Source organism: Moraxella porci DSM 25326 (assembly GCF_002014855.1).
Taxonomy (GTDB): Bacteria; Pseudomonadota; Gammaproteobacteria; order Pseudomonadales; family Moraxellaceae; genus Moraxella; species Moraxella porci.
Genome location: NZ_MUYV01000011.1, coordinates 115,344 through 230,686, shown reverse-complemented (window position 1 = coordinate 230,686; position 115,343 = coordinate 115,344). Strand labels below are relative to the sequence as shown.

Here is a 115,343-nt window from a genome sequence, read left to right as displayed (position 1 = left end):
CTGCGGTGGAAGTGGTCAAATATTTGGCGGATTTGGGGTCAAACTTTGACTGCGCATCCATTTATGAGCTCGATCGTGTGCTTGACTGCGGCGTTTCGCCAGATCGCATCTCATATGGCAATACCATCAAAAAAGCTGAGCATGTTAAGTATGCCTTCGAAAAAGGCATCAGATTGTACGCTACAGATTCTAAAGCAGATCTAATCAATATCGCTAACAACGCCCCTGGCTCAAAAGTCTTTGTACGTATCTTGGTGCATGGTGCTGACACTGCCGAATGGCCACTGTCTCGCAAGTTTGGTTGCCATCCTGATATGGCGATCGACTTGTTGGTGCAAGCCAAAAACCTAGGTCTGATTCCATATGGCATCTCATTCCATGTCGGCAGCCAACAAAAAGATGTCGCGGCGTGGGATGATGCACTTGCCAAGGTCAAATATATGTTTGACTGGATGAAATACGAAGAAGACATCAAGCTACAGATGATCAATCTGGGTGGTGGTTTCCCAACCAACTACATCAGTGAAGTGAACCCTGTGCGTGTCTATGCCGAAGAGATCCATCGCTATTTGTCCGAAGACTATGATGAAGATGAGATGCCGGAGATTATCCTAGAACCAGGCCGCTCGATGGTGGGTGATAGTGGCGTATTGGTCTCAGAAGTGGTGCTCATCAGCCGTAAATCTCGCACGGATTTGACTCGTTGGGTTTATACCGATGTTGGGTTATTTCAAGGCCTGATTGAGACCTTGGGTGAAGCCATCAAATACCCTGTCTACACCCCAAAAATGGAAACTGCCACCGAAAAAGGCACGGTCATCCTAGCAGGCCCGACCTGTGATAGTACTGATATCATGTACGAACACGCTGGTTATAAGCTGCCACAAGATTTGGAAATCGGCGATAAGTTATATTGGCTCACCACGGGTGCTTATACCAACTCGTATTCATCGGTAGAATTTAACGGTTTTCCGCCATTAAAGGTTAAATACATCGAGTGATGTTTCACATGAAACAGTTTCATGTGAAACAAGTGAACAAGCCAAAAGCCCCAAGCATTTACTCATCGGTGGATGTTTGGCATGATAAGCTGTACTGTAGCAAGCAGTTGACAGCACAGTGAGTCGCACGGCAATATAGCCAGTAGTCCTTACTAATACTAAGTATCACAGAGTGGGTTATGAAATTTTCAAAATTCGGTCAAAAATTCACCAAAGACAGCGCCATCTTGCAACTGATGGATGATCTGGGCAATGCGCTCAATAGTGACAAGCCAGTCAATATGCTGGGCGGTGGCAATCCTGCCAGTATCCCTGAGCTAAATGCTGTGTATCAAGAGACACTTGAATCAGTGGTGGCAGATGCATTTGCGCTTGATAGTGTGGGGAATTATTCCAATCCGCAGGGTGATACTAAGTTTATCAATACCTTGGTTGAATTTTTTAATCGCCATTATGGTTGGGAGCTAACGAGCAATAATATCGCCTTGACCAATGGTTCACAAAATGCGTTCTTTTATCTGTTTAATCTATTCGCAGGTCAATTTGCAGATGGGACAGACAAAGCCATCTTATTACCCTTAGCACCTGAGTATGTCGGCTATGCTGATGTGCATATTGATGGCGTGCATTTTGTGGCTGTACCGCCAAATATTGAGCTGGTGACGCATGAAAATAATGAAGGATTTTTTAAGTATCGGGTAGATTTTGATGCTTTAGAAAATTTAGAAGAGTTAAAAAATGGCAAGATTGGTGCGATTTGCTGTTCTCGTCCAACCAATCCGACAGGCAATGTGTTGACCGATGATGAGATGGCAAGGCTTACTGCCATCGCCAAAAAATATGGCGTGCCACTGATTGTCGATAATGCCTATGGGATGCCATTTCCAAATATCATCTATACCGACACCACGCTGTCGTGGGATCGTGATACAGTGCTGTGCTTTAGCTTATCAAAGGTGGGCTTGCCAGGCACTCGCACGGGGATTATCGTCGCGGATGCACCGATCATCAAGACCATCAGTAATATGAATGCCATCGTCAATCTCTCGCCAGTGCGTTTCGGGGCGACGGTGGCGACGCCGTTATTTGCCGATGATCGCATCAAGACTTTGTCTGATATGGTAATCCAGCCATTTTATCAGGCGCAAGCAAGCCTTGCGGTATCACGACTACAGGCGGAGTTTGATGGCTATCCTGTCAAGATTCATAAACCAGAAGGGGCGATTTTCTTGTGGGTGTGGTTTGAGCATTTGCCGATTTCAACGACCGTGCTGTATCAGATGCTAAAAGAGCAAGGCACGCTGATTATTCCATCTGAACATTTCTTTGTTGGGGTGGATACCGCCAATTATCCGCACGCCAAAGAGTGTATCCGTCTATCCATCGCTCAGCCTGATGAGACCATCATCAAGGGCATCACGACCATTGGTGAGGTGGTGCGTCGGCTGTATGATGGTGTGTGATCTGTAATAAGATCAGACAATGAAAAAGCAGCTGTGATGGCTGCTTTTTCGTATTCGGTGGGTGGAATTAGAAATAATAACCCAATTTCATGCCATAGCCGATGTAGTTGCCATCATCGATTTTGGCGACGGTTTGGCCACCATGCACGATGTCACCGCCATCGATCCATGCATACTGCACACCGCCTGAGATGGCAAGCTGCGGCACAGGCTTGTATTGGGCGCCGAGCGCTACTGACTTGACGGCATCATAAGGGCCAAGTGCGCTAAGCGGCTGGCCTGTGCCATGATCATAGCCGATGCGTACCTCGCCGGCAAGCTTCGGTGTGAACTCACGAGCCAATGCCATCTCGATCGCATAGCCGTCTTTATTATAAGCCGCCAAAGGTTCGCCATTGGTCTGGCTGCCGATGGTCTGTGCGTATAAAGTTGGTGTCACCGAAAAGGCCGACCAATCGACCCAGCGAGCATTGATCATGCCTAGTAGGCGATGTTTTTCGCTTAAGCCAGTTTGAAAATCCAGACTCACCGACTGCGGCATGGTCAGACTTACCGATGATGGGGCGATGGTTTCACCTTGACCGATGGCATCCAAAGCAGGTGCGACAAAGCGTTCGGTGACAGGGGTGCGATATTTGGTCTCGCCACGATAGGTGAGGCTGGCTCGCAGGGCGATTTCTGGTTTTTCATAAGCGATACCAACGACAGGAGCAAGCTCGGTGTCCGTCTTATCGGCGTGTAGCGAGTACTGCACAGGCATCACAGGATCGGAGGAAAAGCCCATTGCATACAGCGGATTGTCGCCATAGCTTGCGACATTGACATCGGCTTTGATTTGCTCAGCGGATACACCGCCATACAGCCAAAGGTTATTTTTGGTTTTGCCACCAGCCAGTAGGGTGAGATTTTTTGAGCTTAAGTTGGCGGATGTGACGCCCAAGTCATTGGCAAAAAAGTTGCCCGATGGATACTGGGTGTTGATCGCCCAAGGTTCGCTGTACAATATGGCGATGGCGGTGTCGTCCGTGGGAGCGATTTTTACTGCCGCTGACCCAAAGCTAAAGCCATCCATCATATCATCGATCGGCTGACCCATCAGATCCACGCCTTTGATGTCAGGATCGACATGAGCATAGCTGATCTCGGCATAATTGCCTTTTTCAAAAAATGGTGCGACAGACTGGCTAGACTGCTCAAGCCCTGATGCCAAGCTTGGGCTTGTGATGGTGGCGATCGCCACAGCCAATAGTGAGTGGGTAAAATGACGCTGTTTCATATAACCTCCTTGTTTATTAGACTGGGTTTTGCTGAATTTAACACTCAGCAGCTCAATGATCAACGAAGCCATAAGCCATCCGATGGCTTTGTACTATAAATTAGCATATTTTAATAAAAATGCAAAGGCATTTGATGGCTTATCCGATGAATTTTTGGTGTAGCCAAGTATTTAAAAACACCCCATTTGGATCATACTGTGCCCGTATCGCCATAAATTTGGGTAAATCAGGATATAGCTTAGCCAGCTCATGATGATCAAGCTTAAGCACCTTACCCCAGTGCGGTCTGCCCGACCACGGCTGCATGAATGTTTTAACCCAATCAAAATACGGTCGGCTGTCAATGCCCCGATATACATGAAATGATAGCACCACGCAGTCGCACCCTTGGGTAGGACTCAAAAACCCTGCCTCGCCCTTGATGGTGCGTACTTCGATGGGAAAGTGCGAGCCTTTGGTGTCATCAAGCAGGGCATCATTGATGGCGGTGATCACCTTGGGGAAATCTTCATAGCGGATGAAATATTCGCTTTCGTCGAACACGACGCCACGCGGCTTTGGGAAGACTTCATAGCTTAAGCCTTGGCGGACGGTGTTGGGGATGTTATCGGCTGACAGCTTGCTCACGGTTTTGATGAATTTGGGGTGTTTGCGAGCTAATTCACTCATCAAATAAAACGCACCATTGAGCACGATGACGCTTTCAAAGCGGTCTTTGACTTTTTGCCATTGGCTCATGGCGGCAGGCGTGGTGGGTGTCAGCGTCTTTTTTTGTAGTTTATTGGTGCCAGGGAATAAAAACCACTCCATGTGGCGATGGTTTTTGACATCTTGATCAAAGCTTGCCAAGCCATCGGCAAAGCTCATCGTGCAGCTTTGTTCTTTCAGCCCGTATAAAGGCACGACTTTTAGGGTAAGTTTGGTAAAAATCCCCAAGAGCCCAAGGCTGATTGTCAAAGCTTGGCTTAGCTCATCCTCACCACGGCGATGATGATGCAGCTGACCTGTGCCATCAACCCACTCCCACGCCACCACCTGTGATGACACCGAGCCAAGGCTAATCCCTGTGCCGTGCGTGCCAGTCGCCACCGCCCCTGCCAGACTTTGAAACTGGATATCGCCCATATTTTCTAGGGCAAAGCCATGCTGTGCCAACATATCGCCAATTTCATACAGATAAGTCCCAGCCCACAAGGTCACTTCACGGGCAGCTGCATCAATACTGACCAAGCCGCGCAGATGATGTAGGCTGATGGCGATCTCTTCAGGCTGTGCCACGGGGCTAAATGAGTGGGCAGCCCCCGTCACTCGGATGCGTTTGCCTGTCGTATTGGCCTGTTTGACGATGGCACACAGCTCATCGATGGTGGATGGGGTGAGCTTTTGGGCAGGTGTGGCCTTGACATAGCCGACCCAGTTTTGCCAGTGCTTATCTTGTTGCCAATTTTTTAGTGAAAACATTGTCTTTCTCCCCGATATGTCCGTATGTGTCCGATGGGCTGATTATTACGATAAGTGATGAGCTCATTAAAGCGTTCGCACAGCTCGCCTGCCTTGGCGTGCTGTAGCCATATGTGACTGCCGATGGGCGGTGGTGAACTCTTGGCCATCAGCGGCGTCTGCACTTCACCAAAACCTTCATCCGTCAAAATCTCAAGCTGTGGTGGATGGATGATCTTGGGCTGCTTATCCCGTCCCATCGCTCCTGATGCCACCAAGCCGCCACCATGAGCGACGATCACGGTGTCTTCAGGATGGCGAGTGACTGGCAGCACAAAGCCTGCCGCTGGTCGAAACCCTGCCATGCTGTCCATATAGCCAAATAAGGCAGGATAATAATATGCCGAGCCTACGGTGATCTCGGTGATCTCAGGCTGACTGGTGGTAAATGCCATGCTACCGCTGCCACCGCCATTGACGATGGTGAGCGGATGGCCGTTTTGATTGAGCCAATCTGTGATGGCTTGGCGACGGGTGGCGAGCTGTTTTTTGGAGAAAGATTTTAATAGGCGGATGATGGGCGTGAGCATCGCTTTATCGGGCAGATGCTCAGGCAGCCCTGCGATTTGACCTTCATAGCCCATCAAGCCAACAAGCTTGGTATGGCTCATTGTTTTGGTGCGATCCAGTAGGTCTTGCACTTGAGACAGCGTGATCAACGACGACCGCTTGGTGCCAAAATACAGCTTGGGTAGCGGCATGGACATATTGATATCCAGACACACCGACAGCACCACGCCGTGCCGTCTGCCGATCTCATCAAGCAGCTGCCACTGCTCCAGCCGATCCACCATCCACACCATGCTCGCCCCTTGTGCGACAAAGGGCAGCGTCTGAATGATGCTCGCTGTATCGATGCTCGGATAAGCACATAAGATATCATCAAAGCCTTGAGCGAGTAGATACGCCGACTCAGCAGCACTGTAGCTCATGATGCCCACAAAATGCGGCGTGCGTTCACGGATATAGTGCAGTACTTGGGTGCTGCGGATGGATTTGCTGGCGATGCGTAGCCCAACTTTGGCGGTCATCTGATTGACTCGCTCGATATTGGCATCGAGCGCATCCAAATCCAGCCATGCCGATGGAGAGACAGGGGGTGTGATGTGTGCAAAGTCCATATTTGCTGTCCTGTGGTGTCATTCCGTGTGCGATTATCTTAGCATTGATTAATGGCTAAATAAAGCTAAAATTTTGCACAAAAAAAACAGGCTTTTGATTCATCAAAAGCCTGTTGTCAGCTAAGCTTGGGCGAATCACTTCACCGCAGCGATCACCATGACTTCGACAAGCCAGTTTGGATTGACCAAATCCGCTTGGATGGTCGCGCGTACAGGCGGTGTCGTGCCAGCGACCCATGCTTTCCATTCGCTGTTAAAGCCTTCAAAATCGGCTAGGTTTTTGATGAATACTTGTGCTGATAGCAAGCGATGCTTATCAGTGCCTGCTTGTGCCAGTGCCTTGTCGATATTGGCAAGTACTTGACGGGTTTGACCTTGGATATCTAGGCTGTCATCATCGGGTACTTGACCTGCCAGATATACCACGCCATTATGCACGGCGACTTCGCTTAATACTTCATTGCTGTCAAATTTTTGGATGCTTGTCATAAAAATATCCTTGTGTGTTGAGAAATGTATGGAAAGGTTAAGACGATGAGCCATAGCGCGCCAATGACAGCCCATCAAGGCTAATCGCAGGCGCCTGCTCGGTGATGATATCGCTAATCAGCTTGCCTGAACCACATGACATCGTCCAGCCGAGCGTGCCATGACCTGTGTTCAGATATAGGTTGTTAAGGTCAGTTTTGCCGATGATTGGTGTGCCATCTGGCGTCATTGGACGTAAGCCTGTCCAAAAGCTGGCATTTGGTAAATCGCCACCGCTGAACAAATCATCACAGACCATCTCAAGCGTCTCACGGCGGGATTGGTTGAGTCCTAGGTTGAAGCCTGACAGCTCCGCCATACCGCCGACACGGATGCGATTATCAAAGCGAGTGATGGCGATTTTATAAGTCTCATCCAGTACGGTCGATACTGGTGCATTATCCGCATCGATGATTGGCACGGTGAGCGAATAACCCTTGACTGGATAAACAGGTAGCGACAGACCAAGCGTCTTTGCCATCGCACGAGAATAGCTGCCCAGTGCCAGTACATAAGCATCCGCTGTCATCAACTCACCATTGACCACGATACCTGTGATGCGACTGCCATCAGTGCTGATGCTGTCGATGGTGCTGTTAAATAGGAATTTGACGCCTAAGTTTTCGGCGATTTTGGCAAGATTTTTGGTGAATAGATTGCAGTCGCCAGTTTCGTCATTGGGCAGACGCAGACCGCCGAGCAGTTCGGATTTGGCACGAGCCAGTGCAGGTTCTGCTTTGACCAAGCCATCACGGTCAAGCAGTTCATACGCCACGCCATAGTCCTTGAGTACTTCGATGTCATTGCCAACCGCGTCCAGCTGTGCTTGCTTGCGAAATAGCTGCAGCGTGCCGCCAGTGCGATGCTCATAGCTGATGCCAGTCTCAGCACGCAATGCCTGCAAGCAATCGCGACTGTATTCAGCGACTCGCACCATGCGAGCTTTGTTGGTGGCGTAGGATTTGTCGTTGCAGTTGGCAAGCATTTGGCACATCCACTGTGCCTGAAATGACGAACCATCGGGACGAATGGCAAAGGGGGCGTGTTTTTGGAACAGCCATTTGATGGCTTTGGTAGGGATACCAGGGGCTGCCCAAGGCGTAGAGTAGCCAGGGGAGATTTGTCCTGCGTTGCCAAAGCTGGTTTCTTCGGCGACATCATGTTGGCGTTCGATGACGGTCACATCCACGCCTTGCTTGGCAAGATAATAGGCGGAGGTGACACCAATCACACCGCCGCCCAGCACAAATACTTTCATGGAGATATCCTTAAAGGACGAAAAACCAATAATATGATAACAAGGAAAAATGACAACAACAAGCAAATAACTCGCTATCATGAAAATTTATCCAAAACCCTATTTGGCACACAATTTTATGTTATACTAAAACCAACTTGACGGAGTGCCATCGTCTGATGGCTGAGAGCGTAAGCAATCCGTTGAACCTGATACAGTTCGTACTGTCGTAGGAATCAAGTTATTTGTTGCAAAATGGCATTTCCCAATCTCAATGGATTTGGTGATGGCTTAATTTTCCTTCAATGGCTTGATTTGTTTTAGCCAAAAAAGGAACATCAAATGAGCCAAACAAATCTATCCCAACTGACCAATCCAACCACTCAAGGTACAACCACCGCAGTCGCAGGCTGTGAACAAGATGCCAAAGAGTTAACCCGCATTTTGCCTGCATCGAAAAAAGTCTATGTACAAGGCTCTCGCGTCGATATTCAAGTCCCATTTCGTGAAATTAGCCTAACCGATACGCCAACGGGTCTGGGCGGGCAGCCCAATCCATCGATTTTAGTATATGATACTTCAGGCGTTTATACTGACCCAAATGTCAGCATTGACCTAAACAAAGGCTTACCAAGCGTGCGTGGTGCATGGATTAGCGAGCGTAATGATACTAAACAATTAAGCGGATTAAGCTCGCAATTTGGACGTGAACGATTAAAAGACATTCGTACTGAAAATATCCGTTTTGCCCATATCACTAACCCAAGACGAGCCAAAGCAGGTCGCAATGTTACGCAAATGCACTACGCTCGAGCCGGCATCATCACCCCTGAAATGGAATATATCGCCATTCGTGAAAATCAGAGGCAGCAAGCAGGCGTGGATACTAGACAGCATCCAGGACAAAATTTTGGTGCAAAAAATTTAACTGAAATTACCCCTGAATTTGTCCGCCAAGAAGTGGCGAGTGGACGTGCGATTATTCCTGCCAATATCAATCACCCAGAATGCGAACCAATGATTATTGGACGTAATTTCTTGGTCAAAATCAATGCCAATATTGGAAATTCTGCACTCGGCTCAAGCATTGACGAAGAAGTCGCCAAAATGACGTGGGCGACCCGTTGGGGAGCTGATACCATCATGGATTTATCAACAGGGAAAAATATTCATGAAACCAGGGAATGGATTATTCGCAACTCTCCTGTACCGATTGGCACCGTACCGATTTATCAAGCCCTTGAAAAAGTCGATGGCATCGCAGAGAATTTAACATGGGAAATTTTTAAAGATACCTTGATTGAACAAGCCGAGCAAGGTGTTGATTATTTTACCATTCATGCAGGCGTATTACTGCGTTATGTACCGATGACGGCAAATCGTTTAACTGGCATTGTCAGCCGTGGCGGTTCAATTATGGCGCAGTGGTGTTTGGCTCATCATCAAGAAAATTTCCTTTACACCCATTTTGATGAAATTTGCGAAATTATGAAAGCCTATGATGTTTCATTTAGTTTAGGCGATGGACTGCGACCTGGTTGCATTCAAGATGCCAATGATGAAGCCCAATTTAGCGAATTAAAAACTTTAGGGGAACTCACGCACCGTGCATGGCAACATGATGTACAAGTGATGATTGAAGGCCCGGGGCATGTGCCAATGCACATGATTAAAGAAAATATGGACTTACAGCTTGAAGTATGTAGCGAAGCACCTTTCTATACGCTTGGGCCTTTAACCACTGATATTGCCCCCGGTTATGACCACATCACATCTGCAATTGGAGCGGCTATGATTGGTTGGTATGGCACGGCGATGCTATGCTATGTAACACCAAAAGAGCATTTAGGTTTGCCAAATAAAAAAGATGTGAAAGATGGGATTATTACCTATAAAATTGCGGCTCATGCGGCTGACCTTGCCAAAGGACACCCTGGTGCGGCAGTGCGTGATAATGCCTTATCTAAAGCTCGGTTTGAGTTCCGTTGGGAAGACCAATTTAATTTAAGCCTTGACCCTGATACGGCGCGTGGTATGCATGATGAAACCATGCCAAAAGAAGCCCATAAATCGGCTCATTTTTGCTCAATGTGTGGCCCAAAATTTTGTTCGATGAAAATTACGCAAAATGTCCGTGATTATGCTAAGAACGCTGATGGCTCTGCTAAATCCGCTGAAGGCTATTACCAAGACGCTGAAGGCTCTGCCAAAGACTTGGACATTGAACAAGGTATGGCACAAATGAAAGAAAAATACCACATTGAGGGCAGCAAACTGTATCATGAAGTGTAAGGCTACATGGCACCAAGCCAAATCAGATAAAGTGCGGCATAACGAGCGGTTTTGGCAATACTCACGAGCAGTAAAAATCGCCAAAACCGCTCACGCATCACCCCTGCAATCAGTGTCAATGGGTCGCCGATGATGGGTAGCCAACTAAGCAATAGCGAGTACACGCCATAGCGATGATAGTGGCGTTCAGCTTTGGTGATTTGCTCAGGTTTAAATGGGAAATAGCGATGCTGGGAAAAACGATGGATATTTAACCCAAGCCAAAAATTCACACACGACCCCAACACATTGCCGACGCTTGCCACGCCAATCAACACCCACGCAGGGTGGCTACCGAGCAAATAGAACAGTAGTGCTTCAGACTGTGCAGGTAGCAGCGTTGCTGCCAAAAATGCTGCTAAGAATAGATTAAGATACGCCATCGGCTCATCGTGTGAGAAGAATACACCAATTATAACATTATCACAGCGCTGTTTTTGTTATAATAATCCGTTTATAAAAAAACAGCGTGAAACCATGTCCTTATTTTCTTATTTTGAAAAGCGTCTCGATTCTTTCCCAGATATTACCCTGCCTAAGACCACAGGCTCATTGGCATCGTTCATCTATGCCTGTACGACGGGCTTTCGTGGTTGGTTGGTGCTATTTACCTTATTGACAGCACTGTCGGGGCTGTATTGGGCGTTTGTCTATGCATGGGTGGGGCAGATCATCGACTGGATGAGTGTGTATAGCCCAAGCCAGTTGTGGGCGGACAAAAAAACCGCATTGATCACCATGATCGCCATCAGTGTCTTTGTACCTGTGGTGATGCTGTTTGAGACGACGGTGCATCATCAGGTACTACAAGGCGTGGCGCCGATGCGATTGCGATGGATATTTCATCAGCACATGCTTGGCCAGTCGATGCAGTTTTATCAAGAAGAATTTTCGGGGCGAGTGTCTGCCAAGGTGATGCAGACGGCACTGGCGGTGCGTGATGTGGTGATGACGCTGATCGGCGTGTTTGTGTTTATCATCACTTTTTTGGTGGGCTCGGGGGCGGTGCTGGTGAGTCTGCATCCGTTATTGGCGATTCCGTTTGTGCTATGGGTGCTGATGGTGAGCGGACTGCTGATTTTTTTGTTGCCCAGACTTCAGCATACCGCTCGAGTGCAGGCTGATGCTCGTGCGATGATGACGGGACGTATCACTGATGCCTATGCCAATATCGGTACGGTCAAGCTGTTTAGCCACGCGCGTCGTGAGTCGGCCTATGCCAAAGAAGCGATGACGCACTTTTTAGGTACGGTGCATCAGCAGATGCGCTTGGTGAGTGTGCTTGAGATCTTGGTGTCGAGCATTGCTTTGGTGACGGTGACAGGCTCGGTGGCGATGGGTGTGTATCTATGGATGCAAGGCTTGGTCGGTGCTGGTGCGGTGGCGGTCGCAGGGGCTTTGGCGATTCGCTTGCAGGGCTTGACGCATTGGGTGTTGTGGGAGACGGCGTCTTTATTTGAAAATCTCGGCACAGTCCAAGATGGCATGAAAACCTTGACCACGCCGCATGCTGTCGTGGATCGATCTGATGCCAAAGTGTTTCATGTGAAACAGGGGGATATTCATTTTGAGTCGGTGTCATTTGATTATGGCAAAGCCAATACTGAGCTATTAAAAGACTTTGAGCTGCACATCCAAGCAGGCGAGAAAGTGGGCTTGGTCGGCCGCTCGGGTGCAGGCAAATCGACACTGGTGAATCTGCTATTAAGATTTTATGACATCAAAAGCGGTCGCATCACCATCGATGATCAAGACATCAGCCAGATGACCCAAGAATCCCTGCGCCAGCATATCGGCATGGTCACCCAAGACACAAGCCTACTGCATCGCACGGTGCGAGAGAACATTGCCTACGGCAAGCCAGATGCCACAGATGACGAGATCATTGAGGCGGCCAAAGCGGCGCACGCGTGGGAATTTATCCAAAATCTACAAGACAAGCACGGCAATACTGGCCTTGATACCCAAGTCGGTGAACGCGGTGTCAAGCTGTCAGGCGGTCAGCGTCAGCGCATCGCCATCGCTCGAGTGATGCTCAAAAACGCACCGATTTTGTTACTTGATGAAGCGACCAGTGCGCTTGACAGTGAGGTCGAACACGCCATCACCCAAAGTCTAGATGAGATGATGGCAGGCAAGACAGTGATCGCCATCGCCCACAGACTTTCGACGATCGCGTCGATGGATCGACTGGTGGTGATGGATGGTGGGCAGATCGTTGAGATGGGCAGTCATGATGAGCTGATCGCCAAAGGCGGGGTGTATGCATCCTTATGGGCGCGCCAAAGTGGTGGGTTTTTGGGTGAATAGTCAGCCTTATATAATTGATTAAAATCAAATGCTTATAAATTTTTTTGTAAATTTTACATTTTGGTGATGTCGCTTAAGGTTCGCTTAAGGTTGTTATGGTTTAATATGTCTTAAGCGGCAATCATTGCCTAATTCAAATCCACTTTTTATTTATGGAGTGCTAAGATGAAAGTTCAAACACTACAAAAAATCGCCATCACCTCGGCAGCAGCAGTTGTATTGAGTGCTTGTGCAGCCAATGCCACCACCGCAGCGCCTGCACCTGCCTCTGGTGCAAAAGCTGTCTCTGGCGTCAATGGCAGCAGCACCGTGGCACAAGCCAAGACTTTGCGTGATGATGCGAAAGTCAGCCTAACTGGCAAGCTGGTACGCTTTGTTGGCAATGAAAAATTTGAGCTGCAAGATCGCACTGGCACCATCATCGTTGAGATCGATGACGACTATTACCACAACCCACAAGAGCTGGTCGGTAAAACCGTCACTGTACATGGTGAGGTCGATCGTGACAGCCGCAAGCTTGAGATTGATGCCAATCATGTGCAGCTGCATTGATTAAGACTGTGATGGCAAAAGGCTCGTTTGGCGCCATCACGATATTCACAAAAAAACCCTGCTGATCGCTGTCGGCAGGGTTTTTTTTTGGGTCTTGGGCTAAAGAATCATGCCATCAAGCAGCATCAAACTGGCGACCTTCGAATTTTTCGATGATGGCGCGCTCTTCATTAAGCCAAGGCATTTTGGCCATTTGACTGTTGGTGCGGACGATCACTGCCTCACCTGTAGTGACGATGGCTTTTTGAGACTGGCTGTACATTACATATTCATGCACCAAACTGGTATTGCCCAGATGCTTGATTCGCACCGCGATGAGCAGCGTGTCTGGATAGGTCACAGGGCGGCGATACTGCATACTGGAGCTGGCCAAAATCGTCAGCAGATCTTCTCGAGCATGCATCAACCCGAGCGCTCGCATGTAGCTGATGCGTGCCGATTCAGCATAGCGATAATAGGCGACATTATTCACATGATTAAAGCCATCCATCTCACCCCATGCCACAGGTTGCACATGTACCACAGGGTAGTCTTTTAGGGCATCGGGTCGGGCGTCGCCTGTCAAGACAGGCTCAAAAATATCTTCAACTTTTAGCATAAAGCATCCTTACTGATCAATTCATAAAGCGCCAATATGGATCAGCGCATGGTGAAACGGCTAGGCTTTTGGCGTGTATCCTGCTGGCTTTTCATAATCGCCATTATCCAAAAACTTCTCTCGCTGCTCGGTCAAAAACTGCTTGGCATGAGGGTCGATCATGCTTAAGTGCTTTTCGTTAATCAGCATGGTCTGTAGCTCAATCCATTCATTCCATGCTTTGGCAGAGACGGTGTTTTGGATTTCTTGACCTTTGGCATTGGGAAAAGGAGGATTTGGCAGCTTTGGCAGATTTTCTTTATATTTACGGCAAAATACCATATGATCGGCTGGGTTAAAGGTTTGCATAATGAGTCTCGGTTTTCGATTGATACGAAGGATTATAACAAAAATTATGGCGCTTGTACCGCCTCTTGCGTTTTTGATCGTCAAAAATGCTATGATAAAGCAGTTTTGCCACTCTTTATAAGGATCAAAAATGGGAAATCGTTTATCAAAAATCACCACACGCACAGGCGATGATGGCAGCACAGGTTTGGGTGATGGTAGTCGTTTATCCAAGGCCGATCTGCGCTTTGATGCGATGGGCATCATCGATGGCCTAAATGCGCACATCGGGCTGCTACAGGCGCAGCTGATGGCCAAGCTGCCAGAGCTGTGCCAAGAGCTTGGGATCATTCAGCATCAATTATTTAACATCGGCGGCGAGATCGCACTGCCCAATCACGCCCAAATCGGCTATATCGCCATCACAGATGACGCCATCGCCACGCTCGAGCGACAGATTGACGCACACAATGCCACTTTGCCATATCTAAAAGAATTCATTCTGCCAGCAGGCTCGATCGCCACCGCACAGGCGCACATCGCACGCAGCGTCTGTCGCGATGCTGAGCGGCTGCTGATCCGCTTACATGAGCGCGATGCCAACATCAGTCTTGCGGTGCGACAGTACCTCAATCGACTGTCGGATTATCTGTTTGTGCTGGCGCGCGTGGTGGCACGCAGCGATGGCGGCAGTGAAGTGCTGTGGCAAAAAGCCAGTGATGGCAGCTGATGCGATAAATTTTAGTTTAACACTTGAAAAATTCTGCCTTTACCATTATCAAGGTAGGGATTTTATTTTATGTTTAATTTTTGGGGTAATTATGACCGAGCAAACCAACAACGACATCTTGGATGATAGCGTAGAAACCACCGAGCAAGCGACCGAGCTTGACGAAGTCGCGACACTAAAAGCCACCATCAGCGAGCTTGAAGCACAAGTCAAAGATGCCAAAGAAGTCGCCGCACGCGCCAATGCCGAATCCTACAACGCCCAGCGTCGTATGGAACAAGAAACGGACAAGGCAAAAAAATACGCCCTACAAAAATTCGCCAAAGAACTACTTGATGTCGTCGATAACCTTGAGCGTGCCATCGACGCAAGCGAAAAAGCAGGCGCTGATGACAGCACCCTTGAAGGGCTAAAACTGACCCACAAATCACTGCTTACCGTCCTTGAAAAAAATGGCGTGGTCGCAGTCGGTCAAGTTGGTGATGCTTTCAACCCTGATATTCACGAAGCTGTCGGCATCTTCCCTGATGCCGAAAAAGACACCATCGGTCAAGTGCTCCAAAAAGGCTATACGCTCAACGAACGCACTCTACGCCCTGCGATGGTGCTTGTTGGTGGCTAATGCGTTGACTTGGGATTTATTGAATGATTTCAATGGCTTAAAAGTCAAAAATTTTTGAAAAATTTTCAATTTTCTCCCTTGAAAAGTACAAAATCACACAAATATAGCAGTTAAGCTTGGCAAGATTGTTAAAATAAAATTTTCAACCTTGCCTAATCAGTAAAAATTTTCACATTAAAATATCTAAAATTGGAGTAAACTATGTCTAAAGTAATCGGTATTGACCTAGGTACCACCAACTCATGTGTGGCTGTCCTAGAAGGTGACAAAGTCAAAGTCATCGAAAACGCAGAAGGTGCGCGCACCACGCCGTCTATCGTTGCGTTTAAAGATGGCGAGATCTTGGTCGGTCAAGCAGCCAAGCGCCAAGCGGTCACCAACCCAAAAAACACCCTATTTGCCATCAAGCGTCTGATTGGCCGTCGTTTTGAAGACAAAGAAGTCCAAAAAGACATCTCACTTGTCCCATTCAAAATCGTCAAAGCTGACAATGGTGATGCATGGGTCGAAGCTGGCGACAAAAAACAAGCGCCACCACAAATCAGTGCTGAAGTACTGCGTAAAATGAAAAAGACTGCCGAAGACTATTTGGGCGAGCCTGTGACTGAAGCTGTCGTGACCGTACCTGCGTACTTTAACGATGCACAGCGTCAAGCCACCAAAGATGCGGGTCGTATCGCAGGTCTGGATGTGAAGCGCATCATCAACGAACCAACCGCTGCTGCCCTTGCTTATGGCATGGACAAAAAAGGCGGCGATAAGACCATCGCTGTCTATGACCTAGGTGGTGGTACATTTGACGTGTCAATCATCGAGATTGCTGATGTCGATGGCGAACAACAATTTGAAGTACTGGCAACCAACGGTGACACTCACCTTGGCGGTGAAGACTTTGACTTGGCATTGATTGATTATTTGGTTGAAGAGTTCAAAAAAGAACAAAATGTCAACCTAAAAGGCGACCCACTAGCGATGCAACGCCTAAAAGAAGCTGCCGAAAAAGCCAAAATTGAGCTATCAAGCAGCCAATCAACTGAAGTGAACTTGCCATACATCACCGCTGATGCGACAGGTCCTAAGCACCTTGTCATCACCATTAGCCGTGCCAAGCTTGAGAGCCTAACCGAAGAGATGGTTGCTCGCACGATTTTGCCTTGCAAAACTGCACTAGAAGATGCTGGCCTATCTACCAGCGACATTGATGATGTCATCCTAGTCGGTGGTCAAACTCGTATGCCACTGGTACAACAAAAAGTACAAGAATTCTTTGGCAAAGAGCCACGCAAAGATGTGAACCCTGACGAAGCGGTCGCAATGGGTGCAGCAGTTCAAGGTGCGGTACTGTCAGGCGACAAAAAAGACGTATTGCTACTGGATGTGACCCCGCTCACCCTAGGTATCGAAACCATGGGCGGCGTGATGACTGCGATCATCGAGAAGAACACCATGATTCCAACCAAAAAATCACAAGTGTTCTCAACAGCAGCCGACAACCAACCTGCGGTATCAATCCAAGTGTATCAAGGTGAGCGTAAAATCGCCAACCAAAACAAACTGCTTGGCAACTTTGATTTGACTGACATTCCACCTGCACCACGCGGTGTGCCACAAATCGAAGTCACCTTTGACATCAACGCTGACGGCATCATGAACATCAGCGCCAAAGACAAAGGCACTGGCAAATCACAGTCAATCCAGATCAAAGCCGACTCAGGTCTGTCTGATGCTGAGATCGAAGAGATGATCCGTGCTGCTGAAGCGAATGCTGCTGAAGATGAGAAATTTGCTGCCCTTGCCAATGCTCGTAACGAAGCAGACGGTCGTATCCACGGCGTCCAAAAAGCGATGAAAGACGCTGCAGACAAAGTGACTGATGACGAAAAAGCCGCTGTTGAAGCAGCCATCAGCGCACTAGAGACTGCGACCAAAGAAGATGATGTCGATGACATCAAAGCTAAGCTTGAAGCGCTTGATAATGCCTTCTTGCCAATCGGTCAAAAAATCTACGCCGATGCTGGCGCACAAGGTACAGACGCACAGCCACAGCAAGACGCTAAGCCTGCTGATGATGGCGTGGTCGATGCCGAATACACCGAAGTCAAAGACAAATAATCGACTTTGTCAAAACAATGGCTCATCCCTGCGATGGGCCATTTTTTATAAAAATCATACAAAAACCCAAGATAGCAGCACCAAAAACCGCCATCACTTCGCATAAAAATGCTATAATAGATGCAGTATGCTGTCATTAACAGCGTTTAGATTGATAGTTAAAAGGATAAGACAATGAGCGACATCATTAGCCAATTCATCCCCATTTTTGCGGTGACTTTTGGGGTGTTTATCTTATTTTTCTTATTCATGGGCGTCGGCTACATGGTCAAAAAACAACCACTCAAAGGCTCATGTGGCGGTGTTGCTAATTTGATGGGCGATGAGTACTGCCAATTTTGTGGCAATGATCCGAACAAATGCGAAAACCAAGCCAAGCTCGATGCCGACACCAAGGCCAAAGCCGAAAGCTTGTCAAAGCCTGCTTGATATTCATCAAAAAACCAGCACTATGCTGGTTTTTATTTGCACTGAGAATTGTTTAGCCATGGAGCCGCTGTCTGGCCACTTCATACAGCATCATCCCTGTGGCGACACTGACATTGAGGCTTTGGGGTCGATCGGGTGTATCTGCCATCGGAATATATACCAAAGTGTCGCACAGCTCTTGGGTAAGCCTGCGCATGCCATCACCTTCCGAACCCATGACGATGGCCACTTTTCCCGAAAAATCACAGGCAAAAGCAGGCTTTGCGGTTGCATCGAGTGCGGTACCAAATACAAAAACGCCAGCCTGTTTGAGCCTTTGTAGGGTGCGCGCAAGGTTGGTCACTGACACGACATCGATGACCTCAGACGCGCCCACCGATACTTTGGCAACGGTCGGGGTCATCGGTGCCGATTGATGACGCGGCAAAATCACAGCATCGACGCCCATCGCACATGCTGAGCGCAGGCAGGCACCCAGATTATGCGCATCAGTGATCTGATCAAGTACCAAAAACAGCGCATCAGGCTTGGCCGCCATCGCATCAAGCAGTGCCTCATCAGCCATCGGTGTGGCGCGAGCGGCGGCAACGACACCTTGATGCTGATGGCTGTCACACAGCTCAGCGAGCCGCTCTTTATGTGCAATCTGGATGCTGATGCCAAAAGCATGCGCCGCATCGGCAATCTGTCGATGCTCAGAACTCATCTGGCCATCGTCACGCGCTTGGATAAACAGACTCAGCACATCCTCTGGACGGCGTTTAAGCAGCATGGTGACAGCGTGGATGCCATAAAAATGGGGGTTTTTTGGTTTGGTGGATTTGGCTTTATCAAATCGCGCATCTTTGGCTTTGGTGTGATTCTTAGAAGCACTCTTTGCGGCAGCGGATTTTGGTTTGTTTGGTTTCATAGATTATCTGTCGGGTTGGATGAATAAGGTTTGATGATCTGTGTCAAAAGCTTGGGCGGCATCGATGGCGCGACCGACCGCCTGTGTGGATAAATCATCAATCATGCTGATGATGGCGGTTGGCTCATGTGCACGGATGATACGGGCGAGTCGCTCCCCCAGTGCCAAATAGTGATACCTTGTCTCTGCGTGCGGTAGGCTCGCCCATGCCTGATACGCCATCTCACTACTGATGATGACATGGGCATGGTTAGGCAAGGTGGGTAAGATGGCGGTAAAGTTATCCAACAAATCTGGCGGTGTCGCCCGCTCATACCACTCGATGGCATCGATGTGTACGCCCTTTGCCGTCAGTGTGTCATGTAGCAGTCGTCGCCCACCAATCCCACGCCAAATCAGCACTCGGTCATGTGTGCTCAGGCGTTTAATTTGAGGCAGGGCAAGCATCCCTTCGTTATTGGTAGTCTGTGGCAGGATAACATCAAAGCCATATGCTTGCATCACTTGGGCAGTGGCTGTGCCGACAGCGATGATGGGGGTGTTTGGTTGATGGATTGGTAAGTCTATCTGTTGCGTATGCAGATAATCCAAGGCTCGCCGTGCTGATTCGACACTGGTGATGACCAAGGCATCATACGCCCCTTGACAAAACTGCATCATCATCGCCTGCTCACACTCACTAATCGATAGTGAGCGAATCTCAAGCAGTGGCAAGTCCACCACCGTCACACCCGTCATCTGGCGGATGGCATCGCCCCGATGGGTGGGGCGGGTGTTGATGAGTATTGGCAAAGGGGTTGGCATGGCGATTAGGTGTTATCAGCGGATTGATACACTTCTTTTAAAATCACATCCGCACCTTGGGTGAGTAGCTCACGGGCGATTTGTTCGCCGAGTGCTTCCACCGCTGTGATATTGGCAGTGACATCATCGCCTAGGGTGATGGTATTTTCGGCTTTTAATAATACCTTGCCATCGACAGAGCCGACACGCCCACGCAGTCGTAGTGTATCACCGTCAATGGTTGCAAAGCCTGCGATTGGCACTTGACAGCCGCCTTCAAGTGTACGGTTCATCGCGCGTTCTGCCATCACGCACAGGGCGGTGGCAGTGTCATTGAGCGGTGCTAAGAGCGATAAAATCTTGGCATCATCAGCTCGGCATTCGATAGCAAGCGCCCCTTGACCCACCGCCGGCAACGACAGTGACTCATCCAGCTCATGACGGATGCGAGCATCGAGCCCTAGTCGCTGAAGTCCGCTTGTAGCTAGGATAATGGCATCATACTCACCAGCATCCAGCTTGGCTAGGCGAGTGCCGACATTGCCACGCAGGCTTTTGATGGTCAAATCAGGACGAGCTTGGCGAAGCTGACATTCGCGGCGTAGGCTGGATGTGCCGAGCACCGCACCCTTTGGCAGCTCATCAAGGTGTGCAAACTGATTTGAGACAAAAGCATCACTCGGTGCATGACGCTTGCAATACGCCCCAAGCGTCAAGCCTTCGGGCAGTACCATCGGCACATCTTTGAGCGAGTGCACGGCAATATCGGCACGCCCATCGTACAAAGCCTGCTCAAGCTCTTTGACAAATAGACCTTTGCCACCAATCTTAGCAAGTGGCGTGTCTAAGATTTTATCACCACGAGTCACCATCTCAAGCAGGGTGACACTCATCTGTGGATACAGACGCTCAAGAGCATCTTTGATAAAATTGGCTTGCCATAGTGCCAATGGGCTTTGGCGAGTGGCGATGGTGAGTGTGCGAGTGGTCATGGGCTTATCCAAAATTCCAAAAAATAATCAATAACGCTATTATAAAACCTTTGGGATATAAAAGCCATGCCACACACGGATAATTGATGAATGCGATGGCGAAGATGTGTTATACTTTGGCTAATATTTAAGTCAATCCAAGGATTTATCATGAGTGAACAAACTTCAAGTATGTGGGGCGGTCGTTTTAGTGAAGCGACCGACAGTTTTGTCGCCGAATTTACCGCATCGGTGAATTTTGACAAACGCATGGCAAAACAAGACATCCAAGGCTCTATCGCTCACGCCACCATGCTTGGTCGCTGCGGCATCATCACTATGGACGAAAGCCAAATCATCGTCGATGGACTCAAGCAAGTCCAAGCTGAGATTGATAACGGCAGCTTTGTATGGTCGGTGGCGCTTGAAGATGTGCATATGAATGTCGAGAGCCGTCTGACTGCCATCGTCGGTGATGTCGGCAAAAAACTACACACAGGCCGCAGCCGCAACGACCAAGTAGCGACCGACATTCGCCTATGGCTACGCGATGAGACTGATAATATCTTGGCGCTACTCAAGCGCTTGCAGTCAGGACTACTGGATTTGGCGGAGAAGCACACGACCACCATCATGCCAGGCTTTACCCACTTGCAGACCGCACAGCCTGTGAGCTTCGGTCATCATGTGATGGCATGGTTTGAAATGCTGACCCGTGATAGTGAGCGCTTTACCGACACTCGCCGTCGTATCAATCAGATGCCACTTGGCAGTGCGGCACTGGCAGGCACGACTTATCCGATTGATCGTACGATTACCGCTGAACTCTTGGGCTTTGAAGGCATTTGCCAAAATTCGCTAGACGCTGTCTCTGACCGTGATTTTGCCATTGAATTTACTGCCAATGCATCGATCCTGATGATGCATTTATCTCGTATGAGCGAAGAGATTATCCTGTGGATGAGTGCGCAGTTTGGCTTTGTGGCAGTGCCTGATCGCTTCTGCACAGGCTCATCCATTATGCCACAAAAGAAAAACCCTGATGTGCCTGAGCTTGTGCGTGGCAAGGCGGCTCGTGTGTTTGGTCAGCTCATCACTTTGCTCTCACTTATGAAAAATCAGCCGCTGGCGTACAACAAAGACAACCAAGAAGACAAAGAGCCATTGTTTGACTGTGTGGATACCTTGACGGGCTCACTGCTTGCCTTTGCTGATATGTTGCCAAACCTTGTACCAAATAACGACAATATGCGTGCAGCCACCATGAAAGGCTATGCCACAGCGACCGATTTGGCGGATTATTTGGTCAAAAAAGGCTTGCCGTTCCGTGATGCGCATGAAGTGGTCGGCAAGGCCGTAGCACTAGGCGTCGCCAAAGGTGTGGATTTAAGTGAGCTTAGCCTAGCTGAACTACAAAGCTTTAGCGACTTAATTCATGATGATGTTTTTGAGTGCTTGACGCTAGAAGGCTCGCTAAACGCCCGTGACCATATCGGCGGTACAGCGCCCAATCAAGTCAAGGCGGCGATTGCTCGTGGTCGTGAGCGGATTTAATTTATGACATAGAAATTAAACCGTCATGCGAATGTGTGGCGGTTTATTTTTTTAAAGGGTTGTGTGGGTGTGAAAGACCAAAAAAAGGGGCTGCTAAGTTTTTAAATAACAATCAAGCGACAGCTTTAGATGTATTTGTTATATTAATTTTAAATAATTTTTTTTAAAAATATTGCATTTTTTGCCACTTGGCGTCGGGCATTTCTTGCTCCCCGCTCTCCCACCGTGCCACTTGGCGAAAGCCAGATTTTAGCCCAAATTTTTCGGCAAGCTGGCTTTGGGTCAATCCAAGCTTTTTACGCAGTGCAGCGATATTCTCTGGTGATTTGATCATAGCAACTGTGTCGGACAGCAATAGCTTAATCACTGCCATTAATTCATCATTGTGCATCTGCACAAAATGGCGGTCATCGCTTGGTCTAATCCAGCCGTCTATGCGACTGTTTGATAGCTTAAGCTCGCTTGTTTTGATTTTGTCTTTTAGATCCTTAATATTGATGCCAAGGGTCTGCATGGCTTGGCAAAGCACATCATTAGCGCTAAATACATCATTGCTATCACGCAGCATCATGTGCGGTGCTTTGGCGCTAAGCACGCTCCCATCTTGCACTAGCTCGACTTTTTTGGGCTTGTTGGCGTAGTCACGGCAGACAGCTCGATAATTCGCGTATGCAGTAGCTTTGTCATTGATTGCTTGGCTTGTCGCGCCATCGATGATGATTTTATAAGTCATGATTTTCGCAAATTTAGAGGTTTGCGATAGTGTAGCACAAAAGATCATTTTAAACCGAACTCAAAAGTCATACAACTTTTGAAGGTTATCAGCAAACTATTTTTGAACAACTTCTAGGGGGTGTTAACTGGTATTATGTAAGTGATCGTTGCACAAGTACAGACAGCGCAGTGATCGTGTTTGCAATGCCTGTAGAAGCAATGACGATCATACGATAATATTTGTTTTTTGTAGTTTCAAAGTTTCAGCCATCACTATCTGTGATTTTTTTTGATAAAAATCCAAAAAAATTTGCCACTTTTCGCTCGGCATGTCTTGCTCGCCATTTTCGCACCGCCTTACTTGTCGATTGCCAGCCACGCCCACGATGTCAGCGACTTGTTGCTGAGTCAGCCCCAATTGTGCCCTCATGCTTTTTAGGCCTTGTGCGGTAAAGCCAAGATTTGCCTACTGTGATTTTGCTTGTGCATAGCGTGTCAAAATTGGTGTCAGATACTCAAGCTCATCATTATACATCTGCACAAATCGGCGGTTGTCTTTTGGATAAAACCAGCCATCAATACGACTGTTTGACAGCTCAAGCTCACTATCTTTAATCAGCCATTTGACTTCTGGAAAACTTAAATCTAGCGTCTTAATCAGTGTCATCAAGATATCATTTACCGCGGCACTGTCGGGATGCTCCAGCAGCATCAATCCGCTTGGCTTTTGTTGCAATAGCTCAGCATCGCTATATAGTTGCACATGATTCGGCTTATTTTCAAAAAGCCTAGCTGTTGCACGATACAAAGACCATGCGACAGTTGATTTGTCGGTTTGTTTGACGATGTTGCCGTTAATTTTAATGCTGTACATAATGCGTGGCCAAAGATGATTTGGCTTGATTGTAGCACAAAGTGTTATAGCTTGTGCGCTGATGCTAACTCAATTGTTGACTTGTGGCACCAATCAAATCTGTTGGAATGGCTGACACATCATTGATTTTGGTTTGATGGCTTGTCATTTACAGACTGAAGTAGACGCTATCAAAAAGCCGATGCTTAATAGGGTCTAAGCGACCTGTGTGGTCGTAAAGGGTTCAAATTGGTTGCCTGATTGACAAATTTTGGGTATGATTAATAAAACTGTTGATTAAGAGTCAATTTATGAAATACCCATTGATGCTATCTTTGCTGATCGCTGGTATTTGTCATGCAGAGCCTGTGTCGGTTGACAATAAACCTGCTCAAGTTTCTTATACGGCCAGCATCCCTGAAGATATTGATGTGGTGATCGAAAGCCTAATCAAAAGCTCACAATCACCAATGACGCTTGCGACGCCAGCAACAGTGCTTAATCACGATTGGCAGTACCATCGGATCGATAATGAGTTTGATGATGAGGTTTATAAAACAGCTTTCATCACCTCAACCGACGGCAATGCGATTTTGTCTGTGGGCTATGAAGTCGCAGATGTCAGATATCAAAAACCAATGGCCGTACTGATGCTGTCTGGAGACTATGATCAGGGATCATGGCATCAATTTTCTTGCTTGCCAAGCTGCCCAAGTCTGGATCTGAATATTGATGGCAAAAAACTGCCAAATATCCCAATGGCCATGGTGGACAGCACAAGCATGGAGATAACCAAGCCCAAGCTGATGCTCACCGAGCTTGGGCGCGGCACGATCATTAAAATGCGCATCAAAAACAGCATGGGTCATTTGTATTATACATTTGAACCCAGCGAAACTTTCGATATCAATGAATTAAAAAGACAATAACCAACCGGCCTGCAGATGCAGGGTTTTTTATTTTTCTAAGCGACCTGTGCGGTCGTGAAGGCATTCACCCCGAAGCCAAAATCTGAGAAAAATTTCTAAGCGACCTGTGCGGTCGTGAAGGGCTTAATCACCGTCTGATAATCGCCTGTTTTTTTCTAAGCGACCTGTGCGGTCGTGAAGGTCGTACTGTCAGATACGCCCAAATCCCAATATTTCTAAGCGACCTGTGCGGTCGTGAAGAATCAAGTCTTGTAATCTGCGACAAATCAAATTTTCTAAGCGACCTGTGCGGTCGTGAAGCATCATTGTTCGAACTGATTGATAAGACTTATTTTCTAAGCGACCTGTGCGGTCGTGAAGCCGTGTTATTTATTACAGCAGTTAGTTTTTAATTTCTAAGCGACCTGTGCGGTCGTGAAGCTGGATGATAAATGTGGGGGCAAAGCAGACTTTTTCTAAGCGACCTATGCGGTCGTGAAGCTATTAACGGCTGTTAAACGCGGTGGGCGGACTTTCTAAGCGACCTATGCGGTCGTGAAGGTTTTGATTTCGCTGATGCGATTTTTGACGGCTTTCTAAGCGACCTATGCGGTCGTGAAGAATTATTAATATCTCGCATAACATACGGGCAATTTCTAAGCGACCTATGCGGTCGTGAAGGCAATGTGTCTGACTGGACGGCATGGACAAGTTTTCTAAGCGACCTATGCGGTCGTGAAGCAACCATGACGATTAATTGGACGCAAGTACAATTTCTAAGCGACCTATGCGGTCGTGAAGAGCAATCGTTTACGATTGGCATTGGTGATGTCTTTCTAAGCGACCTATGCGGTCGTGAAGTTGCCAAACCTTGAAAACGGCTTAGACCTAAATTTCTAAGCGACCTATGCGGTCGTGAAGGGTATGCCACTTGGTTAATTCCGTGTTGATGCTTTCTAAGCGACCTATGCGGTCGTGAAGGGGCTGGCGGTCGAACGAGAAACGGCTTTAGCTTTCTAAGCGACCTATGCGGTCGTGAAGTGCGCTGGGGCGGCGCATGGACAACCATCACATTTCTAAGCGACCTATGCGGTCGTGAAGTTTACACTTTTAGCCCTGCAAATATCGTGGGTTTTCTAAGCGACCTATGCGGTCGTGAAGCGGGTAAGTGTGGCAGCTTGACGCTTGGCGATTTTCTAAGCGACCTATGCGGTCGTGAAGACAACATTCCGCGCGCATGAATCGTACCACGCTTTCTAAGCGACCTATGCGGTCGTGAAGGTAATGACTGGTTGAAATATCTAAAGAAGACATTTCTAAGCGACCTATGCGGTCGTGAAGCACAAGCAGGCAAAGTACTTGAGCTATTAACATTTCTAAGCGACCTATGCGGTCGTGAAGTTGTTCTGTGAAAGCCGTGCAGCGCTCAAGAGTTTCTAAGCGACCTATGCGGTCGTGAAGATTAATCGGTGCTGTCAAGTCTTGGTGTAGCTTTTCTAAGCGACCTATGCGGTCGTGAAGCCGACATCGCTGCCAAAATCATTGCAGCAGGTTTTCTAAGCGACCTATGCGGTCGTGAAGTTGAATACGAGATGCGGCTCAAAGAAGAGCTGTTTCTAAGCGACCTATGCGGTCGTGAAGATCTGATTATGGCTTATTTGGTCACCCCTATATTTCTAAGCGACCTATGCGGTCGTGAAGGGACTTTGCAAATGAGCATCTAGCCAAGGCAGTTTCTAAGCGACCTATGCGGTCGTGAAGAATGAGTTGTGGCGGGGGTGCGTGGTTGTCATTTTCTAAGCGACCTATGCGGTCGTGAAGACAAAGCACATATCGCGAAAGACAGGGCGCACTTTCTAAGCGACCTATGCGGTCGTGAAGCAATCGAGAGCGTTTTGATGCTGATTTTTCTATTTCTAAGCGACCTATGCGGTCGTGAAGGCATGGCGCTTGGTTTAGCTGTCATCGGTGGCTTTCTAAGCGACCTATGCGGTCGTGAAGTAAAATGCTTGACCTGCTGGGCGTGCATGGCATTTCTAAGCGACCTATGCGGTCGTGAAGTACATTGAGTATGACGGCAAATATTACCGTGATTTCTAAGCGACCTATGCGGTCGTGAAGTATGTCAATATCGACGACATCGCCGAATGGCTTTTCTAAGCGACCTATGCGGTCGTGAAGTGGTGTGGTGTCGGTTTGTGCCGCTTTGATCATTTCTAAGCGACCTATGCGGTCGTGAAGTTATCGCTATTAACTTTGGCGGTGTCACCTGTTTTCTAAGCGACCTATGCGGTCGTGAAGATTACCACCAACGAATCGCCGTAATAATCTCATTTCTAAGCGACCTATGCGGTCGTGAAGCGCTCGAGCTTGCCGAACAAGATTTTTTAGACTTTCTAAGCGACCTATGCGGTCGTGAAGGCTTGGCAGTTCTTGCAACCCGCGCTCGGCATTTTCTAAGCGACCTATGCGGTCGTGAAGAACAACAAAGCCCGTGCTGCAAACACGGGCTTTTTCTAAGCGACCTATGCGGTCGTGAAGCATCGGCAAAGTCTTGCTCGGCTAATTCCAGCTTTCTAAGCGACCTATGCGGTCGTGAAGTGGTGCTTGGTGGTAGTTGGGTACTTGGTGGGTTTCTAAGCGACCTATGCGGTCGTGAAGAAAATCGCACTCGATCAAGCGGTGCTTGGGGCTTTCTAAGCGACCTATGCGGTCGTGAAGAGTAATTATAACCGAAAAAATTAAGAAATAACAGTCATTTATGATGGATTGACCCTTTTTACCCAATCAAAATTTGACTAGTTATAACTTATTGATTTTATTAAGTTTTTAAATAGTTGAAAAAATAAAGGTTTTTTTACATCCATCATCATTTGACGGCAAATTTAGTATAGCATAAGTGATGTGGTAGGTGAAAAATATAAGCTTATCATTTGATCACATCATCGCTTGACAGGCTATAATGAGTGTGATTAAATTAAATTCATCATCAAGGAAATTGACGCCATGGATACGCTCAAACCCACGGATCTCAAAGCGATTTTGCACTCAAAACGCGCCAATATCTTTTATCTTGAGCATTGCCGTGTGATGCAAAAAGACGGTCGTGTGCTGTATCTGACCGAAACCAAATACGAAAATCATTATTATAATATCCCCATCGCCAACACCACCTGTATTTTGCTTGGCACAGGAACATCCATCACCCAAGCCGCCATGCGAATGCTTGCCAGCGCAGGTGTTTTGGTCGGATTTTGTGGGGGTGGGGCGACGCCATTATTTTCAGGCTCAGAAATTGAATGGCTCAATCCACAAAGTGAATATCGCCCGACTGAATATGTCCAAGGCTGGTTGTCATTTTGGTTTGATGATGCCAAGCGGCTCACCATCGCCAAAGAATTTCAATACAAACGCATTGAATTTATTCAAAAAATTTGGTCAAAAGACAGGCAGCTACAAGAAGCAGGCTTTCATGTTGATGACCCTGACATTGTCGCAGCTTATACTTTCTTTAAAAATAAAATCCCCACGATCAGCACGGTCAATGAGCTACTGCTTACCGAAGCAAATATGACCAAACAGCTCTACAAAGCCGCCGCCACACGCTGTCAGATCTCGTTTGAGCGTAATTTTGATGCAGGCGATCTTGCCAATAATTTTTTAAATCACGGTAATTATTTGGCATATGGATTAGGGGCGACGACGCTTTGGGTGCTGGGCATTCCGCATGGATTTGCGGTGATGCACGGTAAGACTCGGCGTGGGGCACTCGTGTTTGATGTCGCGGATTTGGTGAAAGATGCGATTGTGTTGCCGTGGGCATTTGTTTGTGCCAAAGAAGAGTTTAGCGAACAAGAGTTTCGGCAAAAAATCTTGCAAAAATTCACTGAGCATAAGGCACTTGATTTTATGTTTGAACAAGTGAAATTGGCGTCTCAGTTCTTTATAAAGTAATTTACATGGATTTTACTTTTGTCTTTTGTAATGTTATAATAAAATCTCCATCAATAATTGAGGAGGTTTGTATTATGACAAAATCTTTTGTAAAAAAGATTTTTAGTAAGATGAAAATGATTATCCATACAGTTGGAATCATTTTGTGGATTGTAATGCCTGTCAATTTGGTTATTACGAATAATAGTATTGTGTTAAATATGACAGGAGGATAGAAAATTAATCGTATAGATTGCTTAGCAAATGTAAATTACATTATATTGTTTTCAACCGCATAGGTTGCTGAATGATAAGCTTGTTATATTTGCTTTTAAAAATATAGCAAGCTTATTTTTAAAAGGAAAAAAAAGATATTGATTGTTACCTTTATTTCTCAATGTGAAAAAAAGGCATTGGCACGCACACGAAAGGTCTTGGATGCGTTTGCCAATCGGATTGGCGATAATACTTGGCAAACGGTCATCACCGAAGACGGTTTGGCAATGGTCAAAAAATTGCTATCTGCCACCGCCAGCAAAAGTACTGCGGTGAGCTGCTATCGTTTTCATACGCGTAAACATAGTGAACTTTTGTGGATTGTGGGCAATCGTCATAAGTTTAATGAATGGGGCTGGGTGCCTGTCAATCGCACTAAACGCAATATTTTGCATAGTGAGTGGCAAAATGATTGGCAATATATCAGTGCTATTCAAATTATGGCGACTTTATCGGCGTTATTGCATGATTTGGGCAAATCAACGCTTGGCTTTCAACATAAATTAACGCAAGGTAGCACACAGGGCGACCCATATCGTCATGAATGGATTTCTTTAAAAATGCTGTTGTGGCTAACAAAGGATTGTCAAACAGATACAGCATGGTTAGAACGCTTTGTTCAAATTGATGATTGGTTGGCAAAACAAAAATCATCATTAACTCATTATCTGCAAACGGATAAATTGGATTTTGCGGATTTGTCCAAATTACCGCCATTGGGTGGGTGGCTTTCTTGGCTGATTGTCAGCCATCATCGTTTACCGCCTTTGACGGATATGTTTTTCGGTCATAAAGAGCGTCATCAATTTCAATATCACCCGACATCACGATTGTATTTTGAGCGGTCTTTGAGCAAAGTTTATGCTGAGCTAAAAGCTCATAATTATTGGGTCAGAAATCCTAAAACATTGGATGCTGGCGGCAGGCAGCTCAAAGATTTTTGGCAATTTGAAGAGTGCGTGATTGACAGTAAATCTTGGCAAGGCAGTGTCAAACGCTGGGCAAGAAAAGCCTTGCAAGACCCGACACTACAAGCATTATCAGCAAAAAATCAGCCTGTTGATAATGCTATTTTGCTCTATTTATCAAGACTGTGTTTGATGGTTGGCGACCACAATTATTCATCATTAAAAGATAATGATGCTCGCCGTGTGGCAACCCAATCTGCACTTACCCTATTAGCCAATACCGACCGCAACACCCGAAAACCCAAGCAATATTTAGATGAACATTTGTTGGGCGTAGCGTCATTTACTGCACATTTTGCACGCCATTTGCCAATTATTAGCGAGCAATTACCCACACTCATCAAACATCGTCCATTAAGTAAAAATACCGATATTGACCGATTTGCTTGGCAAAATCATGCTTTTAAAATGGCAAAAAGTGTACAGACCGATAGTGATACACACGGCTTTTTTGGGGTCAATATGGCATCTACGGGCTGTGGCAAAACAATTTCTAATGCCCGTATTATGTATGCGTTATCTGATGAGAAAAAAGGAGCAAGATTTACCGTTGCGTTGGGATTGCGGGTTTTGACCTTGCAAACAGGATTAAGTTTACGCAAAGATTTGCATTTAAATGACGAACAACTGGCAATTTTGGTGGGCGGTAGTCAAGTGCGTCAATTATTTGCCATCAATCAACAAGAACAGGCATGGCAGCAGAACGCAGACGACCAATCAAGCACCACATGGGGTAGTGAATCGGCAGATGAACTGGTCGATGGGATTGTGGATTTTACCCCCAATTTCCATGCGTTAGATGAACTCAATATTGATACCTTGCTTGGCGAGCGTAAGGCACGAGATTTGTTATTTTCGCCTGTGGTTACTTGCACCATTGACCATTTAATGCAGGCGAGCGAATGCAAACGAGGCGGTGGATATATTGCCCCGATACTTCGCTTGTTAAGTAGTGATTTGATTTTAGATGAGCCTGATGATTTTGACCATCAGGATTTGCCTGCATTAGCACGACTGGTGCATTTGGCAGGAATGTTTGGCTCAAAAGTGTTGCTTTCATCGGCAACACTGCCGCCCGATTTGATGACAGGATTATTTGAAAGCTATCTAGCAGGGCGAAAATTATTTAATCAAAGTCAAAATAAACCTACGCCACAGGTGGTGTGTGCATGGTTTGATGAGCAAAAAAATGGTACGACCATTGCCCATTGTAGCGATGCACAAAATTTTAATGAACATCATCAAACCTTTGTGCAAAAACGGGTGAAATTCTTGCACAAACAGCCCATTCGCCGTAAAGCAACCATTTTGCCCGTTGAGATTGCATATCATCAAGAGAAAACAGCCCAGTTTTATACAGACTTGGGGCAAAAAATCATTGATAGCGCAATGGCATTACATCAATCTTATCATACGGTAAATGAAAAAACAGGGCAATCCATGAGCATTGGCTTGGTTCGGATTGCTAATATCAAACAGTTGGTACGGCTTGCGTTTTATTTAAAAAAGGCTCAAGTGGATAAGGATACACATATTCATGTGGCGTGTTATCACGCTCGGCAGTTACTGGTCTTACGAAATCAGTTGGAATACGCATTAGATAAAGTCTTAAAACGCAATGAATATGATGAACAGGCGATTTTTGAGCATGAAGAAATCCGTCAGGCGATGGCTAAAAGCCCTGCAAAACATCATATTTTCATGGTATTGGCAACGCCTGTGGCAGAAGTGGGACGAGACCATGATTATGATTGGGCGATTGTTGAGCCAAGCTCCCTGCGGTCAATCATTCAGCTTGCGGGGCGAGTATGGCGACATCGTCCTAAAAAACAGGCAACGAATAGCAATATTTTGATATTCAATCATAATATCCGTTATTTACAGCATCATGGCAAGCAGTTGGTCTTTACAAAACCGGGGTTTGAAACAGAGAAATATAAGCTTACAAAACATGATATGACTACGCTGATTGACGATAATACCTTAAATCAAATTGACGCTCGTCCACGCATTTGGACACAAGAAATCAAAGATAAGCCTGAAACATTGGCACAGTTAGAACATGGCTTGATGAACCATTTATTTCATCAAGACAAAACCAATTATGTCAATGCCTATTGGCGAGAAGTTGGCTCATCTAATCGGATACATACGCACTTGCAACAAGTATCGCCATTTCGCCATAGCGATGAAAAGGAACAAGAATGGGTGCTTATTCCCAAGCAACTCACAGAAGAACATGACGATGGCTTTTGTGTGTATGCCGTAGAAGATATTCAAAAAAATGGGTTAAGACATGCCAATACGCAAAATGCTTATATTCAAACCATGAATTTTGATTATGAGCATTCACAAATCAGCACTTGGCTTGTGGGTGATGTATATGATGAATTGCAACATTTACAAACGCATTTGCCTGAGCAAAGTTTATCGTATCTGGCAATCCAATTTAGCCGAGTGATGTTACCAAGCGGGCAAGGGTATGATAAATGGTATTTTTGCCCATTTTTGGGGATTGTGGCGGAGCGGTTAAGCGCCTAGCTATTGCTTTTAAAATATGATTTAATATGAAATTATAGAAATTAAGGAAGTTTTCGTGATGATAACAAACGACCTTGCCCAAACGGCAATCAGTAGATTTTTAGAGCAACAGATTGACGCTAAATCAGAAAAATTGCAAAAACAACTGATGAAAGCCCAAGAAGATGGCAATCATGCTGTCATAACAGAATGTCAGGCTGAAATTGACGAAATCAAACAGAAGTTTGAATGTACACATTGGCTAGATGTTGCTGTAAATAGCATGGCAAAACAGCTTAAATTTGGTACGCACATTTCCAAAGGCATTCACCCTGATGCTAAAGGTGATAATGTCAATTTTATCCCCAAACAACAACGACCTAATACCTTGGTGGGCACACATAATCTTGCCAATCCTGCATTAGATGCTAATGGCAACGCAGCAGCCCTACCGTTGGCATCATTTTTTGATTTTGATGTGGGGCAAGGCGTCAAAGTGCGTGATTTGATTTTGGCTGATAATGAGCAATTTATTGCGTCTTTGTCTGATGATAAAGAGACAGCAAGTTATTATCACGCCTGCTTTAAACAAGTCTTACAAAGCACAATGGAAAATCCAACAACCCATGAACGCAATAAACAAATGCTTTGGGCAGTCAATGATAATACAGCCAATCATTTAGATGAACTGCAATATATCAACATTATTCCGTTATATCCATCTGCTTTGTCTTATGAAGTTTACTTAAAAATCAATCAGTTAAGATATTCTGATGAAAATAAAAAAGCATTAGAAAATCGTTTTAAACCCAATGCCAAGCATACACCATATGTCAGCATGAAAGATTTGGCGACCGTACAATTAGGTGGTTCAAAACCACAAAATATTAGCCAGTTGATGAGCCGACAAGGTGGTCGCAATTATTTATTGCCATCATTACCGCCGAAAATTGCACAAAACCGTGAATTTGCGTTATCTAAATTTGCAGAAAATTTCTTTCATAGCAAAACTTTAAAATATCATATTCGTGATGATTTTGAATATGTCATTCAAGTGGTGAAAGATGCCAGAAACAATGTGGATGTGCGTGATAAACGCAAAGATGCAATAGACCGTATGTTGCATACCATTTTTGCCATTGCACATACATTGCAAGAAAAGTCCGCAGGTTGGTCAAAAGATTATGCTTTGCCACTCTCGCAAAAAATATGGTTAGACCCTTACCGTGCAGATTTGGACGGCGAAGAAGAATTTGTCCAGCACAAAGCCCAAAATGAATGGCAAAAAGAGATTTTGGAAGACTTTGCGTCATGGTTTAATAATGAGCTGAGAGAGCAATTCCAAAATTTAAAATATGATATTGCTGATGCAGAATTTATTGAGTGGAAACGAGAAATTGAAGATATGCAAGGGCATTATCAGCGTATGGGCAAGGGGGTGTTTTTATGAATGAAAAAATTCCAGTTGGTTACATCTATTTTCACAAAGTGGTGATTTGTGATACCAATGCTATTTCTAGCCCTTTAACTTTTGGCTTTCCTGCAGTAACGGGCTTTACAGGTGCATTTCACGCTTTATCTCGCACCATGATGGCAGATGTAAGATTTGCTGATTTGGCATTGGGCGGTGTGTTGCTTGCGTGTTATGACTGTACGCCTAAAACCTATCGCACCAGTAAATACCGTGATTACACGTTTAATCAAACCCGAAATCCGCTTAAAAAAGATGGCAGTACAGCATCTATTGTGGAAGAAGGTAAATGTAATTTGGTGATGAGTTTTGCGGTAGAAGTGTTGGCAAATGACCTGATTTCTGAACAACTAAGTCAGGAATTAACCCAATTTTTATCGCAAGCGATTTTCAGACAGCGAATTGCAGGTGGTAGTGTGATGGGCATTGCCAAAACAGACCCTGTACGATATTTTGATTTTGCGAAAATACAAGAACTTGTACCATTATTAATGCCTGCATTTGTGTTAATGGACGCAAGTGTCGAGTTTAGCGAGTTGATTACCCAAGCACAAAGTCAAAATCCTAAAACGACACCGCTTGATGTGCTTTTAGATGTTTGCACACTACATCATATTCCTGAATTAGATATTGATGGCAATACCAAATGGCATACCCAGTCTATTAAAACAGGATATGGTTGGCTTGTTCCAATGCCGATGGGCTATCAAGCAATTAGTGAGCAGCTTGATGCAGGCAAAATGGCAAATGTGCGTAATCCTGAATATCCAAGCCAATATGTAGAAGCCGTTTATGGTTTGGGTAAATGGGTGTATCCACACCATTTAAAAAACACGATTGAAACTGCGTTTTGGCGACAACAGTATGATGAAACTGGACTGTATTTACTAACGCAAGCGGCGTTATCATAAATATTTTTAATGAAATTTAAGGAGTTTGTTTTATGAGCAAATTAACAACTGCAAGTGTATTGGCGTTTGAACGCAATTTGGACATTTCTGATGGTTTTATGGCACAAAAAAATAGCCAAGATGAAAAAAGCGTGGCGACTCCTGTGCGTATTCAAGAAAAATCCATTCGTGGCACAATCAGCAACCGTTTGAAAAAGAACATTACTGATGACCCTACCAAATTAGATGCTGAAATTGAAAAAGCCAATTTACAAAAAGTGGATTCAGCGTCTTTATTGGAAGAAAATGATACGTTGATTGTATCATGGACGTGCAAAGTATTGCCTTTTGACGGCAAGCCAAATGTGTGTAATGACCAAGCCTATCAAACTAAATTATTGGCAACAGTACAAGATTATTTACAAGAACACGGCGTTAAAGAATTGGCACATCGTTATGCGACCAATATTGCCAATGCTCGTTGGTTATGGCGTAACCGTGTGGGTGCAGAAAAAATTACGGTATTTGTAACGTGTAAAATCGCAGAGAAAGAACACACGTTAACTTTTGATGCAAAAAGCATTTCGGTACACAATTTTGAAACTAAAAATGATGCATTAGCAACTTTGGCAAATTGGATTGAACAGGGTTTAACCAATCAAGCTTTTGTGATTTTGAATATTAAAGCCGAAGCGATTGTCGGGTTTGGTCAAGAAGTGTATCCATCACAAGAATTGATTTTGGATACAGGTAAAACCAAAAGCAAAGAATTGTACAAAATCAATGATAAAGCGGGTATGCATTCACAAAAAATTGGTAATGCCATTCGCACTATTGATACATGGTATCCAGATGCTGGGTTTCCGATTGCGATTGAGCCATATGGTGCAGTAACGACCATGGGTACAGCGTTCCGCCAACCTAAACAAAAACAAGATTTCTATACCTTATTTGATAGCTGGGTATTGAAAGATGAAAAACCAAGCGTCGAAAATCAACATTATGTGATTGCAGTATTGATTCGTGGCGGTGTGTTTGGTGCAAGCGGGAAAGAATAATGCAATTTTATCAAGAAATCACATTATTGCCTGATGTAGAAATTAGTCCATATTTTTTATGGACTAAGGTTTACACCCAGCTCCATCTTGCCTTTGTTGAACAGCAAGATGATGATGGCAAAATCGCTTATGGTGTCGCATTTCCGCAGTACCGTCTAAATGCTGATAAGCAAATTGGCTTTTTGGGGTTTAAACTACGTATTTTTGCACAAACAGAGCAGGCATTGCAGGCATTAAACCTAGCAAAATGGCTGGAGAGACTCACTGACTATGTGCATATGACCAGTATTCGCCCTGTGCCTCAAGATAAAGTTACGGGATTTTCGCAGTATTACCGAGTGATTCCAAAAATGCCTTTGGATGAGCGGATCAGCCATCAGGCGGCTCGCCACGGCGTATCACGAGAGGCAGCTGCCGAGCATCTAAAAGGCTATCAGACCCAAGCGACCATTGAGCCATTTATTCGTATGCCAAGCCAAAGCACAAGACATGACTTTGCCCTACATATTGGCAAAAAGCCTACCGATGGCTTGGGTGATGGCAAATTTGGCACTTATGGGCTTAGCCGCAGTGCAGGCGTGCCTGAGTTTTAAGTCCATGGTGTGCATTGATTGAGACTTGAAGGTCCACCTTCGAAAGGTGTAAACTTGAGCGCTGATTTAAGTCCAACTTTACCAATGGATAAATAAGCGATAGGTCTGCTGGCCTATCGTTTGTTTTGGAGATTCAATATGCTGTTTATGCTGATGACAGCGCTAACGCCTATCGTTTTGATGATGTTGCATCATCGATACACCCATGATTCTTTGCCGACATGGGCGCTGTTTTTGGTATGTGTATTTGCCACTTGGCTTGTCATTCAGCTTGGCGTGTGGATTGTTGAGATGCAGCGTGAAGCGCATTTAGCCAGCTTTGATTTGAATGGGGATGGGCTGTTTAGTGGTGATGAGCTGACCGCAGAACAGCATATGGCGATGATGGCAACAGCAAATGATACCGCTCAAGCACTCGCACCGCTGACGGGTGCGATTTTTGCAGTCGTGTATGTTGGCGGGCTACTGATCGTGCGTCAGCTGATTCGGTTGATCAAAAGTGTATAAAAAAACAGGGTGGCGATGGCTAATGATCGCCATCAAAATAACCTGCTGATGCCTAAATAAGCAGGTTATTTGATGAACTTAAAGAGAGATGGTTTAAGCCAGTGCATCCACAATTTTACCATGAATGCCTTCAAAGCCACCGTTTGACATGATAATGATGGCATCGCCTGCTTGAGCATGGGTTTGGATATGAGTGATGATACCATCAATGCTATCAAGCACCAGCTGATTTTTTGCATCGCCAATCGCATCCACCAAGCCCCAAGTCAGACCCTTTGGTTCATACCAAATCACCTGATCAGCCAGTGATGCTGATGGTGCTAAGCTGTCACGATGGCTGCCCAGTTTCATCGTATTTGAGCGGGGTTCAATGATCGCCCAGATACGGCGGCCTGCTAGGCGTTTTTTGGCACCATCTAGCGTGGTCGTGATGGCGGTCGGATGATGGGCAAAATCATCAAAAACCAAGATATCGCCCACATCGCCGATTAGCTCCATACGGCGTTTGATACCACCAAAAGCGGATAGTGCCGCACACGCAGCTTCGACACTCACGCCGATATGATGAGCAGCGGCGATGGCGACTAGACCATTATTGACATTGTGCAGGCCGCTCATGCCCCAATGCACTTCACCGCTCTCATCACCAAAACGCACACCAAACACTGAGCCATCCGCCTTCATCAGCGTTGCTTGCCAGTCGGCATCAGCGTCGATGGCGGTGCGTAGCACAGGTGTCCATACACCTTTGGCTAGTGTCTGTTCTAGGCTGTCGGTATCAGATGGCATGATGATCTGCCCTGAGCTTGGGATCATGCGAATCATATGGTGAAACTGCGTCTGAATGGCGTCTAGATTGGCAAAAATATCTGCATGATCGTATTCAAGATTGTTCAAAATCGCTGTCGTTGGGCGATAATGCACGAACTTAGAACGCTTATCAAAAAATGCCGAATCATACTCATCAGCTTCGATGACAAAATACTGCTCGCCCAAGTGGCTAGAATGGGCAAAAGCACGCTGTAGGCGCTCATCTTCGGTAGCAACCAATGGCACGCCACCAATCAAAAAGCCAGTATCAATCCCAGCGTGCTGCAAAATCCATGACAGCATGGTCGTGGTCGTGGTCTTGCCATGCGTACCTGCGACAGCAAGCACATGGCGATTTTTTAGCACTTGTTCATAAAGAAACTGTGGGCCAGATGTATAAGGCAAGTGCTGATCGAGCATATACTCTACCGCTTCCATGCCACGCTTACAGGCATTGCCCACCACCACAAGATCAGGGGCAGGGTTTAGATGCTCAGCTTTGTATCCTTCCCAAATCTCCACACCAGCGTCCTGTAGCTGTGTGCTCATCGGGGGGTAGATGTTGGTATCTGAGCCGGTGACAGTATGACCCAGATCACGAGCCAGTAGGGCAAGCGATCCCATGAATGTGCCACAGATACCAAGAATATGAATGTGCATAATTGACCTTTAAAAAATATAAAACTGCAATATTGGTGTGGTTAAATTAGGGTTGGTTTTTTAAGATTTTTTTCAAAATAAACCCTTGTACCACCAAAGCAAACATGAACATAATCAGCGCTTGAGCAGGGATGGATAGTCCCAGCACCGTCCAGTCGATGATGGTGCAGTCGCCAGGGGCTGCCAGTACTTTTGAGAAGACATCACCCATCGGCATGGTCTCAAGCATATAGTTGAGACCTGGGCCACATTCGACCATCTCCATGGATGGAAAATAGTGAATCCATGTATGGCGAGCAGCGACGCCAAGCCCCCACAGCGTGCCTGCCATACCGCCTAGCCAAAATAGCAGACGCAATGTTTTGCCTTTTGGGTTAAAGATGGCTGCCAAAAACGCAAACACGCCCAAAATCCACAAGCCAATCCGCTGAAAGATACACAGCGGACAGGGGTCAAGGAACAAATAATTTTGTAGATAAGCGATGACAAATACACTGACCACGACCGCCATGACGACCAGCAGGGCATTTAGGGTGCGATAACTTAGGTTCATGCGGTACTCCAGTTAGCGATAAGCTTGTACATAATCATAAAAATCGACGGTATCTGCCGCTTCTAGGCGTGCTTGTTCAGCGACAGATTCGGCGGCGATGGCATCAAATTTGGCTTCATCTTCACGGCTTAACGCATGGCGTGATAGTTCGGCTTGATGCTTTTGAGCCAGTAGCTTGCCCAGCGCCCATGTACCACCTGCTCGGCGTGAGTCGGCTTCGATTTGGGCTGACAAAGTAAAGTCAGGATTGGTGGCCTTGCCTTGCATCATCGCCAGTGCAGTGCGATAGTCATTGCCGCCGTGATGTGCATCAAAGGCATCGGCGATGATTTGCATCTGAGTTAGATGATGGACGATCCACTCATGCAGACAAGCATCGCCAGTTTCTGTACTGATGCTGATGCCATGCTTGCGACCGTGATTGACGACGGTTTCGATGTTTTTATTGAGCTGTTTTTCTTCATCTGGCAAGAGTGCAGGCGAGTCTGTGAGTAGGCAATACAATGCCAAGACTTCCAAGAAGCACGCCGTCGGTACGCTGATGCCGATATCGACATAGGGATCCAAATCGATCGCACGAAATTCCACATAGGCAATGCCGCGCGCTGCCAAAGCTGCCGTTGGTGTCTCACCAGATTTGGTGGCTTGTTTTGGTCGGATGGGGCTGTAGTATTCGTTTTCGATTTGTAGAATGTGGCTATTAATCTGAATTGGGTTGCCGTTTGCATCATCAACGCCGATGGCTTCAAAGTCCTTAAACGGCGTACCAATCGCCTTACGCAGTCCTGCGATATATTCATCCAGATCATTATAGCGGATGTCCAGATCTTCTTGGACGCTGTTGGTGTAGCCAAGCTTGCCCATGCGTAGGCTGGTGCCATTTGGCTGATAATAGCTGCAAGTCTCGCCAAGCTGCATCAGATGATGCGCACGACCACTCAAAAATGTCCCACAGACAGCAGGGCTGGCACCGAGTAGATATAGCACCAGTGGCGTTAGGCGTTTAAAATTGCGAATCAGTGCCAGATATTTGGCGTTTTTAAAGCTTGCCAAATCCTTGGCGTCGCCATCGGCAGCATGCCATGCCGTGAATAGGTCATCCCCGATGGATAAATTATAATGCAAGCCAGCGATCGTCTGCATCTTACGACCATAACGCACGCCAAGCCCTGAGCGATATAGGGTTTTGAGCTTGCCGATATTGGATGTGCCATAGTCTGCCAGCGGGATGTCGCTGTCGGTATCGGACGACATACATGGCATCGACATCGGCCACATCAGCTCATCATTTTCTAGCGAGCGATGCACCAGCACATGCAGATCTCGAAGCATATCCAAAGCTTCTTTGATCGATGGCTTGGGATCGGTGATGAGCTCAAGCAGATTTTCAGAATAATCAGTGGTGATGTACGGATGGGTCAGCTTTGAGCCAAGCTTGGTCGGGTGAAAGGTCTTGGCAGAATAGCCATCAGGCTGCATGCGTAGGCCTTCTTTTTCGATGCCGCGTTGCATCCCTGCGACCAGATGCGGGACAAACCAAGTAGGTAGGGTGAAGCTTGAGTGCGTCATGGTGTGATTCTTATATGGTGGTTGCTTGTTAATTAATGCTTGTTATTATAAAGACAAGCAAACCGCTTGGCAAAATAATTTGGAGTGTCATTGTGTGCTGCTTTTGCATATCAATAGGCAAAAACTGCACACAAGCGCTCAGATAGAGAACGATGAACCGCAGCCACAGGTGGTGGTGGCGTTCGGATTATTGACAATAAAGCGAGAACCTTCAAGCCCTTCGGTGTAGTCGATGGTCGAGCCTGCCAAGTATTGATAGCTTAATGAATCCACCACCAGCATCTCTGTGCCGTTATCAAAAGTGGCATCATCATCGCCCAATTCTTCAGCAAAATCAAAGCCATAGCTAAAACCAGAACAGCCGCCGCCCGTCACATAGACACGCAGCATTAGGGCATCATTGCCTTCAGCGGCTTTGAGCTTGGCAAGTTTGGCGGCAGCATTGTCTGTCAAGGTGAGACCTATATTCATAATTACCCTGTCATCCATCATCAAAAGTTGTCATTTAAATAAGACCGATTGTCAATTATACAAGGTTTTGGTGTGGAAAATAAGTGCTTTTTGGTAAACTTGGTAAGTGGTCATTGCAGAATCTGTCAGCAAATGAAGTTTGCCATCATCTAACTGCCATTGCATAAAACCGATTGATAGTTCTGCTTGGGCGGCGATCATTCATTAATCACGCAAAAACGGTGAAGGGATAAGCTTCACCGCTTTATTATGCTGATTGATGACTAATTAAACAAGCGTACCCATTTTGCCGCTGTGATAGTCCTCATAAGCTTGATGCAGGCGTTCTGGGGTATCCATCACAAAAGGGCCATCAAACAGGATCGGGCCTTCGGCAGGCGCACCGCCCAAAAGTGCCAACTCAACGGGCGCATCACCAGCGCTAAGCTTCACCGTATCGCCTGCACCAAAGACCGCCAAGCCCTCAGAGCCAAGCAGCTCGCCATGACCAAGTGGCAGTTCGCCTTTGGTGACATACACGCCAAGCTCTTCGGCATCGATGCTGAGCGTCACTGTGGTGTTCGCTGGCAGCTTGACATAAGCAAACACTGGCTCACTCACCGTCTGTAACGGACTTCTGATGCCATCGACCACCCCTGCGATGATACGGATGTCAGCGCCGTTTTTATTGAGTTTGGGGATTTGGGCTTGGCGCAGCGAACGATAGCTTGGCTCGATGAGTTTTTTATTTGGCGGTAGGCTCGTCCACAGCTGTAGGCCGTGTCTTGGACTGGTTGGCTGTTCGGCATGGATGATGCCACGACCAGCACAGATATACTGCGAGTCGCCCGCTTTGATAGTGTCAGAAAAGCCAAAACTGTCACGATGCGCCACGCCGCCTTCGATCAGATAGCTAAACACCTCGATGCCTGCGTGCGGATGTGGGCGATCGCCAATGCCGCGCAACCCTTCATGGCGATAATGGTCAATGAACACAAATGGCCCAAGCGATGTGCGCTGATGTAGCGGCAAGGCACGCCACAGCAGCATCTCGCCATCATCGATGTGTTTGTTGGCAGAATAGATGGTGGTCAGTTGTCTTAGTTTCATGGTTATACTCCGTGTGATTTGTTAGTCATAGTGTAAGGGCTGATACGCCGCCGAACAATAGCACATCGGACAACAGCCAGTTGCAAAAATGCAAAGATAAATCTGAGTGCGGAGCAAAAAAATTCGGTGAAGGGATAAGCTTCACCGATGGAGTGTTCTAAGGTATGGTTATTATGGTTGTTTTTTGTTGTTATGGGCATAGTGTACGCCCAAGCATCACAGTGAACAAGGGGCAAATTTGCAACAACGACTTGCAAAATTGCAAAGTTGCTACCGTGTTACAATCCATCCCACGCCATTTGGCTAAAGTTGATGGCTTTTGGATGGCTTGGACGCTCGCTCTGCTGTTGTAGTGCCTTGCTGCGATGCACCAAAAAGTCCAAAAGATGATTGCGGATTTTATAATAATGCGCATGATGGTGGATATTATCCCTGTGACGTGGCTTCGGGATGGTATTTTCTACAATCTCTGCCAAAAACGCTCGAGGGCCATTGCTCATCAAAAAAATCCGATCGGCAAGCAAAATCGCTTCATCAATATCGTGGGTAATCATAAACACCGTCTGCTGTGTCTCATCAACGATATTGACAAGCTCATCTTGAATCACCCCACGAGTTAACGCATCCAGCGCCCCAAACGGCTCATCCATCAGTAGTAATTCAGGCTGTGTGGCAAAAGCACGGGCAATCCCCACACGCTGTTTCATACCTCCTGACAGCTGGCTTGGCTTTTTGTCTTTGACTTTGGCAAGTCCGACCATGTTAAGATAAAAATCAATTTTTTGAGTAAGGTCGCTTGTGCTGATGCTCGGCGTTTTGGCTTTTAGGGCAAAGCCGATGTTGTCGCCAACAGTCAGCCATGGCAGTAGCGCGTGGCTTTGGAACACCACGCCACGCTCAAGGCTAGGTTTCACCACTTCTTTGCCATTCATAAGGATACTGCCTGATGTGGCGTTTTCAAGTCCTGCCAAGGCATTTAGAATCGTCGATTTGCCACAGCCTGAATGTCCAATCAAGCAGATGAACTCATTTTTATAAATATCAAAATTGACATTTTCAAAGACATTCTCGCCATCGCCATAGCGTTTGGAGAGGCTGCCAACTTCAATCAATTTGCCATCATTATTCAACATAGCTCACCTTTTTTTGTAGCACACCAAACAGCATATCCAGCACCATGCCCACAAGACCGATGAGCAAAACGGCAAAAATCACATTGGCAAGCGATAAATTATTCCACTGATTCCACACAAAATAGCCAATACCCGTACCACCCACAAGCATTTCGGCAGCGACGATGACAAGCCACGCAATGCCCATAGAAATACGCATACCGGTGACAATGGTCGGTGCGGCGGCAGGAATGACAATCTTGGTCGCAGTCTGTAGGGGCGATAATTCCAGCGTCTTGGCAACATTACGCCATTCACGGCGGACAGATGCCACCCCAAAGGCGGTGTTGGTCAGCATCGGCCAAATAGAACAAATAAAAATCACAAAAATGCTCGATGCATTAGAATCCTTGATGGTATAAAGGGCAATCGGCATCCATGCAAGCGGTGAAATCGGCTTTAAAATCTGTACAAACGGTGTGGCAGCAGCCCCCAAAATCGGCGACATACCGATGGCATAGCCAAGCGGAATCGCCACCATCATCGCAAGCAAAAAGCCTAACAGCACTCGCCCGATAGAGTACCCAAGCTGAATGCCGATGCCCTTATCATTTAGGCCGTTATCATAAAAGGGATTGGACAAGTGTTTGGCGGATGTTTGCCCAAAGTCGCTCGGTGTAGGAAATTCGCTCTTTTGGCTTGCGACCAATGCACCAGGCTCGGTAAATTCAGGAATATCGCCCATCAGTACGCTGTACTCAAGTTTGAGCGGGTCGGTCGGTGCATAGACCTTTTGTGGCAAGGTCGCCCATTGCCAGATGCCAAGCGTCGCAAGCACGATGAGTAGGGATAATAGATAGCCTTTGGTTTTGGTTGTCAGTTTCATACGCTCACCTTTTGACCGATGGCAAAGGAATTGATGTACTCATCAGGACGGCTTGCGTCAAAGTCTTTGCCCATCACGGTGATTTGTGGTTCGTTTTCTTTGACGGCGTAGCCCATTTCTTGCATTTGTTTTTTGGCATCGGTGAGCATAAACACTTGATTTGCGATGTCTTGATAATTGATGTTGTCTTTTAGATAGCCCCAGCGTTTCATTTGCGACAGCATCCACACCGCCACCGATTGCCACGGCATGACATCAAAACCCATGCGGTCAGGGAAATCTTGGACATTGCCCACACCATCAGCAAAACGCCCCATGATGGACTGGCGTAGCACCAATTCAGGCTGACCTAAGTATTTGGCAGGCGAGAGTAGTTTGGATAAGTCTTTGCGAATGCTTGGCTCATTTGCCATGACATTGGCTTTGATAATCGCACGATACATCGCCAAAAAGGTTTGCGGATTTTCATTGATGAACGCCCCCGAAGTGCCAAACGAACAGCACGGATGACCCAGCCAAATATCACGGCTAAGCGTGTGGATATAGCCTGCTTTATCCCAAACGGCACGCTGATTGAACGGCTCAGGCCCAAAAAAGCCGTCAATGTTGCCTGCTTTTAGGTTGGCAATCATATCAGGCGGTGTGGTCAGACGAAGCTTGACATCTTTGTCAGGGTCAAGTCCATGTTCTGCCAAGAAATATCTGAGCAGATAATTATGAATGCTGTGCTCAAAAGGGATGGCAAAGGTGAAGCCTTTCCAGTTGCGTGGGTCTTTATTATCAGCGTGCTTGAGTGCCATCACGAGAGCCTGACCGTTAGTGTTTTGGATGGCGGCGACTTTCATGTCTTGTTTGGCTGAACCCAAGCCAAGACTGATGGCAAGTGGCATCGGTGCCAAAAAATGCGTCGCATCAAGCTCTCGGTTCATCATCTGGTCGCGAACCAATGCCCAGCCTGCTCGCTTATGCAAATTGGCCTTGATGCCTTGCTCTTCATAATAACCTAAGGGGTCAGCCATGATCAGTGGCGTTGAGCACAAAATCGGCAAAAAGCCAATGTCCACGCTCTTTTTTTCGGGTTTTAGCACATCAATGGCAGCAGCTTCTTGTAGGCTTGACAGTGGCAAGACGCTGGCGATGGCGGCAAGGGCAGTGCCTTTACCCACCGATTTTAAGAACGCGCGACGAGTCGGCTCATGCGGAAACAGTGCCTTGACTGCCACCGCTTCAATCATGTCGGTGGTCGTGTGTTCGCTGCGGCTGTCGTTTTGGACATGGGCAAATCGCTCATCGAGTACAAGGCTTTGATTACACTCGCTTTGGCTACTATGTTTGCCACACGAGCAGCCGAATTTGATCGGCTTATCATCAAAGGGGCGAAAAATATTAGGCATAATAAATACTTAGAATAAAAAAACAGCACCATGTTACACCGAGTAGGTTGGCATGGTAAATTCACTTTTAGGATATGGTTATAACTTCAGCTCAATCTTGGCAGTCGTCACGCCATCACGCTCTTGGGTCATCACAAACAGCGTCTCGCTATCATCAGTGATTTGCCAGTCGCAGGTTTTGTCAGGATTGCCTGTGACCGAGACGATGATGGACTTGGTCTTTAGGCGTACCAGTGGCGACTTATGTTGATAGCCTGCGTGTGGCAAAGATAAGATTTCGTGGCTGATGGCAGCAGCTTGTTCACGCAGTGGCGCGACAAAACGGCATGGCTTACCGTCAATCACGATACAGTCACCGATGGCAAAAATATGCGGATTGGAGCTACGCAGGGTATGGCTATCGACGATGATACCTTGTGGGGTGCGCTCGATGTTCGCCATGCGTGCCAAGCGATTATCGGTGATAAGTCCTGTACTTGCCACGATTTCATCGACAGTGATGATGGTGTCATCAAGCTTGATTTGATAGCCGTCCGCAAGCTTGTCGATGCCATGCACCGTGGCACTGCCATGATAGCGGATGCCGATACCAGTGAGTGCGTCTTGGACTTTTTGCCCTGCAATCGGTGGTAGGATTTCGGCAAGGGGTAGTGCATCACGGTTGATGAGTGTGACCTGATGACCTGCTTTGGCAATGTCTTCAGCAAGCTCCACGCCAATCATACCAGCACCGATGATGGCGATGTGTTGGTTTGGACGGGCAGACAGTTTGGCTTGTAATTGACCAAACATATCAATGTGATTAATCCGCCAGACTTTATCAGCAGGCAGGCTTGGTGGTAAAAATGGTGTCGCCCCTTGAGCGATAATCAAATGGCGATAGCCAAAATCACCCCGTGTCGTGCGTACCAGTTGTTTATCGCTGTCAATGGCGGTAGCAAAGGTATGGGCAATCAGGTTGACATCGAGCGTTTTGGCAAGGTCAATCGCTTTTTTGGTGATGAGCACATCAGGCGTCTTGTTTTGGCTGATGGCAATGGACAGCTGTGGCTTCATATAACGGTCGCCACTGTCAGCGGTGATGAGTGTGATGGGGATGCAGTCATCAAGCTTGCGTAGCGCTTCAATCGCTGTCCAACCTGCCGTACCACCGCCGATGACGATGACACCATTATCCGCACAGGGTTTGGCGATGACCGCCAAGGTTTCTCGCTGAACAAAGGGCTCAAAGTCTCGTTTGGTCACGCCACACAGTGGGCACATCCAGTCGTCAGGAATGTCTTCAAAGCGAGTACCCGCAGGCAGTCCGCCATCAGGGTCGCCCAATTTTTCATCATAAATCCAGCCACAAGCACGGCACAGATATTGTCGCCATGCGCCACGGCCATCGGTTGGGTTGCCGTCTTTGTCCATGTTTACAGGTGCTATCATGTCACTCATTGCTCATTCCTTAGGTTGGTGATACATCGCTCATCAGCTGCTGTGATAGACTGCGTAGGTGCTTGATGGCAGGCGTGACAATCGCCACAAAATGCGCTTCACGAATACGACGCTGAGGTGCAGCAGTCATCAGATAGCCTTTTGCGCCTTGGTGTAGTAGTGCTGCTTGGGTGGCGGTGAGTGATAATTGTGCCCCTTGGATGCGAGCATCTAGCACATCCAGGAAAAATTCTTTGTGCGACTCAAACGGTGTCTTGGCAAGGTCAAGCGTGCGTGCCACAAGCTTATCTAGTGACTCTTGCAGTGTGCCTGCTTGGTCTTCTAAGTATTGATTGACATGGCAAAGCTGAGCATCGACAGCGGTGATGTCATGAATCGCCCCTTGGATGATGCCTGCACCAATGCCAAGTTGCATCAGTACAAACGCCCCACGAATACGCTCAATAAAGGCTTTGGCAGGGTCGGCGATGATGGTCTCTGTCGGCACAAAGTATTGATTGAGATTTATTTGCCAAGTGCTTGAGCCTTCCATACCGCTAAAGGTCGGGCAGGCGTTCAGTTGCCATTGTCCACGGCGCGCTTCATCAAAGCTTAGTAAGAAAAATACATCTTTATTCTCACCATCCACACGAGCGATGGCACCGCAGTATTGGTTCGGTGCAATGTGGCTAATCCATGGCAGTGTACCTGACACCACATAACCGCCATCGACTTTGGTTGCTCGCAAAATCATCGATTCGATATTGGCAAAGGTTTTCATTGGATTGGACAATGCCGTACCGCCAAAGCTGTCGCCCACGATATGGCTTGGCAGGATATTCGCCTTTAAAGCGGTATTTTCTGATTGGTCAAGATACAGACCGCACACTTGATGACACCATGACAAAAAGGCTGTCGTACCGCAGACTTCCCCAATCTTGGCAGTGGCAAGAATGGCATCGCCAAAGCGACTACCTTGGCTAGACAGATGCGCCGAAAACGCCCCAAGGCGCGCCAGCTGTGCCATCTCAGCCGTCGGATAATAGCCCTTGTCAATGGCGATGGGGTCAAGCGATTGCTTGGCGCATTGGCTGATATTATTCAGAAAATCGGGTGATTGCCATGCCAAGATGGCATCAGTGGCGGGATTAATGGCTGAAGTGTCGGCAAAATATGAGTCAAACGAATGCATACAAGACCCCAAGTGGTGCAATGGCTTAAAATTTAAATAAACAGATTATTATAGACAGGTGCGTGGCAAATTTCTTATTCAGTTTTTGACTAAGGATAGGTATTTATCGGTACATCATTTGGATATCAATACACATAAGCCTTAATTCGGCTATTGAATTGCCCGTTTGTCACGGTGCGAAGTTTGGTTGCTTTTCTATGTCTGAATGTTTATGATAGCACCATCTGCAAACCAATTTATTGATAAGCAATGAAACAAATATTTTTAACGCCTCATCAATCAAAATATTATGCTTGGCTGCTCACCCGTCAGGCACAAAGCGGCAGCATGGATTCGCTGGCAAGCACTTTGGTTGATTCGCAAGTGGATTTGAATCCGCATCAGGTTGATGCCGCTTTGTTTGCCTGTCAGAATCCTTTGTCGAAGGGCGTGATCTTGGCGGATGAAGTTGGTTTGGGCAAAACCATTGAGGCAGGCTTGGTGATTTTGCAGCGCTGGGCGGAGCGCAAGCGCCATATTCTGATTATCACCCCCGCCAATCTGCGCAAACAGTGGCATCAAGAATTGCAGGAAAAATTCGGTCTGCAAGGCATGATTTTGGAAGCCAAAAGCTATAACGCCGCCAAAAAAGAAGGCAGCAACCCTTTTCGCCAAAATATGCCGATTATCTGTTCCTACCAATTTGCCAAAGCCAAGGCACAAGACATCAAGGCAATCGGCTGGGACTTGGTGGTGATGGACGAAGCGCACCGCCTGCGCAACGTCTACAAAAAAGGCAATGTCATCGGCAAAGCCTTGCAAGAAGCGCTGGCAGATGTTTCCAGCAAAGTCCTGCTCACAGCCACACCGTTGCAAAATTCCCTGCTTGAGCTTTACGGCTTGGTCAGCATGATAGACGGGCGTATTTTCGGTGATTTGGAGAGCTTCCGCAGCCAATTCGGCACCAGAGCCACCGAGCAAACCTTATTGCACTTGCGCCAGCGTTTAAATCCCGTGTGCAAACGCACCTTGCGCCGACAGGTTCAGGCCTACGTTCCCTATACCCAGCGCCTTGCCATCGTGCAAAGATTCACGCCATCCGATCAGGAACAAGTCTTCTCTTCACTGGTTGCCGACTATCTGCGCCGCCCGAATCTGCAAGCCATGCCTGAAGGTCAGCGACAGTTGATTTCTTTGGTGTTGTGGAAATTGCTTGCTTCCAGCAGCCGCGCCATTGCAGGCGCTTTGGATACCATGAGCAAACGCTTGCAAGGCGTGTTGGACAAATCCAAGCCACAAGATTTGGTGGAAATCCTCGATGAAGACTATGAAAGTCTCGATGAAATCGCCGAAGAATGGGAAGAAGGAACCGAAACCAATATTCTGACGGCAGACCAATACCAAGCCATTGCCGATGAAATCGAAGAACTCAAACACTTCAAACACCTCGCCGAAAATATCCGCGAAGACGCTAAAAGCCGTGCCTTATTAACCGCACTTGAGCGTGCCTTTGCCGAACTCTCCCGCTTGGGTGCTGCACAAAAAGCCATTATCTTTACCGAATCCAAGCGCACGCAAGATTATCTGCTGCAATGCCTGTCTGAAACGCCTTACGCAGGCGAAAACGACGAAAGCATCGTTTTGTTCAACGGCACTAACAGCGATGAAAAAGCGCAAAAAATCTATAAAAACTGGCTCAAACGCCACGAAGGCAGCGACAAAATCACCGGCTCCAAAACCGCCGACACCCGCGCCGCGCTGGTGGAATATTTCAAAGAGCAAGGTACGATTATGATCGCTACTGAAGCTGGTGCAGAAGGCATCAACCTGCAATTTTGCTCGCTCATCATCAACTACGATTTGCCGTGGAATCCGCAACGCATCGAACAGCGTATTGGTCGTTGTCATCGTTACGGGCAAAAGCACGATGTGGTGGTAGTCAATTTTGTCGATGAAAGTAACGAAGCCGACGTACGCGTGTATGAACTCTTGGAGCAAAAATTCCAACTCTTTAACGGTGTATTTGGTGCCAGCGACGAAGTATTGGGTGCCATTGGATCGGGTGTGGACATTGAGCGACGCATTGCCGATATTTACCGACATTGCCGTCTGCCCGAAGACATTAAAGTAGCTTTCAATGAGCTACAACGTGAACTATCGGATGAAATCAACCAAAACATGGTTAAAGCCCGCCAAACCCTGCTGGAAAATTTCGACGAAGAAGTGCGCGACAAACTGCACATCCGTGACCAAGAAAGCCGTGATGCACTCAAAAAATACGAACGCATCCTGCTGGATTTAACCCAAAGCGAACTGGCAGAACACGCCGATTTTGATGCAGAAGGGTTTACGCTCAACAGTCTGCCTGAAAACCTTTCAGGCAGCCTAGGCACCGTTGCATTGGGGCGTTACGAGCTGCCGCGCAAAAGCGGTGAAGCTCATCTTTACCGCATGGGCCACCCCTTGGCACAAGCCATCATCACCCAAGCCAAAAACCGTGCCTGCCCGAGAGTGCGCCTGCAATTTGACTATCAAGCACACGGCAGCCGCATCAGCACGCTACAAGCCTATCGCAGTCAAAGCGGGCAGCTTGTCGCCAAACTCATCAGTATCAGTGCATTAAACGACACCGAACAGCATCTGCTGATCGCCGCCGTTACCGACAGCGGCCAAGCCTTGGCAGCCGACGACCCCGAAAAACTCTTGAAACTGCCCGCCCGTGTGCTTGGTGCAAGCGCACAAACAAGCATTCAGACGACCTTATCCGCCGATATCGACCGCCGCCGCCAACAACTGCAAAACGACGCCATCAATCGCAATCTGGGCTACTTTGAGCAGGAAGTACAAAAACTCGACGACTGGATGGATGACCTCAAACACGGCTTGGAGCAAGACATCAAAGAAACCGACCGCGAAATCAAAGAAGCCCGCCGCACCGCCGCCACCGCCGCCACGCTGGAAGAAAAGCTCGCTTGGCAGAAAAAACAGCGCGAACTGGAAAACAAACGCAGCAAACAGCGGCGCGAACTGTTTGACAAACAAGATGAAATTGAAAACCAACGCAACTGGTTGATTGAAGAGTTGGAAGAGCAGTTAAAGCAGCAGGTTGATGAAGAAGAATTGTTTTTTGTTGAGTGGGAGATGGTTTAAGATGCTACCATCTATGTATTTTAATGCCGACAGGTTTAAAGCCTTCGGGAGTATGTATTATGAATATTAATTCAAGAACACTTAACTATTATGTTGAAAACGCCTCTGTATCTTTAGAGACACTAAGAGATTCAATTAAAAATATAGATCTTTTTTTGAGTGGTGAAAGGCAACCGACATTCAATCAGGTATCTGATATTGCAAAGAAGCTCAATATCCCAACTGGGCTGTTACTGTTGGATAAACCAATTGAGATAAAAAGTGGACGGCTTGAATTTAGAACATTGAATTCACGCCACGTTGATGTAATTAGTGAGGAACTGCGCGATACCATTATTGAAATGGAAAGCAAGCAAGCGTTTTTACGAGAAGAAATTGACTTCACGTTAGATTTTATTGGCTCTTGCTCTGTTGAGGATGGTGTAGCCTTGGTTGCTTCAAGAATACGCAAAAAACTTCAAATCCAAGAAGGTTTTCAAAATAGCATACCCAAATCGAATTTGTTGAATTTTTTGAAAGATAGAATCAACAGTATTGGAGTGTTCATTTTTTTTAATGGCAAGGTTGGGGATAACGGGCATAGATCATTAAGCTTGAGTGAGTTTAGGGGGTTTGTGCTAGTTGATGAAAAAGCACCAATTATTTTTATTAATCAAAAAGATGAAACAATAAATGGAAGGGTGTTTACCCTGATTCACGAATTGGTACACTTGTTTATTGGGGTGGATGAGATTCTTACGGAAGTGGATGCAGGTGACTATACTTTTGACAAAACAGAGGCATTTGTAAACAAAGTAACTGCAGAAATTCTTGTGCCGAAAACCGTTTTTGAAAATTTAGTAAATCAATCACTAATTAATACTCAATTAGATGAGCAAGTTAGGGTGTTTTCGGAAAGGTTTAAAGTAAGTGAATTCGTGATTGTTAGGCGATTATACGATATGAAGTTAATTGATAAGAAAACCCACGATGCAAAGGTAGAGGAGCTGCAAAATAAGTTTGATCAATTTTTCAAGAATAAGTCTAAATCTTCATCTGGGGGTGGAGATTACTATAACAACCTAAACTTTAGAATCGATAAAAGATTTTTTAGTTATGTTCAAAGGGCATTGCAACAAAATAGGATTTCTTATACCGATGCCTTTAAGATTATTGGTGTAAGTTTTAAAGGATATAAATTTTTGGCGGAGAGTAAATAATGAAATATTTACTGGATACCAATATTTATATTAATTTTTATGAGAGGGCTTATCGTTTTGAATATTTTCCGAGTTTTTGGGAGGCTTTTGAAAAAATACTTAATCAATATGTTGTCTTGCCGAAAATTGTTGTTGATGAAACCAATAAGAGTGATGAATTTAAAGAATGGCTAGAGCAAAACTTTAAAGGGGAATATCTGAATCATAAAGATTATGCCGAAGAATGGAGACAGGTTATTCAACATATTGCCCAGCATTCTTGTTATAGCGATAAAGCATTGATTGATCCGAGAAGCTGGACGCATGAAAAAATTGCGGATGGTTGGTTGATTGCGATAGCCAAAAAAGACGGTCTGACTATTGTTACCGATGAACGTGCTAACCCAAATTTGAATGCACAGAATCCGAGTGGTGCAGTAAAAATTCCTGATATCGCAAGAGATTTTGGAATTAAATGTATTACGATGAACGAATTTTTTCAAAAAATCGGATTTAAACTCTGATTTTTTAGTAGATGAGATAGAAGCACATGAAAAACCAAAAACTAGAACTCACTTGGATAGGCAAGGACAAGCGCCCGAAGCTTGAAGCGCGGATTTTGTTGGAGGAAGCGGCGAGGTCGTATCATGCGCCGACGCGTTCGGAGCAGGCGATTTTTGATAATCGATTGATTTTTGGCGATAACTTGCTAGCTCTTAAGGCATTGGAACAAGAGTTTGCGGGTAAGGTGAAGTGTGTGTTTATCGACCCGCCGTATAACACCGGCAGCGCGTTTGCCCATTATGATGACGGACTGGAGCATTCGATTTGGCTGGGATTGATGCGCGACCGTTTGGAGATTATCAAGCGGTTACTTTCTGAAGATGGTTCGCTATGGATTACCATTGATGACAATGAAGCGCATTATTTAAAGGTGTTGTGTGATGAGGTGTTTGGGCGGGGGAATTTTATTTCCAATGCGATTTGGCAAAAAAAGTTCTCACCACAAAATGATGCGAAATGGCTGTCTGACAATCATGATCATATTTTAGTGTATTCTAAAAATAAAGAAATTTGGCGACCTAATTTATTAGCTAGAAATGATTCAACAGATAGTAGGTATTCTAATCCTGATGATGATCCTAGGGGCGTGTGGGCTTCTTCTGATATGAGTGTAAGAACTTATTCTGAAAGCACGGATTACCCTATTACAACACCATCTGGAAAAGTTGTTCGCCCTGCTGAAAGTAGATGTTGGTCAATATCCAAAGAAAAATTTGATGAATTGGTAGCAGATAATAGAATTTGGTTTGGTAAAAATGGTGGAAATGTACCAAGAATTAAAACTTTTTTGAGTGAAGTAAAACAGGGGTTGGTTCCTTTAACGGTATGGTTACATACTGACGTTGGAAATAATCAAGATGCCAAAAAAGAAGTTAAACAATTTAATTCCAAAGATGTATTTGACACTCCAAAGCCTGAAAAACTCTTACAACGCATTATCCACATAGCCACCAACCCTGGCGATCTTGTCCTAGACTCTTTCGCTGGCAGTGGCACCACAGGCGCGGTTGCCCATAAAATGGGGCGGCGCTGGATTATGGTGGAGTTGGGCGAGCATTGCCATACGCATATTATTCCGCGTCTGCAAAAGGTGATTGACGGCACGGATCAGGGTGGGATTTCCAAGGCGGTGAATTGGCAGGGCGGCGGCGGTTTTCGTTATTACCGCTTAGCGCCGACCTTGATTGTGAACGATGCGTGGGACAATCCGATTATCAACCCCGACTATAACCCTGAAATGCTTGCCGAAGCGCTTGCCAAGCTGGAGGGCTTTACTTGCAAACCATCTGAAACCTTGTGGTGGCAGCATGGCTACTCCAGCGAGCGCGATTTTATTTATGTAACGACACAAACTTTGTCTGCCGAGCAGTTGCAGGCGCTGTCGGATGAGGTGGGTGAAAATCAAAGCCTGTTGGTGTGTTGTGCCGCTTGGCGCGGTATCACTGCGGCACAGGCGGCGGAGCGTTTCGCTAATCTTTCTTTGAAAAAAATCCCGAAAATGGTACTGGCGCGCTGCGAATGGGGGCACGATGATTATAGTTTGAACGTCGCCAACCTACCGATGGCGGAGCCTGAACCGATGCCGTCTGAAAAGCTGCCTGAAAACCGCGCCAAAACTGCAAAAGGCAAAAGTGCGGTCGAAAATCAGGAGGATTTGTTTGCGGGGGGAAGCGGGTGATGAGTAAAGAAAATCCGTTGTTGCCCGTCGATTACGGGCAATGGCTTACTGAAATCAAAGGGCGGGTGCTGGCGGCGCGGCAAAAAGCGGTTTTGGCGGCCAATGCCGAGCTGATTTCCCTGTATTGGCATATCGGGCGGGATATTTTGGAGCGACAAGCGGCACAAGGCTGGGGCAGCAAAGTGATTGACCGTTTGGGGCGTGATTTGCGTGAAGCATTTCCAGAAATGAAGGGGTTTTCGCGCGCGAACTTGCTGTATATGCGCGCTTTTGCCGAGGCTTGGACTGATGAACAAATTGTCCAACAAGCTGTTGGACAATTACCGTGGGGGCATAATGTATTATTGCTTAATCGGGTAAAAAATGCCGAAGCCCGTTTGTTTTATGTGCAAAAAGCCTTGGCGGAAAGTTGGTCTCGCGCCACTTTGGAAATCCATATCAAAAACCGCTTGCATGAACGGCAAGGGCAGGCGGTTACCAATTTTACCGCCCGCTTACCTGCGCCAACTTCTGCTTTGGCACAAGAAACCCTAAAAGACCCTTATTTGTTTGATTTTTTGGGTTTGGGGGAGGAAGCGCATGAGCGCGATATTGAGCAGGCATTGGTGCAGCATATTACCCGTTTTTTGTTGGAATTGGGCAGTGGTTTTGCTTTTGTGGGGCGGCAATATCGTTTGGAAGTCAACGGCGATGAGTTTTTTATTGATTTGCTGTTCTACCACACGCGTTTGAAATGCTATGTGGTGGTGGAATTAAAAGCCACGGCATTTAAGCCAGAGCATGCAGGGCAGTTGAATTTTTATTTGGCGGCGGTCGATGCACAAATTAAAGCCCCTGATGACCACCCCACCATTGGTTTGTTGTTGTGCAAAACGCAAAACCGTTTGGTGGCGGAATATGCTTTGTCTGGTATCGATAAGCCGATAGGCATTGCCGAATATGAACTGGTACGAGCCTTGCCGGAACCGTTGGTAACCAATTTGCCGACAGTGGAACAGCTGGAAAGCGAATTGTCTGATTGGCAGGATGAAGACGGGCAAGTTTCCGAAATTTCCGGATAGTTCAAATAAAGACAAGAGATAAAAATGACCACAAGAATTCAAAACCATATTAACGGGCGCTTGTCATTGCGTGCACCGCAGGCAGAAAGTCTGGCGAAACTGAAACAAGCGCTGGATGCCGCGCCCCAAATGCTGAAACATGAGCGTGATGTCGCGGCGGTGCTTGAAACGCTGAAAGCCGAATTTCCGACCTTGCAGGAGTTTGAACGCGATTTTCCGTCGCTGTGTTTTGCCTTGGCAACAGGGGTGGGCAAAACCCGTTTGATGGGGGCGTTTATCGCCTATCTGCATTTGGCATATGGCATCAACAATTTCTTTGTGCTGGCGCCGAACCTGACGATTTATAACAAGCTGATCGGCGATTTTTCGCCCAATACGCCGAAATATGTGTTCAAGGGCATTGGCGAATTTGCTATCAATCCGCCACGTGTGATTACTGGTGATAACTACGAGCAGCAAAGCATCGGCATGGCGGATTTCTTTACCGAGGTGCGGATCAATATTTTCAATATTTCCAAAATCAATTCCGAAGTACGTGGTGGCAAAGAGCCGCGTATCAAGCGGATGCGTGAAGTATTGGGCGATAGTTATTTCAACTATCTGGCGAATCTGCCCGATTTGGTACTGTTGATGGACGAATCGCATCGCTATCGTGCCCAAGCAGGAATGAGAGCGATTAATGAATTGAGTCCGTTACTGGGCTTAGAATTGACCGCTACGCCATTTGTGGAATCAACCAAAGTGCCGATTCCGTTTAAAAACGTGGTGATGGATTACCCTTTGGCGCGGGCGATGGAGGATGGCTTTGTAAAAATGCCAGCGGTGGTTACGCAGCGTAATTTCAACGCCAAAAACCATACACCAGAAGAGATTGAAAAAATCAAGCTGGAAGACGGTGTACGCCTACATGAAAACACCAAGGTGGAGCTTTTAACCTTTGCGCGGGAAAACGGCGTGGCGGTGGTGAAACCCTTTATGCTGGTGATTGCCCGCGATACTACCCACGCTGCACAACTATTGTCTTTATTGGAATCGGACAATTTTTATAATGGGCGTTATCAGGGCAAAGTAATTCAGGTGGATTCGAGTAAATCAGGCAAAGACGAGGAAGAGATGATTGCGCGGCTGTTGGCGGTGGAAAGCGTGGACGAGCCGACCGAAATCGTGATTCACGTCAATATGCTTAAAGAAGGCTGGGACGTTACCAATCTTTATACCATTGTGCCGCTGCGTGCTGCTAATGCACGTACTTTGATTGAGCAAAGTATCGGGCGCGGCTTGCGCCTGCCTTATGGTAAACGCACTGGCGTGGAAGTGGTGGATAGACTTAATATTGTGGCGCACGACCGCTTTCAAGAAATCATTGATGAAGCCAACAAAGGCGATTCGGTATTGCGCTTGCAACAGGTGATTTTGGAGCCGGCGGGAGCGGATGAACAAAAAGTGAGCGTTACCGTATCCAGTGGCATAGAAAGCCGTTTGGGCCTGGCGGATAGGCCGTCTGAAAACGATGTTGCGCACAACGCAGAAGCGTATCAGCCGATATTTACCAGTGAGGCGGAAAAGCAAATTGCCCGTAAGGTGATGGAAGCCGCTGCCCGATACGAAGCCCGCCCGCAACAAGCGCCGACTTCGCAAACCTTATTACAAGCGGATATTCAGGCAAAAATCACCGAAGAAGTGAAACAACAATTGCAAGGTATGCAAGATGAATTATTCGTAGATGAATTACCTGATGTTGCCGCGATTGTTGCCAGGACAACACAAGTGTTAGTGAGTCAAACTATTGATATTCCAAGGATTACTGTAATACCAAGTGGAGAGATTAGTACAGGATTTTATCCATTTAGCTTGGATGTGAGCAATCTACATTTACAACCAGGGGCGCGCGAGATTCTGATTCACAACCTGCATACCGATGAACAAAGCAGTTTGTCTGCGGAGCTTGGTTTGGTTGAAAAACGTCCTGAAGACTATATCGTGCATGCACTGGTTGATTTTGAAGATATTGATTATTTTACTCAAGCAGAACTGTTGTATGATTTGGCAGGACAAATGGTACAGCATTTACGCAGTTATCTTTCCGAACAAGAGACGCTAGATGTGTTGGATAAAAACCGCCGATTGATTGCGCGGGAAATCCATGCGCAAATGATGGTACATTTCTGGGAAAAAGCCACACATTATGAAGCGCATGTCAGCCGCGGATTTACCGCGCTCAAACCCTGCCATTACACCGCATCGGCAAACGAGCCGGTGCGTTCGGTGCGCGATACGGTTACGGATAAAAGCCGCCTCAAGCAAATGCTGTTTGGTGGATTTCAAAAATGTCTGTATCCATTACAAAAATTTGATTCCGACACCGAGCGCCGATTTGCCGTGATTTTGGAACGTGATGCACAAAAATGGTTTAAACCCGCTTTGGGGCAGTTTCAAATTTATTATAAACAGGGAAATGAACAAGCAGAATACCAACCTGATTTTGTGGCGGAAACACAAAACGATATCTTGATGGTAGAAACCAAAGCTCGTACCGATATGCAAAACGCCGAAGTGCAAGCCAAAGCCGAAGCGGCAACTGCTTGGTGTAAACAGGCAACAGACTATGCTGTGCAGCACGGCGGTAAACCGTGGAAATATCTGCTGATTGCCCACGATGAAGTGGACGAAGCAAAAAGACTGGAGGATTTTTTGAGGTTTGAGCGAAAATATGACTAAAAATTGGGTATTTGATAGGCGACGCTCCAGCAAAGACAGCTTTGTTGTGTGACATCGCTAAAATATGATTATTAAAAAACACCTTGGCCTTGAACCGCACCCCAAAAGTTAGACAACCTTTGGGGTGTTTTTTGGCATTCATCGCCATCAGCCATCACTGATGGGTCGTCCCAACTTATGGCGCATACGCCTGTAGTTCTGGGTTGATGTCGTTTTGGGCGACATTGTTGGCATAGTTGCACAAAGTTGCTAGCGCCACGCCCAGCACCACATCTAGGATGTTTTGTTCGCTGTAGCCGGCGGCTTTGATGGCTGCCAATTCTTCATCAGACACTTTGCCACGCTTATCAATCAGCTGCATGGTGAACTGTGCCAAGGCTTGATATTTGGCGTTGTCTTCGATGGTGGTGCGAGCACGCAAAGCGTTTAGCACGTTTTCAGGCATTTTTAGCTTTAGGGTACCGATTTTGGTATGACCTGCCACACAAAAATCACAGCCATTGTGCGCTGCTGCGGTGATTTGTACCACTTCGATTTCTTCGGGAGTTAGGCTGCTTTTGCTGTTGATTTTGCCAACTTCTTGATACATTTCAAGTGCTTGTGGCGAGTTTGCCAACACACCGATTAGATTTGGGATAAAGCCATTGGCTTTTTGTACCATTTCTATACGCTCTTTGGCTTTTTCTGGGGCGGTTTCTAGGGTGTTGACGGTTAGACGAGCCATCTTGTTTTCCTTATAAAAAGTTAAGTGAAAGATGGGATTAGTATAGGGATGGTGATGGGCTTTTGCAAGGGGGTCTTGGATAAATTTGTCAGTGATGGCTGATTTGTACGCCACTTTATCTGCATTATAAGTCAAATGTGCTAAAATAAGCCATTATTTACCAGTAGATACACAGCATGATTGAATTTAAAGATGTGGCGGTACGCCGAGAAGGGCGACTGCTATTTAGTGATGTCAATTTACAATTACACAAAGGACAAAAAATCGGTCTGACGGGCAATAATGGCACGGGCAAATCCACCTTGTTTGCCACCATCTTGGGTGAATATGCCACCGATCTTGGGCAGGTCTCGATGCCGTCGTCATGGCAGATCGCCCATATGGCACAAGAGATTCACGCCACCGATATGCTTGCCATCGACTATGTACTGTCTGGCGATGCCGAATGGTGGCAGCTCAATGACAAAATCAGTCGCCAAGATGCACTGTCTGCCGATGAGATTGCGCCAATTTATCAGCGTTTTGAAGAGATTGATGGCTATCGCACTCGTGCTAAGGCGGCGATGATTTTATCAGGGCTTGGTTTTGGTGAAGCTGAGCATACCAAGGCGGTGGCGATGTTCTCAGGGGGCTGGCGGATGCGTCTAAATCTGGCTCGCACCTTGATGCACCGCGCTGATGTACTACTGCTTGACGAGCCGACCAACCATTTGGATTTGGATGCGATTTTGTGGCTTGAAGAGTGGTTGCAAAAGTTCGATGGGCTTGTTTTACTGATCAGTCATGACCAAGCATTTTTGGATGCGATTTGTGGACATATTTTACACATTGAACAGGGCAAAATCACTTTATATACAGGCAATTATAGCCAATTTGTCCGTACGCGTGCCGAAAGACTTGCCCAAGAACAACAAGCCTACGAAAAACAACAAGCCGTGCGATCGCATCTAGAAGACTATATCCGCCGTTTTCGTGCCAAGGCGACCAAGGCCAAGCAAGCCCAAAGCCGTATCAAACAGCTTGATCGTATGACTGAGCTGAGTCCTGTGATGGCGGATAGTGCGTTTAGTTTTAAGTTTTATGAGCCATCGCACATGGCATCCCCGCTGATTAGCCTAGATAATGCGACCATCGGCTATGATGGTGTACCGATGATTTCTAAGATAAACTTACAAATCACCCCAAGTGTCCGTATGGGTATCCTTGGGGCAAATGGTGCTGGCAAATCCACATTGATCAAAGCATTGGTCGGTGAGCTGCCACTGATAAGCGGTGTACATAAGGTTTCAGAGACACTAAAGCTTGGTTATTTTAATCAGCATCAGATGGACAGCCTAGATGATGATGCCACGCCGATGGTGATGTTAAGACGCATTGCAGGGCAGACATCGGATGCGGATTTGCGAGCGTTTTTGGGCAGTTTTGATTTTCGGGGTGAGCGGATTGATACGGTCAGCCGATTGTTCTCAGGTGGTGAGCGAGCACGGCTGATGCTGGCGTTATTAGTGTGGCAACGCCCCAATGTCTTGGTGCTCGATGAGCCGACCAACCATCTGGATCTGCAGATGCGAAATGCATTGATGCTTGCACTGCAAGACTTTGCAGGTGCATTGATTTTGGTGTCGCATGATCGTGATTTGATCTTGTCGGTGTGTGATGAGCTGTGGCTTGTGGCAGATGGTCGCTGCACGGAGTTTGTCGGTGATATGAGCGATTATGCCGAACATCTCAAAAAAGCTCGCCAAGAGCGGCAGCTTGCCCACAAAGAACAAAAAGAAGTCGCCAAACCCGAGTGCGTCACACCGCAAGCACAGACCTCTGCCAATGATGGGCTGAGTAAAGAAGAGCGACGCAAAAAAAATGCCCAAATCCGTGAACAGACCGCACCCCTGCGTAAGCAGATTGCTAAGCTTGAAAGCGAACTTGAGATGCTAGGTAGCAGACTTGATGTCATCGAAAATGATCTGTCTGACAGCGGTCTGTATGATGATGCTAATAAGTCAAAGTTATTAGAATTATTAAACGAACAAAGCGATATCAAAGCCAAAATCGACAGTACCGAAGAGACCATGCTTGCGGCGATGGATGAGCTTGAGACGCTTGAAACAGAGTTGGCATAACAAGACATGATGGCATAAGATGACAAAACATTCTGGGCAGTCTGATCATTTTGTTGATTATTATCAATTACTTGGCGTGACAAAGTCGGCTGATGTCACCACTATCAAGCGTGCTTATCGCAGTCAAATCGCTCGTCATCATCCTGACAGAGCAGATGGCAAGCCGGATGATGAGATGGCAAGTCTGCTAAACGCCGCCTATGCCACGCTCAAAGATGCTGATATGCGACAACGCTATGATAACAAGCTGATGGAGCATCACCAAAAGCTGTGGCTTGCGGACAAAAAACGCCAGCTGACAGAGAAGATCGAGGGCTTTGCCCATCGCCATGCGAACAAAGTGGGGCAAGCGCTTAAGTCGCGACTATCGCCTGAGTTTCACGATCAGCTGGGTGTGCAAGCAGGTCGCTTGGCAGGACACGCCATCAAGCACGCCAAGCGGCTGTGGCACAAGCTGGCACAAGCGCAATCGATGGACTTGCCTGATGATTTGCCGCTTTGTGCCATCAGCCTAAGCACGGCTTATCAAGGCGGACAAATCAGCCTTTGGGTGGATGGGCGTCAGCTACAAACTACGCTGCCCAAAGGCATCGGTCATGGTGAGGTGATCCAAGTGATCGATGCTGATCGCACTTACCGCATTCGCATCGCGATCGATACACCCGATGTGCAGGTGCGTGACAAAGATGTCTATTATACCGTGCGTATCAGCACGACAGAGGCGATGATCGGTACGCAAGTACAGTTGCCACCGCCGTTGTCACTACAGCTTAGCGTACCTGCCCATGCATATTATCCGACGAGTGTTCGCCTAAGCGGTCGAGGTTTGCCAAGTGACGATGGCGCTGGTGATTTGGTGGTGGTGTTCGAGCTGGATGCATGATGACATGACGACAGCTTGGTGGGTTTTTTCTGATAACTGCCCAAAATTTGACCAAACGAACCGCGCCGCTCTAGAAAAAGCAGCCCATCGCCACCATCAACTACCGCACTGCCTCTGTGCAAATTTCCCATTGATAAAGAGATCTCCATGCTAACAACCTTTAACCCGCCTTTATGGCTGCGTAATCCGCATCTGCAAACAATTTTGCCAAAATTTTTGGTTAAATTTGAGCCAAATTATGAGCGTACCTTGATCAAAGATTCGTTTAATCAAAGTGATGTGGCGTTTGACTATCTTTTGACGGATGAAGCCATCGGTGATGATGGCAAATATCACACGCCGCTGGTGGTGCTGTTTCATGGGATGGAAGGCTCAAGCCAAAGCCATTATGCGCGCACCTTGGCAAGAGCAGTGCAGGATAAGGGATATCATTTTGTGGTGGCGCATTTTCGCTCGTGTGGTGGCGTGGCGGTGTCAGGCGATGTATTTTATAATGCAGGTGATACCAAAGAGGTGCATCATTATTTAGAATATCTATCCAATAAATTTGCCACCATCTACGCCATCGGCGTCTCACTGGGCGGCAATGCACTGGCCAAATATATGGGTGAATACGGCACATCGGCACTGTGCCAAAAAGCGGTCGTCGTCTCAGCGCCTGTGGATCTATCATCAGCATCGATGGCGATGGAGCGACTGTTGGGCAGACATATTTATACGCCATATCTGCTAAATCCCATCGTCAAAAAAGCGCTGGAGAATCGCTTAAGTGCTGATGAAATCAAGCTGCTTAAGCGCGCCAAACGCATGGGCGACTTTGATGATGTCTTTACCGCACCACGCCACGGTTATCGCTCAAAAAATGACTACTACCGCCAAGCATCGGCATTGCCTTATCTGGTCGATGTGGCACGCCCAACGCTGATCATCACCGCCAAAGATGATCCGTTTTTGGGTTTAACAGCGACAGCAGGCGATGTGTCAAACCAAGTCACTTTGCTTGACACTTTGTATGGTGGGCATATTGGGTTTTTGGATTATGATTATAAAACGCGCCAATTTGACCTAAGCTTTGTTGCCAATTCCGCTTTATCATTTTTTAATAATAATTAATAATTATCCATAGGCAGGCGTGATGCGTATTTTCTTTATGGCGGTGGTTGCCATTTTATTTCAGCTGTGTACTTATGCACTGGCATCAGGCGTGCAGTGGCTCGTGCGTCCGTGGGCGTCCGATGCAATCTTAAAGGCGGTGATGATCGGGCTGTTTGTCATCAGTAATGTCATTTTGCTGCTGCTCATCACAGGTTCGTTTCGCATCGGCATGAGCTATCTGAGTGTGCTGTGGATCGCGATATTGGCGATGGCGCTGACTTTGGTGATAGGCGTTTTGGCGTCTAGGTTTGGCATCACGCTTGGGCATGGTCTGAGAGTTTTTGGTGTGGCAAGCTTTATCGGCTTGATCGCACTTGGTCTGTATAATGTCTATACGCCAACAGTTCGCCACTTAAGTATCAGCATTGATAAGCCGATGCCAGTGCCTGTGCGTATCGCTGTGGTGAGCGATTTGCATTTGGGTGAGCTAATCGGGATTAGTCATCTGGATAAGCTGGCTGGGATACTCAATGATGAGCAAGTGGATCTGCTACTGATGCCAGGTGATGTGATGGATGATGACACGGTGGCGTATGACGCCTATGGCATGGCAAGTCATTTCAAGACGGTGGTCGATGCGACAGGCTTTGGGGCGGTGGCAAGTCTTGGCAATCACGATCTATATCGCAGACAAGCCCAAGCTGACATCGTCAAAGCCATCACTGACACAGGCACGCTGCTACTCGATGACAAAACTGCTCAAATCGACATCCAAAAAGATGGTAAGACCACAAGTCTGTCCGTGATTGGGCGATTTGATGATCATGTCGCTGCGCGATTGCCGACTGCTGAGCTGATCAAACAGGTCAAGACCGATCAACCGGTGATTCTATTGGATCATCGCCCAAGCCAAATCGATGAAAACAGCCAATTGCCTATTGATTTGCAAGTCTCGGGACATACGCATAATGGGCAAATTTTCCCTGCAAATTTCATCGTGGCGATGATGAATCGTATCGGCTATGGCTACGAACAAGTGGGCAATATGCACACGGTGGTCTCGTCAGGCTATGGGCTGTGGGGCGTGCCGCTGCGTCTTGGATCGCAGTCTGAAGTGTGGATCATCGATATGGTGGGTAGTACACCAAAATAACAACCTTGTCTTGAGCGAGCAAAATTGGCTTTACATTTTATAAAATCTCGCTAGAATGAATGGGCGTATTGTGATGATGCGCCCAATTTTATTAAGGGGAATATGATGACCAAACTGTATGGATTAAATGAGACTGTCGTGCCAAACCAAGAGGGCTTATTTGGTGAATTTGGTGGTAAAATCGGACATCCTGCACTCTCAGCGGCGATGCAAGAGATCGAAGATGGCTTTCGTGCGATGATTGCTGATGATGGATTTTTGAAAGAAATCGAAGCGCTGCAGCTGCACTATGTCGGCCGTCCAAGTCCGATTTATCATGCACGCCGACTGTCTGAGCATCTGGGCGGTGCACAGATTTATCTTAAGCGTGAAGATCTGAACCACACAGGCTCGCACAAGATTAATCACTGTCTGGGCGAAGTGCTACTTGCCAAACGACTTGGCAAGAAAAAAGTCATCGCTGAGACAGGTGCAGGTCAGCATGGTGTGGCACTGGCGACAGCGGCGGCACTACTTGGGCTTGAGTGCGAAATCCACATGGGTGTCGTGGATATCGCCAAAGAACATCCGAATGTCTCTCGCATGAAGATTCTGGGTGCAACACTGGTGCCTGTCTCTCGTGGCGCTGGCACGCTCAAAGAAGCGGTGGATAGTGCGTTTGAAAGCTATTTGAACCAGCTGGATGACAGTATGTTTGCCATCGGTTCGGTGGTGGGGCCTGCCCCTTATCCTGAGATGGTGGGGTATTTTCAGTCGATCGTCGGACATGAGGCGCGCCGTCAGTTTGGCAAATTGACAGGCGGACTGCCTGATGTGGTGACGGCGTGTGTGGGCGGTGGCTCGAATGCTTTGGGGTTGTTCAATGCGTTCTTGGATGATGGGTCAGTGCGTAAAGTCGGTGTTGAGCCAGCAGGCGAGGGGCTTGACAGTCATCATCGTCATGCAGCGACTTTGACTTTGGGTGTCAAAGGTGAAATCCAAGGGTTCAAATGCTATGTGCTACTTGATGAGAATGGCGAGCCTGCACCAGTACATTCGATTGCATCGGGTCTGGATTATCCAGGTGTCGGGCCGCAGCACAGTTATCTTAAGGACAGCGGTCAAGTGGAATATCAATCAGCCACCGACCAAGAGTGTCTAGATGCCTTTATGCTACTATCACGCTTGGAAGGCATCATCCCTGCGCTAGAGAGCTCGCACGCGGTGGCGTTCGCCATCCGTGAAGCCAAAAAGCTTGGCAAAGACCAAAAAATCTTGGTCAATCTATCCGGCCGCGGTGATAAGGATTTGGACTTTGTTTTAAGTCAGATTGAGGTGTGATGCACTGATTGCATGGCATAAAAAAGCGGAAAGTAATTTTTCCGCTTTTGTTGTCTTAGCTGTGTCAGTCTTTTAGCCCAAGCACATCTTGCATGGTATAAAGACCAGCTGGCTGTGTGGCGACCCACTCAGCAGCCCTGACCGCACCTGTGGCAAAGGTGGCGCGGCTTTGGGCTTTGTGGGTGATGGCGATGATTTCACCATCCATGATGAATTCGACCGTATGCTCACCGATGATTTCACCACCACGGATGGCGTGCATACCAATATCGCCCGCTTGGCGTTTGGCAGCGCCATGACGGCCGTGCACTAGGGCGTTTGGCAGATGCTGACCACGAGCGTCGGCGACGGCTTTTGCCATCATCAGTGCTGTGCCTGATGGCGCATCAATCTTGTGCTTGTGATGGTGTTCGATGACTTCAACGTCAGCATTGAGTCCAAGCACGCGTGCGGTGGTTGCAAGTAGGTTCAGCGACAGATTGACGCCAGTTGAGTAGTTGCCCGCATAGACGATGGCGATATGTTCGCTGGCGGCCTTAAGCTTGGCTTCTTGGGCATCAGACAGACCAGTGACACCCATCACCAATGGCACTTTGTGCGCAAGACAGGCATCAAGCACTTCATCGAGCGCTTCAGGTAGGCTAAAGTCAATCAGCGCCTGCACGCCATCAAGTGTGATGGTGGACAGTGGCACACCTGTTTTATTCACTCCGATAAATTCCCCAGAGTCTGCACCGATTAGGCTTGAGATACTGCGGACGAATGCTCCTTTAAGCGCTGTATTGGGATTGTTCAGCGTAGCCTCAATAAGCATTCGACCCATACGACCTGATGCGCCCATGATACCGATATTGAGTTGACTCATAATGACATCCTTATGATGGTTGTTTTGATCGTTTGATTATACCCATTTTAATTTGTTTTTTCATCCAATTTTAATACATTGAGCGCCTGCTCGATATCTGCCATCAAATCACTGACATCTTCTAGCCCGATACAAAAACGCACCAGATAGCCATCGGCAAGATGGTGATGAGTAAGCCGACGCATTTTTTTGATGTCATACAGCATCACAAGGCTCGTCGCTCCGCCCCAACTAAAGCCGATTTTAAATAGCTTTAGCGCATCGACAAATCGGCAGACATCCGCCCATGAGTAGCGCTTGTCCATGATGACACTGACTAGCCCTGCGCTTTTGGCAGTTAGGCAGTTTTGTTGCCAAAATTGATGGCTGGCATTGTCTGCCGTCGCAGGGTGTAGCACTTGGGCGATTTGTGGTTTATTTTTTAAGAAATCTAATAATTCTAAGCAAGTCTCTGACTGCTTGGCATAGCGCATCGCCATACTTGGCAGGCTGCGATATACGGTGGCGCAGTCATCAGCGGAGACGCTGATACCTTGTCTTGCGTGCGTGCGTAGTAGCTTGGTGTGCAACGCCTTATCCTTGGTCACCACACTTCCCATCAACACATCACCGCCGCCGCTTGGGTATTTGGTCAAGGCGTGCACAGCAATATCAACAGCAAGGGCTTCATCACCGATAGCAAACGGACTAAAGGCAAGCGATGCGCCCCAAGTATGATCAATCGCTGTTAAGATACCATGTGCTTTGGCTTTTTTGATGAGTCCTTGTAAATCAGGAAATTCTAGCGTCACTGAGCCTGCTGCTTCTAGCCAAATCAGCTTACACTGTGCCGATGGCTCAAATGTGCTGGCATCCAGTGGATCATAGACTTTTGGGATAATGCCATAGTTATTTTGTAAAAATTCTACATGATCAGAGTTTGGGCCATAGACATTATCAGGCAGCCAGACTTCATCGCCTGTACTTAAAAAGGTGCTATTAACCAAATTAATCGCCGACAGACCACTAGGCGCAAGTAAGCAATACTCACCGCCATCCATCCGTGCAATCTGATCGCCAAGCGTATAAGTCGATGGCGTACCATGCGTGCCATAGCTATAATCATAGCGATCTGTCCAATGACGGTTAAGCAGCTGAGCGGTGTCCTTGAACACGATCGTCGATGCTCGATACACGGGTGGCTGTAGGCTGTCGATGTACTGTGGCGCATGACGGGGATCGTGAATCAGTGCGGTTTGGGTTTTCATATCCGATTTGCCAAATTGACCAAAATAAAAAGCCATCATACTGAGGATATGATGGCTTTGTCAAATGCTTAGATGCTAAATACTTAGTCAAAATAATTAGTCGAACAAGTCTTTGACATCGTCTTTGAGTCTGTCAAAAAGCCCTTTTTTCTGCTCACCGCTATTTTTCTCGCCCAGACTGGCTTGTAGCTGTCGCATCAGTTCTTTTTGTTCAGAAGTCAGATTGACAGGCGTCTGCACCACGATACGGCAAATCAAATCACCTTGCATATGTCCACGCACAGTGGTGACGCCTTTACCGCGCACTCGCAGTAGCTTGCCTGATTGTGTGCCTTCGGCGATTTTGACTTTGATTTTGCCATCTAGGGTTGGCACTTCGACCTCATCACCCAGCGCCGCTGTCACCATCGAGACAGGGACATCCATGTGCAGATCTGCGCCACGACGAGTGAATACATCATGTGGCTGCACACGCACCTCGACATACAGATCGCCATTAGGCATGCCGCTGTCGCCTGCTTCACCCTTACCAGCCAGACGCACGCGGTCGCCATTATCGACACCGGCAGGAATCGAGACTTCCAGCGTTTGCTGTTCGCTTTTTTTGCCTTCGCCATGACAGTCAGGGCAAGGGTTTTTGATTTGTTTGCCGGTGCCATGACACTCAGGGCAAGTCTGCTGCATGACAAAAAAGCCTTGTTGCATCCGCACTTGACCTTGACCATGACAAGTGCCACAGGTGACGATGTCGCTGTCTGATTTGGCGCCTTTGCCATGACAGGTGCCACAGGTGACAGATGTTGAGAAGGTGATTTGTTTTTTGCAGCCTTTGACCGCTTCTTCGAGGGTCAGGCTGATGTTGTACAACAAATCCGCACCACGGCTGGCACGACGACTTGAACCGCCGCCAAAGCCGCCAAAACCACCTGCACCGCCAAAGGCTTGGCCAAAAATATCACCAAAGATGTCATTAAAATCACCACCAGCAAAACCACCACCGCCAAAGCCGCCTGCGCCCATGCCCTGTTCATAGGCATGATGGCCGACGCGGTCATAAGTCGCGCGTTTTTCAGGATCGCTTAGGGTTTCGTAGGCCTTGGAGGCTTCTTTGAGCTTTTCTTCGGCCTCTGGGTTGTCTGGGTTGCGGTCGGGGTGGTATTTCATCGCAATTTTACGAAAGGCTTTTTTGATTTCTTTTTCGTCTGCGGATTTATCCACACCCAAAATGCTATAAAAATCTTTACTCATGACAAAAACTCAATAAAAAACACAAAAATATCCCTAAATATGGCGTTTGTTGCTTCATTTATCAAGGCAAATCAGGCAAATCTTGTGTAAATTTGCCTGCCTTTAATGGATTAAATTCAGCGATCAAGCGATAGCGGCAGTTTGGCTTATTAGTTTGGCTTATTAAGGGTGCGAAAGTTTATGCGCGGTATTAGGTTTCACATGAAACATCGCACCTAAAGACGGCTTGAATATGGCAAATCAAAAGCATCTTAGCGCAGACCTAAGAAATGATACAATGCCTCACCTTGTAGATCACCAGTGAATAGGCTGCCATCAGCGCGATACACTGCAGGGGTCGCGGTGACATCGAGCGCCAAAATGTGCCGCGCGGTGTCAGCGAGCGGGTCGGTGCCTTGGCAGACAGCGCGGGTGGGTGTGATGCCTTTAAAGGCGGCAGACAACAGGGTGCTGCGTCTGGCGTTGTCTGATTCGCACCAGATTTGGCGCATCGGCTCGATCGATTCATCATAGACTGGATAGCCGATGACCTTGGTGGTGATGCCTTGTAAGGACAGCTCTTCGATGCGATCGTGCAGGATTTTGCAATAAGGGCAATGGATGTCGCTGACCACATACAGTACGGCGCGTTCAGAAGTTTTGGCAGGATAAACAGCCATCATCGACGGCTGTAAGCTGCTTAGAATGTGTTGGTTTTTGGCGGCTTCAAATATCGGTGTATGTTCTTGAAATTTACCGCCTTTAAGGCTGGCCATCATCCCATCCATCAGATAGCGGCCATCATCACTCACTAAAAAGGTGGTATCACCAAGACTTGAGATGCCCCAAAGTATGCCTTTAATGCCAGTATGATAAAAGGCGGCACCGTCGTTGATGTCGCGCATCGCGGTCATGTTCGCTAACAGCGCTTGCTTATGGGCGGTGCTGACAGGGGTGCCTATCGGCAGCGTGCGACGCACTTCAGCAGCGATGGGTGTGATGGGACTTGGGTTGGCGCTTGCTGTGCCTTGGATGAGGTAGCCTAGGTCATCACTGATCAAAAGCTGACTGCCGCCTGCCAAGGTGATCTGCCCAAAGCCTGTCAAGTGGCTTGGCTCGATGTGCGTGATGGGTGTGGACAGACCTGCTTGGCTCAATAGCTGCTTGATGTGGCTGTGGTCGATGGTGTCGGCTAAGGCAGTACTTGAGGCGACAGACATCTGTAGGCATAAGGCCAGTGCTAGTGCATGTAAGTTTTTCATTGTTTTATCATCAAAACTGTGCAATCTCATCAGGCTTTAGGAAGCGGCATTCACCCATCTCAAGCCCATCTAGGCTAATCTCACCGATGCTGGCTCGGTGCAGCTCGATGACTTTATTACCAAAATATGCCATCATCCGCTTGACCTGATGATATTTGCCTTCGGTCAAAATCAGTACGGCGTGTGTCTCATCGACGAATGATAATTCGGCAGGGCGAGTTTTTTCGCTTTCGCCTTCAAGCAAGATGCCGTTTGCTACTTGTTTGATGGCGTGTGCTTGTGCGTCAGCATCCATTGGATCGGCGAGTGTCAGCTCATAGCGTTTTGGTTGATGGCGTTTGGGACTGGTGACACGGTGCAGCCAAGCGCCATCATCGGACAGTAGCAGAGCGCCTGTGGTATCGACATCGAGCCTGCCTGCGATGCGTAGGCTATCGACTTCGGGCACGGCGATCAAATCGGTGACAATCGGGTATTCTTTGGCTTTGAGCGTACATTCAAAGCCGTCCGGCTTATACAGCAAGATATAGCGGTTGCCTTCAGCGACTGACAAAGGTTCACCTGCCCACAGTACTTCATCACAAGCGACATCGATGTGGTGGCTTGAGTCTTTGATGGTGATGCCGTTGACGCTGATTTCGCCAGCGTGCAGGACTTTTTTGGCGTCTTTACGGGACAGTTCGGTGGCTTTGCTTAAAAATTTATCCAAACGCATGAAATTTTCCAATGATAAATAATGCTAGTGTAGCATATTTTTGCCAAGCGTGCTGATGCTTGATGATTTGTACAAATCGCTAAAGTATGGGAAAATAAGGCAAATCCACCACCAAACTTATCCTTGTGAGCTACCAAACCCCAAGCGCACCGTGCGAAGCGGTCTATGAAATCAAAAAAAGCGAGTTTTTGGCATTCGCCTATCCCATCGATAGCCGTGAGCAGGCGATGGGTCATGTGGCGGATTTACGAGAGCGTTATCCTGATGCACGCCATCACTGCTTTGGCTATATCATCGGCGATCCCAATAACACCACCAGTGCAGGCTTTGATGATGATGGCGAGCCAAACGGCACGGCAGGCAGACCGATTTTGAATGTCTTACAGCATAAGGCAATCGGCAACTGCATCATCATCGTGGTGCGGTATTTTGGTGGGATTAAGCTTGGGGCAGGGGGATTGACTCGTGCGTATGGTACAGCTGCACAGATGGCGGTGGATCAGATGACGCTGACGGCATTTGTACCAAAATCAACCATCAGTATCGCCACCAACTTCGCCCATGAAGCCCAAGTTCGCTATCTGATCGGTGCGGTGGCAGGCGAGATCGTCTCGGTGGATTATGCGACGGATGTCATCATCGATGCGCAGATGGATGCAGCACGGGTGGATGAGTTTGTGGCAAGTCTTGGGGTGTATGCAGCGGTGGTGGATGACTGAATATACCGCTTGATAAAGCTTTATGACTACAGCTCCCAAAGCAAAAGCCACAAGTTCTCACTTGTGGCTTTTTTGGTGCATATCCTGCGTGCATCCTTACGGTGTTTCCATACGAACAGCTGATCATCCTTGCTTGATACATCCTGTATCGTTTTCCATTGCTGTTATGCGTATTATGTCAAAATGACAGTGCCGTAAACAGTGGCAAAAATCGGCAATCTGTGTACGAAATTTCTTACAAAGCATCCATCAAACCACTTTAAACTGCGTAAAACCCCACTTTCTCCATCACAAAATCCAAAAACGCACGCATCACCGAAGATGGATAACGATGTTTCAAATACAACAAATGCACAGGATAAGTCCGCATCGGGTAATCGTGCAACACTTCCACCAAGCCATATTCTTCAATCAAGCGATTGGCCATCTGCTTGGGCAAATAACCAATGCCACGCCCTTGACGGATAAAATACGCCACCGCATACACATCGTTTGATGCGAACACATAAGGCAAATGAAGCGTCTTATTTTCTAATGAAATCATCAGCTCTTTTTGTTCGGCTTTGGCAAAGCCCACACAAGGAAAATGCACCAAATCATCAGGCGTCATCGGGGTGCCGTATTGTGCCAATAAATGCGGATGGGCCACGCATTTGGTTTTTGCTGATAGCACCAATCGTGCCACCGCATTATCGGTATGCAAATCCCCTGCCCGAAACGCAAAATCAATATTATCTTCCACCAAATCCAAAACTCGGTCAGTAATTTGGCAATGAACTTGAACTTTGGGATATTGAATACAAAATTCATCCACCCACGCCCACACCTCTTGCAAACCTGCAAAAGTAGAAATCCGCAGTTTTCCGCTAATTTCTTGATGCTCAGAGAATGCCTTTTCTACTTGCAATAAATTATCAATGTTTTGATACACTTGCTCATAAAGCTTTTGCCCTGCCATTGTCGGCTTGACGCCTGATTTTTTGCGGTCAAATAGTTGAATATTGAGCGATTTTTCTAATTCTGTAATTTGACGGCTAATGGTGGCAATCGGTACATTCAGCCGTTCCGATGCTTTGGATAAACTGCCGTCTTGGACGACAGAGACAAATAGAGATAAGGCGTTTAGGTTCATAAGGTTTTCATTTTTGGAAAGTAAGTTTCCATATTATGCTATTCTTATTTGAATTTCAATCATCTAAAATGCACTTATTTATCAAGCAAACAGGGCTAATCCAATGAAAAAACTCATCTTATCGGTGCTTGTGGCAAGCGTGGCATTAACAGGTTGCCAAAGCGTATCCAGTGCCGCACAAAAAGCCGAAACAAGCGTCAAATCAGTGGTTCAATCCAAAACTGAACGCAATAAAGCCAATGCCATCGCTTTTTATGATTTGGCATTTAATCAGCACAAAGTCCAAGAAGCCGCCGATAAATACATTGGCGATGTGTATTTACAGCACAATCCAATGGTGGCGGACGGCAAAGACGCCTTTGTCAAAGGCATTGGTGGATTTGTCAGCCAAGCCCCACAAGCTCGCTCACACATCAAGCGTGCGATTGCCGAAGGCGATTTGGTGGTGTTGCACATTCATAGCCAACCAACGCCAGACAGCTTGGGCAGTGCGGTGGTGGACATTTTCCGTTTTGATGAAAATGGTAAAATCGTAGAGCATTGGGACGTTCTGCAAAATGTGCCAGCCAAAACCGCCAGTGGTCGCAGTATGTTTTAATCTTGTAAAGCGTAAAAACACCGTTTTTAGAAATAAAAGCGGTGTTTTTGTTTGGGAATTTTGCAAATATTTTCAGGCTGCCTGAAACGCCCAACATCTCCCCCCCCCCCATCCCATTTTTCCACAAAAAAATCCATCACCACCTGTACATTCACAGGGCGATACGCACTTTGTGGCGTGAGAATAAAAAGCGTACCCGAATTGGTTGATGAATTAATGGGATGATTTGAAAAATACACCACCGTTTATGATGATAAATAGTGGTTTTTATCCGCCAAAACTTTTCCTAAAACTTTGTGGTGATACGCCAAAGCGTGTCTTGAATTGCATTCTAAAATGGCTTGCCGTACCAAAGCCTGTTTGATGGGCGATAACTTCAATGGAAAAATCTGTACTTTCCAACAGCTCTTGGGCAAGGCTTAGGCGTTTGGCGGTCAGCCACTCGGTTAATGTCATGTGCGTGGCGGATTTAAAATGACGATGAAAACTTCTTTTGGATAAATGTACTCGCTCTGCTAATTCATCAAGCGTATGGGGTTTGTCCAAATTATCGCTTAAAAATTGCAATAATTCATTGATTTTTTTATCTTTTGCGTGGCTAATTGGGCTGATAGCATTGAACTGGGCTTGACCGCCTTCACGGTGCGGTGCAGAAACCAAGTTCCGAGCCAACTCATTGGCTACCTTTGCCCCATACAGTGTACGGATAAAATACAAGCAACAATCTAAGCCTGCAAATGCCCCAGCTGATGTCAAAATATTGCCGTCATCAATATAAAGCCGATTGCTATCTAATTGAATATTGGGAAATTTATCCTTAAATGCTCGCTCACCCGCCCAATGCGTTACCACCGTTTTATCCTGCAATATATCCGCAAAAGCCAGCACAAAAGTGCCATAACACAGCCCAATGATTTTTTTGCCTTGTGCGTGGGCAGTTTGCAATTTTTGGCATAATTTGGCACTGGGTGCATCGCCCATAAAGCCACTAATCACTATGATGTCCGCCGTGCCCAATAGCGACAAATCGCCATTGACCGCAATTTTTGCACCAAATTCGCTGACAATCGCCTTGCCATTGTCGCTACATACCCCAATATCAAACAGTTTTTGCCCTTGAATAAGTGGCTTGAAACAGCGAAAAGGGAATATTAAAAACAAAATCGTTACAGCCGTTTTGGGCGTAAAGGATAAGTTTTGGTGGTTGATGGGTGACAATCATTTTGGCAAAAGCTATTATTTCACATCATTTTTGCCAATCGTAAATTCACCAATCAGCTTTCGCTCTGGCATTAGATAATAACGATAAACTTGTTCTACGCCCCTGTTAATCATTGCTAATGCGGTTGGCGTTCTCTTGATTTCATTGATGCGAAACTGCTTACCTGATTGCAGATGAGCCTTAATTTGGCTGTCGGTACTATGTCTTACTTTACCGCCACATTGGTCATCGAATAATAAATTATCAAAAATAACTTGATTGTCTGATTTGCTGATTTGCACTTTGGTGCATTGGTCAATCATTTTATTATGATATTTGCTCGTAGCTTGTGCATATAATAAATCCGCCAATTCATTGGGTGTTTTCCCTTCTACAATACGAATAAAATCTGAATTGACTTGTGTATTTAGTTGTGGAGTTGATTGGCAAGCAGTTAATGCCAATAATAATGGCAAAATTAAAGTGGCTTTATTCATACATTTTCTCCGATTAAAAACTAATTACTGGCACTCATTATTATACCAATTTCACATCAAAAATAAAAATGGCAAAATCCTTCTTTCACCTTTTACCAAAGACTATAAAATCCGTGTATTATCAATCCTTTGTACCGCACCGACCGAGCTGATTCATCAAATCGCACTTGGGGCATTGGCAGATAGAGGTTGGATTGAAGTCGTTTGAGTTGATAACAATAAGCACCGTTTGGAGCAATTCAAGCGGTGTTTTTGTTTAACCCACAAGTCCCCTTAAAATCGGACAATCAGACCCTTCATCGCCAGAACAGGTATCGCTCCACGCTTGTAAAGTCTGCTCCATTGACTGTAATTCATTGATTTTATTTGATAAAAACGCAATATGCGTGGCGGTTAGGCTTTTGACTTCACAGCTTTTTCGGTTTGGGTTGTCGTTGAGTGCCAATAGCTCGCCAATTTGTGAGAGCGAAAAGCCGACACTTCTGGCATTGGCGATGAATTTTAAGCGGTTGATGTCGCTTTCATTATAAATCCGATAACCTGTTTCACTGCGTAAGGTGTTGGTTAATAAGCCTGATTTTTCATAATCACGGATTTGTTTGATAGAAAGCCCTGTCAATTTGGCGGCTTCACCGATGTTCATTGTTGCTCCTTATTGAGTGGTGTGTAAAAAAATGTTATCAAGTAAAAATAACCCTTGACCCTAACTCAAGGTTAGGGTTTATGATACGCACATCAAAACAAAAAAGCAATGCTTTTAATCGCTTAAAAGCACTTTGTTTTAATAATCCACTTTAACTTAACATTCGGAGAAACTGTTATGAACGCTGATTTTGTTCAAAACCGACACGCCCATTGCGGCTGCCAGTCTTGCACGGGGCAAAACTGCCGTCCGGACTGTCAATGCCAAAACGGCAAGCCCTGCATTTGTAATGACTGCACTTGCAACGGCTGTGCGTGTGAATCGTAAAACCAAATAGTGAAATGGACATTGGGCGAATCTGTCATTTGCCCAATGTTATCAATGCCCATTTTGACAAGGAGAATCCAATGACATTCATCAAAAACCGTGCCGTACATCTTGTCGCTGCCGCTGTTGTTTTGGCGACTTTAACCGCTTGTGCCGGCGGAAAAAACGAAGTGCCGACGCACTCGATGGACAATAACCACACCCAAACCACCCACGACAGTCCAAATAACCAAAACGGGCACGCAGAGATGAACCACGCCAATATGAACCACTCTGCTATGGCGATGGACACTCAAAATGCTCCGCCCCACACCCAAGCCTATCTTGCAATGATGAACAAGATGGGCGATGAGATGAGCAAAGCGGGCAATCTTGCCGATGCTGATACCGCTTTTGCCAAAGGTATGATTCCGCACCATATCGGAGCAGTTGAGATGGCAAAAGTACAGCTTGAATTTGGCAAAGACGAAACAATGAGAAAACTTGCCCAAGCGATTATTGATGGGCAACAAAGTGAAATCGACCTGATGAACGCTTGGCTGGCGGGTAAAGACACCGCAACCCAAAACCCGCAATCCCCGCACGCCAAGGCCTATGCCACAGGCAAGGCGCACCACGAGGCGATGATGGCGGCAATCAATGAGCCAAACCCTGATGTTGCCTTTGCCAAAGCAATGATTCCGCATCATCAAGGGGCGGTCGAGATGGCAAAAGTGCAATTACAGTTCGGCAAAGACGAAAAAATGAAAAAGCTTGCTCAAGACATCATCAAAGCCCAAGAACCTGAAATCAAGCTGATGCAAGACTGGCTAAAACAGTAGGGGCAATAAGGCAAAAACACCGCTTTTGATAAAGCGGTGTTTTTGAGGTCGTCTGAAAACAGGTTTAAGGCTTTTTCAGACGGCATTTGGGGTTTTCAGGCAGCCTTTAAAACAAGCCCCAAGGAAATGATGATGCCGACTTGTCGGACACATCGGCAAGCGATGTTCTGAACCTTCTGCTTTTTCAGACGGCATCGGTATTTGCAGGCAGCCTGAAAAAACCGTCATTCTGACCGGCCCAATGCGTACCTGCTTTTTCGGTAAACGACCGGTGATGACCCTATGAACCCAACAGGAGAAATTGTGATGAAGCAAGAAACACACAAACCGCCCAAACACCACGAGTGCCGACACGGACACGGACAGCACCGCCCTGTGCAGACACCGTCCGATGCAGCGGCTGCTTCGGGCTACACCTGCCCGATGCATCCGGAAATCCGGCAAGACCGCCCCGGCAACTGCCCTCTTTGCGGTATGGCATTGGAGCCGCTGATGCCTGAATTGGACGACGACAATCCGGAGCTGCGTGATTTTTCCCGACGCTTTTGGTACACGCTGCCCCTGACGGCGGCAGTGCTGGTGCTGGCGATGTTCGGCGAGCATCTGAACCTGATGGATATGGCCGCACAAAGCTGGGTAGAGCTGGTGCTGTCGCTGCCGATCGTGCTGTGGGCGGGGCTGCCGTTTTTCTCACGGGGTTGGCAGTCGCTGGCAAACCGTAGTCCCAATATGTGGACGCTGATTGCACTGGGAACGGGTGCAGCCTTCGTTTACAGCGTTGTTGCCACCGCTGCACCCGACATCTTTCCGGCATCGTTTGTATCGATGGGGCGGGTCGGCGTGTATTTTGAGGCGGCGGCCGTCATCATCTCGCTGACCTTGCTCGGCCAGATGCTCGAACTCAAAGCCCGGTCGCAGACTTCGGCGGCAATCAAGACCCTGCTCGGACTGGCGCCCAAAACCGCACGGCGTATCGGCCCGGGCGGTGCTGAAGAAGATGTGCCGCTCAGCCACATCCACATCGGCGACCTTCTGCGTGTGCGCCCCGGCGAAAAAGTGCCTGTCGATGGCGTGGTGGTTGAGGGCGCAAGCTCGGTAGATGAATCGATGCTGACCGGCGAGCCGCTGCCGGTGCGCAAAGCCACCGGCGACAAAGTCATCGGCGCCACGCTCAACACCGGCGGTGCGCTCGTCATCCGCTCCGAGCGCATCGGTTCGGAAACCGTGCTTTCGCAGATTGTCCAGATGGTGGCCCAGGCGCAGCGCTCCAAAGCACCGATGCAGCGTATGGCCGACGGGGTGGCAGGCTATTTCGTACTGGCGGTTGTCGCCGTCGCCGTTGCCACTTTCTTTGTCTGGGGCGTGTTCGGCCCGCAACCGTCTTGGGTGTTCGGGTTGATCAACGCCGTTGCGGTCTTGATTATCGCCTGCCCCTGTGCACTGGGACTGGCCACGCCGATGTCGGTGATGGTCGCCACAGGACGCGGGGCAGGCAGGGGCATATTGTTCCGTGATGCCGCCGCTATCGAAAACTTGCGGCGAGTAGACACTTTGGTGATTGATAAAACCGGCACACTCACCGAAGGCCGACCCGCCTTTGACCGTGCCGTTGCGGCAGCAGGCTTTTCCGCCGAAGAAGTGCTGCGTTTGGCCGCCAGCTTGGATCAGGGCAGCGAACACCCGCTGGCCGACGCCATTGTGCAGGCCGCACGGGCACAACAGCTGAAGCTGAGCAAACCCGAACAGTTTGATTCAGGCAGCGGCATCGGCGTGAGCGGCGTGGTTGAAGGGCGTGCGCTGGCACTGGGCAACACGGCGTTTATGCAGCAGAACGGGCTTAGCGTCGAACCACTGATCGAGCAGGCCGAATCCCTGCGCAGTGAAGGTGCCAGCGTGATATATCTGGCTGCGGACGGACATCTTGCGGGACTGCTTGCCGTCTCCGATCCTGTAAAAGACAGCACCCCCGAAGCATTGGCCTCGCTCAAAGCAGCCGGCCTGCGCATCATTATGGCAACCGGCGACGGATTGACCACGGCAAACGCCGTGGGCGCAAAACTGGGCATCGACGAAGTGCACGGCGAAGTCAAGCCCGCCGACAAACTGGCACTGATCGAGCGGCTTCAGAACGAAGGGCGGGTGGTCGCAATGGCAGGCGACGGCATCAACGATGCCCCCGCACTGGCCAAAGCCGATGTCGGCATCGCAATGGGTACCGGCACCGATGTGGCAATGAGCAGTGCGCAAATCACGCTGGTCAAAGGCGATTTGCGGGGTATTGCCACCGCACGCAAATTGTCTGAGGCCACCGTGCGCAATATGAAGGAAAACCTGTTATTTGCCTTCTTATACAACGGCCTAGGGGTTCCCGTTGCCGCCGGCGTGCTGTACCCCTTTACCGGCTGGCTGCTCTCGCCGATGATTGCCGCACTGGCGATGAGCCTAAGCTCGGCATCCGTGGTCGGCAACGCTCTGCGGCTGAACAACAGCAGGCTATGAGCGTAAAGAAACGGCAAGAAAACTTTACCCGGCGCCCACAAAAAAGCCCTTGACCCTAACGTAGGGTAAGGGCTTACACTGAGCCCAAGTTTTCAAAAAACCGTTTCACCCAAACCTTTAAGGAGACCGACGATGAACACCCTAAGCAAACTGGCAAAAAACAAAAAAGCCCTGTTGGTATTGGCGGCTGCCGCCTTCGCCGTCATCGCCTTTGCCAAGCCCGCACTTTTGCCCTTCGCCCTGTTGATGCTCTGCCCCCTGATGCACCTGTTTATGCACGGCGGACACGGCAGCCACGGCACGCACAATGCCAAAACCGAAGCGGTGAAGATAACACACCGCCCCAATCTTGACACAGGAGACAAATAATGGATCGCAGAAAATTTTTACTCTACGGCATCGGCATCGGTGCGGCGGGCGCGTCTTGGTATGCCTTGTCGCGCTTCGGAATGAACGGGCAGCCTATGGATATGGGCGGCCAAGGGCACCAAATGGCGTCCGGCACGATGGGCGGTATGGGCAATATGCAGGGAACGGGAAAACTGATGCCGTCTGAAATGATGCCTTCGGGCCAGCCGCTTAAAGATTTGCCTAGGCTTGCCAACGCTTCATCGCAGGCGGGCGTGTTTCAGGCAGCCATTACGGCCGCGCCGGTGAAAATCACAATGGCGGGCGGCAAAGAAACCGAGTTTTGGGCGTATAACGGGCAGCTGCCCGGGCCGCAGATTGAAGTGTACGAGGGCGATACGGTGGAAATCACCGTAACCAACCGCCTGCCGCAGCCCACCACCGTGCACTGGCACGGGCTGGATGTGCCCAACGACGCCGACGGTAACCCACAAGACCCGATAGAGCCGGGGCAGAGCAAAACCTACCGCTTCACCCTGCCCGAGGGCAGCGCCGGCACTTACTGGTATCACCCGCACCCGCACAATTATGTTTCCGAGCAGGTCTACAAAGGGCTGGCCGGTACGCTCATCGTCAAAGCCAAAAACGATGTGCTCGCCCACAGCGAACAGCACTGGCTGATTTCCAACTTGCGCCTGAATGAAGACGGCAGCATTCCGCCCAACACAATGCTCGACTGGATGAACGGGCGTGAAGGCGAATTCGTGCTGATTAACGGGCAATACCGCCCGAAAATCAAGCTCTCCGGCAACGAGCGCCTGCGTATCTGGAACGCCACCAGCGCCCGCTACCTGCGCCTGAAAATCAAAGGTGTGCAGTGGATTGTGGTCGGCACCGACGGCGGCCTCTTGGAAAAACCGCTTGCCCCCGCCGACGAGCTGTTTTTAGCCCCCGCCGAGCGGGTGGAAGTGTTCGCCGTCGGTCAGGCGCAGACCACGGCCGAACTCACCAGCCTGTACTACGACCGCCGCAAAATGATGGTGCAGGAAAAAGCCGCCGACCTGAACCTGGGCGAAGTGCAATTCACCCCCGCCGATGCCGCCCTGCCTGCCGCCTTGCGCACACTGCCTGCGCTGCCTGCGCCTGTGGTCAAGCGTGAAGTGGTGTTCAGCGAACAAATGAAGCCGATGCAAAACACGCAAAGCCAAGGCGGTATGCAGGGAATGGATCACGGCGCAATGGCGGGTGAAATGGCGGGCGCGATGCAAAACACCATTCCCCAAGATATGGTAGGCGTGTTTTTGGTCAACGGTAAAACCTTCGATATGAAGCGCGTGGACTTTGTCGGCAACGAAGGCGATGTCGAAGAATGGACGCTGGCCAACCAAAGCCATATGGATCACCCCTTCCACCTGCACGGCACGCAGTTTGAAGTGCTGCAAACCAGCCTGAACGGCAACACCGCCCCCGCGCCTTACCGCGCCCGCAAAGACACGGTCAACCTGCGCCCGGGCGAAACCGCCGTCATCCGCTTTATCCAAGGAAACAAGGGTCTCAAAATGTTCCACTGCCATATCTTGGAACACGAAAATCTGGGAATGATGGCAATGTTGCAAGTGAAATAAACCCCGAACCGCTTTTTCAGACGGCCTTGCTTGATTAAGCCTGCCTGAAAAATCCCCAAACCACTTAACCCACGACGAGGCAAAACAATGAACAAATCCTTTTTTGGCAAAACCTTGGCCCTATCAGCCGTCTTGGCAAGCGTGGCAGGCGTAGGCTGGATGCTCGCCAACCCCGCCCCCGCAGAGGCCAAACCTGTACTGGAAGTGTACAAAAGCCCAAGTTGCGGCTGCTGCGGCGAATGGGTCAAGCATATGCAGGACAACGGTTTTAGCGTGAAAATCCACGACACCGGCAACAGCCAAATCCGCACACAAATGGGCATATCGCCCAAATACGGCTCCTGCCACACCGCCGTGATTGACGGCTACGCCGTCGAAGGGCACACGCCCGCATCAGAAGTCAAACGCCTGCTTGCCGAACGCCCCGACGCCGTCGGCATCGCCGTGCCCGCAATGCCCATTGGCTCGCCGGGAATGGACGGTGAAGCGTACGGCGGCCGAAAAGACCCCTACGATGTGCTGCTGCTGGGCAAAAACGGCACGCACAGCGTGTACCAAAGTTATCCTTGAACGCTCGGCAAAAAAACCAGCCTGAAAACGCTCATCGGTTTTCAGGCTGAATTTTTCTCATCAAAGCGTCAAAAACCGCTGTTTTTTACCACCGATAAGTGCTTCTTGCGGTAAAAAACAGCGGTAAAACGGCAAATTGTGTTTTTTAAGACGGCCTTCTTAAATTAAACCTGCCTGAATTAACCCTGCCTGAAAAAACCGCCAAAAAACTTTGTCAGCCCTTATCCTCACCGCTCTCCGCCAAGCCTTTTAAAATCGGGCAGTCGGGGGCGTTGTCGCCGGTGCAGGCGTCGCTCCACGCCTGCAAGGTGGCTTTCATCTGTGTCAGTTCTTCGATTTTCTGGGTCAAAAATTCAATGTGCATATTTGCCAACGCTTTGACTTCACAGCTTTTGCGGTGTGGATTGTCTTGCAGTGCCAAAAGCTCGCCAATTTGGGCAAGCGAAAAGCCCACGCCCCTTGCTTTGGCGATGAATTTTAGGCGGTCAAGCGTATCATTGCCATAAATACGATAGCCTGATGCACTGCGTGAAGTGTTTGATAACAAACCGACTTTTTCATAATCACGGATTTGCTTGATGGACAGCCCTGTGGCTTTGGACGCTTGACCGATGTTCATTGTTGCTCCTTGTTTTGGCGTTTGTAAAAAATTGTCAATCCGCAAAAATAATCCTTGACCCTAACGCAAGGTTAGGTTTTATGATACGCTCATCAAAACAAAAAAGCAATGTTTTTAGTGGCTTAAAAACGGTTTTTGTTTTGATAATCAACCTTTAATTTGGAGAATTGTTATGAACGACATCATCAAAAACCCAAACGCCCACTGAGGTTGCCAATCTGTTACCACTGGATTTGGCAATGAACGACCATCTAAATAACGAAAAATTCGCCACTTTGCCAAACGCTTTGCCTACCAACGACAAAACCGCAGGACAAATCCACGCAGGTGATGTAATGCTTTATCAAGGCGATACGGTTGTGATTTTTTATGAAAGTTTTCACAGCAATTATCGATACACCAAAATCGGACGAATCAGCAATGCCGACGCACTCAAACAAACACTTGGGCGTGGCGATGTGGTGGTAAAATGGAATGCAAAATAAAAAATGCCGTTTGAACAATGTTTCAGACGGCATTTTTGTTTTCAGCCAGCCTGAAACGCCCAACTTTTCTATTTTGTATTTTTCTAAAAAAAATCAAATAATTAAAAAATATTTCCATACTTACAAAAATGTAAGTACTATCAAAATATTAACAATCACACTAAAATATGGCACAAACCATATCCATATTATTTTAGGATCTTTCATGAGCAAAATTTTAGTCATCTCTGCTCACCAAGATTTAAATCAATCGGTCAGCAACCAGTTGATTTTACAAGAATTGGAAAACCATTTTGGCGACAAAATCAGCGTTCGCCGTTTGTCTGATTTGTACCCTGATTTTAAAATTGACGTGCCAGCCGAACAAAATGCGTTGGTGCAAGCCGATGTGGTCTTGTTCCAATATCCGACTTTTTGGTTTAACACCCCTGCGATTTTGAAAAAATGGTTAGACGATGTGTGGCTCTACGGCTTTGCTTATGGCGAAGGTGGCGACAAATTGCACGGTAAAAAATTGCTCGTTTCTACCAGCACGGGTTCACCAGAAGGTGTTTATAATGGCGAAATCGTGGCAAAAATTGAAGATTTGGTTAAGCCCGTTAAGCATTTGGCTTTGTATTCAGGCTTTGAATGGCAAGGCGTGTACCCACTTTATGGCGCGTTGTACATTGCAGGCGTGCATAACGATGAACATTTGGCACAATTGCAAAACAATGCCAAAGCCCACGCCAAAACTTTGATTGAAAAATTGGAAAGTTTGGTTTAATTTTAGGTTTAACAAACACCGTTTTTAGAAATAAAAGCGGTGTTTTTCATTTTCAGCCAGCCTGAAACCCCCAACTTCTCCCCCCGTCCCATTTTTCCACAAAAAAATCAATCACCGCCTGCACATTCACAGGGCGATACGCACTTTGTGGCGTGAGAATGGCAACACAAATATCAGTGTTATCGCTGGAAACGGGTGTATCAGTCAAAATCGGAACAAGTTTGCCTGTTCGCATTTCATCTGCCACCGCCCAATCAGGCATCATCACAATACCTGCCCCACAAATAGCCATTTCAATCAAACTGCCTGCATTATTGCTCATCATTTTTTCTTTGATTTCAATAAATTGATTGGATTTTAAATCTTTAAATCGCAATACGCCCAGTTCGCCACGATAAAACAGCCCGTGATGATGTTTTAAATCCGCCAGCGTTTTGGGTGTGCCAAATTCCGCCAAATAATCGGACGATGCCAGCAGAAAATGGCGTTGGCAAGCGATGATTTTTTGCTTTAAATTGCTATCAGTCGGCACAGCGACACGCACAATCATATCTGCCATTTCGCTATAAGGGTCAATAAAATCATCGGTTTGGCTTAAATGAATGTGCAATTTTGGATAGCGTTTGGCAAGTTCGCCTAAATAGGGAGCAATGTGTTTTTGCCCAAAAAACACAGGGGCGTTAATGTGAATTGTGCCATTGGGTTCTTGATTTTTATCGTTAAATTCATCTAGCAAATGATGAAATTCGCCTAGTATGGTTTTGGCGTGGGTGGCAAACATTTCGCCTGCCTGCGTCAAACTCATCGCCCGTGTACTGCGATAAAACAAGGTTTGCCCAAAATCATCTTCTAATTGCTTGATTTGACGGGAAATGACTGAACTGGCGACATCGTATTGACGGGCGACTTCGGAAAAGTTTTTTTCTTTGGCAACGGCTAGGAAAATTTCTAGGGCGTGGAATGTGGTGTTTTTCGGGTTCATTTGTGTGATTTTAGCAAAGGTGTTTTGTGATTGATGTTATTTTAGCAAATTAAATAAACCATTAAAATAAGCACATCTTTTTTATAATAAGGTCAAAATCAATGAGCAAACAAATCCAATTTACCCAAACAGGTTCGCCTGATGTCTTACAAATCGTAGATGTGCAAACACCTGCTCCGAAAGCCGATGAAGTGCAAATTCAAATCCACGCCATTGGCTTAAACCGTGCCGAAATGATGTACCGTGAAGGTGCGTATGTGATTGACCCAGTATTCCCTGCGACTTTGGGTTACGAAGGTGCTGGCGTTGTAACAGCGATTGGTAATGATGTGAGCGAGTTTTCCATTGGCGATAAAGTAAGCATCATTCCGTCCTTTATGTTTACCGAATACGGCACTTATGGCGAACTTATCAATATGCCCAAACACGCTGTTGTCAAACATCCCGACACGCTGACAATGGAACAAGCGTCCGCCAGTTGGATGGCGTTTGTTACCGCTTATGGCGGACTTTTGGAGTTTGGCAAAATGCAAAAAGGCGATGTTGTAGTGCTGGGCGGAGCAACGAGTTCGGTCGGCTTGGCAAGTATTCAAATCGCTAAAATGCAAGGGGCAACGGTTATCGCCCTGACACGCACACACGCCAAAGGTGATGTACTTTTGGAAAAAGGGGCGGATTTTGTGGTCGCTACAACCGAAGATGATGTTACCGCAAAACTTCTTGAAATCACAAACGGTAAGGGGGTGAATGTGGTATTTGACCCTGTGGGCGGACAAGGGGCATCACACATTTTTCACGCAATGGCACAAGACGGTCGCTACATCATTTACGGAGCATTAAGCCACGATGATATTGCCGTGCCCGTATTCCCAATTTTAGGTAAACATTTGACCGTGCGTGGCTATGAACTCTTTGAAATCACTACCGAACCTGACAAACTGGCAAAAGCCAAACAATTTGTCTATGACGGCTTGGCAAGCGGTCAATTACGCCCAGAAATTGACAAAATCTTTGCCTTTGATGAAATGGTCAAAGCCCACGAATATATGGCAAGTAATCAACAGATTGGGAAGATTGTGGTTAAGGTTTGATTGTTTTTAAATGAAATGCCGTTTGAAAATTTTCAGACGGCATTTTTTTTGTTTTAGGTAGCCTGAAATTTATTTATGTTAATTTAGCAAAGGTGTTTTGTGATTGATGTTGTTTCAGCAAATCAGAAAGATAATTAAAATATACGCATCTTTTTTATTATACAGAGAATTTTTTATGAATAAACCACTTTCTCCGACTTTCTCACAAGTCTTCCAACAAAATAAGCTGACCTTTGGTTTAATCGCTCCCTTTAAAGGCTATGACAAACATTTACCCGATGAATTAACCGACATTGGCGACACCGCAAAGCTGGCTGAAAACTTGGGATTTTCGGCATTGTGGGTGCGAGATGTGCCATTTTACGACCCAAATTTTGGCGATGTGGGGCAAGGGCTTGATCCTATGGTTACGCTTGCGTTTTTGTCTGCCAAAACCGATAAAATCGCACTTGGCACGGCAGGGCTGATTGCACCACTGCGTTCGCCCATTCACATTGCCAAATCTGCGGTTAGTGTGGATAAACTCAGTAACGGACGGTTTTTATTGGGCTTGTCCAGTGGCGACCGTCCTGTGGAATATCCTGCTTTTGGGGCAGATTTTGCAGGGCGTGCCGAAGCGTTTCGTGAAAGCATTGAGCTGATTAAAACCTTGACCGAACAGCATTTTCCGAAATTTAACGGCAAGCATTATGGAAATTTATCGGGTAATTTGGATTTATTGCCCAAACCTGATTATCCTTTGCCGATTGTGGCGATTGGGCGAGCAAGGCAGGAGTTGGAATGGCTTGCCAATGTGCCTGATGCATGGATTTGGCACGGCGTGAACCCCGATGATACGGCAAACATCATTAAAACCCTTGCTGATTTACGCCAAAAAGACACGCCGACTGCGTTTGGCTATGCCCAGTTTGTAGAAGTAACGGACAATCCGAATGAACCTGCACGATTGTTTAATAACAATTATTTGCGTGGCGGTGCAAAAGGCTTGGCAGATTTTTGGACAAAAGAACAAGAAAAAGGTGTGACGCATTTGGCATTAAACTTAAAACCGACCAATCGCCCTGCTGAAGAAGTGTTGCAGGAATTGGCAGAGTATGTTTTGACGAAATTTTGATGAAAAAGCCGTTTGAATTTGGGTTCAAACGGCATTTTTGTTGTGATAAATTGTTCAGGCAGCCTGAAATCATTTTGGGCAACTACGCCAAATTATTCAGAATATTTTGCGGTCGCTCAAACAATAAATGACTCGGTGCTACTTAAAATCGCCCATCACGTTCCAGCACCAACTGCGGTACGCCCGACACGCCCAGACGCTGCGTGAGTCGTTGCCCGAAGTTGATTCTCGCCAACAATGCTTGTTCGGTTTGTGGGTCGTGCAATTTTGGCACGACATCGCCCAAACCTTGTGTGTGCAAAATATCAGCAATCACGTTCAAATCGGCATTATCACGCCCATCAACATAACGTGCCGTTTGCAAGGCACTCAGCACATTAATTTCTTGTTCAGGTGCCATTTCACGGACAGCCGTCAAAGCCAATAAGCTGTTTTGTGAATCAAATTGCCCACCGCCTTGCAACACATTTTCACGATAAGCGGTGCTGAATGGTTGTCCTGTTAAGCGCTCGATACGCTCATCGTTGCCCCATGCGTATTGGGCAAAATCCGCGTCCATCACACGACCGCTACGGAAAAACAAACCCGTTGGCGTAAGCTCCACAGGATATTGAGACGCAACCGTTTCTAACGCAGGTTTCGCCCCGTAGCACCAACCGCATAAAGGGTCAAATAAATAATAAACTTTCATGATTTTTCCAATTTTCAGGCTACCTGAAATGGCTTTTACCACTTCATCTCACCTTTATTCACTTTTGCACCTAATTCCAAATTGAATTTGGCAGGTAAATTGGGATACGCCTTATCCATCGTGGCAATGACGGTGCTACTGTCTTTGCCCTTTAATGCTTGCTCAAAAGTTTGCAAATAAGTTTTTGTAAAATCAATGGCGGTGCTATCCAATTCCGTGCCTTGTGCCATATGACCTGCAATCACTTTTTGCGGATTTAACGCTTTCATCTCATCTAATTGGGCAATCCACGCCTGACGGTATGATTTGGTTTGCGTATCGGCAGTCCAAACGTGCATATTGCCAAATACGCCAATATTGCCAGTAATCGTTTGAATAGACGGTATCCACACATAAGGGCGATGTGCCAACAGACCTTTTGTCCCACGAATTTCAATGGTTTCGCCTTCCAGCGTCAAAGTTGTACCGTTTAATGCCGTTGGTAAAATCGGCTTACGGGGTGCATTTGCTCCCATTTTTGGCGACCAAGTGGCTAATTTATTGGGTAATTTCGCTTCAATCTTTGCCAATACCGCAGGTGTCGTAACCACTTGAACATTTGGGAAAATTTCTTTAATGGTTTCTACCCCAAAATAATAATCAGGGTCGGCTTGACTGACTAAAATGGTGGTCAGCGTCTTTTTGCTGTCCAAAATATCGGCAGAAATACGCAACGCGTCCGCACGAGTAAACCCCGTATCAATCAAAATGGCTTCTTTTTCTCCTGTTACCAATGTGGAAGTAACATTAAAACTATTGCTATCTGCTTGATACACTTTCACATTTAATTCAGCGTGTGCAGCAGCAGAAAGACCTAATGTTAATGTTAAAAAGACTGTTTTCAAGTTCATACTATTTACCTTAAAAGTTAAAAAAATCATTGAATATGTGTATTATAATGAAATAAAATTTACGAAAAATACCGATTTTTGAATATTACTATTTCTTAATTTGAAATAATTAGGAGTATACATGGACAAATTAACCGCCATCAAAGTGTTTTTATCGGTTGCTGAAACAGGCAGTTTTACCGCCACCGCCGACCGTTTGGATATGTCCAAACCCATGATTACACGGCATATTGCCCTAATGGAAGAATGGCTCAACGCCCGTTTGTTCCAACGCACCACACGGCAAGTGCAATTAACAGACGCTGGCGAACAAGCCGTGATTGTTTGCCAAAAAATGTTGGCGTTAAGTATTGAATTAGAACAGGAATTATCAGCACAACAAGGCGATTTGCGGGGCAATATTCGTTTGAGCAGTAGCGGTTCGTTTGGAACAACTCATTTGACCAAAGCGGTCAATGTGTTTTTGCGTGAACACCCCAATTTAAACATTCATTTGGAATTAAGCGATAAATTGCTGGATTTGGTGGCTGAACGCATTGATTTGGCGGTACGCATTACCAATCAACCCGACCCGAATTTAGTGGCACGCAAATTGGCGGATTGTCATTCGTTGATTGTCGCCACGCCCGAGTATTTGGCATGGTTTGGCACGCCACAGCACCCCGAAGATTTGCGACATCATCGCTATTTGACCCATGCCAATATCAACCGCAAAGAATGGTATTTTTATCAAGAAAATCAAGAAGTCGTATTAGAATTAACCAGCCAATTAACCACCAACGAAACCACGGTTTTGTTAAACAGCGTGTTGTCGCATAGTGGCGTGGCGATGTTGCCGAAATATTTGCTGGAAGATTATCTGCAAACTGGGCAACTGACTGCTGTGCTAACCGATTGGCAATTACCCAAATTCACGATTTATTTGCTGTATCCGTCTCGGCATAAATTGCCGTTAGCGGTACGGAGGTTGGTGGATTTTTTGGTGGGGTATTTTGAAGATAGGGCGTGGTAAGATGAATATCAGAAAAATCAACCTATTGGTGTTTTTATCTTTAATTATTCTATAAATTAGGATAATTAAACCACTTGGAAAACCAAAAAAATATTGATAAGATATACAAAATGTATCTATTATTTAGGAGATAAAATATGACAACAGCAAAATTATTTTGGAGCGGTAATTCGCAAGCGGTGCGGTTACCCAAAGAATTTCGTTTTGAAGGCAAAATGGTCAATATCCGTAAACAAGGTAAACAAGTCATTATTGAACCGATTGTTAATGATTGGGCATGGCTAGACGATGTACAAGGCTTTGATAAAACAATGGAAAAAGCCATACAAGAATTGCGCAACGAACCCGAACAGGAACGCGATTGGAGCATGTTTGAATGAAATACCTATTAGATACCAATATGGTCATTGCCATCAGTAGACGACAAGCCAATATCATCAACAAAATCCGCCAATATCAGCCAAGTGATTTTGTATTGTCCAGCGTGGTGTATTTTGAATTGGCATTTGGGGCGTATAACAGCCAAAAAGTGCAGGATAATTTACGCACTTTGCAGCAGTTACCATTTGAAATTTTGCCGTTTACTCAACAAGACGCTTATCACGCAGGGAAAATTCGTGCCGATTTAAAACAAAAAGGCACACCGATTGGTGTCTATGATGTGTTGATTGCAGGACAAGCCATTGCCCAAGAGTTGATTTTATTAACCCATAATGTGAAAGAGTTTGAACGAGTAGATGGGCTTAAATTTGAAGATTGGTTGGATTAAGAATATCGCTATAAATAGAAATAGGTAAAATAATATGTCTAACTTAACGAACAAAGAAAAAAGAAAGCTAGAAGCACTATTTGATATGGCTAGTGGCTATGTATTAAATTTTAGCAACCGTACTTTTGAGGAGTTTTTATCAGAATTTCATATTGAAATTTATAATGATAAATATGCTATGAATGGCGATTCAAAAGCTAAACGTATGCGTGCTTTTTGGGACTTGGAAACCAATTATTTAGTTGGTACTCTTATCAAAGAGTTAATTGATTATGGCTTGGATGAAAATTTATTTACCAATGTAGAACAAAATTTAATAGATGATTGCTTAAAAATATCACAAAGGTTGATTTCAGAACAAAAAGTCTGTGAAGCTGATTCAATAAAAGCCATTAAGTCTGAAAAAAATTTTGAACTATTGGTCAAAGAGATAAGACAGGCGATAGAAAGCAATGAGCCAGAAAAAGCACTAGATAGGCTACATACTTATACCATTAAATTTGTTAGAGATATTTGTAAAAAATATGCTATTGATACATCTCAAGACAAACCATTACATAGCATCTTTGGAGAATATGTTAAAGAATTAAATAAAAATAATCACTTGGAATCTGAGATGACGGAAAGAATATTGAAATCAAGTATTTCTATTTTAGAAAAATTTAATGAAGTTAGGAATAACCAAAGTCTTGCTCATGATAATGTTGTATTGAATTATGAAGAGAGTTTATTGATATTCAACCATATTACAGCTTCTATTCGTTTTATATCAAAATTAGAAGAAAAAATTCAAGTTAAAGAAAAATTATCATTAGTAAATGACAACTTTTTCTTTTAATTTGCATATTAAAAATAATCTATCATTTCTTTAAAAGCACCATTTACCTTCACAATAAATGGTGCTTAAATCAATCATTTTACTTCAAATATACCATTTTATTTTTATAAAAATAGACTTCCTGAGAAACAGTAATTTCAGTTTTTGAAATGTGCGTAATTACAAAGTTTATCTAAATTCTAAAACTAGCAAAAATCGTAGTTTCTCAGTAAAGCTATTAAAGAATAATCAATGTAAGCAGTGCTAACCGATTGGCAATTACCCAAATTCACGATTTATTTGCTGTATCCGTCTCGGCATAAATTGCCGTTGGCGGTACGGAAGTTGGTGGATTTTTTGGTGGGGTATTTTGAAGATAGGGCGTGGTGAATTTATTTTCAGGCTGCTTAAGCCGTAAAATTTAAAAAAATGCCTTTTGAATGTGCTGTTCAAACGGCATTTTGATTTATTTAACAAGCACCAATTGACGAGATGCTTCGCCATTTTGCACTTGATATACCACTTGTTTGGTGTATCCTGTGGCTTTGCCATTGATATATTCAGGGAAACGCTGAACTAAATCATGTTCCACCAAACTAAACTCATCACCACCATGATAATAAGCGCGTAACTCAGGATGATCTTTGACAGGGGTAAAGCTCATTTGGCTTAAAGATTGATTGCCATTCACCGAAAATGCCAACACATCACCATAAAAAGGTTGTTTGATATATTGTAGATAAATCAAAACTTCTGGATAACCATCACGGTTCATATCTGTAATGTCAGCATGGGTGATGCGTTGATTTTTGATCGTGAAATTTTCATTAAATTCATGACTTAAACCACTGGTACGCACATTCACCGCATCATCTTTATGCTCAATAAAAAAGCGGATATTTTGTAAATATAGAGTTTGGGCGTATTTTGTGGTGTCAAGCCCTGTACGGTCAAGCTCGGTAACTTGTTTGTAAGTGCCGATCAAACTGCCACCGCCTGAACAATACATCATCGCTTTATGACGGTTGCTGTCTTGGGCTGGTGTGATGTTAATACTGTTGGCATTTCTTGTCAGATTAAGCGTCATATCGCCTTGTCTGATTTGGTAAAGATTGCTACTGATAGGGTGAGCAATACCGTCAAATGTGCAAGTTGGTTTTTTCTTATCAATGCGAGAGCGGATTTGCACTTTCAGCGAGTTGTTGGCTTGCCGAGCGGTTTCAACGGCGACCCAGTCATAGCCTTGATGGCGGTTGTGATAATCATCACTAACATAGCTTTGGGCTGTGGCATTGGCTGTTTGTGATGATATGACTTGTGGTGTGGTGCAGGCACTTAGGGCGGTGGCAGCCAGACTTGTAGCCAAAAGTGTGATGGTATGAAGTTTCATGATGGCGGCTCAAAAATGGATTAAATATCATTGTCATTGATCGTTATGATGTCTGCCATGATGGCATAATTTGACCGATCTGTGTGTAAAAATCGGTAAGTGTTTATCAATGCTTGGTAAGAAATCGATGAGCCAAAGACGGCTCATCAATCGCTTACCCTTAAGATGATGTTTTGGCTTGCCGATTCAGCCACGCCACCAGCGACAACATCACAGGCACTTCAACGAGCACACCCACTACGGTTGCGAGCGCCGCACCCGAATGCAAGCCAAACAACGAAATCGCCACCGCCACCGCCAATTCAAAAAAATTACTCGTGCCAATCAAACACGCAGGCGCAGCAATTTGATGGGGCAATTTCAACCATTTTGCCAAACCGTGTGCCAAAAAGAAAATCCCATAAGTCTGCACCAAAAGGGGTATCGCAATCAGCACAATAATCAACGGATTATCCAAAATCGTTTGCGCTTGAAAGGCAAACAACAGCACCACCGTCAAAAGCAAACCCATGATAGAAAACGGTTTTAATTTTGCCGTAAATTGCGTAATTGGGCGGTTTGATTTTTGCAACATCTGCCGTGTTATCCATCCTGCCACGAGCGGCAACACCACATACAAAATCGTGCTATACAACAGCGTTTGCCACGGAATGTCAATATTGCTCACGCCAAGCAAGACGCTGGCAATCGGTGCAAACGCAAAAATCATAATCAAATCATTGATAGACACTTGCACCAGCGTATAATTCGCGTCCCCTTTGACGAGCTGCGACCACACAAACACCATCGCCGTACACGGTGCCACACCCAGCAAAATCATGCCTGCGATGTATTCGGTTGCCGATTGTGCATCTACCCAATTGGCGAAAAATACCCGAAAAAACAACCACCCAACGAGCGCCATCGTAAACGGCTTAATCAACCAGTTCACCACAATTGTTAAAGCCAAACCTTTTGGTTTTTTGCCAACGTCTTTGATTGCCGACCAATCAATTTGCACCATCATCGGATAAATCATCAGCCAAATCAGCACCGCCACAGGCAAATTGATGTGGGCAATCTCAAGTTTGGCAATGTAGCCAAAAGCATCTGGCATCAGCACGCCAAGCAGCACACCACAAGCAATCGTCAATGCCACCCACACACTCAAATAACGCTCAAAAATCCCCATTATTCGCCCCCTTTGGCGATGATGTCGCCATCTTCTTTCACAAAATCGGTTAATAATGGCACAGGCGAAATGTCCAAAAACACTTCGGACGGACGACACAAGCGTACGCCTTTTTCGGTGATGACAATCGGGCGGTTAATCAAAATCGGGTGGGCGAGCATCGATGCAATGATGGCATCGTCGGCAAGTGTTTCGTTATCCAATCCGCAAGCTAGAAATTCAGGCACATTGGTGCGTAATAATTGGCGTGGCGTGAAATTCATTGCCGACAATAAGCCACGCAAAGCGGCCTCGGTGGGCGGATTGTCCAAATAATGAATGATCTCAGGTTCAATGCCCATGTGGCGAATCAGTGCCAAGGTATTGCGTGAAGTGCCACAGTTTGGGTTGTGGTAAATGGTGGTAGTGTACATGGTTGTACCTTTCAATAGTTCAAGAAATTTTGAAATATAAGGGTGCAAGGGTACATTAAATATTTACACCATCATTGATATTGTTCCGATGCTTAATCTAAATGTCTAATCCACCCTAGGCAAAAATTAGCAACATTGCTCGTGGCTATCACGGCAACAGTTTTCGGTCAGAAATCGAGTCAAATCCATCATCAAATTTAAATTGGCATAATAGCGGACAAATCGTCCTTCTTGCCGACTGTTTATCAAGCCTGCATGAGTTAAGGTTTTGAGATGAAACGATAAATGATTGGGTGCAAGAGTTAATTGTTTGGCTAAATCGCCTGCAATCATGCCTTGTGTCCCCATCGCGGCAAGCGCCTGAAAAATCGCCAAACGAATGGGCGATGACAGGCTTTCAAATAATTGGCTGGCTCGTTCGGTGTTCATGATGGATGACATGGATAACATAGACTAAGGTGCGGCTATTATAAATCGATGGCGATGATATTTCAATAACTCTTGAAATGATGTCTTGCCCATGCATGGCTTGTGGTCACGCCAAAAGCAAAAGCCACAAGCGTTGACTTGTGGCTTTTTTGGTGCATATCCTGCGTGCATCCTTACGGTGTTTCCATACGAACAGCTGATCATCCTTGCTTGATACATCCTGTATCGGTTTCCATTGCTGTTATGCGTATTATGCCAAAAATGACAGCGTCGTAAACAGTGGCAAAAATCGGCAATCTGTGTACGAAATTTCTTACACGCTACAGTCGGTCATATCACCACCTTAGCAAACCCATCCAAAGGGTGAAGGAATGCTGGATGTCAAAGAAAATCAGTTGCCTTTTTGGTGCGATTGATGAATAATAAAAGCAAAATGAGATGATCGATAACATGTCTTAATGCAATTTTATGGCCAAAAACCAAAGGGAGAAACCTTATGCAAACCGACGCTTATAAACAAGCTCTGCTTGATCTGAAGCAAGAATACCAAGCACGCATCGACAAAATCAGTGATCACATCGCCCATCCTCAAGATCAGCTGCAGCAGCATTGGGATGACCAAGCCGTGGCAGCCAGCCGAGATGAGATGCGAAAAGCGTTATTAATCGAGGCAGAGCAAGGTCTGGCGCAGGTCAATGCTGCATTGCGTCGCATCGAAGAGGGCGAGTATGGCAGCTGCATCGAGTGCGGTGAGCTGATCGACGAAAAGCGTCTAAACGCTGTGCCATTCACCGCATACTGCATCGATCACGCACCATAATGAGCGATGCGCGCACTCTGATGCGTCAGGGCGTGTCACCAAGCAAGCTGTATCTGCCAAAGATCGACCCTGTGCCTGATTCGATCTTTGTGTATCTGTGCCAGCGTTTTGGGCATATTGGCGAGGCGGTGTGGCGTCAGCGCTTTGATGATGGCTTGGTGATGGATGCTTTTGGCACGCCGCTGACGCTCGATGCGCGCTATCAGCATGGCACCAGCATTCATTACTATCGGCAGCTGCCCGATGAGGCGGTCGTGCCGTTCGCGCATCGAGTGATTTTTGAGAATGAGCAGCTGATGGTGGTGGACAAGCCGCATTTTTTGACCGTTGCGCCTGCTGGCCGCTATGTGGCGCAGACCCTGCTGACCCGACTCAAGGCACACACGGGTAATGCAGAGCTGTCGCCGATCCATCGGCTAGATCGCGAGACGGCAGGCTTGATTTTATTTGCCAAGACCGCATCGGCGCGCTCGGCATATCAGGCGCTGTTCGCCGATCGTGCCATCACCAAAATGTATCATGCCATCGCCCCATATCAAGCAGATCTGCAATTTCCGATGTCGCTGAGACTACATCTTGAGCGTGGCGAGCCATTTTATACCATGAAAGTTGGCCAAGGCGCGCCCAATACGCATACCGATATTGCTCTGCTGCAGATCAGTGAATGCGGCGGATTTGCCAAATATGCGCTAAGCCCAAGTACAGGCAAGCTGCATCAACTGCGCGTGCATTTGCATCATTTGGGTATTCCCATCTTGCATGACAGTTTTTATCCTGTGGTTGCGCATAAGGCTGAGGATGATTTTGGTCAGCCTTTACAGTTGCTAGCCAAACACTTATCCTTCATCGATCCTTTTAGCGGTGAGCCGATGGCATTTGAGTCAGGTTTTGAGCTTGAATTATCACAATTTATATGACCAAATGAAGAGAAAAATGGGCATTGTTTGACAAAATTACCCATAGATATTGACAAGTTTTTTGCATCATTGTACAGTAAATTGACGTAACCAAATTAAGGAGTGATGACATGGCAGCGACAGAGTTTGTGACTTGTGATTTGTTGGACGATAACAGTGATAAAGCCATCGGCGTGGTCAGTCCCTACATTGATGGTAAGAGCTTTAAGAATTATGGCGGCCGCACAAGCTTTGGCGGTCAGGCTGTGACAGTCAAGTGCTTTGAGGACAATTCGCGCGTCAAAGAGCTGCTTGCGACCGATGGCGATGGCCGAGTGCTGGTTGTTGATGGTGGTGGCTCGATACGCTGTGCGCTACTGGGCGATATGATCGCTGAATCGGCTGTCAAGCATGGCTGGGCAGGCGTGATCGTCTATGGCTGTGTGCGTGATGTCGATGCGATGCGCCAGATGGAGCTCGGTGTACAGGCCTTGGCGAGCATCCCCCAAAAATCCACCCGAAAAGGCATCGGTGAGGTGGGCGTGACATTGCAGTTTGGCGGTGTGACTATCCGCGATGGTGATTATGTTTATGCCGATAATAATGGCATTTTGGTCGCTGCTGAACCGCTGATTTGAATTTGACATGCTGTTTCGGTTGTTTGGTGATTGAGCCCAGCCTGATTGCTCAGATCATTATCAGCGATTATTGATAATAGACAGATAACTATGCCCATCATGGCCGCGCGCGTGATGGGTTTTTTGTTGATGGCAGCTATTAAAGCCATGGAGCGCCAATTGGATTGAGCCAAACCAAAAGTAGGGCTGATCATTCCCAAATTATTGTAATATTTGTGCAACAAATTCTGACTTTATCTTTAAAAAGTGGTATAGTAGAGCAATTTATTATGGGCGATGCTCATTTGTTAATTAGGAGTCGTTATGCGTTCGATTGTGGATGCTTATTTGCGTTTGGGCTTGGTGCCGTTGATCATTTTGGCCTTGGTGGTCGGAACGATCATTGGCGTTGTTGCGCCTAGTTTGGGTGCCAGTCTTGGCATTTTGGGTTCGATTTTTGTGGGGGCATTAAAAGCAGTCGCCCCTGTGTTGGTCTTTGTACTGGTGTTGGCAGCGGTATCGAATCAGCGCATTGGTGCTGATACGCGCATCAAGCCGATCATGCTGCTGTATTTGGTGGGTACTTTTTCAGCAGCATTGGTGGCGGTGGGTGCCAGCTTTATGTTCCCAACAGAGCTTGTGCTGGCCAATATGCAGGCAGCTGAGCAAGCCGCACCACAAAGCTTGCGCGAAGTGCTGACCAATCTGTTGATGAACCTTGTTGCCAATCCCATCAAATCATTGGCAGAAGCCAACTACATGGGCATCTTAACTTGGGCGGTGCTGATCGGTCTGGCGCTGCGCCATGTGACGGATACGACGCGCCAAGTGGTGTCTGATCTGGGTACGGCTGTAACCAGCGTGGTCAAATGGATCATCGCAGTGGCACCGTTTGGTATTTTGGGTCTGGTGGCTTCGACAGTTGCCGAAACAGGCCTGGATGCGCTGCTTGGCTATGCGCGCTTATTGGCTGTGTTGGTGGGTGCGATGTTGTTCATTGCGCTGGTGGTCAATCCACTCATTGTCGCCATCATGACGCGCAAGAATCCTTATCCACTGGTGTTCACTTGCCTTCGCGAATCAGGCGTGACTGCTTTCTTTACGCGTTCATCAGCGGCCAACATTCCTGTGAATATGAACTTGGCGCGCAAGCTCGGTCTGAGTGAAGACACCTATTCGGTGAGCATTCCTTTGGGTGCTACCATCAATATGGCAGGTGCGGCGATCACCATTAATGTACTGACTTTGGCAGCGGCACATACGCTGGGTATCGAGGTCAGCTTTGGCGCAGCCTTACTGCTTGCCATCGTTGGCAGCTTGTCGGCGTGCGGCGCCTCAGGCGTGGCAGGCGGTTCACTGCTGCTGATCCCACTCGCTTGCAGCCTGTTTAACATCCCAAATGACATCGCCATGCAAGTGGTTGCCATCGGCTTTATCATCGGTGTGGTGCAGGACTCTGCTGAGACTGCGCTGAACTCATCGACCGATGTGCTATTCACCGCAGCGGCCGATCCGAAATTCGCGCATCGCGGCTGATGTGATTTTCTTAGAGCGCCCTGGGTTTTCTCGGGGCGTTTTTTTTGCGTAGTTAAAAAAATTTTATGTAAAATTTGCCTAAATTTTGAACAATTTTTAAATTTAATTAATAAAATCAATATATTATAAAAATCGCCCCAAAAATTTTCAATTTTTAAAAATAGTATACTATTTTTACTTGTTATTGACATAACAAGTAAAAATAGTATACTATTTTTACTTGTTATTGACATAACAAGTAAAACAATCTCTGGTTAAAAATTTTGCCCAAGACGAGGACAGGTGCTATGACCAAAAAATCAGCCGTATATCAAGAATATCTGATTGCTCAAGATGTCAGCGGCAGTATCAAAGTGCTGCGTAAGTTTGACAATGTCAAAGCAAGCCTTCGAGCCATCGCTGATGAAGTGGGCTTTGAATACGATGATGCGTGGACGACTCGTCAATTTGGCACAAAACTTATCAAAGAATATGGCGAAAATGGCATCGCTCAGATTGGTGAATATGGTGTACAGGTACTTGATAGCGGTAGCATTGAGAGCTTTCAGCTGTATGACAATACCAAAGCGGCACTGCGTGAAATCGCTGATTCGATTGGCTTTGAGTATGACGATGGGTGGAATACTCGCCAATTTGGCTCAAAGCTGATTGATGCTTTGGCATAAATTGGCAGATAAATTTTTAGCAAACATCACAATAGGAAATCAATCATGAGTAAGAAAATTATCAAAGCACAAGTCACGGGCAAGCATCAAAACCGTACGGCACTTGGCATGATGACTGCTTTTGTCGCTATGCATCCATCGGTCAATACATCAACGCTCAAAGAGATGTTCACCACCAAAGATGTCTGCCCTGACGCAGGCATCAGTCAGCTATTTTATAGCAAAAGCGAAATCGAGCAAGAGCAAGCCAATGGCAACGAATGGTTCATTAATGATAATGCTTGCTTTACCAAAGATGGCGAATGGCTGACTTTGGGCAATGGTCGTAAGCTTGCGTTCAACAAAGTATGGACAGCAAAAAGCCTAGAAAAACTACAAACTGCATTGGCGGACTATGGCATCACAGGTGAAGTCGGTACGGTGGATAAGTCGGCGACAGCAGGCTTTGAGATTTGCTTTGAATCTGTTGAAGTGCAAGTCACTGGTAAATTCCAAAACCGCACGGCACTTGGCATGATGGCGGCGTATGTTGCACTAAATCCATCATTGACCGCAGAAGAGCTAAACGAACAATTTCCAATGAAAGAAATCTGTCCTGATGCAGGTGTCGAAAAACTGTTCTTTAGTGAAGATGAAATTGATGAGCTGATCGCAAGCGGCAACGAATGGTTCATCAATGGCAATGCCTGCTTTGATAAAGATGGCGAATGGCTTGAACTTGGTGATGGCCAAAAAGTGGCTTTCAACAAAGTGTGGACAGCAAAAAGTCTAGAAAAACTACAAACTGCATTGGCGGAGCATGGCATCACAGGTGAAGTTGGCTCGGTGGATAAATCAGCTGTAGCAGGTTATGTTATTGATTTTGACAATAGCACACAAACCATTGTATTTTAATAAAATTTTTATCTATTAAAGGAAAAGTTGTGAGTAAAAAAATCACCAAAGCCCAAGTAATTGGCAAAAGCCAAAACCGTACTGCACTTGGCATGATGGCAGCTTTCGTTGCGATGCATCCATCAGTTACGGCAGCAGAACTACGCACCAAATTCCCAAAATCACCGATTTGCCCTGATGCGGGTATTGATCATTTGTTTTATACCGAGAGTGAATTTGCAGAGCAGACTTCTGATTGGTTCGTCAATGGCAATGCGTGTTTTACCAAAGATGGCGAGTGGCTGACTTTGGGCAATGGTCAAAAAGTCGCGTTTAACAAAGTGTGGACATCAGGCAGCCTTGAACGCTTGCAAGCTGAGATGGCCAAGTACGGCATCACAGGCAGTGTGGGCACGGTATCTAAATCTGCACCGGCAGGCTATGAGATTCGCTACGAATACGCCGAAGAGAAAAAGGGCGGTATTCCGATGTGGTTCTGGCTAATTATCATCATCTTGGCGGTGGTTGGTTATGCTGTGACCAATATGATGGCAGGCTAATTTTTATTAATTGATAAGGAAAAAATTATGGCACTAAGTACTAAAGTTATTGCACCGTTTTTGGGTGCATCTGTTGTAGCGGGCGAAGGCGTTTATGACGAAATCGCTCAAGGCTGCGTTATCGGTCTGGCTGATGAACTGGGTTTTGCTGATCTTGACGCTGCTGTGGCAAGTGAAGTTGATAAGATCTCAGCGATGGATGATGATGCGTTTGATGAGTATCTTGCCGTAGCTGCTGAAGCGGTTGCTGACCAAGAAGCGGTATTGCTGATTTGCTTAAATGTCCTAGCAGCTGATGGCGTGATCAGCGTCAATGAGCTGGCAAATTATTTTACATTTGCAGATATTTTGGGTGTCTCAGAAGATCGTGCAAGCGAAATTTTTGATGACTTTGTCGATGAAATGGATGACCTAGTCATCGAAGATGAAGAGTAATTAAGGGAGAATATGTGATGAGCACTCTAAAAAGAACCGCCAGTGGTAAAGTGGATAAGCGTACCAAAGAGTACAAAGAGTTGGTTGAGCGTGCCAAAAAAGCTCGCCTAGCAAAAGCAAAAGCTGCTAAAGCGGCAGAAAAAGCAGCGGCAAAACCTGCTGCAAAAACCACCACCAAGACAACTGCCAAAAAGCCTGCGACTTCAAGCGTGAAACGCCGCGCAGACGGCAAAGTCGATCTGCGTACCAAAGAAGGTAAGGCAGTCGCTGAGCGCATGGCTAAAGCTCGTGCAGCTCGCAGCACAGAGCAAAAAGGCATTGCAAGCCTGCTTAAAAAGCTGCTGAAGTAATCCAAATGCAGTAGTCAGCCCAAGTCATGAGTTTTTGTGGCTTGGGTTGTTTTATATTCACGAGTCAAAATTAGGATTGGATATGGTAATCGCTTTATTTGTACTTTCTTTGATTATTATGATGTTCTTGATTTTGCGCATTTGTGACCTATTGCCGTGGGCGAGTACTGCCTTTGTCCGCGCAGTGATTGTGTCGGTGTGTTTGACTGTTTATGCGTATGGGTATGACTATGTTGTCCAAAGAATTTTTGGTTTTGAGAACGACTTTATCGGTGCAGGCATGCTGTATCTTTTTGCAATTGGCTTTGTGGCTTTGTTCTTTGTGTCATTGCCATCTGCCACTCGCAAAACCAAAAGTGGCAAGGCGGATAAGCGATTTAAGCAGCGGTACAAGCCGCAAAGTGAAGATGATTTGCATTTGACAGCCTTTTCCCTATCGATGGCGATCAGCTTATTTGTCGTGCTATATCTTGCTAGGAAGATTGTTGGTTTTATTTAAGTGGTAACAGCTTTAATGGGTGATTGGAGTGGTGTATGGGATTTCGTTTTAAAAAGAGTTTTAAAATCATACCGGGGGTAAAGCTGAATGTCAGCAAAAAAGGCTTAAGCAGCGTATCCTTAGGTGGTAAAGGCGCATCGATGAATTTTGGCAAAAAAGGTCGTCGTACCACCGTAGGCATACCAGGGACAGGAATGTCCTATACCAGTAGCAGTCGCCGCCGCAGAACTCGTAAGAAATCATCAGGCGGCTGTGGTGGATTGATCCTACTGATCATCATCGTGATGGTGGTGGTTTGGTTATTTTTCTAAGATTTCATCCCCATCAGTACCCCATCCCATGCTTGCCATATGGCATCATCCACCATCTGCCCAAAGATCATCTCAAGACGGCTATCGGCTCTCTCGTCAGTGTCGCTGATGCTGATGCCATCGGGGGCGATATTGAGCATCAGCCAGCCTTCGGTGGTGTGGATGATGCCTTTGATACGCAAATAGTCTGGGCGAGACAGTAGCCATTTTTGCAGCTCATAGCTATCAAACTGCCAATCACTTGGCAGTCGCCATCCGCCCACATGATGCTCGCCGATGCTTTCGTGATAGCGGTAGGGTAGACTGATTGGCTCATCTGCCTTGTTATTGGTGTGTTGTTGATGGGGTGCGGTCAGTGCGACCGTGCGAGCAGGGGTGGTACTATGATGTGCCAAATCAAGCAGTGCCTGCAACTCATCTGGTGTGCCAGTCAAGATGATCTTGGCGTGTGGATTGATGGTACTGACCCATGCTGTGAGTGCATCGATGTTGATCTCATCGGTGCGGTTACACACCACCACATCAGCGTGACGCACATGGGCGATATAGCCGTCGTGCGAGCGGTATTTGTCCTGTACCCACTGTGTGCCTGATAGTACACAAAGGACGGCACGGATATTCAGGCTGGTTTGCCAGTGTGGCTGGCTCAGCTGACCGAGCAGCTCATCAGGATGTGCAAGCCCTGTCGGCTCGATGATTAAGCGATCAGGCTGATGCTCGCCAAGCAGCCGCACTAGGGCAACCTGTAGGGGTAGCTGACTGCTACAGCAGATACAGCCGCCGCTCACTTCTTTGATGGCGATGCCATCATCCTGTGCAATCAGACCGCCATCGATGCCAATTTTGCCAAATTCATTAATCAGCAGCGCCCATCTGCCATCACGAGCTTTATGCACGATCAGCTGATTAATCAGCGTGGTTTTGCCTGCGCCTAGAAATCCTGTGATGATGGTGGTTGGTGTGCTGCTGATTGGCTGTAGGTTCATGGATTTTCCCAACATTATGAATAATCATCTTGAGAGTTTGGTGGTAGGTTTTTGATAAATTGGCTCTTATTTCCATTCCAAGCACATTTTATACATTTGCCATGATGGAATACATGGTTGCATTTAGGATGGTTGTATAAAATAAAACCGCATTCTGGGCAAAGTGATTGCATGATGGATGACTTGGCAAAATATGAACTACCACATTCATCACAAATTTTTAATTCATTATCCATAATTTTACGAATAAATAATAATTGGGGCAAAAACGCCCCAATTGATGAATTGCTTAGATGGTATCAATCAGCTCTCAGCCCCATCTGGCACGAACACATAGCCCACACCCCACACGGTCTGAATGTAGCGAGCCTGTGATGGATTGTCTTCGATCAGACGACGCAGGCGAGAGACTTGCACATCGATCGAACGCTCCATCGCACCCCATTCACGGCCGCGCGCCAGATTCATCAGCTTATCACGAGTCAGTGGCTCTCGTGGGTGCTGTACTAGGGCTTTTAGGACGCTAAATTCACCCGTGGTTAGCGTCACCACATTGCCATCACGCTTGAGTGTACGAGTCGATAGATCTAGTGTCCAAGGGCCAAATTCCACCACTTCGACTTGCTGACTTGGCGCACCAGGCAGCTCACGGTTTTGGCGGCGAAGCACGGCTTTGATACGGGCAAGCAGCTCTTTTGGGTTGAATGGTTTTGGCAGATAGTCATCAGCGCCTGCTTCTAGTCCTGCGATGCGGTCAGCATCCGAGCCTTTTGCGGTCAGCATGATGATCGGGATGCCGGCATTGTCATTACGCAGTCGCTTGCAGATGGCGATACCATCTTCGTCAGGCAGCATCAAATCCAGTACAATCAGCGAAAACATCTCACGATCAAGCAGCTTATCCATCTGCTTGCCATCGTGTGCCACACGCACCACATAGCCATCATCTTCCAAAAATCGCTGCAGCAGTGCACGCAGACGCGCATCATCATCGACGACCAAAATGCGATGAGCAATGTTATCAAGAGCTTCTGTCATGTCATTATCCTTACAATCAAGCGGCAGGTTGCCTTTGTCTTAGTGTACAATATTGCACACAAAAATGTAACTAGTTTTGTGTTAATTTTGGTCAATTTGCCAAAAAGTTATGCATGATTTTGCTTATCATAGCACGGCTTTGGACAAATGCTTGAGTCTTTTATGGGGGTTTAACAATTTTTAAACAAGTATGCAAAAAAATTGGTCATCATGACTTGTCTTTGGCGTGTTTTGTGGGTAATTTTGCGTAAAACTTGTTATAATGGGCGAGTTTTGCCCTGATGTGGCGTCATTGTAGAAAACCATTATGACTGATGTTATGACCGATGTAGCAGACCCAATTAACCATCAAGCCATCTATGATAAGCTTGCCAAAGATCACGCCGTCAAGGCATCACAAGTGCAGGCATTTGCCAAGCTGTTCGACGAAGGTAACAGCGTGCCGTTTATCGCGCGTTATCGCAAAGAGCAGACGGGCGGTTTGGATGATGAGCGATTACGCACGCTCGAAAAATCGCTCGTCGCTGAGCGAGAATTGGCCGCTCGTCGCTTAAAGATTTTGGATTTATTGGCTGCCCAAAATGTGCTCAATGATGAGCTGACAGAGCGTGTCAATGCTGCCAATAGTAAGCTTGAGCTTGAGGAGATTTATCAGCCGTATCGTCCACGCCGCCGCTCGATCGCTGCCAAGGCAAAATTGGCAGGGCTACTACCGATTGCTGAGGTGATTTTGGCAGGGGCAAAGCCAAGCGAGGCATTGGCAGGCTTTGTGGCACCAGTGACGCTGACTGATGAGACAGGCGAAAGCTTTGAGGCAGGCTTTGAGGATTATGACAAGCAGCTGGGCGGTGTGCAGGCGATTATCTTGGATGACTGGGCGACGGCACTAGAGCTGCTTGATGAGGTGCGAACCGGCTTTAATGCCACCGCATCGATTCGCTCAGAGCTCATCGGCGAAGAAAAACGAGAAGTCGGCGAGAAATTCAAAGATTATTTTGAGCATACCGAGCCATTTGCCAAATTGTCCAATCATCGCTTGCTTGCGATGTTGCGTGGTCGTCAGCAAAATGTACTGGTGCTTCATGTTGATGGCGAAGATGAGCCATTCATCACCAAGATTGCTCAGCATTTTGGGGTGGATCAGAGTGCGGAGAATGGCGAATTTTTATACGACACCGCCAAAAAACTTTGGACGGCCAAATGGCGTGCGCAGATTGAGCATCGCTTATTGACCGAGCGCCGCTTGACGGCAGAGACGGATGCGATTGCGGTATTTGCCGAGAATCTAAAGCATCTATTGATGGTCGCGCCTGCTGGTCGCAAGGTAATTTTGGGCGTTGATCCAGGGATTCGTCATGGCGTGAAGATGGCAGTGATTGACAGTACGGGCGATGTGTTGGCGACGCAGACGGTGTATCCGTTTAATCCTTATAATAAGGTTGATGAAGCCAAAACTGAGATTGCAAGTCTTATCCAGTCACACAATGTCGAGCTGGTCGCTATCGGTAATGGCACCGCCAGCCGTGAAACCGAAGAGCTGGTCAAATCAGTCATCGCTGAGCGTCAATTGACCGCCAAAGCCCTTGTGGTATCAGAAGCGGGTGCGTCGGTGTATTCAGCCAGCGAAATCGCATCAAGCGAATTGCCTGACTTGGATGTGTCGGTGCGTGGGGCGGTGTCAATCGCTCGCCGTCTGCAAGATCCCTTATCAGAGCTGGTCAAAGTCGAGCCAAAGGCAATCGGTGTCGGCCAATATCAGCACGATGTCAATCAGACTGAGCTTGAGGCAAGCCTTGATAAAGTCACCGAAGACTGTGTCAATGCTGTCGGTGTTGATGTCAATACCGCAAGCCCTGCAATCTTGGCACACATCTCAGGCTTGAATAAAAATGTCGCTCAGCAGATCGTTGAGTATCGTCGTGCCAATGGTGCTTTTGTCAATCGTGAACAGCTGAAAAATGTCCCACGACTGGGTGTGAAGACCTTTGAGCAAGCGGCAGGCTTTTTGCGTATCAAAGATGGTGATGAGCCGCTTGATGCCACAGGCGTGCATCCTGAGAGCTATGGTCTAGTGTATGAGATTTTGGCTAAGCATGGCAAATCGCTTGATGAGGTACTGGGCAATGAGACTGCTGCCAAAGCACTCAATGACAGCAGTGACAGCTTTAGCCAGCTTGCCACAGTGACGAGCGAGCTTGCCAAGCCTGCACACGATCCTCGTGGTGAGTTTCGCACGGCGAAATTCCGAGATGATGTCAATGAAATCAAAGATCTACAAGTCGGCATGGTGCTCGAAGGTGTGGTGACCAATGTCACTGCCTTTGGTTGTTTTGTCGATGTGGGCGTACATCAAGATGGTCTGGTGCACATCTCTGAGCTGTCTGATGACTATGTCGAGAATCCTGCCGATGTCGTCAAGCCCCAAGACATCGTCAGCGTGCGTGTCATCTCAGTGGATGAGGCTCGTGGTCGTATCGGCTTTAGTATGAAATCTGAAAAATCTGCCAAAGCTGATCAGTCAGCCAAGGCGGATAAAGCAGATAAATCGGCAAATCATAAGCCCAAAGCAGATCGCAAACCTGCTCGCCAAGACCGTCAAGACAAGCCAAAATCTACTGCCAAACCTGCCAAAGCGATGGGCAGCTTTGGTGCACTGTTACAGCAGGCAGGATTGGGCAAATAAGTTGCTCATCTGACTTGCCAAGCCCATCAAGCGTGATTGCTTGATGGGTTTTTTGTTTGATTATTGGCTGATACCACGACTGCCAAGCCACTGTTTCATCAGTGCAATCTCTGGGTCTTGGGCGTCGATGATGCCTTGGGCAAGGTTTTTGATTTGATCATCTTGACCGTGTTTGAGCTGGATTTTTGCCATTTCGATTGCCCCTTGATGATGCGGAATCATCCCTTGGGCAAAGGCAATATCAGCATCTTCGTGATGCACCCCTGTCATCATCGCATCATGCATACTCATGTCGCTAAGATAGGCTTTGGCGTGCTCGCTATTGGCATCGATGACATCTTTGTCTTGGGCGGTGGTCAGCCAATTTTGCATAAACTCAATCTCTGTTTGTTGTGCTTCAATGATGTCTTGGGCAAGCTTACGCATGGCAGCATCTTTGCCGTATTTTAGCTCGATCTGTGCCATCTGTATCGCCCCTTGGTGATGCGGAATCATCCCTTCAACGAAAGCGACATCAGCATCGGCTTTGGTGGCGGCTGTCATCATCGCATCGTGCATGGTGTTCATGGACGACATATATTCGCTGGTGTGTGCAGCCATCGGCATGGTGGTATCGTGATGGGCGTGTGCTGAGTGCTGCGCGTCCTGTGCATTTTGTGTGCTTAGTGCAGCTGTTTGCTCGGTGCTGGTGGTGGGCTGACTACAAGCACTTAGGGCAGTAGCAAAAGCGATGGCAAGCAGAGATTTGTTGATGGTCATGTCAGACTCCTTGGTAGTGGTTGATCGTATTATTATAAACCCATGCTTTTGGGCAGGGTCAGTGTTTGTGTGTAACACCTTCTTGCTAGGATGTACGCTCAGGCGATTTGGTCAGTATGGTGCTAGAAATGATGACATCTATCGCACAAAAAATTTCCCCAAGCGATCACTTGGGAAAATTTTTTATAGTAAATCCGTTATGAATCGGATTATTTACGCTTATCAACAGGGACGAACTCACGGTGTGTCTCGCCAGTGTAGCGTTGGCGTGGACGACCGATTTTGAACGGCTCTGAGTGCATTTCAGTCCAGTGGCTGATCCAGCCCACAGTACGCGCTAGAGCGAAGATCACGGTAAACATTGAGGTTGGGATACCGATTGCTTTTAGGATGATACCTGAGTAGAAGTCCACATTTGGATATAGTTTACGCTCGACAAAGTATGGGTCTTCTAGGGCGATTTTTTCAAGTTTCATCGCAAGCTCAAGCTTCGGATCGTTGATGCCCAGTGCGCCTAGTACTTCATCACAAGTCTCTTTCATCACTTTGGCGCGTGGGTCGAAGTTGCGATAGACGCGGTGACCAAAGCCCATCAGCTTCACTTCTTTCTTCTTCACTTTTTCCATGAATTCTTCGACATGCTCGACTGAGCCGATCTCATCTAGCATCTGTAGGACAGCTTCGTTCGCGCCGCCGTGTGATGGGCCCCATAGTGCCACGATACCGGCTGCGATACACGCATATGGGTTGGCGCCAGTTGAGCCAGCCAAACGCACGGTAGAAGTTGATGCGTTTTGTTCGTGGTCAGCGTGTAGGGTGAAGATTTTATCCATGGCTTTGACCAGCACTGGATTCACTTTGTAGTCAGGCTCACCTGGGGTCGCGAACATCATGTATAGGAAGTTTTCAGCATAGCTGAAGTCTTTGCGTGGATACATGAACGGTTCGCCGATTGAGTATTTGTAGCTCATCGCTGCCAAGGTTGGCACTTTTGCGATCAAATCAACAGCAGTATTATCGCGATGCGCTGGATCTGAGATGTCTAGGTGGTTATGATAGAAAGCGGATAGCGCACCGACGACACCAACCATGATGGCCATTGGGTGAGCGTCACGACGGAAACCTTCAAAGAATTTACGCAGTTGGTCATGCACTGACATATGATCAGAGACGCGCGCGTAGAATTTTTCTTTTTCTTCGGCAGTTGGCAGGTCGCCATACAGTAGCGCATAGCAGACTTCTAGGTAGTCAGCATTTGATGCCAGATCATCGATGGCATAGCCGCGGTGTAGCAGCTCACCTTTTTCGCCATCGATATAAGTGATGGCTGACTCAACAGGTGCAGTCGCCATAAAGCCTGGATCATAAGTCCATAGACCAGCTTTTGCCACTGCGCTGATGTCTAGTACAGGGCGGCCCAGCGTGCTCTCCAGCACTGGCATATCATATTCGGTGCCATCAACGGTAAGAGTAACTTTCTTTGACATAATAGACCTCGTTTGGGTTAGATAACGCCTGAAAACCTTGTATTGCACATGACAAAAGTCACCGAACTTCCTTGTGGGTGCTTGATGATGCACCATACAATCAGACGAATAATTTCACACGAATCGGCTAAGCCGTCAGCCAAAATCCATGTGGCATCCTTGTTTTGTTATCAATTTCACACCTGTAGGCAGGCGTACTCAAGTGAGCATCTTGGATAATACAAAAACTTTGGCAAACTTACAAGCTTTTTTCGCATTTTAACAAAATTTTAGTAAACGAATATCCACTGCTTCGGTTTCGATTTTAGGGGGAATCGCATCACTTGGCAAGCGCTTTTGCTGCTCTGACACGCTTTGTAACAATTAAAACTGCGCTCAAACTGCATAAATTGTATTATTTTTTAAATAAATCACGGAAATTTTGCACAAAATATAGGATTTTGTTTGTAATTATCGTGCAGCCGTTTTATAATTTAAATTATTTATGACCACATTTCCATAAACGATAATCACTTGCAATAAGTCATTGCAGAGGAATGGTTAAGTTTGCCCAGTAAGTTTGACCAACCCTGTGTTCTGATCTGAGCAAGATCGTGTGGATTTTTGTAATTTTGGTGCTCGCTGCACGCATTGTTATGACACATCAAATGATGATTGGTTATACCTGTGTGCTCATTAAGCTGAATGAACTTTGACCGCTTGGCCATCACAGTCATCGCTTAATCAAAAGCCAGCTACTTCTTGCCATTGTTCGGCGTAAAATTAGATGAAGGATGCCCGCTGTGAAAAGCAACCGACCGATTAATCTACCATTAAGCCAAGTCATCGCTGTGAACTCAAAGTCACCGATCGCGATGGCGTCTATTTTGCATCGTATTTCTGGGATTGTCCTGTTTTTATTGGTTCCTGTGATGCTTTGCATTCTGCAAACTTCTGTGTCATCGCCAGAGGGTTTTGATACTGTATTTAACAATGTTGCTCTGCGCTTTGTTGCTTGGATTTTTGTGGCTGCCACTGCGTACCACTTTGTCATGGGTATCAAGCACTTGCTGGCTGACCTAGGCATGAACGAAGAGTTTAATTCTGGCCGTACGGCGGCTGTGATCAGCTTTGTGATCGCTGCTGTACTGATTGTCGCATCGTTTGTATGGGTGATGTTCTAATGAGAAATAATTCTGGTATTAAAAGTGCGACTGGTCTAACAGGCTCAGGCTCGCGTGATTGGATTTTGCAGCGTATCAGTGCTGTCGTTTTGGCGGTGTATAGCGTTGTGATTGTAGGATTTTTCCTATTTAATGATGTAAATTTTGATGCTTGGCGAGGATTTATGCTAAGCCTGCCAATGAAGCTATTTAGCTTGGTTGCGATTTTGTCTTTGGTATTCCACGCATGGGTGGGTATGTGGACAGTTTTGACTGACTATGTCAAATCATCAGGATTGCGTTTGGTGATTCAGTCATTGGTCATTATCGCTGTTTTGGTGTATCTATTCTGGGGCGTGATGATTTTTTGGTAATTGACCATTGCATTAGCAATTTGGTAAATTTGCCCCATCAACACCAATAAAAACATAATTAGGAATAAACATGGCAACACAAGATACTGTAATCAATAATATCCCAACGCTAAACTTTGACGCAGTCATCGTTGGCGGTGGTGGTTCTGGTATGCGCGCTTCTCTACAGCTGGTTAATGGTGGTATGAAAGTTGCGGTTATTACCAAAGTTTTCCCAACCCGTTCACACACAGTCGCTGCCCAAGGTGGTATCGGTGCGTCATTGGGTAATATGAGCAATGACAACTGGCATTTCCATTTTTATGACACTGTCAAAGGTTCTGACTGGCTAGGCGACCAAGACGCCATCGAATATATGTGCCGTGAAGCGCCAAAAGTCGTGTATGAGCTTGAACACATGGGTATGCCATTTGACCGTAACGCCGATGGTACCATCTATCAGCGTCCATTCGGTGGTCACTCAGCCAACTACGGTGAAAAAGCAGTGCCACGCGCTTGTGCGGCAGCTGACCGTACTGGCCACGCACTATTGCACACACTATACCAAAAGAACTTAGAAAAAGGCACTCAGTTCTTCGTTGAATGGATCGCACTTGATCTGATCAAAGATGACGAAGGCAACATCAACGGTGTCGTTGCACTAGACCAAGAAACTGGTAATATCTCTGTATTCCAAGCTCAAACGACCGTCCTAGCGACTGGCGGTGCAGGTCGTATCTTCCGTGCATCAACCAACGCCTACATCAACACCGGTGACGGTCTAGGCATGGCGGTGCGTGCTGGCATCCCGCTACAAGATATGGAATTCTGGCAATTCCACCCAACAGGCGTCGCTGGTGCTGGCGTACTGTTGACCGAAGGCTGCCGTGGTGAAGGCGCAATCTTGCGTAACAAGCATGGCGAACCATTCATGGAGCGTTATGCGCCAACCCTAAAAGACTTGGCACCGCGTGACTTCGTTTCTCGCTCTATGGACCAAGAGATCAAAGAAGGCCGTGGCTGTGGTCCAAATGGCGACTACATCGTGATGGATATGACCCACCTAGGCCATGCTGAGATTATGAAGCGTCTGCCATCGGTATTTGAGATCAGCCATAACTTTGCAAACGTTGACATCACCAAAGAGCCAGTACCTGTTGTTCCAACCATTCACTACATGATGGGCGGTATCCCAACCAACATCCATGGTCAGGTCACTGTACCAGTGCTAGATGGTGAGCGTGATGAGCAAGGTCTATATACTGAAGGCCGTGTGATCAAAGGTCTATACGCCATCGGTGAATGTGCGTGTGTGTCTGTACACGGTGCAAACCGCCTAGGTACCAACTCACTGCTTGACCTTGTGGTATTTGGTCGTGCAGCAGGTCAGCACATCCTTGATGAGTTCGCTAAGTCTGATCGTGGCTACAAGCCACTAAACCCACGCGTACTAGACTTCACTCAAGCACGCCTAGACAAGCTACAAAACTCAACTGAAGGCTACAATGCTCAAGAAGTGGCTGATGAAATCCGCTCAATCATGCAATCACACGCTGGTGTATTCCGTACCCAAGCCTTGATGGATGAAGGTGTTGAGCGCATTATGGCACTGGCACCAAAAGTTGAGCAAATCCACCTAAAAGACAAGTCAGCGGTGTTTAACACAGCTCGTATCGAAGCGCTAGAAGTGGCGAACCTTTATGAAGTGGCAAAAGCAACCATGCTATCAGCATCACTACGCCATGAGTGCCGCGGTGCACACAGTGTTCTAGATTATGAACGCCCAGCAGATGACGCTGAAGCACCACTAGGTCGTGATGACAAGAACTGGATGAAGCATACCCTATGGTACTCAGAAGGCAACAAAGTCATCTATAAGCCAGTTCGCAAGAAGCCATTGACTGTGGATTACTGTGAGCCACGCGTTCGTACCTTCTAATTGACATTTAACATTTGGATTTTTGGGCGTTTTGCATAAGCCTACGCCCAAGTATTTTGCGGAGAAAGACTATGAGTCGTGGAACTCGCACCGTTGAAATTTATCGCTATGATCCTGATAAGGACAAAGCCCCATATATGCAGACCTATCAGATCGAGCTACTTGAATCTGATCGTATGCTACTTGACGTGCTACTACGTCTAAAAAAACAAGACGAAACGCTAACTTTCCGCCGTTCATGCCGTGAAGGTATCTGCGGTTCGGATGGTATGAATATCAATGGCAAAAACGGTTTGGCGTGTCTAATCAACATGAACACCTTGCCAGAGAAGATTGTGATTCGTCCACTACCTGGCTTGCCTGTGATCAAAGACTTGGTCGTCGATATGAACCAGTTCTATGAGCAATACGAAAAAGTTCATCCATATTTGATCAACAATCAGCCTGCACCACCAAAAGAGCGCCTACAATCGCCAGAAGATCGTGAGAAACTGAACGGTCTATATGAATGTATCCTATGTGCGTGCTGTTCAACTTCATGCCCATCATTCTGGTGGAACCCTGATAAGTTCCTAGGCCCATCTGCACTATTGAATGGCTACCGTTTCATCATCGACAGCCGTGACAGCGACACCCAAGCTCGCCTAGCACGCCTAGATGACCCGTTTAGCCTATTCCGCTGCCGTGGCATCATGAACTGTGTATCAGTATGTCCAAAGGGTCTAAACCCAACCAAGGCAATCGGCCATATCCGTAGTATGCTACTGGATCAAGCAGGTTAATAGCCTTGATCAGCATAAAGCCGTGTCGTATGATGCGGCCTTATTTTTTTGGTGAAAGGGATAATTGATGACTGCAGGCACAGTGATCAAATCTTAGACATGGATTATGTTGATTGTTATAATAAATTATGCCAAAAAATCATAAAAAGTGCACATTTGTACTGACAAATCCATCAATTTTCCAAATTGTCACAAAACTGCAAGAACATTTAGTATTTTTGCAAAGATTTATCTGCCTCAAAACGCTATCACACCCTTGTTATCTTGATGCAAATGGCGTACACTATGCAGTAATAGCATTAATTTTTGATGCAAATTGATGACCAAGCAGGCGATCACGCATGACTTGGTGCACCCAACTTTTACTCATAAGATGGCGAAAGACTAATGACAAATAGTAAAGATACGGTGGCATTTTCAAACACCGAGTTGGCAGCAGACAGTGCCGCCTATGTCGAGGCGCTGTATGAACAATATCTTGCAGACAATGACAGCGTCAGCGAAGAGTGGCAGCGTTATTTTGCGGATTACCGTCAAGATACAGATGCGCCGCACAATGCGATTAAAGAGCAATTTTTGCTACTGGCGCGCAACCAAACGGGCGCGGCTGCGATTGCTGCAGCGACACCGACTGGCGACTGCGATCCAAAGCAAATGGCTGTACAGCAGCTGATCTCATCTTATCGCCGTCGTGGTCATCGCATGGCGAGCCTGGATCCACTGGGGCTACAAGACCGCCCACAGTTGCCAGAGCTGACTTTGGCATATCATGGTCTGTCTGAAGCGGATCTAGACACCACATTTCCAACCAATGATCTTGCGATCGGCAAATCTGAAGCTAAATTGCGTGAAATCATCGAAATTCTTGAACGCGTCTATTGTGGCAGTATCGGTTATGAATATGTGCATGTATTCACTGCGACCGAAAAACGCTGGTTTGAGAACTATATTGAGTCAAATCAAGGTCATATCCGCTTTGACAAAGCCAAAAAGCTTGAAATTTTTGAACGTCTAACAGCTGCTGAAGGTCTAGAAAAATACCTAGCGCGTAAATACACAGGCGTGAAGCGTTTTGGTCTAGAAGGTGGCGAAAGCTTTATTCCTGCGGTACATGAGATGGTACAGCGTGCTGGTGGCTACGGCTCAAAAGAAGTCGTCATCGGCATGGCACACCGTGGTCGTTTGAACTTGCTTGTCAATATTTTGGGTAAAAACCCAAGCGATCTATTTGATGAATTTGATGGCAAAGTACAACCAACGGTTGGTTCAGGCGACGTCAAATACCATAATGGTTTTTCATCAAACGTGATGACTCCAGGTGGCGAGATGCACTTAGCATTGGCATTCAACCCATCTCATCTAGAAATCGTCTCGCCAGTGATGCTAGGCTCGGTGCGCGCGCGTCAAGCCCGTCGTTCTGAAGAATACGGCTATGACATCGACAACAGCACTGTGATGCCAATCGTCGTGCATGGTGATGCGGCGTTTGCAGGTCAAGGTGTCAACCAAGAAACCTTCCAAATGTCACAAACTCGCGCCTACAAAACTGGTGGTACGGTACATATCGTCATCAATAACCAAGTAGGTTTCACGACTTCTCGCCCAGAAGATGCACGCTCAACTGAGTACTGTACTGATGTAGCCAAGATGGTTCATGCGCCGATCATCCATGTAAATGGTGATGATCCTGAAGCGGTGGTATTTGCTTCTCAATTGGCTGTCGATTATCGCCGTGAGTTTGGCAAAGATGTGGTGATTGATATCGTCTGCTATCGCCGTAACGGTCATAACGAATCAGATGAGCCATCGGCAACTCAGCCACTGATGTATGCGGTGATCAAAAAACTACCAA

Annotated in this window: 105 protein-coding genes, 2 pseudogenes, 1 CRISPR repeat array and 1 riboswitch (2 of these 109 cut by a window edge); of the genes and pseudogenes, 61 read left to right on the top strand and 46 right to left on the bottom strand. The window is 46.8% G+C overall.

The features are described from left to right. Window positions 1–1,001: the 3' portion of a type III PLP-dependent enzyme gene (locus B0681_RS08835; RefSeq protein ID WP_078318366.1), read on the top strand. Its footprint begins 175 nt before the window's first position; 1,001 of the gene's 1,176 nt are visible here — the last part of the coding sequence; its start codon lies beyond the left edge, outside the window; the stop codon is at window positions 999–1,001. 179 nt (window positions 1,002–1,180) lie between these two features. Next, window positions 1,181–2,464 (top strand): valine--pyruvate transaminase, encoded by a 1,284-nt coding sequence (locus B0681_RS08830; RefSeq protein WP_078318365.1) that lies wholly within the window; start codon window positions 1,181–1,183, stop codon window positions 2,462–2,464. A gap of 67 nt (window positions 2,465–2,531) precedes the next feature. Here B0681_RS08830 and B0681_RS08825 read toward each other — a convergent pair whose 3' ends face one another. The 5 genes from B0681_RS08825 to B0681_RS08805 all read right to left on the bottom strand — a co-directional run bounded on the left by B0681_RS08825 (window position 2,532) and on the right by B0681_RS08805 (window position 8,148). Then, on the bottom strand, window positions 2,532–3,740 hold the full coding sequence (locus B0681_RS08825) for an outer membrane protein transport protein (RefSeq protein WP_078318364.1): 1,209 nt from the start codon (window positions 3,738–3,740) through the stop codon (window positions 2,532–2,534). A gap of 139 nt (window positions 3,741–3,879) precedes the next feature. Beyond that, the gene (locus tag B0681_RS08820; protein WP_078318363.1) at window positions 3,880–5,202 is read right to left on the bottom strand and encodes a D-arabinono-1,4-lactone oxidase; all 1,323 of its coding nucleotides are present in this window, start codon (window positions 5,200–5,202) and stop codon (window positions 3,880–3,882) included. Continuing rightward, window positions 5,190–6,362, bottom strand: a complete 1,173-nt coding sequence (locus B0681_RS08815) for an alanine racemase (RefSeq protein ID WP_078318362.1) — start codon at window positions 6,360–6,362, stop codon at window positions 5,190–5,192. Before B0681_RS08815 ends, B0681_RS08820 begins: the two co-directional genes overlap by 13 nt. Before the next feature lie 135 nt (window positions 6,363–6,497). Further along, window positions 6,498–6,851, bottom strand: a complete 354-nt coding sequence (locus B0681_RS08810) for a RidA family protein (protein WP_078318361.1) — start codon at window positions 6,849–6,851, stop codon at window positions 6,498–6,500. A gap of 37 nt (window positions 6,852–6,888) precedes the next feature. Further along, the gene (locus tag B0681_RS08805) at window positions 6,889–8,148 is read right to left on the bottom strand and encodes a D-amino acid dehydrogenase (protein WP_078318360.1); all 1,260 of its coding nucleotides are present in this window, start codon (window positions 8,146–8,148) and stop codon (window positions 6,889–6,891) included. A 131-nt stretch (window positions 8,149–8,279) separates the two neighbouring features. Then, window positions 8,280–8,380: riboswitch (TPP riboswitch) on the top strand. Window positions 8,381–8,469: 89 nt separating this feature from the next. On the opposite strand from B0681_RS08805, the gene thiC reads away from it, so the two are divergent. Next, window positions 8,470–10,419, top strand: a complete 1,950-nt coding sequence (gene thiC / locus B0681_RS08800) for a phosphomethylpyrimidine synthase ThiC (RefSeq protein WP_078318359.1) — start codon at window positions 8,470–8,472, stop codon at window positions 10,417–10,419. A gap of 2 nt (window positions 10,420–10,421) precedes the next feature. Here thiC and B0681_RS08795 read toward each other — a convergent pair whose 3' ends face one another. Further along, window positions 10,422–10,841 (bottom strand): YqaA family protein, encoded by a 420-nt coding sequence (locus B0681_RS08795; RefSeq protein ID WP_078318358.1) that lies wholly within the window; start codon window positions 10,839–10,841, stop codon window positions 10,422–10,424. 94 nt (window positions 10,842–10,935) lie between these two features. Between B0681_RS08795 and B0681_RS08790 the strand changes: the two genes are divergently transcribed. Continuing rightward, on the top strand, window positions 10,936–12,768 hold the full coding sequence (locus B0681_RS08790) for an ABC transporter ATP-binding protein (RefSeq protein WP_078318357.1): 1,833 nt from the start codon (window positions 10,936–10,938) through the stop codon (window positions 12,766–12,768). Window positions 12,769–12,933: 165 nt separating this feature from the next. Further along, a complete protein-coding gene (locus B0681_RS08785; RefSeq protein WP_078318356.1) occupies window positions 12,934–13,320 on the top strand; it encodes a YgiW/YdeI family stress tolerance OB fold protein in 387 nt (128 codons plus the stop codon). Window positions 13,321–13,435: 115 nt separating this feature from the next. Here B0681_RS08785 and B0681_RS08780 read toward each other — a convergent pair whose 3' ends face one another. After that, window positions 13,436–13,918, bottom strand: a complete 483-nt coding sequence (locus B0681_RS08780; RefSeq protein WP_078318355.1) for an acyl-CoA thioesterase — start codon at window positions 13,916–13,918, stop codon at window positions 13,436–13,438. 60 nt (window positions 13,919–13,978) lie between these two features. Beyond that, window positions 13,979–14,266: an oxidative damage protection protein gene (locus B0681_RS08775; RefSeq protein ID WP_078318354.1), complete on the bottom strand. Its 288-nt coding sequence runs from the start codon at window positions 14,264–14,266 to the stop codon at window positions 13,979–13,981. 130 nt (window positions 14,267–14,396) lie between these two features. On the opposite strand from B0681_RS08775, the gene B0681_RS08770 reads away from it, so the two are divergent. From B0681_RS08770 to nqrM, 4 genes are all read left to right on the top strand, one after another. Further along, window positions 14,397–14,975 carry a cob(I)yrinic acid a,c-diamide adenosyltransferase gene (locus tag B0681_RS08770; protein ID WP_078318353.1) on the top strand — a complete coding sequence of 193 codons (579 nt, stop codon included), beginning with the start codon at window positions 14,397–14,399 and terminating at the stop codon, window positions 14,973–14,975. Between the two features lie 91 nt (window positions 14,976–15,066). Beyond that, window positions 15,067–15,597: a nucleotide exchange factor GrpE gene (gene grpE, locus B0681_RS08765; RefSeq protein ID WP_078318352.1), complete on the top strand. Its 531-nt coding sequence runs from the start codon at window positions 15,067–15,069 to the stop codon at window positions 15,595–15,597. 201 nt (window positions 15,598–15,798) lie between these two features. Next, the gene (dnaK, locus tag B0681_RS08760) at window positions 15,799–17,709 is read left to right on the top strand and encodes a molecular chaperone DnaK (RefSeq protein ID WP_078318351.1); all 1,911 of its coding nucleotides are present in this window, start codon (window positions 15,799–15,801) and stop codon (window positions 17,707–17,709) included. Window positions 17,710–17,883: 174 nt separating this feature from the next. Next, window positions 17,884–18,138 (top strand): (Na+)-NQR maturation NqrM, encoded by a 255-nt coding sequence (gene nqrM / locus B0681_RS08755; RefSeq protein WP_078318350.1) that lies wholly within the window; start codon window positions 17,884–17,886, stop codon window positions 18,136–18,138. 52 nt (window positions 18,139–18,190) lie between these two features. Here nqrM and rlmB read toward each other — a convergent pair whose 3' ends face one another. From rlmB to hemC, 3 genes are read right to left on the bottom strand one after another with little or no spacing between them, the layout of a single operon-like run. Then, window positions 18,191–19,048, bottom strand: coding sequence for a 23S rRNA (guanosine(2251)-2'-O)-methyltransferase RlmB (gene rlmB, locus B0681_RS08750; RefSeq protein ID WP_078318349.1), 858 nt, complete (start codon window positions 19,046–19,048; stop codon window positions 18,191–18,193). A gap of 3 nt (window positions 19,049–19,051) precedes the next feature. Further along, window positions 19,052–19,852 (bottom strand): uroporphyrinogen-III synthase, encoded by an 801-nt coding sequence (locus tag B0681_RS08745; RefSeq protein ID WP_078318348.1) that lies wholly within the window; start codon window positions 19,850–19,852, stop codon window positions 19,052–19,054. Window positions 19,853–19,857: 5 nt separating this feature from the next. Beyond that, window positions 19,858–20,823, bottom strand: coding sequence for a hydroxymethylbilane synthase (hemC, locus tag B0681_RS08740; protein WP_078318347.1), 966 nt, complete (start codon window positions 20,821–20,823; stop codon window positions 19,858–19,860). Window positions 20,824–20,973: 150 nt separating this feature from the next. Here hemC and argH point away from each other — a divergent pair, with 150 nt between their 5' ends. Further along, the gene (gene argH, locus B0681_RS08735; RefSeq protein ID WP_078318346.1) at window positions 20,974–22,356 is read left to right on the top strand and encodes an argininosuccinate lyase; all 1,383 of its coding nucleotides are present in this window, start codon (window positions 20,974–20,976) and stop codon (window positions 22,354–22,356) included. Window positions 22,357–22,519: 163 nt separating this feature from the next. Here the strand turns inward: argH and B0681_RS08730 are convergent, their stop codons facing one another. The 3 genes from B0681_RS08730 to B0681_RS08720 all read right to left on the bottom strand — a co-directional run bounded on the left by B0681_RS08730 (window position 22,520) and on the right by B0681_RS08720 (window position 23,944). Continuing rightward, entirely contained in the window at window positions 22,520–23,089 is a 570-nt protein-coding gene (locus tag B0681_RS08730; RefSeq protein ID WP_158077931.1) for a helix-turn-helix domain-containing protein, read from the bottom strand. A 207-nt stretch (window positions 23,090–23,296) separates the two neighbouring features. After that, window positions 23,297–23,500, bottom strand: a complete 204-nt coding sequence (locus B0681_RS08725; protein WP_078318344.1) for a helix-turn-helix domain-containing protein — start codon at window positions 23,498–23,500, stop codon at window positions 23,297–23,299. 36 nt (window positions 23,501–23,536) lie between these two features. Beyond that, window positions 23,537–23,944 (bottom strand): hypothetical protein, encoded by a 408-nt coding sequence (locus B0681_RS08720; RefSeq protein ID WP_078318343.1) that lies wholly within the window; start codon window positions 23,942–23,944, stop codon window positions 23,537–23,539. A 290-nt stretch (window positions 23,945–24,234) separates the two neighbouring features. On the opposite strand from B0681_RS08720, the gene B0681_RS08715 reads away from it, so the two are divergent. The 8 genes from B0681_RS08715 to B0681_RS08675 all read left to right on the top strand — a co-directional run bounded on the left by B0681_RS08715 (window position 24,235) and on the right by B0681_RS08675 (window position 37,047). Then, complete coding sequence (locus tag B0681_RS08715; protein WP_078318342.1) at window positions 24,235–24,852, top strand: hypothetical protein; 618 nt, start codon at window positions 24,235–24,237, stop codon at window positions 24,850–24,852. Window positions 24,853–24,884: 32 nt separating this feature from the next. After that, window positions 24,885–27,552: direct repeats of the CRISPR family, unit length 28 nt; unit sequence TTTCTAAGCGACCTATGCGGTCGTGAAG. A 285-nt stretch (window positions 27,553–27,837) separates the two neighbouring features. Beyond that, complete coding sequence (gene cas1f / locus B0681_RS08710; RefSeq protein ID WP_078318341.1) at window positions 27,838–28,785, top strand: type I-F CRISPR-associated endonuclease Cas1f; 948 nt, start codon at window positions 27,838–27,840, stop codon at window positions 28,783–28,785. 353 nt (window positions 28,786–29,138) lie between these two features. Beyond that, window positions 29,139–32,549: a type I-F CRISPR-associated helicase Cas3f gene (gene cas3f / locus B0681_RS08700; RefSeq protein WP_078318339.1), complete on the top strand. Its 3,411-nt coding sequence runs from the start codon at window positions 29,139–29,141 to the stop codon at window positions 32,547–32,549. A gap of 58 nt (window positions 32,550–32,607) precedes the next feature. Then, on the top strand, window positions 32,608–33,978 hold the full coding sequence (gene csy1, locus B0681_RS08695) for a type I-F CRISPR-associated protein Csy1 (RefSeq protein WP_078318338.1): 1,371 nt from the start codon (window positions 32,608–32,610) through the stop codon (window positions 33,976–33,978). After that, on the top strand, window positions 33,975–34,910 hold the full coding sequence (csy2, locus tag B0681_RS08690) for a type I-F CRISPR-associated protein Csy2 (RefSeq protein ID WP_078318337.1): 936 nt from the start codon (window positions 33,975–33,977) through the stop codon (window positions 34,908–34,910). Before csy1 ends, csy2 begins: the two co-directional genes overlap by 4 nt. Before the next feature lie 32 nt (window positions 34,911–34,942). Continuing rightward, window positions 34,943–35,947 carry a type I-F CRISPR-associated protein Csy3 gene (csy3, locus tag B0681_RS08685; protein WP_078318336.1) on the top strand — a complete coding sequence of 335 codons (1,005 nt, stop codon included), beginning with the start codon at window positions 34,943–34,945 and terminating at the stop codon, window positions 35,945–35,947. Next, window positions 35,947–36,540 (top strand): type I-F CRISPR-associated endoribonuclease Cas6/Csy4, encoded by a 594-nt coding sequence (cas6f, locus tag B0681_RS08680; protein ID WP_078318335.1) that lies wholly within the window; start codon window positions 35,947–35,949, stop codon window positions 36,538–36,540. The genes csy3 and cas6f overlap by 1 nt, the downstream gene beginning before the upstream one ends. Before the next feature lie 138 nt (window positions 36,541–36,678). Beyond that, window positions 36,679–37,047, top strand: a complete 369-nt coding sequence (locus B0681_RS08675) for a hypothetical protein (protein WP_078318334.1) — start codon at window positions 36,679–36,681, stop codon at window positions 37,045–37,047. A gap of 93 nt (window positions 37,048–37,140) precedes the next feature. Here the strand turns inward: B0681_RS08675 and mpl are convergent, their stop codons facing one another. The 10 genes from mpl to B0681_RS08625 all read right to left on the bottom strand — a co-directional run bounded on the left by mpl (window position 37,141) and on the right by B0681_RS08625 (window position 48,202). Further along, window positions 37,141–38,517, bottom strand: coding sequence for a UDP-N-acetylmuramate:L-alanyl-gamma-D-glutamyl-meso-diaminopimelate ligase (mpl, locus tag B0681_RS08670; RefSeq protein ID WP_078318333.1), 1,377 nt, complete (start codon window positions 38,515–38,517; stop codon window positions 37,141–37,143). A gap of 46 nt (window positions 38,518–38,563) precedes the next feature. Further along, the gene (locus B0681_RS08665) at window positions 38,564–39,070 is read right to left on the bottom strand and encodes a disulfide bond formation protein B (protein ID WP_078318332.1); all 507 of its coding nucleotides are present in this window, start codon (window positions 39,068–39,070) and stop codon (window positions 38,564–38,566) included. Between the two features lie 12 nt (window positions 39,071–39,082). Then, on the bottom strand, window positions 39,083–40,639 hold the full coding sequence (gshA, locus tag B0681_RS08660; RefSeq protein ID WP_078318331.1) for a glutamate--cysteine ligase: 1,557 nt from the start codon (window positions 40,637–40,639) through the stop codon (window positions 39,083–39,085). A 138-nt stretch (window positions 40,640–40,777) separates the two neighbouring features. Further along, window positions 40,778–41,110, bottom strand: coding sequence for an iron-sulfur cluster insertion protein ErpA (gene erpA, locus B0681_RS08655; protein ID WP_078318330.1), 333 nt, complete (start codon window positions 41,108–41,110; stop codon window positions 40,778–40,780). 267 nt (window positions 41,111–41,377) lie between these two features. Continuing rightward, window positions 41,378–42,199, bottom strand: a complete 822-nt coding sequence (locus tag B0681_RS08650; RefSeq protein WP_078318329.1) for a pirin family protein — start codon at window positions 42,197–42,199, stop codon at window positions 41,378–41,380. A 278-nt stretch (window positions 42,200–42,477) separates the two neighbouring features. After that, the gene (locus B0681_RS08645; protein ID WP_078318328.1) at window positions 42,478–43,332 is read right to left on the bottom strand and encodes an ABC transporter ATP-binding protein; all 855 of its coding nucleotides are present in this window, start codon (window positions 43,330–43,332) and stop codon (window positions 42,478–42,480) included. After that, window positions 43,322–44,197 carry a nitrate ABC transporter permease gene (gene ntrB, locus B0681_RS08640; protein WP_078318327.1) on the bottom strand — a complete coding sequence of 292 codons (876 nt, stop codon included), beginning with the start codon at window positions 44,195–44,197 and terminating at the stop codon, window positions 43,322–43,324. The genes B0681_RS08645 and ntrB overlap by 11 nt, the downstream gene beginning before the upstream one ends. After that, a complete protein-coding gene (locus tag B0681_RS08635) occupies window positions 44,194–45,591 on the bottom strand; it encodes a CmpA/NrtA family ABC transporter substrate-binding protein (protein WP_078318326.1) in 1,398 nt (465 codons plus the stop codon). The genes ntrB and B0681_RS08635 overlap by 4 nt, the downstream gene beginning before the upstream one ends. A gap of 78 nt (window positions 45,592–45,669) precedes the next feature. Further along, window positions 45,670–47,031: an FAD-dependent oxidoreductase gene (locus tag B0681_RS08630; RefSeq protein ID WP_078318325.1), complete on the bottom strand. Its 1,362-nt coding sequence runs from the start codon at window positions 47,029–47,031 to the stop codon at window positions 45,670–45,672. A 10-nt stretch (window positions 47,032–47,041) separates the two neighbouring features. After that, complete coding sequence (locus tag B0681_RS08625) at window positions 47,042–48,202, bottom strand: acyl-CoA dehydrogenase family protein (protein WP_078318324.1); 1,161 nt, start codon at window positions 48,200–48,202, stop codon at window positions 47,042–47,044. A gap of 249 nt (window positions 48,203–48,451) precedes the next feature. Between B0681_RS08625 and B0681_RS08620 the strand changes: the two genes are divergently transcribed. Genes B0681_RS08620 through B0681_RS08595 form a run of 6 tightly spaced genes read left to right on the top strand, consistent with a single transcriptional unit; the run spans window position 48,452 to window position 58,530 of the window. Beyond that, entirely contained in the window at window positions 48,452–51,331 is a 2,880-nt protein-coding gene (locus tag B0681_RS08620) for an SNF2-related protein (protein WP_078318323.1), read from the top strand. A 59-nt stretch (window positions 51,332–51,390) separates the two neighbouring features. Further along, window positions 51,391–52,530: an ImmA/IrrE family metallo-endopeptidase gene (locus B0681_RS08615; protein WP_078318421.1), complete on the top strand. Its 1,140-nt coding sequence runs from the start codon at window positions 51,391–51,393 to the stop codon at window positions 52,528–52,530. Then, window positions 52,530–53,033 carry a DUF4411 family protein gene (locus tag B0681_RS08610; protein ID WP_169835692.1) on the top strand — a complete coding sequence of 168 codons (504 nt, stop codon included), beginning with the start codon at window positions 52,530–52,532 and terminating at the stop codon, window positions 53,031–53,033. The genes B0681_RS08615 and B0681_RS08610 overlap by 1 nt, the downstream gene beginning before the upstream one ends. Before the next feature lie 26 nt (window positions 53,034–53,059). Further along, window positions 53,060–54,751: a site-specific DNA-methyltransferase gene (locus tag B0681_RS08605; RefSeq protein WP_078318321.1), complete on the top strand. Its 1,692-nt coding sequence runs from the start codon at window positions 53,060–53,062 to the stop codon at window positions 54,749–54,751. Continuing rightward, window positions 54,751–55,812, top strand: coding sequence for a PDDEXK nuclease domain-containing protein (locus B0681_RS08600; protein WP_078318320.1), 1,062 nt, complete (start codon window positions 54,751–54,753; stop codon window positions 55,810–55,812). Before B0681_RS08605 ends, B0681_RS08600 begins: the two co-directional genes overlap by 1 nt. 24 nt (window positions 55,813–55,836) lie before the next feature. After that, window positions 55,837–58,530: a DEAD/DEAH box helicase gene (locus B0681_RS08595; RefSeq protein ID WP_078318319.1), complete on the top strand. Its 2,694-nt coding sequence runs from the start codon at window positions 55,837–55,839 to the stop codon at window positions 58,528–58,530. A 175-nt stretch (window positions 58,531–58,705) separates the two neighbouring features. On the opposite strand, the gene B0681_RS08590 is transcribed toward B0681_RS08595, so the two are convergent. Further along, window positions 58,706–59,254, bottom strand: a complete 549-nt coding sequence (locus B0681_RS08590) for a carboxymuconolactone decarboxylase family protein (RefSeq protein WP_078318318.1) — start codon at window positions 59,252–59,254, stop codon at window positions 58,706–58,708. A gap of 176 nt (window positions 59,255–59,430) precedes the next feature. Between B0681_RS08590 and B0681_RS08585 the strand changes: the two genes are divergently transcribed. From B0681_RS08585 to trpB, 5 genes are all read left to right on the top strand, one after another. Next, window positions 59,431–61,374 carry an ABC-F family ATP-binding cassette domain-containing protein gene (locus B0681_RS08585; RefSeq protein ID WP_078318317.1) on the top strand — a complete coding sequence of 648 codons (1,944 nt, stop codon included), beginning with the start codon at window positions 59,431–59,433 and terminating at the stop codon, window positions 61,372–61,374. A 19-nt stretch (window positions 61,375–61,393) separates the two neighbouring features. Then, window positions 61,394–62,257 carry a DnaJ domain-containing protein gene (locus B0681_RS08580; protein WP_078318316.1) on the top strand — a complete coding sequence of 288 codons (864 nt, stop codon included), beginning with the start codon at window positions 61,394–61,396 and terminating at the stop codon, window positions 62,255–62,257. A gap of 147 nt (window positions 62,258–62,404) precedes the next feature. Then, window positions 62,405–63,370: a YheT family hydrolase gene (locus B0681_RS08575; RefSeq protein WP_078318315.1), complete on the top strand. Its 966-nt coding sequence runs from the start codon at window positions 62,405–62,407 to the stop codon at window positions 63,368–63,370. A gap of 22 nt (window positions 63,371–63,392) precedes the next feature. Continuing rightward, window positions 63,393–64,505, top strand: a complete 1,113-nt coding sequence (locus B0681_RS08570; RefSeq protein ID WP_078318314.1) for a metallophosphoesterase — start codon at window positions 63,393–63,395, stop codon at window positions 64,503–64,505. 105 nt (window positions 64,506–64,610) lie between these two features. Next, window positions 64,611–65,825 carry a tryptophan synthase subunit beta gene (gene trpB / locus B0681_RS08565; protein ID WP_078318313.1) on the top strand — a complete coding sequence of 405 codons (1,215 nt, stop codon included), beginning with the start codon at window positions 64,611–64,613 and terminating at the stop codon, window positions 65,823–65,825. A 64-nt stretch (window positions 65,826–65,889) separates the two neighbouring features. Here trpB and dapB read toward each other — a convergent pair whose 3' ends face one another. The 5 genes from dapB to B0681_RS08540 all read right to left on the bottom strand — a co-directional run bounded on the left by dapB (window position 65,890) and on the right by B0681_RS08540 (window position 71,141). Next, window positions 65,890–66,690: a 4-hydroxy-tetrahydrodipicolinate reductase gene (dapB, locus tag B0681_RS08560; RefSeq protein WP_078318312.1), complete on the bottom strand. Its 801-nt coding sequence runs from the start codon at window positions 66,688–66,690 to the stop codon at window positions 65,890–65,892. A 47-nt stretch (window positions 66,691–66,737) separates the two neighbouring features. Continuing rightward, window positions 66,738–67,937, bottom strand: a complete 1,200-nt coding sequence (locus B0681_RS08555; RefSeq protein WP_078318420.1) for a PLP-dependent transferase — start codon at window positions 67,935–67,937, stop codon at window positions 66,738–66,740. A gap of 96 nt (window positions 67,938–68,033) precedes the next feature. Further along, on the bottom strand, window positions 68,034–69,185 hold the full coding sequence (gene dnaJ / locus B0681_RS08550; protein ID WP_078318311.1) for a molecular chaperone DnaJ: 1,152 nt from the start codon (window positions 69,183–69,185) through the stop codon (window positions 68,034–68,036). Window positions 69,186–69,436: 251 nt separating this feature from the next. After that, window positions 69,437–70,426: a thioredoxin fold domain-containing protein gene (locus B0681_RS08545; protein WP_114144983.1), complete on the bottom strand. Its 990-nt coding sequence runs from the start codon at window positions 70,424–70,426 to the stop codon at window positions 69,437–69,439. Window positions 70,427–70,436: 10 nt separating this feature from the next. Then, complete coding sequence (locus B0681_RS08540) at window positions 70,437–71,141, bottom strand: pseudouridine synthase (protein ID WP_078318309.1); 705 nt, start codon at window positions 71,139–71,141, stop codon at window positions 70,437–70,439. Between the two features lie 125 nt (window positions 71,142–71,266). Here B0681_RS08540 and B0681_RS08535 point away from each other — a divergent pair, with 125 nt between their 5' ends. Beyond that, on the top strand, window positions 71,267–71,860 hold the full coding sequence (locus tag B0681_RS08535) for an IMPACT family protein (protein ID WP_078318308.1): 594 nt from the start codon (window positions 71,267–71,269) through the stop codon (window positions 71,858–71,860). Between the two features lie 259 nt (window positions 71,861–72,119). Here B0681_RS08535 and B0681_RS08530 read toward each other — a convergent pair whose 3' ends face one another. Next, window positions 72,120–72,992: a LysR family transcriptional regulator gene (locus B0681_RS08530; protein ID WP_078318307.1), complete on the bottom strand. Its 873-nt coding sequence runs from the start codon at window positions 72,990–72,992 to the stop codon at window positions 72,120–72,122. 103 nt (window positions 72,993–73,095) lie between these two features. Between B0681_RS08530 and B0681_RS08525 the strand changes: the two genes are divergently transcribed. Then, window positions 73,096–73,590 carry a nuclear transport factor 2 family protein gene (locus B0681_RS08525; RefSeq protein WP_078318306.1) on the top strand — a complete coding sequence of 165 codons (495 nt, stop codon included), beginning with the start codon at window positions 73,096–73,098 and terminating at the stop codon, window positions 73,588–73,590. A gap of 267 nt (window positions 73,591–73,857) precedes the next feature. Here the strand turns inward: B0681_RS08525 and B0681_RS08520 are convergent, their stop codons facing one another. From B0681_RS08520 to cueR (B0681_RS08505), 3 genes are all read right to left on the bottom strand, one after another. Further along, the gene (locus B0681_RS08520; RefSeq protein ID WP_211271525.1) at window positions 73,858–74,751 is read right to left on the bottom strand and encodes a GlxA family transcriptional regulator; all 894 of its coding nucleotides are present in this window, start codon (window positions 74,749–74,751) and stop codon (window positions 73,858–73,860) included. Between the two features lie 75 nt (window positions 74,752–74,826). Further along, on the bottom strand, window positions 74,827–75,288 hold the full coding sequence (locus B0681_RS08515; protein ID WP_078318305.1) for a hypothetical protein: 462 nt from the start codon (window positions 75,286–75,288) through the stop codon (window positions 74,827–74,829). A 256-nt stretch (window positions 75,289–75,544) separates the two neighbouring features. Further along, a complete protein-coding gene (gene cueR / locus B0681_RS08505; RefSeq protein WP_078318304.1) occupies window positions 75,545–75,931 on the bottom strand; it encodes a Cu(I)-responsive transcriptional regulator in 387 nt (128 codons plus the stop codon). Between the two features lie 407 nt (window positions 75,932–76,338). Here cueR (B0681_RS08505) and copM (B0681_RS08500) point away from each other — a divergent pair, with 407 nt between their 5' ends. The 5 genes and pseudogenes from copM (B0681_RS08500) to B0681_RS08480 all read left to right on the top strand — a co-directional run bounded on the left by copM (B0681_RS08500) (window position 76,339) and on the right by B0681_RS08480 (window position 82,121). Further along, window positions 76,339–77,079, top strand: coding sequence for a CopM family metallochaperone (gene copM, locus B0681_RS08500; protein ID WP_078318303.1), 741 nt, complete (start codon window positions 76,339–76,341; stop codon window positions 77,077–77,079). Window positions 77,080–77,407: 328 nt separating this feature from the next. Beyond that, window positions 77,408–79,578 (top strand): annotated as a pseudogene (locus tag B0681_RS08495) (copper-transporting P-type ATPase); the annotation flags it as partial. 132 nt (window positions 79,579–79,710) lie between these two features. Beyond that, window positions 79,711–79,947 carry a DUF2933 domain-containing protein gene (locus tag B0681_RS08490; protein ID WP_025235801.1) on the top strand — a complete coding sequence of 79 codons (237 nt, stop codon included), beginning with the start codon at window positions 79,711–79,713 and terminating at the stop codon, window positions 79,945–79,947. Next, window positions 79,947–81,551: a multicopper oxidase family protein gene (locus tag B0681_RS08485; RefSeq protein ID WP_078318301.1), complete on the top strand. Its 1,605-nt coding sequence runs from the start codon at window positions 79,947–79,949 to the stop codon at window positions 81,549–81,551. Before B0681_RS08490 ends, B0681_RS08485 begins: the two co-directional genes overlap by 1 nt. An 87-nt stretch (window positions 81,552–81,638) precedes the next feature. Next, on the top strand, window positions 81,639–82,121 hold the full coding sequence (locus B0681_RS08480; RefSeq protein WP_025235803.1) for a DUF411 domain-containing protein: 483 nt from the start codon (window positions 81,639–81,641) through the stop codon (window positions 82,119–82,121). A 214-nt stretch (window positions 82,122–82,335) separates the two neighbouring features. Here the strand turns inward: B0681_RS08480 and cueR (B0681_RS08475) are convergent, their stop codons facing one another. Further along, complete coding sequence (gene cueR, locus B0681_RS08475; protein WP_012340842.1) at window positions 82,336–82,740, bottom strand: Cu(I)-responsive transcriptional regulator; 405 nt, start codon at window positions 82,738–82,740, stop codon at window positions 82,336–82,338. 200 nt (window positions 82,741–82,940) lie between these two features. On the opposite strand from cueR (B0681_RS08475), the pseudogene B0681_RS10375 reads away from it, so the two are divergent. Further along, window positions 82,941–83,225 (top strand): annotated as a pseudogene (locus B0681_RS10375) (cyclophilin-like fold protein); the annotation flags it as partial. Continuing rightward, the gene (locus B0681_RS08465; protein WP_211271524.1) at window positions 83,215–83,991 is read left to right on the top strand and encodes an NAD(P)H-dependent oxidoreductase; all 777 of its coding nucleotides are present in this window, start codon (window positions 83,215–83,217) and stop codon (window positions 83,989–83,991) included. The pseudogene B0681_RS10375 and the gene B0681_RS08465, both read left to right, overlap by 11 nt. Window positions 83,992–84,043: 52 nt before the next feature. Here B0681_RS08465 and B0681_RS08460 read toward each other — a convergent pair whose 3' ends face one another. Next, a complete protein-coding gene (locus tag B0681_RS08460; protein ID WP_078318298.1) occupies window positions 84,044–84,973 on the bottom strand; it encodes a LysR family transcriptional regulator in 930 nt (309 codons plus the stop codon). 101 nt (window positions 84,974–85,074) lie between these two features. On the opposite strand from B0681_RS08460, the gene B0681_RS08455 reads away from it, so the two are divergent. Both B0681_RS08455 and B0681_RS08450 read left to right on the top strand, forming a co-directional pair. Beyond that, window positions 85,075–86,064, top strand: a complete 990-nt coding sequence (locus B0681_RS08455) for a zinc-dependent alcohol dehydrogenase family protein (RefSeq protein ID WP_078318297.1) — start codon at window positions 85,075–85,077, stop codon at window positions 86,062–86,064. A 175-nt stretch (window positions 86,065–86,239) separates the two neighbouring features. Continuing rightward, a complete protein-coding gene (locus tag B0681_RS08450) occupies window positions 86,240–87,178 on the top strand; it encodes a TIGR03571 family LLM class oxidoreductase (protein ID WP_078318296.1) in 939 nt (312 codons plus the stop codon). 142 nt (window positions 87,179–87,320) lie between these two features. Here B0681_RS08450 and B0681_RS08445 read toward each other — a convergent pair whose 3' ends face one another. After that, window positions 87,321–87,869, bottom strand: coding sequence for a DsbA family protein (locus B0681_RS08445; protein ID WP_078318295.1), 549 nt, complete (start codon window positions 87,867–87,869; stop codon window positions 87,321–87,323). Window positions 87,870–87,904: 35 nt separating this feature from the next. Continuing rightward, complete coding sequence (locus tag B0681_RS08440) at window positions 87,905–88,759, bottom strand: MBL fold metallo-hydrolase (RefSeq protein ID WP_114144978.1); 855 nt, start codon at window positions 88,757–88,759, stop codon at window positions 87,905–87,907. A 121-nt stretch (window positions 88,760–88,880) separates the two neighbouring features. On the opposite strand from B0681_RS08440, the gene B0681_RS08435 reads away from it, so the two are divergent. From B0681_RS08435 to B0681_RS08420, 4 genes are all read left to right on the top strand, one after another. Beyond that, window positions 88,881–89,771 carry a LysR family transcriptional regulator gene (locus B0681_RS08435; protein ID WP_078318293.1) on the top strand — a complete coding sequence of 297 codons (891 nt, stop codon included), beginning with the start codon at window positions 88,881–88,883 and terminating at the stop codon, window positions 89,769–89,771. A gap of 137 nt (window positions 89,772–89,908) precedes the next feature. Beyond that, window positions 89,909–90,151, top strand: coding sequence for an antitoxin (locus B0681_RS08430; protein WP_078318292.1), 243 nt, complete (start codon window positions 89,909–89,911; stop codon window positions 90,149–90,151). After that, on the top strand, window positions 90,148–90,540 hold the full coding sequence (locus B0681_RS08425) for a type II toxin-antitoxin system VapC family toxin (RefSeq protein WP_078318291.1): 393 nt from the start codon (window positions 90,148–90,150) through the stop codon (window positions 90,538–90,540). Before B0681_RS08430 ends, B0681_RS08425 begins: the two co-directional genes overlap by 4 nt. A 34-nt stretch (window positions 90,541–90,574) precedes the next feature. Continuing rightward, window positions 90,575–91,378 (top strand): abortive infection family protein, encoded by an 804-nt coding sequence (locus B0681_RS08420; protein WP_078318290.1) that lies wholly within the window; start codon window positions 90,575–90,577, stop codon window positions 91,376–91,378. Window positions 91,379–91,823: 445 nt separating this feature from the next. Here the strand turns inward: B0681_RS08420 and B0681_RS08415 are convergent, their stop codons facing one another. From B0681_RS08415 to B0681_RS08400, 4 genes are all read right to left on the bottom strand, one after another. Continuing rightward, window positions 91,824–92,747: a hypothetical protein gene (locus tag B0681_RS08415; protein ID WP_078318289.1), complete on the bottom strand. Its 924-nt coding sequence runs from the start codon at window positions 92,745–92,747 to the stop codon at window positions 91,824–91,826. Between the two features lie 160 nt (window positions 92,748–92,907). Next, a complete protein-coding gene (gene arsB / locus B0681_RS08410) occupies window positions 92,908–93,918 on the bottom strand; it encodes an ACR3 family arsenite efflux transporter (RefSeq protein WP_078318288.1) in 1,011 nt (336 codons plus the stop codon). Further along, window positions 93,918–94,331: an arsenate reductase (glutaredoxin) gene (arsC, locus tag B0681_RS08405; RefSeq protein ID WP_078318287.1), complete on the bottom strand. Its 414-nt coding sequence runs from the start codon at window positions 94,329–94,331 to the stop codon at window positions 93,918–93,920. Before arsC ends, arsB begins: the two co-directional genes overlap by 1 nt. Before the next feature lie 126 nt (window positions 94,332–94,457). After that, window positions 94,458–94,772: an ArsR/SmtB family transcription factor gene (locus B0681_RS08400; protein ID WP_211271523.1), complete on the bottom strand. Its 315-nt coding sequence runs from the start codon at window positions 94,770–94,772 to the stop codon at window positions 94,458–94,460. Between the two features lie 484 nt (window positions 94,773–95,256). Here B0681_RS08400 and B0681_RS08395 point away from each other — a divergent pair, with 484 nt between their 5' ends. The 11 genes from B0681_RS08395 (at window position 95,257) to B0681_RS08345 (ending at window position 102,322) form a co-directional block, all read left to right on the top strand. Further along, complete coding sequence (locus B0681_RS08395; RefSeq protein ID WP_078318286.1) at window positions 95,257–95,580, top strand: TraR/DksA family transcriptional regulator; 324 nt, start codon at window positions 95,257–95,259, stop codon at window positions 95,578–95,580. Continuing rightward, on the top strand, window positions 95,580–96,497 hold the full coding sequence (locus B0681_RS08390) for a pseudouridine synthase (RefSeq protein WP_228143896.1): 918 nt from the start codon (window positions 95,580–95,582) through the stop codon (window positions 96,495–96,497). Before B0681_RS08395 ends, B0681_RS08390 begins: the two co-directional genes overlap by 1 nt. A gap of 110 nt (window positions 96,498–96,607) precedes the next feature. After that, on the top strand, window positions 96,608–97,114 hold the full coding sequence (gene rraA, locus B0681_RS08385; protein ID WP_078318285.1) for a ribonuclease E activity regulator RraA: 507 nt from the start codon (window positions 96,608–96,610) through the stop codon (window positions 97,112–97,114). Between the two features lie 303 nt (window positions 97,115–97,417). Continuing rightward, window positions 97,418–98,629: a serine/threonine transporter SstT gene (sstT, locus tag B0681_RS08380; protein WP_078318284.1), complete on the top strand. Its 1,212-nt coding sequence runs from the start codon at window positions 97,418–97,420 to the stop codon at window positions 98,627–98,629. A gap of 287 nt (window positions 98,630–98,916) precedes the next feature. Next, entirely contained in the window at window positions 98,917–99,294 is a 378-nt protein-coding gene (locus tag B0681_RS10485) for a hypothetical protein (protein ID WP_211271522.1), read from the top strand. Window positions 99,295–99,339: 45 nt separating this feature from the next. Further along, a complete protein-coding gene (locus B0681_RS08370; RefSeq protein WP_078318283.1) occupies window positions 99,340–100,188 on the top strand; it encodes a hypothetical protein in 849 nt (282 codons plus the stop codon). Between the two features lie 29 nt (window positions 100,189–100,217). After that, window positions 100,218–100,727: a hypothetical protein gene (locus B0681_RS08365; RefSeq protein ID WP_078318282.1), complete on the top strand. Its 510-nt coding sequence runs from the start codon at window positions 100,218–100,220 to the stop codon at window positions 100,725–100,727. 27 nt (window positions 100,728–100,754) lie between these two features. Further along, window positions 100,755–101,162: a tellurite resistance TerB family protein gene (locus B0681_RS08360; protein ID WP_078318281.1), complete on the top strand. Its 408-nt coding sequence runs from the start codon at window positions 100,755–100,757 to the stop codon at window positions 101,160–101,162. A gap of 17 nt (window positions 101,163–101,179) precedes the next feature. Beyond that, entirely contained in the window at window positions 101,180–101,512 is a 333-nt protein-coding gene (locus tag B0681_RS10480; RefSeq protein ID WP_078318280.1) for a hypothetical protein, read from the top strand. 82 nt (window positions 101,513–101,594) lie between these two features. Beyond that, on the top strand, window positions 101,595–102,011 hold the full coding sequence (locus tag B0681_RS08350) for a hypothetical protein (RefSeq protein WP_078318279.1): 417 nt from the start codon (window positions 101,595–101,597) through the stop codon (window positions 102,009–102,011). Between the two features lie 35 nt (window positions 102,012–102,046). Continuing rightward, window positions 102,047–102,322: a DUF4236 domain-containing protein gene (locus B0681_RS08345; protein ID WP_078318278.1), complete on the top strand. Its 276-nt coding sequence runs from the start codon at window positions 102,047–102,049 to the stop codon at window positions 102,320–102,322. Here the strand turns inward: B0681_RS08345 and B0681_RS08340 are convergent. Next, on the bottom strand, window positions 102,319–103,308 hold the full coding sequence (locus B0681_RS08340) for a CobW family GTP-binding protein (RefSeq protein WP_078318277.1): 990 nt from the start codon (window positions 103,306–103,308) through the stop codon (window positions 102,319–102,321). The two genes, B0681_RS08345 and B0681_RS08340, sit on opposite strands and share 4 nt — an antisense overlap. A 303-nt stretch (window positions 103,309–103,611) precedes the next feature. Next, window positions 103,612–104,346 (bottom strand): osmolarity response regulator transcription factor OmpR, encoded by a 735-nt coding sequence (gene ompR, locus B0681_RS08330; RefSeq protein ID WP_078318275.1) that lies wholly within the window; start codon window positions 104,344–104,346, stop codon window positions 103,612–103,614. A 319-nt stretch (window positions 104,347–104,665) separates the two neighbouring features. On the opposite strand from ompR, the gene B0681_RS08325 reads away from it, so the two are divergent. Then, entirely contained in the window at window positions 104,666–107,029 is a 2,364-nt protein-coding gene (locus B0681_RS08325; protein WP_228143895.1) for a Tex family protein, read from the top strand. A gap of 60 nt (window positions 107,030–107,089) precedes the next feature. On the opposite strand, the gene copM (B0681_RS08320) is transcribed toward B0681_RS08325, so the two are convergent. Both copM (B0681_RS08320) and gltA read right to left on the bottom strand, forming a co-directional pair. Further along, a complete protein-coding gene (gene copM / locus B0681_RS08320; protein ID WP_078318273.1) occupies window positions 107,090–107,788 on the bottom strand; it encodes a CopM family metallochaperone in 699 nt (232 codons plus the stop codon). Window positions 107,789–107,997: 209 nt separating this feature from the next. Further along, window positions 107,998–109,275, bottom strand: coding sequence for a citrate synthase (gene gltA, locus B0681_RS08310; protein ID WP_078318272.1), 1,278 nt, complete (start codon window positions 109,273–109,275; stop codon window positions 107,998–108,000). Window positions 109,276–110,048: 773 nt separating this feature from the next. On the opposite strand from gltA, the gene sdhC reads away from it, so the two are divergent. From sdhC to B0681_RS08280, 5 genes are all read left to right on the top strand, one after another. Beyond that, window positions 110,049–110,438, top strand: a complete 390-nt coding sequence (gene sdhC, locus B0681_RS08305) for a succinate dehydrogenase, cytochrome b556 subunit (protein ID WP_078318271.1) — start codon at window positions 110,049–110,051, stop codon at window positions 110,436–110,438. 17 nt (window positions 110,439–110,455) lie between these two features. After that, window positions 110,456–110,791, top strand: coding sequence for a succinate dehydrogenase, hydrophobic membrane anchor protein (gene sdhD, locus B0681_RS08300; RefSeq protein ID WP_199174079.1), 336 nt, complete (start codon window positions 110,456–110,458; stop codon window positions 110,789–110,791). A gap of 64 nt (window positions 110,792–110,855) precedes the next feature. Next, window positions 110,856–112,709, top strand: coding sequence for a succinate dehydrogenase flavoprotein subunit (gene sdhA, locus B0681_RS08295; protein WP_407661979.1), 1,854 nt, complete (start codon window positions 110,856–110,858; stop codon window positions 112,707–112,709). Window positions 112,710–112,780: 71 nt separating this feature from the next. After that, window positions 112,781–113,491, top strand: coding sequence for a succinate dehydrogenase iron-sulfur subunit (locus B0681_RS08290; RefSeq protein WP_078318268.1), 711 nt, complete (start codon window positions 112,781–112,783; stop codon window positions 113,489–113,491). Between the two features lie 387 nt (window positions 113,492–113,878). Further along, window positions 113,879–115,343, top strand: the 5' portion of a protein-coding gene (locus B0681_RS08280) for a 2-oxoglutarate dehydrogenase E1 component (RefSeq protein WP_078318266.1). 1,391 nt of this gene lie beyond the right edge of the window; 1,465 of the gene's 2,856 nt are visible here — the first part of the coding sequence; the start codon lies at window positions 113,879–113,881; its stop codon lies beyond the right edge, outside the window.

Excerpts from the sequence above, each read along its gene's own strand:
- B0681_RS08595 (WP_078318319.1), top strand. The coding sequence starts at position 55,837 with ATGACCACAAGAATTCAAAACCATATTAACGGGCGCTTGTCATTGCGT.
- ompR (WP_078318275.1), bottom strand. The coding sequence starts at position 104,346 with ATGACAGAAGCTCTTGATAACATTGCTCATCGCATTTTGGTCGTCGAT.
- B0681_RS08825 (WP_078318364.1), bottom strand. The coding sequence starts at position 3,740 with ATGAAACAGCGTCATTTTACCCACTCACTATTGGCTGTGGCGATCGCC.
- B0681_RS08345 (WP_078318278.1), top strand. The coding sequence starts at position 102,047 with ATGGGATTTCGTTTTAAAAAGAGTTTTAAAATCATACCGGGGGTAAAG.
- arsC (WP_078318287.1), bottom strand. The coding sequence starts at position 94,331 with ATGTACACTACCACCATTTACCACAACCCAAACTGTGGCACTTCACGC.
- B0681_RS08600 (WP_078318320.1), top strand. The coding sequence starts at position 54,751 with ATGAGTAAAGAAAATCCGTTGTTGCCCGTCGATTACGGGCAATGGCTT.
- B0681_RS08445 (WP_078318295.1), bottom strand. The coding sequence starts at position 87,869 with ATGAAAGTTTATTATTTATTTGACCCTTTATGCGGTTGGTGCTACGGG.
- B0681_RS08720 (WP_078318343.1), bottom strand. The coding sequence starts at position 23,944 with ATGTACAGCATTAAAATTAACGGCAACATCGTCAAACAAACCGACAAA.
- B0681_RS08325 (WP_228143895.1), top strand. The coding sequence starts at position 104,666 with ATGACCGATGTAGCAGACCCAATTAACCATCAAGCCATCTATGATAAG.
- B0681_RS08830 (WP_078318365.1), top strand. The coding sequence starts at position 1,181 with ATGAAATTTTCAAAATTCGGTCAAAAATTCACCAAAGACAGCGCCATC.
- B0681_RS08400 (WP_211271523.1), bottom strand. The coding sequence starts at position 94,772 with ATGTCATCCATCATGAACACCGAACGAGCCAGCCAATTATTTGAAAGC.
- B0681_RS08785 (WP_078318356.1), top strand. The coding sequence starts at position 12,934 with ATGAAAGTTCAAACACTACAAAAAATCGCCATCACCTCGGCAGCAGCA.
- gltA (WP_078318272.1), bottom strand. The coding sequence starts at position 109,275 with ATGTCAAAGAAAGTTACTCTTACCGTTGATGGCACCGAATATGATATG.
- B0681_RS08730 (WP_158077931.1), bottom strand. The coding sequence starts at position 23,089 with ATGACTTATAAAATCATCATCGATGGCGCGACAAGCCAAGCAATCAAT.
- B0681_RS08820 (WP_078318363.1), bottom strand. The coding sequence starts at position 5,202 with ATGTTTTCACTAAAAAATTGGCAACAAGATAAGCACTGGCAAAACTGG.
- B0681_RS08455 (WP_078318297.1), top strand. The coding sequence starts at position 85,075 with ATGAGCAAACAAATCCAATTTACCCAAACAGGTTCGCCTGATGTCTTA.
- cueR (WP_078318304.1), bottom strand. The coding sequence starts at position 75,931 with ATGAACATCGGTGAAGCCGCCAAATTGACAGGGCTTTCTATCAAACAA.
- B0681_RS08420 (WP_078318290.1), top strand. The coding sequence starts at position 90,575 with ATGTCTAACTTAACGAACAAAGAAAAAAGAAAGCTAGAAGCACTATTT.
- B0681_RS08610 (WP_169835692.1), top strand. The coding sequence starts at position 52,530 with ATGAAATATTTACTGGATACCAATATTTATATTAATTTTTATGAGAGG.
- B0681_RS08575 (WP_078318315.1), top strand. The coding sequence starts at position 62,405 with ATGCTAACAACCTTTAACCCGCCTTTATGGCTGCGTAATCCGCATCTG.
- B0681_RS08350 (WP_078318279.1), top strand. The coding sequence starts at position 101,595 with ATGGTAATCGCTTTATTTGTACTTTCTTTGATTATTATGATGTTCTTG.
- ntrB (WP_078318327.1), bottom strand. The coding sequence starts at position 44,197 with ATGAAACTGACAACCAAAACCAAAGGCTATCTATTATCCCTACTCATC.
- B0681_RS08465 (WP_211271524.1), top strand. The coding sequence starts at position 83,215 with ATGCAAAATAAAAAATGCCGTTTGAACAATGTTTCAGACGGCATTTTT.
- B0681_RS08615 (WP_078318421.1), top strand. The coding sequence starts at position 51,391 with ATGAATATTAATTCAAGAACACTTAACTATTATGTTGAAAACGCCTCT.
- B0681_RS08635 (WP_078318326.1), bottom strand. The coding sequence starts at position 45,591 with ATGCCTAATATTTTTCGCCCCTTTGATGATAAGCCGATCAAATTCGGC.
- B0681_RS08530 (WP_078318307.1), bottom strand. The coding sequence starts at position 72,992 with ATGAACCTAAACGCCTTATCTCTATTTGTCTCTGTCGTCCAAGACGGC.
- B0681_RS08485 (WP_078318301.1), top strand. The coding sequence starts at position 79,947 with ATGGATCGCAGAAAATTTTTACTCTACGGCATCGGCATCGGTGCGGCG.
- B0681_RS08810 (WP_078318361.1), bottom strand. The coding sequence starts at position 6,851 with ATGACAAGCATCCAAAAATTTGACAGCAATGAAGTATTAAGCGAAGTC.
- B0681_RS08540 (WP_078318309.1), bottom strand. The coding sequence starts at position 71,141 with ATGCGTTTGGATAAATTTTTAAGCAAAGCCACCGAACTGTCCCGTAAA.
- B0681_RS08580 (WP_078318316.1), top strand. The coding sequence starts at position 61,394 with ATGACAAAACATTCTGGGCAGTCTGATCATTTTGTTGATTATTATCAA.
- B0681_RS08340 (WP_078318277.1), bottom strand. The coding sequence starts at position 103,308 with ATGAACCTACAGCCAATCAGCAGCACACCAACCACCATCATCACAGGA.
- B0681_RS08590 (WP_078318318.1), bottom strand. The coding sequence starts at position 59,254 with ATGGCTCGTCTAACCGTCAACACCCTAGAAACCGCCCCAGAAAAAGCC.
- B0681_RS08625 (WP_078318324.1), bottom strand. The coding sequence starts at position 48,202 with ATGCATTCGTTTGACTCATATTTTGCCGACACTTCAGCCATTAATCCC.
- sdhC (WP_078318271.1), top strand. The coding sequence starts at position 110,049 with ATGCCCGCTGTGAAAAGCAACCGACCGATTAATCTACCATTAAGCCAA.
- B0681_RS08395 (WP_078318286.1), top strand. The coding sequence starts at position 95,257 with ATGCAAACCGACGCTTATAAACAAGCTCTGCTTGATCTGAAGCAAGAA.
- B0681_RS08490 (WP_025235801.1), top strand. The coding sequence starts at position 79,711 with ATGAACACCCTAAGCAAACTGGCAAAAAACAAAAAAGCCCTGTTGGTA.
- cas1f (WP_078318341.1), top strand. The coding sequence starts at position 27,838 with ATGGATACGCTCAAACCCACGGATCTCAAAGCGATTTTGCACTCAAAA.
- B0681_RS08425 (WP_078318291.1), top strand. The coding sequence starts at position 90,148 with ATGAAATACCTATTAGATACCAATATGGTCATTGCCATCAGTAGACGA.
- gshA (WP_078318331.1), bottom strand. The coding sequence starts at position 40,639 with ATGACGCACTCAAGCTTCACCCTACCTACTTGGTTTGTCCCGCATCTG.
- B0681_RS08545 (WP_114144983.1), bottom strand. The coding sequence starts at position 70,426 with ATGAAAAACTTACATGCACTAGCACTGGCCTTATGCCTACAGATGTCT.
- rraA (WP_078318285.1), top strand. The coding sequence starts at position 96,608 with ATGGCAGCGACAGAGTTTGTGACTTGTGATTTGTTGGACGATAACAGT.
- csy3 (WP_078318336.1), top strand. The coding sequence starts at position 34,943 with ATGAGCAAATTAACAACTGCAAGTGTATTGGCGTTTGAACGCAATTTG.
- nqrM (WP_078318350.1), top strand. The coding sequence starts at position 17,884 with ATGAGCGACATCATTAGCCAATTCATCCCCATTTTTGCGGTGACTTTT.
- B0681_RS08805 (WP_078318360.1), bottom strand. The coding sequence starts at position 8,148 with ATGAAAGTATTTGTGCTGGGCGGCGGTGTGATTGGTGTCACCTCCGCC.
- B0681_RS08390 (WP_228143896.1), top strand. The coding sequence starts at position 95,580 with ATGAGCGATGCGCGCACTCTGATGCGTCAGGGCGTGTCACCAAGCAAG.
- B0681_RS08525 (WP_078318306.1), top strand. The coding sequence starts at position 73,096 with ATGAAAAAACTCATCTTATCGGTGCTTGTGGCAAGCGTGGCATTAACA.
- B0681_RS10485 (WP_211271522.1), top strand. The coding sequence starts at position 98,917 with ATGACCAAAAAATCAGCCGTATATCAAGAATATCTGATTGCTCAAGAT.
- B0681_RS08555 (WP_078318420.1), bottom strand. The coding sequence starts at position 67,937 with ATGAAAACCCAAACCGCACTGATTCACGATCCCCGTCATGCGCCACAG.
- B0681_RS08675 (WP_078318334.1), top strand. The coding sequence starts at position 36,679 with ATGCTGTTTATGCTGATGACAGCGCTAACGCCTATCGTTTTGATGATG.
- B0681_RS08570 (WP_078318314.1), top strand. The coding sequence starts at position 63,393 with ATGCGTATTTTCTTTATGGCGGTGGTTGCCATTTTATTTCAGCTGTGT.
- hemC (WP_078318347.1), bottom strand. The coding sequence starts at position 20,823 with ATGACCACTCGCACACTCACCATCGCCACTCGCCAAAGCCCATTGGCA.
- B0681_RS08630 (WP_078318325.1), bottom strand. The coding sequence starts at position 47,031 with ATGAGTGACATGATAGCACCTGTAAACATGGACAAAGACGGCAACCCA.
- copM (WP_078318303.1), top strand. The coding sequence starts at position 76,339 with ATGACATTCATCAAAAACCGTGCCGTACATCTTGTCGCTGCCGCTGTT.
- B0681_RS08790 (WP_078318357.1), top strand. The coding sequence starts at position 10,936 with ATGTCCTTATTTTCTTATTTTGAAAAGCGTCTCGATTCTTTCCCAGAT.
- B0681_RS08795 (WP_078318358.1), bottom strand. The coding sequence starts at position 10,841 with ATGGCGTATCTTAATCTATTCTTAGCAGCATTTTTGGCAGCAACGCTG.
- B0681_RS08770 (WP_078318353.1), top strand. The coding sequence starts at position 14,397 with ATGGGAAATCGTTTATCAAAAATCACCACACGCACAGGCGATGATGGC.
- erpA (WP_078318330.1), bottom strand. The coding sequence starts at position 41,110 with ATGAATATAGGTCTCACCTTGACAGACAATGCTGCCGCCAAACTTGCC.
- csy1 (WP_078318338.1), top strand. The coding sequence starts at position 32,608 with ATGATAACAAACGACCTTGCCCAAACGGCAATCAGTAGATTTTTAGAG.
- dnaK (WP_078318351.1), top strand. The coding sequence starts at position 15,799 with ATGTCTAAAGTAATCGGTATTGACCTAGGTACCACCAACTCATGTGTG.
- dapB (WP_078318312.1), bottom strand. The coding sequence starts at position 66,690 with ATGAGTCAACTCAATATCGGTATCATGGGCGCATCAGGTCGTATGGGT.
- B0681_RS08645 (WP_078318328.1), bottom strand. The coding sequence starts at position 43,332 with ATGTTGAATAATGATGGCAAATTGATTGAAGTTGGCAGCCTCTCCAAA.
- B0681_RS08370 (WP_078318283.1), top strand. The coding sequence starts at position 99,340 with ATGAGTAAGAAAATTATCAAAGCACAAGTCACGGGCAAGCATCAAAAC.
- B0681_RS08585 (WP_078318317.1), top strand. The coding sequence starts at position 59,431 with ATGATTGAATTTAAAGATGTGGCGGTACGCCGAGAAGGGCGACTGCTA.
- B0681_RS08440 (WP_114144978.1), bottom strand. The coding sequence starts at position 88,759 with ATGAACTTGAAAACAGTCTTTTTAACATTAACATTAGGTCTTTCTGCT.
- B0681_RS08620 (WP_078318323.1), top strand. The coding sequence starts at position 48,452 with ATGAAACAAATATTTTTAACGCCTCATCAATCAAAATATTATGCTTGG.
- B0681_RS08435 (WP_078318293.1), top strand. The coding sequence starts at position 88,881 with ATGGACAAATTAACCGCCATCAAAGTGTTTTTATCGGTTGCTGAAACA.
- mpl (WP_078318333.1), bottom strand. The coding sequence starts at position 38,517 with ATGCACATTCATATTCTTGGTATCTGTGGCACATTCATGGGATCGCTT.
- B0681_RS08815 (WP_078318362.1), bottom strand. The coding sequence starts at position 6,362 with ATGGACTTTGCACACATCACACCCCCTGTCTCTCCATCGGCATGGCTG.
- rlmB (WP_078318349.1), bottom strand. The coding sequence starts at position 19,048 with ATGAAACCAAACAAACCAAAATCCGCTGCCGCAAAGAGTGCTTCTAAG.
- dnaJ (WP_078318311.1), bottom strand. The coding sequence starts at position 69,185 with ATGAGTAAAGATTTTTATAGCATTTTGGGTGTGGATAAATCCGCAGAC.
- B0681_RS08650 (WP_078318329.1), bottom strand. The coding sequence starts at position 42,199 with ATGAAACTAAGACAACTGACCACCATCTATTCTGCCAACAAACACATC.
- B0681_RS08480 (WP_025235803.1), top strand. The coding sequence starts at position 81,639 with ATGAACAAATCCTTTTTTGGCAAAACCTTGGCCCTATCAGCCGTCTTG.
- csy2 (WP_078318337.1), top strand. The coding sequence starts at position 33,975 with ATGAATGAAAAAATTCCAGTTGGTTACATCTATTTTCACAAAGTGGTG.
- B0681_RS08780 (WP_078318355.1), bottom strand. The coding sequence starts at position 13,918 with ATGCTAAAAGTTGAAGATATTTTTGAGCCTGTCTTGACAGGCGACGCC.
- B0681_RS08450 (WP_078318296.1), top strand. The coding sequence starts at position 86,240 with ATGAATAAACCACTTTCTCCGACTTTCTCACAAGTCTTCCAACAAAAT.
- argH (WP_078318346.1), top strand. The coding sequence starts at position 20,974 with ATGAGTGAACAAACTTCAAGTATGTGGGGCGGTCGTTTTAGTGAAGCG.
- B0681_RS08725 (WP_078318344.1), bottom strand. The coding sequence starts at position 23,500 with ATGAGGGCACAATTGGGGCTGACTCAGCAACAAGTCGCTGACATCGTG.
- B0681_RS08460 (WP_078318298.1), bottom strand. The coding sequence starts at position 84,973 with ATGAACCCGAAAAACACCACATTCCACGCCCTAGAAATTTTCCTAGCC.
- thiC (WP_078318359.1), top strand. The coding sequence starts at position 8,470 with ATGAGCCAAACAAATCTATCCCAACTGACCAATCCAACCACTCAAGGT.
- B0681_RS08430 (WP_078318292.1), top strand. The coding sequence starts at position 89,909 with ATGACAACAGCAAAATTATTTTGGAGCGGTAATTCGCAAGCGGTGCGG.
- B0681_RS08745 (WP_078318348.1), bottom strand. The coding sequence starts at position 19,852 with ATGCCAACCCCTTTGCCAATACTCATCAACACCCGCCCCACCCATCGG.
- cas6f (WP_078318335.1), top strand. The coding sequence starts at position 35,947 with ATGCAATTTTATCAAGAAATCACATTATTGCCTGATGTAGAAATTAGT.
- B0681_RS08515 (WP_078318305.1), bottom strand. The coding sequence starts at position 75,288 with ATGAATAAAGCCACTTTAATTTTGCCATTATTATTGGCATTAACTGCT.
- sstT (WP_078318284.1), top strand. The coding sequence starts at position 97,418 with ATGCGTTCGATTGTGGATGCTTATTTGCGTTTGGGCTTGGTGCCGTTG.
- B0681_RS10480 (WP_078318280.1), top strand. The coding sequence starts at position 101,180 with ATGAGCACTCTAAAAAGAACCGCCAGTGGTAAAGTGGATAAGCGTACC.
- B0681_RS08415 (WP_078318289.1), bottom strand. The coding sequence starts at position 92,747 with ATGAAACTTCATACCATCACACTTTTGGCTACAAGTCTGGCTGCCACC.
- grpE (WP_078318352.1), top strand. The coding sequence starts at position 15,067 with ATGACCGAGCAAACCAACAACGACATCTTGGATGATAGCGTAGAAACC.
- cueR (WP_012340842.1), bottom strand. The coding sequence starts at position 82,740 with ATGAACATCGGTCAAGCGTCCAAAGCCACAGGGCTGTCCATCAAGCAA.
- B0681_RS08605 (WP_078318321.1), top strand. The coding sequence starts at position 53,060 with ATGAAAAACCAAAAACTAGAACTCACTTGGATAGGCAAGGACAAGCGC.
- trpB (WP_078318313.1), top strand. The coding sequence starts at position 64,611 with ATGACCAAACTGTATGGATTAAATGAGACTGTCGTGCCAAACCAAGAG.
- B0681_RS08290 (WP_078318268.1), top strand. The coding sequence starts at position 112,781 with ATGAGTCGTGGAACTCGCACCGTTGAAATTTATCGCTATGATCCTGAT.
- copM (WP_078318273.1), bottom strand. The coding sequence starts at position 107,788 with ATGACCATCAACAAATCTCTGCTTGCCATCGCTTTTGCTACTGCCCTA.
- B0681_RS08715 (WP_078318342.1), top strand. The coding sequence starts at position 24,235 with ATGAAATACCCATTGATGCTATCTTTGCTGATCGCTGGTATTTGTCAT.
- B0681_RS08360 (WP_078318281.1), top strand. The coding sequence starts at position 100,755 with ATGGCACTAAGTACTAAAGTTATTGCACCGTTTTTGGGTGCATCTGTT.
- B0681_RS08665 (WP_078318332.1), bottom strand. The coding sequence starts at position 39,070 with ATGAACCTAAGTTATCGCACCCTAAATGCCCTGCTGGTCGTCATGGCG.
- B0681_RS08775 (WP_078318354.1), bottom strand. The coding sequence starts at position 14,266 with ATGCAAACCTTTAACCCAGCCGATCATATGGTATTTTGCCGTAAATAT.
- arsB (WP_078318288.1), bottom strand. The coding sequence starts at position 93,918 with ATGGGGATTTTTGAGCGTTATTTGAGTGTGTGGGTGGCATTGACGATT.